At 66.5% G+C, this 111,799-nt stretch carries 104 protein-coding genes, 1 other RNA gene and 1 riboswitch (1 of these 106 only partly in view); of the genes, 46 read left to right on the forward strand and 59 right to left on the reverse strand.

The features are described from left to right. Positions 1 to 2: 2 nt before the first annotated feature. Positions 3 to 1,247, reverse strand: coding sequence for a site-specific integrase (locus ACEQZY_RS16180; RefSeq protein ID WP_300300481.1), 1,245 nt, complete (start codon positions 1,245 to 1,247; stop codon positions 3 to 5). Between the two features lie 259 nt (positions 1,248 to 1,506). Continuing rightward, positions 1,507 to 2,649, reverse strand: a complete 1,143-nt coding sequence (locus tag ACEQZY_RS16185; RefSeq protein ID WP_341703118.1) for an amidohydrolase family protein — start codon at positions 2,647 to 2,649, stop codon at positions 1,507 to 1,509. A gap of 142 nt (positions 2,650 to 2,791) precedes the next feature. Between ACEQZY_RS16185 and ACEQZY_RS16190 the strand changes: the two genes are divergently transcribed. From ACEQZY_RS16190 to ACEQZY_RS16230, 9 genes are all read left to right on the forward strand, one after another. Further along, positions 2,792 to 3,751: a LysR family transcriptional regulator gene (locus tag ACEQZY_RS16190; RefSeq protein ID WP_370155781.1), complete on the forward strand. Its 960-nt coding sequence runs from the start codon at positions 2,792 to 2,794 to the stop codon at positions 3,749 to 3,751. A gap of 152 nt (positions 3,752 to 3,903) precedes the next feature. Further along, positions 3,904 to 4,968 (forward strand): TRAP transporter substrate-binding protein, encoded by a 1,065-nt coding sequence (locus ACEQZY_RS16195; protein WP_370155783.1) that lies wholly within the window; start codon positions 3,904 to 3,906, stop codon positions 4,966 to 4,968. Between the two features lie 105 nt (positions 4,969 to 5,073). Further along, on the forward strand, positions 5,074 to 7,011 hold the full coding sequence (locus tag ACEQZY_RS16200; protein WP_370155785.1) for a TRAP transporter large permease subunit: 1,938 nt from the start codon (positions 5,074 to 5,076) through the stop codon (positions 7,009 to 7,011). A 129-nt stretch (positions 7,012 to 7,140) separates the two neighbouring features. Further along, complete coding sequence (locus tag ACEQZY_RS16205) at positions 7,141 to 8,304, forward strand: CaiB/BaiF CoA transferase family protein (protein WP_370155968.1); 1,164 nt, start codon at positions 7,141 to 7,143, stop codon at positions 8,302 to 8,304. A 218-nt stretch (positions 8,305 to 8,522) separates the two neighbouring features. Further along, positions 8,523 to 9,611, forward strand: a complete 1,089-nt coding sequence (locus ACEQZY_RS16210) for a branched-chain amino acid aminotransferase (RefSeq protein WP_370155787.1) — start codon at positions 8,523 to 8,525, stop codon at positions 9,609 to 9,611. Between the two features lie 138 nt (positions 9,612 to 9,749). Next, complete coding sequence (hrcA, locus tag ACEQZY_RS16215; RefSeq protein ID WP_341703112.1) at positions 9,750 to 10,784, forward strand: heat-inducible transcriptional repressor HrcA; 1,035 nt, start codon at positions 9,750 to 9,752, stop codon at positions 10,782 to 10,784. A gap of 105 nt (positions 10,785 to 10,889) precedes the next feature. Continuing rightward, positions 10,890 to 11,489: a nucleotide exchange factor GrpE gene (gene grpE / locus ACEQZY_RS16220; protein ID WP_370155790.1), complete on the forward strand. Its 600-nt coding sequence runs from the start codon at positions 10,890 to 10,892 to the stop codon at positions 11,487 to 11,489. Between the two features lie 72 nt (positions 11,490 to 11,561). Further along, positions 11,562 to 12,578: an LLM class flavin-dependent oxidoreductase gene (locus ACEQZY_RS16225; RefSeq protein WP_370155792.1), complete on the forward strand. Its 1,017-nt coding sequence runs from the start codon at positions 11,562 to 11,564 to the stop codon at positions 12,576 to 12,578. Positions 12,579 to 12,704: 126 nt separating this feature from the next. Beyond that, the gene (locus tag ACEQZY_RS16230) at positions 12,705 to 13,946 is read left to right on the forward strand and encodes an ATP-binding protein (protein WP_341703132.1); all 1,242 of its coding nucleotides are present in this window, start codon (positions 12,705 to 12,707) and stop codon (positions 13,944 to 13,946) included. Here ACEQZY_RS16230 and ACEQZY_RS16235 read toward each other — a convergent pair. Next, the gene (locus ACEQZY_RS16235) at positions 13,909 to 14,535 is read right to left on the reverse strand and encodes an alpha-ketoglutarate-dependent dioxygenase AlkB (protein ID WP_341703109.1); all 627 of its coding nucleotides are present in this window, start codon (positions 14,533 to 14,535) and stop codon (positions 13,909 to 13,911) included. The genes ACEQZY_RS16230 and ACEQZY_RS16235 overlap by 38 nt on opposite strands. A gap of 296 nt (positions 14,536 to 14,831) precedes the next feature. On the opposite strand from ACEQZY_RS16235, the gene dnaK reads away from it, so the two are divergent. The 3 genes from dnaK (at position 14,832) to dapB (ending at position 18,910) form a co-directional block, all read left to right on the forward strand. Next, positions 14,832 to 16,760: a molecular chaperone DnaK gene (dnaK, locus tag ACEQZY_RS16240; RefSeq protein WP_341703108.1), complete on the forward strand. Its 1,929-nt coding sequence runs from the start codon at positions 14,832 to 14,834 to the stop codon at positions 16,758 to 16,760. Positions 16,761 to 16,832: 72 nt separating this feature from the next. Then, complete coding sequence (gene dnaJ, locus ACEQZY_RS16245; RefSeq protein ID WP_341703107.1) at positions 16,833 to 17,993, forward strand: molecular chaperone DnaJ; 1,161 nt, start codon at positions 16,833 to 16,835, stop codon at positions 17,991 to 17,993. Positions 17,994 to 18,091: 98 nt separating this feature from the next. Next, positions 18,092 to 18,910, forward strand: a complete 819-nt coding sequence (gene dapB, locus ACEQZY_RS16250; protein ID WP_341703106.1) for a 4-hydroxy-tetrahydrodipicolinate reductase — start codon at positions 18,092 to 18,094, stop codon at positions 18,908 to 18,910. Between the two features lie 3 nt (positions 18,911 to 18,913). On the opposite strand, the gene ACEQZY_RS16255 is transcribed toward dapB, so the two are convergent. After that, on the reverse strand, positions 18,914 to 19,420 hold the full coding sequence (locus tag ACEQZY_RS16255; protein WP_370155795.1) for a DUF2244 domain-containing protein: 507 nt from the start codon (positions 19,418 to 19,420) through the stop codon (positions 18,914 to 18,916). A 107-nt stretch (positions 19,421 to 19,527) separates the two neighbouring features. Between ACEQZY_RS16255 and ACEQZY_RS16260 the strand changes: the two genes are divergently transcribed. The 4 genes from ACEQZY_RS16260 to ACEQZY_RS16275 all read left to right on the forward strand — a co-directional run bounded on the left by ACEQZY_RS16260 (position 19,528) and on the right by ACEQZY_RS16275 (position 23,252). Continuing rightward, the gene (locus tag ACEQZY_RS16260; protein WP_341703104.1) at positions 19,528 to 20,766 is read left to right on the forward strand and encodes a threonine ammonia-lyase; all 1,239 of its coding nucleotides are present in this window, start codon (positions 19,528 to 19,530) and stop codon (positions 20,764 to 20,766) included. Positions 20,767 to 20,846: 80 nt separating this feature from the next. Continuing rightward, the gene (locus tag ACEQZY_RS16265; protein WP_341703103.1) at positions 20,847 to 21,608 is read left to right on the forward strand and encodes an SDR family oxidoreductase; all 762 of its coding nucleotides are present in this window, start codon (positions 20,847 to 20,849) and stop codon (positions 21,606 to 21,608) included. An 18-nt stretch (positions 21,609 to 21,626) separates the two neighbouring features. Continuing rightward, positions 21,627 to 22,439 carry an alpha/beta fold hydrolase gene (locus ACEQZY_RS16270; RefSeq protein ID WP_341703102.1) on the forward strand — a complete coding sequence of 271 codons (813 nt, stop codon included), beginning with the start codon at positions 21,627 to 21,629 and terminating at the stop codon, positions 22,437 to 22,439. A gap of 33 nt (positions 22,440 to 22,472) precedes the next feature. Beyond that, positions 22,473 to 23,252 carry a GMP synthase gene (locus ACEQZY_RS16275; RefSeq protein ID WP_370155799.1) on the forward strand — a complete coding sequence of 260 codons (780 nt, stop codon included), beginning with the start codon at positions 22,473 to 22,475 and terminating at the stop codon, positions 23,250 to 23,252. On the opposite strand, the gene ACEQZY_RS16280 is transcribed toward ACEQZY_RS16275, so the two are convergent. Continuing rightward, the gene (locus tag ACEQZY_RS16280) at positions 23,172 to 24,590 is read right to left on the reverse strand and encodes an RsmB/NOP family class I SAM-dependent RNA methyltransferase (protein ID WP_370155801.1); all 1,419 of its coding nucleotides are present in this window, start codon (positions 24,588 to 24,590) and stop codon (positions 23,172 to 23,174) included. The genes ACEQZY_RS16275 and ACEQZY_RS16280 overlap by 81 nt on opposite strands. A 346-nt stretch (positions 24,591 to 24,936) precedes the next feature. Here ACEQZY_RS16280 and ACEQZY_RS16285 point away from each other — a divergent pair, with 346 nt between their 5' ends. Beyond that, entirely contained in the window at positions 24,937 to 26,310 is a 1,374-nt protein-coding gene (locus ACEQZY_RS16285) for a hypothetical protein (RefSeq protein WP_370155803.1), read from the forward strand. On the opposite strand, the gene ACEQZY_RS16290 is transcribed toward ACEQZY_RS16285, so the two are convergent. From ACEQZY_RS16290 to ACEQZY_RS16300, 3 genes are all read right to left on the reverse strand, one after another. Beyond that, entirely contained in the window at positions 26,294 to 27,091 is a 798-nt protein-coding gene (locus ACEQZY_RS16290; RefSeq protein WP_370155805.1) for a putative DNA-binding domain-containing protein, read from the reverse strand. The genes ACEQZY_RS16285 and ACEQZY_RS16290 overlap by 17 nt on opposite strands. After that, positions 27,088 to 27,975, reverse strand: coding sequence for a DUF692 domain-containing protein (locus ACEQZY_RS16295; RefSeq protein ID WP_370155807.1), 888 nt, complete (start codon positions 27,973 to 27,975; stop codon positions 27,088 to 27,090). Before ACEQZY_RS16295 ends, ACEQZY_RS16290 begins: the two co-directional genes overlap by 4 nt. A gap of 70 nt (positions 27,976 to 28,045) precedes the next feature. Further along, positions 28,046 to 28,294, reverse strand: coding sequence for a hypothetical protein (locus tag ACEQZY_RS16300; protein WP_341705326.1), 249 nt, complete (start codon positions 28,292 to 28,294; stop codon positions 28,046 to 28,048). 145 nt (positions 28,295 to 28,439) lie between these two features. Here ACEQZY_RS16300 and ACEQZY_RS16305 point away from each other — a divergent pair, with 145 nt between their 5' ends. Then, positions 28,440 to 29,225, forward strand: coding sequence for a creatininase family protein (locus ACEQZY_RS16305; RefSeq protein WP_370155810.1), 786 nt, complete (start codon positions 28,440 to 28,442; stop codon positions 29,223 to 29,225). Between the two features lie 51 nt (positions 29,226 to 29,276). On the opposite strand, the gene ACEQZY_RS16310 is transcribed toward ACEQZY_RS16305, so the two are convergent. Both ACEQZY_RS16310 and hutI read right to left on the reverse strand, forming a co-directional pair. Further along, positions 29,277 to 29,621, reverse strand: coding sequence for a hypothetical protein (locus ACEQZY_RS16310; protein ID WP_341705324.1), 345 nt, complete (start codon positions 29,619 to 29,621; stop codon positions 29,277 to 29,279). A gap of 92 nt (positions 29,622 to 29,713) precedes the next feature. Continuing rightward, the gene (hutI, locus tag ACEQZY_RS16315) at positions 29,714 to 30,985 is read right to left on the reverse strand and encodes an imidazolonepropionase (protein WP_370155812.1); all 1,272 of its coding nucleotides are present in this window, start codon (positions 30,983 to 30,985) and stop codon (positions 29,714 to 29,716) included. Positions 30,986 to 31,047: 62 nt separating this feature from the next. Here hutI and ACEQZY_RS16320 point away from each other — a divergent pair, with 62 nt between their 5' ends. Continuing rightward, complete coding sequence (locus ACEQZY_RS16320) at positions 31,048 to 32,427, forward strand: formimidoylglutamate deiminase (protein WP_370155814.1); 1,380 nt, start codon at positions 31,048 to 31,050, stop codon at positions 32,425 to 32,427. On the opposite strand, the gene argE is transcribed toward ACEQZY_RS16320, so the two are convergent. From argE to epmA, 9 genes are all read right to left on the reverse strand, one after another. Then, positions 32,404 to 33,600 (reverse strand): acetylornithine deacetylase, encoded by a 1,197-nt coding sequence (argE, locus tag ACEQZY_RS16325; RefSeq protein ID WP_341705599.1) that lies wholly within the window; start codon positions 33,598 to 33,600, stop codon positions 32,404 to 32,406. The genes ACEQZY_RS16320 and argE overlap by 24 nt on opposite strands. A 53-nt stretch (positions 33,601 to 33,653) precedes the next feature. Further along, positions 33,654 to 34,313 carry a GTP cyclohydrolase I FolE gene (gene folE / locus ACEQZY_RS16330; RefSeq protein WP_341705598.1) on the reverse strand — a complete coding sequence of 220 codons (660 nt, stop codon included), beginning with the start codon at positions 34,311 to 34,313 and terminating at the stop codon, positions 33,654 to 33,656. 127 nt (positions 34,314 to 34,440) lie between these two features. Then, entirely contained in the window at positions 34,441 to 34,833 is a 393-nt protein-coding gene (apaG, locus tag ACEQZY_RS16335; protein WP_341705597.1) for a Co2+/Mg2+ efflux protein ApaG, read from the reverse strand. A 169-nt stretch (positions 34,834 to 35,002) separates the two neighbouring features. Further along, positions 35,003 to 36,058 carry an OmpA family protein gene (locus tag ACEQZY_RS16340; protein WP_370155817.1) on the reverse strand — a complete coding sequence of 352 codons (1,056 nt, stop codon included), beginning with the start codon at positions 36,056 to 36,058 and terminating at the stop codon, positions 35,003 to 35,005. A gap of 163 nt (positions 36,059 to 36,221) precedes the next feature. After that, positions 36,222 to 37,442: an O-succinylhomoserine sulfhydrylase gene (metZ, locus tag ACEQZY_RS16345; RefSeq protein WP_370155819.1), complete on the reverse strand. Its 1,221-nt coding sequence runs from the start codon at positions 37,440 to 37,442 to the stop codon at positions 36,222 to 36,224. A gap of 66 nt (positions 37,443 to 37,508) precedes the next feature. After that, positions 37,509 to 37,588: riboswitch (SAM riboswitch) on the reverse strand. Between the two features lie 489 nt (positions 37,589 to 38,077). After that, positions 38,078 to 39,463, reverse strand: a complete 1,386-nt coding sequence (locus tag ACEQZY_RS16350) for a hypothetical protein (RefSeq protein WP_370155822.1) — start codon at positions 39,461 to 39,463, stop codon at positions 38,078 to 38,080. A gap of 101 nt (positions 39,464 to 39,564) precedes the next feature. Then, a complete protein-coding gene (locus tag ACEQZY_RS16355) occupies positions 39,565 to 41,106 on the reverse strand; it encodes an ABC transporter substrate-binding protein (protein WP_370155824.1) in 1,542 nt (513 codons plus the stop codon). A 272-nt stretch (positions 41,107 to 41,378) separates the two neighbouring features. Next, entirely contained in the window at positions 41,379 to 42,059 is a 681-nt protein-coding gene (locus ACEQZY_RS16360; protein WP_370155826.1) for an extensin family protein, read from the reverse strand. Further along, a complete protein-coding gene (epmA, locus tag ACEQZY_RS16365; RefSeq protein WP_370155828.1) occupies positions 42,038 to 43,105 on the reverse strand; it encodes an EF-P lysine aminoacylase EpmA in 1,068 nt (355 codons plus the stop codon). The genes ACEQZY_RS16360 and epmA overlap by 22 nt, the downstream gene beginning before the upstream one ends. Positions 43,106 to 43,219: 114 nt before the next feature. Here epmA and efp point away from each other — a divergent pair, with 114 nt between their 5' ends. After that, positions 43,220 to 43,792 carry an elongation factor P gene (efp, locus tag ACEQZY_RS16370; RefSeq protein ID WP_341704696.1) on the forward strand — a complete coding sequence of 191 codons (573 nt, stop codon included), beginning with the start codon at positions 43,220 to 43,222 and terminating at the stop codon, positions 43,790 to 43,792. Between the two features lie 59 nt (positions 43,793 to 43,851). Here efp and ACEQZY_RS16375 read toward each other — a convergent pair whose 3' ends face one another. Together ACEQZY_RS16375 and ACEQZY_RS16380 are read right to left on the reverse strand one after the other, a co-directional pair. After that, positions 43,852 to 44,217, reverse strand: coding sequence for a hypothetical protein (locus ACEQZY_RS16375; protein WP_370155831.1), 366 nt, complete (start codon positions 44,215 to 44,217; stop codon positions 43,852 to 43,854). 88 nt (positions 44,218 to 44,305) lie between these two features. Next, positions 44,306 to 44,767, reverse strand: coding sequence for a helix-turn-helix domain-containing protein (locus tag ACEQZY_RS16380; protein ID WP_341704694.1), 462 nt, complete (start codon positions 44,765 to 44,767; stop codon positions 44,306 to 44,308). Between the two features lie 341 nt (positions 44,768 to 45,108). Here ACEQZY_RS16380 and ACEQZY_RS16385 point away from each other — a divergent pair, with 341 nt between their 5' ends. The 4 genes from ACEQZY_RS16385 to ACEQZY_RS16400 all read left to right on the forward strand — a co-directional run bounded on the left by ACEQZY_RS16385 (position 45,109) and on the right by ACEQZY_RS16400 (position 51,214). Beyond that, on the forward strand, positions 45,109 to 45,567 hold the full coding sequence (locus tag ACEQZY_RS16385; RefSeq protein ID WP_341704693.1) for a (2Fe-2S)-binding protein: 459 nt from the start codon (positions 45,109 to 45,111) through the stop codon (positions 45,565 to 45,567). Positions 45,568 to 45,586: 19 nt separating this feature from the next. Continuing rightward, a complete protein-coding gene (locus tag ACEQZY_RS16390) occupies positions 45,587 to 47,788 on the forward strand; it encodes a molybdopterin cofactor-binding domain-containing protein (RefSeq protein ID WP_370155833.1) in 2,202 nt (733 codons plus the stop codon). Between the two features lie 134 nt (positions 47,789 to 47,922). Continuing rightward, entirely contained in the window at positions 47,923 to 50,037 is a 2,115-nt protein-coding gene (locus ACEQZY_RS16395) for a TonB-dependent receptor family protein (protein WP_370155836.1), read from the forward strand. Between the two features lie 22 nt (positions 50,038 to 50,059). Beyond that, positions 50,060 to 51,214, forward strand: a complete 1,155-nt coding sequence (locus ACEQZY_RS16400; protein WP_370155838.1) for a PepSY-associated TM helix domain-containing protein — start codon at positions 50,060 to 50,062, stop codon at positions 51,212 to 51,214. Here the strand turns inward: ACEQZY_RS16400 and ACEQZY_RS16405 are convergent. Then, positions 51,118 to 52,290, reverse strand: a complete 1,173-nt coding sequence (locus tag ACEQZY_RS16405; protein ID WP_370155840.1) for an MFS transporter — start codon at positions 52,288 to 52,290, stop codon at positions 51,118 to 51,120. The genes ACEQZY_RS16400 and ACEQZY_RS16405 overlap by 97 nt on opposite strands. Positions 52,291 to 52,571: 281 nt before the next feature. Between ACEQZY_RS16405 and ACEQZY_RS16410 the strand changes: the two genes are divergently transcribed. From ACEQZY_RS16410 to xdhC, 5 genes are read left to right on the forward strand one after another with little or no spacing between them, the layout of a single operon-like run. Continuing rightward, positions 52,572 to 53,366, forward strand: a complete 795-nt coding sequence (locus tag ACEQZY_RS16410; RefSeq protein WP_341703169.1) for an ABC transporter ATP-binding protein — start codon at positions 52,572 to 52,574, stop codon at positions 53,364 to 53,366. Continuing rightward, the gene (locus ACEQZY_RS16415) at positions 53,366 to 54,136 is read left to right on the forward strand and encodes an ABC transporter permease (RefSeq protein WP_341703170.1); all 771 of its coding nucleotides are present in this window, start codon (positions 53,366 to 53,368) and stop codon (positions 54,134 to 54,136) included. The genes ACEQZY_RS16410 and ACEQZY_RS16415 overlap by 1 nt, the downstream gene beginning before the upstream one ends. Before the next feature lie 51 nt (positions 54,137 to 54,187). Beyond that, positions 54,188 to 55,654 carry a xanthine dehydrogenase small subunit gene (xdhA, locus tag ACEQZY_RS16420; RefSeq protein WP_370155843.1) on the forward strand — a complete coding sequence of 489 codons (1,467 nt, stop codon included), beginning with the start codon at positions 54,188 to 54,190 and terminating at the stop codon, positions 55,652 to 55,654. After that, positions 55,651 to 57,966, forward strand: coding sequence for a xanthine dehydrogenase molybdopterin binding subunit (xdhB, locus tag ACEQZY_RS16425; RefSeq protein ID WP_370155845.1), 2,316 nt, complete (start codon positions 55,651 to 55,653; stop codon positions 57,964 to 57,966). The genes xdhA and xdhB overlap by 4 nt, the downstream gene beginning before the upstream one ends. Beyond that, positions 57,963 to 58,766 (forward strand): xanthine dehydrogenase accessory protein XdhC, encoded by an 804-nt coding sequence (gene xdhC / locus ACEQZY_RS16430; protein WP_341703173.1) that lies wholly within the window; start codon positions 57,963 to 57,965, stop codon positions 58,764 to 58,766. Before xdhB ends, xdhC begins: the two co-directional genes overlap by 4 nt. Before the next feature lie 48 nt (positions 58,767 to 58,814). Here xdhC and ACEQZY_RS16435 read toward each other — a convergent pair whose 3' ends face one another. Both ACEQZY_RS16435 and ACEQZY_RS16440 read right to left on the reverse strand, forming a co-directional pair. Next, positions 58,815 to 60,182: a DUF2336 domain-containing protein gene (locus ACEQZY_RS16435; RefSeq protein WP_370155847.1), complete on the reverse strand. Its 1,368-nt coding sequence runs from the start codon at positions 60,180 to 60,182 to the stop codon at positions 58,815 to 58,817. Beyond that, positions 60,179 to 61,450: a diguanylate cyclase domain-containing protein gene (locus tag ACEQZY_RS16440; RefSeq protein ID WP_370155849.1), complete on the reverse strand. Its 1,272-nt coding sequence runs from the start codon at positions 61,448 to 61,450 to the stop codon at positions 60,179 to 60,181. The genes ACEQZY_RS16435 and ACEQZY_RS16440 overlap by 4 nt, the downstream gene beginning before the upstream one ends. Before the next feature lie 86 nt (positions 61,451 to 61,536). On the opposite strand from ACEQZY_RS16440, the gene ACEQZY_RS16445 reads away from it, so the two are divergent. The 9 genes from ACEQZY_RS16445 to ACEQZY_RS16485 all read left to right on the forward strand — a co-directional run bounded on the left by ACEQZY_RS16445 (position 61,537) and on the right by ACEQZY_RS16485 (position 69,432). Further along, entirely contained in the window at positions 61,537 to 62,259 is a 723-nt protein-coding gene (locus ACEQZY_RS16445; protein ID WP_370155852.1) for a pyrimidine 5'-nucleotidase, read from the forward strand. Positions 62,260 to 62,372: 113 nt separating this feature from the next. Continuing rightward, positions 62,373 to 63,227 (forward strand): 2,3,4,5-tetrahydropyridine-2,6-dicarboxylate N-succinyltransferase, encoded by an 855-nt coding sequence (gene dapD, locus ACEQZY_RS16450; RefSeq protein WP_370155855.1) that lies wholly within the window; start codon positions 62,373 to 62,375, stop codon positions 63,225 to 63,227. Positions 63,228 to 63,300: 73 nt separating this feature from the next. Further along, complete coding sequence (locus tag ACEQZY_RS16455) at positions 63,301 to 63,882, forward strand: response regulator (protein ID WP_341703178.1); 582 nt, start codon at positions 63,301 to 63,303, stop codon at positions 63,880 to 63,882. A 314-nt stretch (positions 63,883 to 64,196) separates the two neighbouring features. Then, positions 64,197 to 64,853, forward strand: a complete 657-nt coding sequence (locus ACEQZY_RS16460; protein ID WP_341703179.1) for a MarR family winged helix-turn-helix transcriptional regulator — start codon at positions 64,197 to 64,199, stop codon at positions 64,851 to 64,853. 2 nt (positions 64,854 to 64,855) lie between these two features. Then, entirely contained in the window at positions 64,856 to 66,088 is a 1,233-nt protein-coding gene (locus ACEQZY_RS16465) for an ABC transporter substrate-binding protein (protein ID WP_341703180.1), read from the forward strand. Between the two features lie 44 nt (positions 66,089 to 66,132). Next, entirely contained in the window at positions 66,133 to 67,002 is an 870-nt protein-coding gene (locus ACEQZY_RS16470) for a branched-chain amino acid ABC transporter permease (protein ID WP_341703181.1), read from the forward strand. Continuing rightward, positions 66,999 to 68,000 (forward strand): branched-chain amino acid ABC transporter permease, encoded by a 1,002-nt coding sequence (locus ACEQZY_RS16475; RefSeq protein ID WP_370155861.1) that lies wholly within the window; start codon positions 66,999 to 67,001, stop codon positions 67,998 to 68,000. Before ACEQZY_RS16470 ends, ACEQZY_RS16475 begins: the two co-directional genes overlap by 4 nt. Beyond that, positions 67,997 to 68,728 carry an ABC transporter ATP-binding protein gene (locus tag ACEQZY_RS16480; RefSeq protein ID WP_370155863.1) on the forward strand — a complete coding sequence of 244 codons (732 nt, stop codon included), beginning with the start codon at positions 67,997 to 67,999 and terminating at the stop codon, positions 68,726 to 68,728. Before ACEQZY_RS16475 ends, ACEQZY_RS16480 begins: the two co-directional genes overlap by 4 nt. Then, positions 68,725 to 69,432: an ABC transporter ATP-binding protein gene (locus ACEQZY_RS16485; RefSeq protein WP_341703184.1), complete on the forward strand. Its 708-nt coding sequence runs from the start codon at positions 68,725 to 68,727 to the stop codon at positions 69,430 to 69,432. The genes ACEQZY_RS16480 and ACEQZY_RS16485 overlap by 4 nt, the downstream gene beginning before the upstream one ends. Before the next feature lie 59 nt (positions 69,433 to 69,491). On the opposite strand, the gene ACEQZY_RS16490 is transcribed toward ACEQZY_RS16485, so the two are convergent. The 3 genes from ACEQZY_RS16490 to ssrA form a co-directional block, all read right to left on the reverse strand. Next, positions 69,492 to 71,102 carry a fumarate hydratase gene (locus ACEQZY_RS16490; RefSeq protein ID WP_370155866.1) on the reverse strand — a complete coding sequence of 537 codons (1,611 nt, stop codon included), beginning with the start codon at positions 71,100 to 71,102 and terminating at the stop codon, positions 69,492 to 69,494. Between the two features lie 60 nt (positions 71,103 to 71,162). Continuing rightward, the gene (locus tag ACEQZY_RS16495; protein WP_370155869.1) at positions 71,163 to 71,678 is read right to left on the reverse strand and encodes an SspB family protein; all 516 of its coding nucleotides are present in this window, start codon (positions 71,676 to 71,678) and stop codon (positions 71,163 to 71,165) included. Between the two features lie 118 nt (positions 71,679 to 71,796). Then, positions 71,797 to 72,147, reverse strand: a transfer-messenger RNA (tmRNA) gene (gene ssrA / locus ACEQZY_RS16500). A 132-nt stretch (positions 72,148 to 72,279) separates the two neighbouring features. On the opposite strand from ssrA, the gene thyX reads away from it, so the two are divergent. Further along, positions 72,280 to 73,218, forward strand: coding sequence for an FAD-dependent thymidylate synthase (gene thyX / locus ACEQZY_RS16505; protein ID WP_341703187.1), 939 nt, complete (start codon positions 72,280 to 72,282; stop codon positions 73,216 to 73,218). A gap of 4 nt (positions 73,219 to 73,222) precedes the next feature. Here the strand turns inward: thyX and ACEQZY_RS16510 are convergent, their stop codons facing one another. After that, positions 73,223 to 74,434, reverse strand: coding sequence for a multidrug effflux MFS transporter (locus ACEQZY_RS16510; RefSeq protein WP_341703188.1), 1,212 nt, complete (start codon positions 74,432 to 74,434; stop codon positions 73,223 to 73,225). A 202-nt stretch (positions 74,435 to 74,636) separates the two neighbouring features. On the opposite strand from ACEQZY_RS16510, the gene ACEQZY_RS16515 reads away from it, so the two are divergent. The 5 genes from ACEQZY_RS16515 to ftsY are packed head-to-tail and all read left to right on the forward strand — an operon-like array spanning position 74,637 to position 78,815. Further along, positions 74,637 to 75,134: a response regulator gene (locus ACEQZY_RS16515; RefSeq protein ID WP_341703189.1), complete on the forward strand. Its 498-nt coding sequence runs from the start codon at positions 74,637 to 74,639 to the stop codon at positions 75,132 to 75,134. Between the two features lie 32 nt (positions 75,135 to 75,166). Then, complete coding sequence (locus tag ACEQZY_RS16520; RefSeq protein WP_341703190.1) at positions 75,167 to 75,676, forward strand: Hpt domain-containing protein; 510 nt, start codon at positions 75,167 to 75,169, stop codon at positions 75,674 to 75,676. Between the two features lie 49 nt (positions 75,677 to 75,725). After that, entirely contained in the window at positions 75,726 to 76,577 is an 852-nt protein-coding gene (gene dapF / locus ACEQZY_RS16525) for a diaminopimelate epimerase (protein WP_370155874.1), read from the forward strand. Positions 76,578 to 76,581: 4 nt separating this feature from the next. Beyond that, positions 76,582 to 77,865 carry a tRNA (N(6)-L-threonylcarbamoyladenosine(37)-C(2))-methylthiotransferase MtaB gene (gene mtaB / locus ACEQZY_RS16530; protein ID WP_370155876.1) on the forward strand — a complete coding sequence of 428 codons (1,284 nt, stop codon included), beginning with the start codon at positions 76,582 to 76,584 and terminating at the stop codon, positions 77,863 to 77,865. After that, entirely contained in the window at positions 77,862 to 78,815 is a 954-nt protein-coding gene (ftsY, locus tag ACEQZY_RS16535) for a signal recognition particle-docking protein FtsY (protein WP_370155878.1), read from the forward strand. The genes mtaB and ftsY overlap by 4 nt, the downstream gene beginning before the upstream one ends. Here ftsY and ACEQZY_RS16540 read toward each other — a convergent pair. Further along, the gene (locus ACEQZY_RS16540) at positions 78,812 to 79,348 is read right to left on the reverse strand and encodes an NUDIX hydrolase (RefSeq protein ID WP_341703194.1); all 537 of its coding nucleotides are present in this window, start codon (positions 79,346 to 79,348) and stop codon (positions 78,812 to 78,814) included. The genes ftsY and ACEQZY_RS16540 overlap by 4 nt on opposite strands. A gap of 183 nt (positions 79,349 to 79,531) precedes the next feature. Between ACEQZY_RS16540 and ACEQZY_RS16545 the strand changes: the two genes are divergently transcribed. Beyond that, a complete protein-coding gene (locus ACEQZY_RS16545) occupies positions 79,532 to 80,014 on the forward strand; it encodes a MarR family transcriptional regulator (RefSeq protein WP_341703195.1) in 483 nt (160 codons plus the stop codon). 5 nt (positions 80,015 to 80,019) lie between these two features. Here the strand turns inward: ACEQZY_RS16545 and ACEQZY_RS16550 are convergent, their stop codons facing one another. From ACEQZY_RS16550 to ACEQZY_RS16650, 21 genes are all read right to left on the reverse strand, one after another. Beyond that, positions 80,020 to 81,327 carry an FAD-dependent oxidoreductase gene (locus tag ACEQZY_RS16550; protein WP_370155882.1) on the reverse strand — a complete coding sequence of 436 codons (1,308 nt, stop codon included), beginning with the start codon at positions 81,325 to 81,327 and terminating at the stop codon, positions 80,020 to 80,022. Between the two features lie 7 nt (positions 81,328 to 81,334). Continuing rightward, on the reverse strand, positions 81,335 to 82,138 hold the full coding sequence (locus tag ACEQZY_RS16555; RefSeq protein WP_341703197.1) for an ABC transporter permease: 804 nt from the start codon (positions 82,136 to 82,138) through the stop codon (positions 81,335 to 81,337). Further along, positions 82,131 to 82,904, reverse strand: coding sequence for an ABC transporter ATP-binding protein (locus ACEQZY_RS16560; RefSeq protein WP_341703198.1), 774 nt, complete (start codon positions 82,902 to 82,904; stop codon positions 82,131 to 82,133). Before ACEQZY_RS16560 ends, ACEQZY_RS16555 begins: the two co-directional genes overlap by 8 nt. A gap of 26 nt (positions 82,905 to 82,930) precedes the next feature. After that, a complete protein-coding gene (locus ACEQZY_RS16565) occupies positions 82,931 to 83,944 on the reverse strand; it encodes an ABC transporter substrate-binding protein (RefSeq protein ID WP_372530182.1) in 1,014 nt (337 codons plus the stop codon). 116 nt (positions 83,945 to 84,060) lie between these two features. Beyond that, positions 84,061 to 84,321, reverse strand: a complete 261-nt coding sequence (locus tag ACEQZY_RS16570) for a hypothetical protein (RefSeq protein ID WP_341703200.1) — start codon at positions 84,319 to 84,321, stop codon at positions 84,061 to 84,063. 57 nt (positions 84,322 to 84,378) lie between these two features. Next, positions 84,379 to 85,797, reverse strand: a complete 1,419-nt coding sequence (ccmI, locus tag ACEQZY_RS16575) for a c-type cytochrome biogenesis protein CcmI (RefSeq protein ID WP_370155887.1) — start codon at positions 85,795 to 85,797, stop codon at positions 84,379 to 84,381. Then, a complete protein-coding gene (locus ACEQZY_RS16580) occupies positions 85,794 to 86,291 on the reverse strand; it encodes a cytochrome c-type biogenesis protein CcmH (protein WP_370155890.1) in 498 nt (165 codons plus the stop codon). Before ACEQZY_RS16580 ends, ccmI begins: the two co-directional genes overlap by 4 nt. Continuing rightward, positions 86,285 to 86,842, reverse strand: a complete 558-nt coding sequence (locus ACEQZY_RS16585; protein ID WP_341703203.1) for a DsbE family thiol:disulfide interchange protein — start codon at positions 86,840 to 86,842, stop codon at positions 86,285 to 86,287. The genes ACEQZY_RS16580 and ACEQZY_RS16585 overlap by 7 nt, the downstream gene beginning before the upstream one ends. Positions 86,843 to 86,856: 14 nt before the next feature. Next, on the reverse strand, positions 86,857 to 88,836 hold the full coding sequence (locus ACEQZY_RS16590) for a heme lyase CcmF/NrfE family subunit (protein ID WP_370155893.1): 1,980 nt from the start codon (positions 88,834 to 88,836) through the stop codon (positions 86,857 to 86,859). A gap of 12 nt (positions 88,837 to 88,848) precedes the next feature. Continuing rightward, positions 88,849 to 89,346, reverse strand: coding sequence for a cytochrome c maturation protein CcmE (gene ccmE, locus ACEQZY_RS16595; RefSeq protein WP_370155895.1), 498 nt, complete (start codon positions 89,344 to 89,346; stop codon positions 88,849 to 88,851). Continuing rightward, positions 89,339 to 89,518, reverse strand: a complete 180-nt coding sequence (gene ccmD, locus ACEQZY_RS16600) for a heme exporter protein CcmD (RefSeq protein ID WP_370155897.1) — start codon at positions 89,516 to 89,518, stop codon at positions 89,339 to 89,341. The genes ccmE and ccmD overlap by 8 nt, the downstream gene beginning before the upstream one ends. Positions 89,519 to 89,594: 76 nt before the next feature. Continuing rightward, entirely contained in the window at positions 89,595 to 90,326 is a 732-nt protein-coding gene (locus ACEQZY_RS16605; protein ID WP_341703137.1) for a heme ABC transporter permease, read from the reverse strand. Between the two features lie 25 nt (positions 90,327 to 90,351). Continuing rightward, entirely contained in the window at positions 90,352 to 91,017 is a 666-nt protein-coding gene (gene ccmB / locus ACEQZY_RS16610; RefSeq protein ID WP_370155899.1) for a heme exporter protein CcmB, read from the reverse strand. After that, entirely contained in the window at positions 91,014 to 91,646 is a 633-nt protein-coding gene (ccmA, locus tag ACEQZY_RS16615) for a heme ABC exporter ATP-binding protein CcmA (protein WP_341703139.1), read from the reverse strand. Before ccmA ends, ccmB begins: the two co-directional genes overlap by 4 nt. 68 nt (positions 91,647 to 91,714) lie before the next feature. Next, positions 91,715 to 92,995, reverse strand: coding sequence for a phenylacetate--CoA ligase family protein (locus tag ACEQZY_RS16620; protein ID WP_370155902.1), 1,281 nt, complete (start codon positions 92,993 to 92,995; stop codon positions 91,715 to 91,717). A 30-nt stretch (positions 92,996 to 93,025) separates the two neighbouring features. Beyond that, positions 93,026 to 93,859: an ABC transporter ATP-binding protein gene (locus ACEQZY_RS16625; protein WP_370155905.1), complete on the reverse strand. Its 834-nt coding sequence runs from the start codon at positions 93,857 to 93,859 to the stop codon at positions 93,026 to 93,028. Positions 93,860 to 93,928: 69 nt separating this feature from the next. Continuing rightward, a complete protein-coding gene (locus tag ACEQZY_RS16630) occupies positions 93,929 to 95,239 on the reverse strand; it encodes an ABC transporter substrate-binding protein (protein WP_341703142.1) in 1,311 nt (436 codons plus the stop codon). Between the two features lie 119 nt (positions 95,240 to 95,358). Beyond that, the gene (locus ACEQZY_RS16635; RefSeq protein WP_341703143.1) at positions 95,359 to 96,423 is read right to left on the reverse strand and encodes a branched-chain amino acid ABC transporter permease; all 1,065 of its coding nucleotides are present in this window, start codon (positions 96,421 to 96,423) and stop codon (positions 95,359 to 95,361) included. 16 nt (positions 96,424 to 96,439) lie between these two features. Continuing rightward, positions 96,440 to 97,324, reverse strand: coding sequence for a branched-chain amino acid ABC transporter permease (locus ACEQZY_RS16640; RefSeq protein WP_341703144.1), 885 nt, complete (start codon positions 97,322 to 97,324; stop codon positions 96,440 to 96,442). An 11-nt stretch (positions 97,325 to 97,335) separates the two neighbouring features. Beyond that, positions 97,336 to 98,127 (reverse strand): ABC transporter ATP-binding protein, encoded by a 792-nt coding sequence (locus ACEQZY_RS16645; RefSeq protein WP_341703145.1) that lies wholly within the window; start codon positions 98,125 to 98,127, stop codon positions 97,336 to 97,338. Positions 98,128 to 98,133: 6 nt separating this feature from the next. Then, entirely contained in the window at positions 98,134 to 100,113 is a 1,980-nt protein-coding gene (locus ACEQZY_RS16650) for an AMP-binding protein (protein ID WP_341703146.1), read from the reverse strand. Positions 100,114 to 100,633: 520 nt separating this feature from the next. Here ACEQZY_RS16650 and acnA point away from each other — a divergent pair. After that, complete coding sequence (gene acnA / locus ACEQZY_RS16655; protein ID WP_341703168.1) at positions 100,634 to 103,321, forward strand: aconitate hydratase AcnA; 2,688 nt, start codon at positions 100,634 to 100,636, stop codon at positions 103,319 to 103,321. A 78-nt stretch (positions 103,322 to 103,399) separates the two neighbouring features. Here the strand turns inward: acnA and ACEQZY_RS16660 are convergent, their stop codons facing one another. From ACEQZY_RS16660 to ACEQZY_RS16700, 9 genes are all read right to left on the reverse strand, one after another. After that, positions 103,400 to 103,843, reverse strand: coding sequence for an FKBP-type peptidyl-prolyl cis-trans isomerase (locus tag ACEQZY_RS16660; protein ID WP_341703147.1), 444 nt, complete (start codon positions 103,841 to 103,843; stop codon positions 103,400 to 103,402). 78 nt (positions 103,844 to 103,921) lie between these two features. Next, positions 103,922 to 104,335, reverse strand: a complete 414-nt coding sequence (locus tag ACEQZY_RS16665) for an FKBP-type peptidyl-prolyl cis-trans isomerase (RefSeq protein ID WP_370155912.1) — start codon at positions 104,333 to 104,335, stop codon at positions 103,922 to 103,924. 151 nt (positions 104,336 to 104,486) lie between these two features. Continuing rightward, positions 104,487 to 105,353 carry a UDP-2,3-diacylglucosamine diphosphatase gene (locus ACEQZY_RS16670; RefSeq protein WP_341703149.1) on the reverse strand — a complete coding sequence of 289 codons (867 nt, stop codon included), beginning with the start codon at positions 105,351 to 105,353 and terminating at the stop codon, positions 104,487 to 104,489. Positions 105,354 to 105,565: 212 nt separating this feature from the next. Further along, positions 105,566 to 105,868 carry an HU family DNA-binding protein gene (locus tag ACEQZY_RS16675; protein WP_341703150.1) on the reverse strand — a complete coding sequence of 101 codons (303 nt, stop codon included), beginning with the start codon at positions 105,866 to 105,868 and terminating at the stop codon, positions 105,566 to 105,568. Positions 105,869 to 106,073: 205 nt separating this feature from the next. Then, positions 106,074 to 107,273 (reverse strand): multidrug effflux MFS transporter, encoded by a 1,200-nt coding sequence (locus ACEQZY_RS16680; protein WP_341703151.1) that lies wholly within the window; start codon positions 107,271 to 107,273, stop codon positions 106,074 to 106,076. A 98-nt stretch (positions 107,274 to 107,371) separates the two neighbouring features. Continuing rightward, a complete protein-coding gene (locus ACEQZY_RS16685; protein WP_370155917.1) occupies positions 107,372 to 108,910 on the reverse strand; it encodes an alkaline phosphatase family protein in 1,539 nt (512 codons plus the stop codon). A gap of 19 nt (positions 108,911 to 108,929) precedes the next feature. Further along, complete coding sequence (locus ACEQZY_RS16690; RefSeq protein WP_341703153.1) at positions 108,930 to 109,835, reverse strand: ABC transporter permease; 906 nt, start codon at positions 109,833 to 109,835, stop codon at positions 108,930 to 108,932. Between the two features lie 14 nt (positions 109,836 to 109,849). Beyond that, positions 109,850 to 110,779, reverse strand: a complete 930-nt coding sequence (locus tag ACEQZY_RS16695) for an ABC transporter permease (protein ID WP_341703154.1) — start codon at positions 110,777 to 110,779, stop codon at positions 109,850 to 109,852. A 29-nt stretch (positions 110,780 to 110,808) separates the two neighbouring features. Then, a protein-coding gene (locus tag ACEQZY_RS16700) for an oligopeptide/dipeptide ABC transporter ATP-binding protein (RefSeq protein ID WP_341703155.1) crosses the window boundary here: on the reverse strand, positions 110,809 to 111,799 show its 3' portion. The gene runs 8 nt beyond the window's last position; only the last 991 of its 999 coding nucleotides appear in the window; the start codon falls outside the window, past its right edge; its stop codon occupies positions 110,809 to 110,811.

The raw sequence follows: 111,799 nt of genomic DNA on the forward strand, positions 1-111,799 counted from the left end.
AGCTACTGCGATAGCTCTAGGATCTCGGTGATTTCTGACGAGACCCTATCGGCCGCCTCAATCAAAGCCTGTTCAATATGAACATAGCCCTGCGTCACGGTGCATTTTGCATGGCCGAGCAGGCCTGCGATGATCAGTTCGGAATAACCGAGTTCTGCCGCAATGCTGGCGAAGGTATGCCGCATGACGTGTGGCGTGACATCTGCCAATTCCGCTCTCGCACAAATGCGATCCAGCACTCGGGTGACGCCAATGAAATGGCCGTCACCACGATCTGCCGGAAAGACATAGAGCGTCCGAGTTTCATCTGAGTTTACCGCTTTTCGCTGAGCCTTTAGCAAATCGAGGGCCGCCTTACCAACCACCCGAAATTGCGGTCCCGTTTTGGAATCCGGGAACTGGACGCAGTGTTCGTCAGCCCTGAGCCAGCCCCATTGTAGGCCGAGCACCTCCATGCGTCGAAAGCCGGTCAGAAGCATGAGGCGAATGACCGCCAGGGCCGTCGGATGCTCCCCCTCGGCCTCCATCTGCCGCATGGTCTTTCCAAGTTGCCGCAGTTCCTCGCTACTCAAGCGGCGATCCAGCTTGCGACTGGCGATCTGCCGCACCCCATCAGCCGGATTCGCCTCGATCAGGCGCCAGCGAGCCGCATGCCCCAGCAGGCTGCGCAGGGTGCTGACAGTCCGTCCGGCTACCCCGGACCCGCCGGTGGTCCTCCCGCCCCGCCCTTTTCGGGCCTTGGCCGTCTTGCCAGCGACAATATCGGCCTGCATCCGCTCGATGTCGGCCAGGGTCAGAGCACGGACCGACCGGGTGCCCAGGAGCGGTTTGATGTGGGTGTTGATCCGGCTCTCGTCCATGTCCAGGGTCGAGGCCTTAATCGGGCGCCGGTTTCGCCCCAGGATGCGTCCAGCCCGTGCCTCCTCCAGGTACCACTGGCAGATCTCGGCGACGGTCTTTCCTGCCCGGATAGCTTGTTTGTCGGCAGAAGGATCCTCGCCCCTGGCCACGGCGGCGAGCTTCTGGCGAGCCAAGCCGCGAGCCTCCTCCGGCGTGAAAACCGTGTGCCTGCCCAGGACCAGCCGCCGGGTCCGTCCCTCTGCGTTGCGATACTGGATGAAATAGCTCTTCACACCGGAGCTTTTCACGCGCAAACCGAAGCCGCGCAGCTCGCCATCCCAGGCAAAGGCCTCTCCGCTGGGCCCCGCCTGCAGTCTATCCACGATGCTTTTGATGAGCTTGCCCATCGCCGCTTACCTCTCTGCTTCCCTAACTATAGGACTGCATCTTGAGGAAGCAATCAGGAAGCTGGCGAGATACAACAAGAGAGTACGTGAGGATACTCGGTTCTATATAAACACCTTTAATATCAGATTATTATATGATTCTAGGACACTTGAGCGTATATCGGCGAATTTCCTTCGGCACCACCTAACCGCCTTGCCAAGGTTGGGGTCGAGGGTTCGAATCCCTTCGCCCGCTCCAGTTTCCGGACACATCCGGTTATCAGACACGACCTCCCGATCTCCCATCCGGCGCAGTTCTGCCGGGCTGCCGCCGCGCCCCCGCTGCTGCCGCAGGTGAACAGGCATAGACGCGGCGCGCGGTTCCGGCCAGCAGCGCCTGTCCGGCAGCGGCATCATGCTCGGCAGCGATGATCTTGTAGGCATTCCAGAGATTGCCGTAGCTGATCGCAACGCTGTCGACCGGAAAGTTGCTTTCGAACATGCAGCGTTCCGGACCGAAACACCGGATCGCATGCCGGAAATAGGCGCCGCGCTCATCCACAAACTCCCGGGAGGATGGCGGCAGCGGACGGGTATGGGCGTCATACTGCGTGACGATCGATGCCAGGCCACCGAGTTTCACGACAAGATTGGGATGCTCTGCCAGCATCCCGATCAGGGCGCACCACCCGGTGAAGACCGGATCGCGCTCGGCCGGGCCGCCGCCATATCCGACCGGCGCGCCGAGATGATTGATCACGATCATGGCGGACGGCACCGCGCGGGCCAGCGCGGCGAGTTCGGGAAGCTGAAAATGAAACAGGAAGGCATCGAAGACGAGCCCGCGTTCCGCCACGCGGGCAAGGCCCCGGCGAAAGGCCGGATCGGCATAGAGACCGGGCGGCGCGGCACCCGCCAGCAGGCGGGCTGACGGATCCTCCAGGCGGGCAGCGCTCTGGCGGATGCCACGCAGGCGGCCACCGCCAGCCTTCTCGTGCTCGTCAAGCACCGTGTCCAGTGCGGGATGCCGCAGGTCGGCATGCGCCACGATCGCTGCGATCGTTTCCGTTCCATCGCGGCCAGCGGACTGCACGGCCATGCGGGCAGCCCATTCCGTCTCCCCCACCGACCGAAGATGCTCCGGCCCGTCCGGACGGTATCCGGACCCGCATTCGACATAGACGGCCTGCGCGAGATTGTGGCCGGCCGTCACATCGGAAAGAAACTCGTCAAGAAGATAACGGCTGGTCCGCAGCATCGCGCCGGGTTCGGCCGGGTCGGGAAAGTCGCGTTCGTCCCAGAGATGGAAATGGGCATCGACGATTTCGATCTCCGGATCGATGGCCGCCTCGCGCCGCAGCGCCCACCAGTCGCGGCGCGCACCCATCTGCCGCACCCAAAGCCTGCGTTCCTGCGGGGTCATTCCCTGTCCTCCTCCCGGTGCGGGCAGCTTCGAAACGGCACCCGGCACCTGCGGAGCCAACCGTAGAGTTGAACTGACTATTACCGATAGTTAAAATTACTAACATCCATGTTCTAATAAGCTGAAAGCTGGAGGAAGCGCCATGGAGCTGAGGCAGATCCGATTCTTCGTCGCGGCCTGCGAAGAGGGCTCCCTGAGTGCCGCCGCCAGCCGCCTGAACTGCACGGCATCCGGCGTCAGCCAGCAGATGAGTGCGCTGGAGGGGCGGCTGGGGATCAGCCTGCTCGAACGGACACGGCGGGGCGTGGTGCCAACACCGGCCGGGCAGCGCTTCTACGAACGGTCGCTCGCAATCCTGAAGGCCGTTTCCGAGGCCGAACTCGAAGTCGAAGATTTCTCCGCCGGACTGAGCGGTGCGGTATCGGCCGGTTTCGCGCCCGGCCTGGCGAAAGCCATCCTGCCGCCGGCGCTGGCACGGTTCACGCGCGAGTTTCCCCGGGTCGACATCGACATCGCGAGCGGCACCGCCGATTCGCTCCTCGCCGAAGTGGCCGGCGGCGCCCTCGACTTCTATGTGGGCCAGTTCGAAAAGCCCCAGATCGGACTGACGGCGCAGTCCATCGGCAGGTTCCCGGTCACGCTCATATCCGGCTCCCGCCGCGGACTGATGCCGATGAAACCGCTGAAACTCTCTGCCCTGCCGGCGCTGAAGCTGTTCCTGCCCAATGCCGAAAACAGCCTGCGGCCGAAAATCGACGCGGCAATCCGCAATGGCGAAATCCCTGTCGAACGGATCATCTCCAATGCCAGCCTTTCGGCAGGACTGGAATTTCTCGCGCTGACCGACTGGTCTGCCATCCTTCCCTACTGGATCGGCCAGAAGGAACTCGGCAACGAGCGACTGACCGTCAACCCGATCGCGGATTCATCCCTGGCCGTCGAGGTGGCGCTGATCATTCCGGCCCGCCATCCGCTGTCGCGCCCTGCCCAGACGCTTTACGACTATTTCAGCCAGGAGCTCCGCCGGTCCGAAGAGGAGTGGCGGCGGGTGCTGGATGCTTCTGCCTTAAGCCAGCCTGATGATTCACTTAAGAAGAAATAAGTATTCCTGATCGAACGCCCCTCCTACATTCCACGCCGGAGGAACGCCATCTGCCCGGGCATACCTGTTCAGGCGGCAGACAGCGGATAAGCGCGCCCCGTCGCGCGTAACTATAAGGCCCCGGCCTCTACCGGGCCCCGGAGGAGACAGACATGACATCCGATCAGCCGATCGTGCAATCCGTGACCCGTTCGCCCATCAACCGCCGCACCTTCGGCGGCCTGTCCCTGCTCGCCCTCGCCGGCACCTCGGTGGCCACCGGCGCCCGGGCGGCAGCGCCGGAAATCGAGCTGAAAATGCAGTTCGCATCCGCCGACGGCACGCCCTGGAACGACATGGACCGGCGCTTCGCCGGCCAGCTCAAGGCGATTACGGGCGGCCGCGCCAAACTGACATTCTTTCCGCCCAACTCGGTGACGCCGTTCAAGGACTGGCTGCGGGCAACCGGCTCCGGGCTTCTCGATATCGGCTTCGTCTGGCATCCGGCGCTGCCGGGCAAGTTCCCGCAGCTCGAACTGTTCAGCCTGCCCGGACTTACGAAAAACCAGACCGTCGCCAGCGTGGTCTACTGGCGCCTGCGCGAGATTTTCCCCGAGATGGGAAATATCTTCAGCGACAGCGACAATGTCGTCGACCTCGCCACATTCGTCGCGATGGGCTCGCATCTGCATACCCGCACGCCGATCCGCACGCTGGCTGACCTGAAGGGCAAGGTGCTGGCAGCCCAGGATTCGGCCGGCGTGCGGGTGATGGAAGCGCTGGGCGCCAGCGCCAGCGTCATGGTCGGGCCGGATGCCTATCTGGCCCTGCAGCGCGGTGCCGTCGACGGGGTATTGTGCGCCTGGGGATGGGTGAACAATTTCAAGCTCAACGAGGTGACGACCTACCACACGCTGGTCAACCTCAACCCCGGCACCTACTCGACGGTCATGAACCGGGACACCCACAAGAAGCTGACCGAGCAGGAAAGGAAGCATCTCGCCGACCTTCTGCCCGTCTACTTCTTCAACAACACCACCGATGGCGCCGCGGCGGCGATGGCGGCGATCCCGCCGGACAATATCATCACGCTGTCGGCCGAGGACCATGCGGCCCTTGCCACCAGGATGCGCCCGCTCTGGGACCAGTGGGTGCAGACCGCGAATGCGAAGGGCCTGCCGGGGCAGAAGATCCTCGACGAGGCCGTGCGCCTGCTGAAGCTCTACGATCAGAACTAGCCGGTGGATACCGCCGGCGAGGGTGCGCTGCACATGCCTCGCCGGCGGAAAGACCGATGAAACGCACCGCGTGCGGCAGTACCGGGACATGGTGGTGAAGGCGTCATGAGCACAGGCTTGAACAGGATTGATGCCGCGGTGCCGGCCGAGGGCGACAGGCCGGCAGGGGCGCCGTGGCGCGGCATCGCCTGGACCAACCGTGCCGCGCAGGTCCTGGGCGGCGGCGCCCTCGTGCTGATGATGGGCGTGACGGTGGCGGATGTCGTGCTGCGCAATCTCTTTTCGGTGGTCGTTCCCGGCAGCATGGAGATCAACGGCCTGCTGATGATCCTCGTCGCCCTGTCGACGCTGGGGGCGGTCGAACTGGCGCGCGGACATATCAGGGTCGACATGCTGCTGCAGCTGATGCCGGCGCAGGCACGCCTGCCGACCATGGCGGGCGGCCTGCTGCTGACCCTGGGAACGATCGTGGTCACGGCATCGGAAATCCTGAAGGAAGCCTCTCTCCTGATGGAGGATTCGGTGGTCACCGGCGTGCTGAAAGTGCCGGAATGGCCCTTCGCCGTGGTCGCCGCGGTGTTCATGCTGCTCTTCGCGGTTGCGCTGCTGCTCAACCTGTCCGCCACGCTCAAGACCGTCGTTGCGCTTCGCGATCCGCGGGCGCTGGCGATCTGCCTGGCCTGGCTGCTGGCCGCTGCCGTCATTTTCTGCCTTGTCCTGTTTCCGCAGGCCCTGCCGTTCGAAATGTCGCGCGCCTCGCGCGGCCTTGTCAGCATCGCCCTGTGTTTCGTGCTGATCTTCCTCGGGGTCCATGTCGCGGCGGCAATGGCGCTGACGGCGCTGATCGGCATCAGTCTGCTGATCGGCGCCAAGGCCAGCCTGACCAGCATCGGCACCACGGCGCTGGACGTCGTCAGCGACCAGACATGGAGCGTTATCCCGCTGTTCACCTGGATGGGCCTGATCGTCGTCGCCTCGGGGTTTGCCGAGGACCTCTATCGCGCCGCCCATCGCTGGATCGGCCACCTGCCCGGCGGGCTTGCTTCGGCAAGCACGGTCTCCTGTGCCGGCCTGTCGTCGATTGTCGGCGATACGCTGTCCGGCGTCTACGCCATGGGATCCATCGCCCTGCCGCAGATGAAGAGCTACGGCTATGACATGAAGCTGGCGACCGCCTCGATTGCCTGCGCGGCCACCATCGGCGTGATGATCCCGCCCAGCCTGGCATTCATCGTCTATGGCATGATCACCGAAGTCTCGATCGGCAAGCTGTTTATGGCCGGCGTGCTGCCGGGCATCCTGTTTGCCGTCATTCTGGTTCTGCTGATCACGGTGAGAACCTGGATAAATCCGTCACTGGCACCACGCGGCGAGACCAGCAGCTGGCGCGAGCGGATGCAGGCCAGTTCCGGCGTCTGGCCGGTGCTGGTGCTGATGCTGCTGGTCCTCGGCGGCATCTACACGGGTATCGTCACCCCCAATGAAGCCGGCGGCATTGGCGTCGCCGGGGCCCTGCTGATCTCCACGCTGACCCGGCGGCTCACCTGGCACGCCTTCTGGCGATCGATCGAACAGACTCTGCGGCTGACGGCAGGCATTCTTCTGATCTTCCTGTTCGCCACCGCCTTCAGCCGCTTCATCGCCATCAGCGGGCTGACCCAGCAGATTGCCGGCCTGGTGGCGGACCTGGAGCTCGGCCCGTACCAGCTGATCGGCGCCCTCCTGGTTTTCTACGTCGTCATCGGCATGTTCATGAATGCGCTGCCCGCCCTCGTGCTGACAGTCCCCCTCTTCTATCCGCTGGCGATGAATGCCGGTTTCGATCCGGTATGGTTCGGCGTCTTCGTCGTCATCATGGTCGAGCTCGGGGTCGTCACGCCGCCGATCGGGGTCAATGTCTTCGCGATCGCCTCGATGACAAAGGATGTGTCGATGTATGAGATCTTCCGCGGGGTCTTTCCCTTCTGGATTGCCTATTTCGCGCTGGTTCTGCTGATTATCGCCGTGCCGCAGATTGCGCTGTTCCTGCCATCGCTGATGTGACGTCAAGATGACCCCCGACCTGCAGTCCGGCCCCATTCCGGCAATCTTCATCCCGCCGCGGATTCCGTCTCCGGCAATCATGCGGACCGGCCCCTGTCCGGTTTGTGCCGCCACCTGGGGGAATTCGTGATGCTGCCGCTTGAAGGTTTCCGGGTCCTCGACCTCACGCATGTGCTGGCAGGTCCCTGCGCAACCCATCATTTGCGCTGCCTGGGCGCCGAGGTGATCAAGATCGAGCGACCGGGCGCCGGCGACCCGATGCGTGCGCTTACGATGCAGCCGGAGCATGGCGGCCTGCCGCCGGGCTTCCGCGCGCTGAATGCCGGCAAGAAGTCGGTCGTCGTCGACCTTTCCGCGCCGGATGGCCGCGCCGCAATCCTGCGGCTTGCCGAGAACGCCGACGTCTTCGTCGAGAATTTTCGCCCCGGCGTAGCGCAACGCCTGGGGCTCGGCCCCGAGGATCTCCGCAGGGTTCGGCCGGACATCGTCTACTGCTCGATTTCGGGCTGGGGGCAGAGCGGCCCGAACAGCCGGTACGGAGCCTACGATCACGTCATCCAGGCCGCGACCGGAATGATGGCGCTGCAGGGCAGCCGCGAGGACGACGCTCCCGTGAAGGTCGGCTTCCCGGTCATCGACATCGCCACCGGCATCAGTGCCGCGGAGGCGATCCTGGCCGCCCTCATCCGGCGCCTGCGCGGCGATACCGGCCCGATCACGATCGATGTCGCGATGATCGATTCCGCGCTGGCCCTGATGTCCGGCCCTGCCGCCATGACGCTGGCCACCGGGCGCGCGCCGGAGCGCGTGGGCAACCGCGGGTTCGTCGGCAGCCCCGGCGCTGAGACTTTCGCAACGATGGATGGCCATATTTCGGTGGCCGCCAACACCATGGGACAGTTCGCGACGCTGTGCCGGCTGCTCGGCCGGCCGGAACTGGCAGCAGCGCCATTCGTGCCGGCCGGACTCGCGGCGGGCGACTTCCTCGCCAATGTTGCCAGCGAGCCGCTGCGCATCAAGCTGGCGCAGGCTTTCGCTGCCGCGAATGCGAGCGAACTGGAAACCGCGCTGAACGCTGCCGGTGTGCCGGCTGCCAGGGTGCGCGATCTCGCGGAGTATCTGCGCGACCTCTATCCTGCCACACCCGGGATCGGCACGGATGGCGAGCCCGTTGCGCTCGGCCCCGCATTCCGCTGGCGAGAGGGACAGAAGCCGGACCTGCCGCCGGCGCCACGGCTCGGTGCGGACACCCCGTCGGTCATTGCAGACGGGCAGACAGCGCCGGCGCCATGACGCGCCCCGGGCCGGTTCCCTCGTCTGCACCGGCCTGCCCTGACAATTTACTCCGCAGAATGCCAATTTCCGCCAAGACGCCGCGACCTGGCACGGACATACTTCTCACGGCTGCACTTCTTCCGCACCGGACGGGTTGATCTCGTGCGCCCGCCGGCGCATAGGACAGGACAGCCACCGACGCATGGCGCCATCGCGAACGACAGAGTGGAAGAAAGATGAGCAAGCCCACCCTTGATGTGACACCGCATCCACAGCCGGCCGGCGCGGCCGAGCGCGCGGCGCTCATGCAGAATCCGGCTTTCGGCCACGTCTTCACCGACCACATGATCACGCTACGGCATTCGGCGGAGCGCGGCTGGCATGACTGGCGTCTGGAGCCGCGGCACGCCTTCGATCTCGATCCGGGCACCCTGTCGCTGCATTATGCACAGGAAATCTTCGAGGGCCTGAAAGCCTACCGGCTGCCCGACGGGGGCGCCACGCTGTTCCGCCCCGATGCCAATGCACGCCGCTTCCGCGCCTCGGCCGAGCGGCTGGCAATGCCGCTGCTGCCGGAAGAGATCTTCACCGGCTCCGTCCGCGCCCTGGTGGATGCCGACCGCGACTGGATCCCGAGTGCCGAGGGCGCCTCGCTCTACCTGCGGCCCTTTATGATCGGGACCGAGGTGGCGCTGCCGCCGGAGCCATCGGCCGCCCATCTTTTCTGCGTCATCGCCTCGCCGGTGGCCGCCTATTTCAAGGGCGGCGCGGCCGGTGTGACCCTGTGGGTCTCCGAGACCTATACGCGGGCGGCACCCGGCGGGACCGGTGCGGCGAAATGCGGCGGCAACTATGCCGCCAGTCTGGTCGCCCAGGCCGAGGGCCGGCGCGAGGGCTGCGACCAGGTGGTGTTCCTCGATGCGGTCGAACGGCGCTGGGTCGAGGAACTCGGGGGCATGAATGTCTTTTTCGTCTTCGACGACGGCTCGCTGCAGACACCGCCGCTGACCGGCACCATCCTGCCCGGCATTACCCGCGATTCCCTGATCACCCTGGCGCGCGGCATGGGCCTTGCCGTACGCGAGGAACCCTATGCCATCGACCAGTGGCAGGCCGATGCGCAGAGCGGCCGCCTGCGCGAGGCCTTTGCCTGTGGTACGGCGGCCGTGGTCACGCCGATCGGCCGCGTGAAGGGTGCCCGGCACGGTTTTGTCATCGGCAATGGCGAAGCCGGCCCGGCGGCCGCACGGCTGAAGGCGGCGCTGACCGATATCCAGTTCGGCCGCGCAGCCGACCCGCATGGCTGGCTCGACCGCCTGCCCTGACCCGGCCGCGAAGGAGGGGGATTGCGGCTCTGGCCGGGCCGGAACCCGGTATATCACCCCCTTGCCAGGAAAACTCCGTGCACCGCCGGCTGCCCGTCGGCATTGACGCCGCCCCGATGGATTCTTAATTCTGTGTCCATGATCCAGGAAATGAGCCAGCGCAGCCGCGAAATCCTGCGGCTGGTGGTCGAAACCTACATGGCCACCGGCGAACCGGTCGGCTCGCGCCTGCTGTCGAAAAAGCTGGAACACAAGCTGTCGCCGGCCAGTATCCGCAACACCATGGCGGACCTTGAGGAATCGGGCCTGCTGTATGCGCCGCATACCTCGGCCGGCCGGCTGCCCACCGAAAGCGGCCTGCGGCTGTTCGTCGACGGCCTGCTGCAGGTCGGTGACCTGACCCAGGATGAGCGCAGCTCGATCGAGGGTCGCTGCGCCGCATCGGGTCGCGGTTTTCAGGACATCCTCACCGAGGCCACCACGGTCCTGTCCGGCCTGTCGGGCCATGCCGGCCTCGTGGTCGCGCCCAAGGTCGACGCGCCGCTGCGCCATGTGGAATTCGTGCCGGTCGGACCGGGCCGCGCCCTCGTTGTGCTGGTCTCCGAATCCGGCCAGGTCGAGAACCGCATGGTCGATCTGCCGATGGCGATGACCGGCTCGACGCTGGCCGAAGCCGGCGAGTTTCTCTCGAAGCGCCTGAAGGGCCGCACCATGGCCGAAGCGCGCGACCAGATCCTGCTGGAACTGACGGCGCAGCGGGCCGAACTGGACCAGCTGGCCGCCCGGGTGGTCGAGGCCGGTCTCGCGATCTGGGGCGGCGAGCCCGGGCGCGGCACCCTGATCGTGCGCGGCAGCGCCAGCCTGCTCGACGATGTCTCCGCGCTGGCCGATCTCGAACGCATCCGCAGCCTGATGGGCGAGCTGGAAAATGCCGAGGAGATGCTGCGGCTGATTGAACTGACCCAGGGCAGCGAGGGCGTGCGCATCTTCATCGGCTCGGAGAACACCCTGTTTCGCCGCGCCGGCTGTTCGCTGATCGTGGCGCCGCTGCAGAACCAGCAGCAGCGAATTCTCGGCGCCATCGGCGTGATCGGCCCGACCCGGATGAATTATGCCCGGGTGGTGCCGATGGTGGATTTCACCGCCCAGGTGGTCGGCCGCCTGCTCGGCTGACCGGCCGAAAAATCCGGCACTTCCGGCAGGAATGGGCGGAAATCCGCCGCCCCCCCTTTCATTTTGCGGCCCCGATCCGTATATGCAGGGCGCAACGAGGACGTGATGACCCAGAACGAGACCCAGAATACCGCGACCGAAACCGAAGCCGCGCCCCCGGCCCAGACCGATGCCGCCGAACCGGCCGCCCTGCTGGCCGCCGCGCAGGAGGAGGTCACCGCGCTGAAGGACCGGCTGCTGCGCGAGGCGGCCGACAAGGAAAATCTGCGCAAGCGCCTCGAGCGCGAGAAGGAAGATGCCGCGAAATTCGCCGCCGGCCGGTTTGCCCGCGACATCCTGACCGTCGCCGACAATCTGCGCCGCGCTGTCGAATCCGCACCCAAGCCCGCCGAAGGCGCCGCCGAAAGCGATCCCGTCCATGGCCTGATCGCCGGCGTCGAGGCGACCGAGCGCGAACTGCTTGGCGTGTTCGAGCGGCACGGGATCGCCCGCATCGAACCGAAGAACGAGAAATTCGACCCCAACCTGCATCAGGCGATGTTCGAGGTGGAAGATGCCACCGTGCCGGCCGGTACCGTCGTGCAGGTGATTGCCGCCGGCTATGTCCAGCATGGCCGCCTGCTGCGTGCCGCCATGGTTGGCGTCTCCAAGGGCGGCCCGCAGGACGAGCTGCAGCCAGGCGCGGCGGTCAACACGCAGGCTTGATCCGTCACAGCCCCGCGTTAGCTTGCGGACAGGACGCCGCCTGCCGGCGCAGCATCAGCCGGAGTGACGCCCATGCCGCTGTTTTCCGTTCTCGACCTCGCGCCGGTGCCCCAGGGTTTCGTGCCGGGCGATGCCCTGCGCAACACCCTCGATCTTGCCCGTCATGCCGACGCCTGGGGGTATAATCGTTACTGGCTGGCCGAACACCACAACATGATCGGCATCGCCAGCGCCGCCACTGCGGTGGTGATCGGGCAGGTTGCCGCCGTCACCGGCCGCATCCGCGTCGGTTCCGGTGGCATCATGCTGCCAAATCATTCGCCGCTGGTGATCGCCGAACAGTTCGGCACGCTGGAGGCGCTGTATCCCGGCCGCATCGACCTCGGGCTGGGCCGGGCGCCCGGCACCGACCAGATGACCCTGCGTGCCCTGCGCCGCGACCCGGCCGCGGCCGACCGCTTTCCGCAGGATGTGCAGGAACTGCAGGCCCTGCTGGCCCCGATCGAACCCGGGCAGAAACTGCGCGCCGTGCCCGGCGGCGGTTCCAGAGTGCCGCTGTGGATTCTCGGATCCAGCCTGTTCGGCGCCCAGCTGGCCGCCATTCTCGGCCTGCCCTATGCCTTCGCCTCGCATTTCGCGCCCGAAGCCCTGATGCCGGCCCTGGAAACCTACCGGTCGCGGTTCGAGCCGTCGGAGCAGCAGGCGAAGCCCCATGCCATGGTCGGCGTGAACGTGATCGCCGCCGAGACCGATGCCGAGGCCCGGCGGCTGTTCACCTCGGCACAGCAGGCCTTCACCAACATGTTCCGTGGCACCCGCGGCCTGCTGCCGCCGCCGATCGACGATATCGAGACCTACTGGACCCCGGCGGAAAAGGCCCAGGCCTCGGGCATGCTGGCCTGTTCCTTCGTGGGCGCGGCCGAGACGGTGCGCGCCGGCCTCGCCCGCTTCATCGCGCAGACCGGCGCCGACGAGATCATGGTTGCTGCCGCGATCCACGACCACGCCGCCAGGTTGCGGTCCTACGAGATTCTGGCCGGGGTGGCGACGGCTTTGGGCACTCCGCTGCGGGCAGCCCAAACCGCCTGACGCGAAAGGCGAATTTCGCCACATTTGTTCGCCCGACATTTCGCGGCAGACATCCGTTTCTGTCAAAAAACTGCAACCCCGACCGCGGATAGTCAGCCGTCGGAAAATGAGGGGTCCGCGGTGGACATGATCGGCTCGGAAATGCTGGAAACCATCGGCACGGTGGCGGTGCCGCTGCCGGCGGTGTCACCGGACATGCGCTGCGAAGAGGTCGACCGCCGCTTCCAGGCCGACCCCGATCTCGGCGCCATCGCCGTGGTCGAGGAAGGCCGGCCGATCGGCCTGATCAACCGCTACGACCTGATCACCCACCTGTCCCGCGACTACGGCCGCGCCCTCTTCGCCCGCAAGCCGGTATCGCAGCTGATGGACCGCAATCCGCTGATTGTCGAATCCTCCATCAGCGTCGACAAGCTGGAAAGCCTGATCGCCGACGAGCACCAGAGTGCCCTTCTGCGCGGCTTCATCGTCACCCGTGCCGGCATATATTACGGGGTCGGCACGGCCCTGCTGCTGCTGCAGCTGGGCATGGCCCGCAGCGAGCGGCGCAACCGCGCCCTCGAGCGCGCCCGCCAGCAGGCCGAGGAAGCATCCCTGAGCAAGACGCGCTTCCTCGCCAACATGAGCCATGAGCTGCGCACGCCGCTGAATGCCATCATCGGCTTTGCGGAAGTGATCCAGAAACAGATGCTGGGGCCGATCGGCAACAGCCGTTACGTCGAATATGTCGACGACATCCTGTCCAGCGGCCAGCATCTGCTGAGCCTGATCAACAACATCCTCGACATGTCGAAAATCGAAAGCGGCAGCTGGCGCATCCAGCCCGAGGTGACCGATCCGGTCGAGATTCTGGAAACCAGCCTGCGGGTTTTCCGCGAACGTGCCGTCGGCCGCGGCGTCAGGCTCGACCTTGTCGCCGCGCCGGATCTTTACGAGGGTTTCGTCGACCGCCAGGCCCTGCGCCAGATCCTGCTCAACCTCGTGTCCAATGCGATCAAGTTCACCCCGCCCGGCGGCCATGTCGAAATCGGCGCCGCCGGCGAGGCCGATGGCGGCTTCCGCATCTGGGTCGGCGATACCGGCATCGGCATCGCGCCCGAGAATATCCCCGTGGTGCTGGCGCCCTTCGGCCAGGTGGAAAACGACCTGACCCGGAAATACGAAGGCACCGGGCTCGGCCTGCCGCTGGTGAAATCGCTGGTCGAACTGCATGGCGGCCGTTTCGAGCTGGATACCGCCCCCGGCCGCGGCACCACGGTGCGGGCCTGGTTCCCGCCGCCGCCGGGCAACCTGCCGGCGGGCAAACCGGCGCCGGTGAATTCCGCCAGGCCTAGTGCGGCTGCGTCACCCGCCGCAATGTCAGATTGATCCGGCCGCCGCCGGCAATCAGCCGGCTGCTGCCCGGCAGGATACGGTCGATCCCGTGATAGGCCAGCCGGGCGGCACCGCCCAGCACCAGCACATCGCCGGACGCCAGTTTCAGGCTGCGGGTTGCCCCGCCGCGGCTGGTGCCGCCCAGCCGGAACAGCGCATCGTCACCCAGCGATATCGACACCACCGGGGCATCCAGCGCCGCCTCGTCACGATCCTGGTGCAGGCCCATTTTCGCGGCATCCCGGTACAGGTTGACCAGGCAGCATTCCGGGTCATGCGGATATCCCGCCACCTGTCGCCAGACGGCCAGCGCTGCCGCCGGGATTGCCGGCCAGGGCCGGCCGGTCTGGGGATGCCGCTCGACATACCGATAGCCCCCTGCACGGTCGGAATACCAGCCGAGACGGCCGGCATTGGTCATCGCCACGCTCATCGGCCGGCCGCTTTTCGGCATGGTCGCGTGATAGACCGGCGCCCGGGCGAGCAGGTCCTGCACGGCATTGGCCAACCCCTGCTGGGCCGGGCGGTCCAGCAGGCCGGAATAGAGGCGGAATCCCTCGGGCAGGGCGGCGGCAACGGTCATCGGGCACAGGCAGGCAGCGGGCGGCAAATTCCGCTATAAGATAACCCCCTGCCCGGGAGCAGGGAATGGGCCTGGAAACAGGCCCTGGAATGGCACCGCCACCGGCGCCGGCCGGCAGCCTGCCCCGCAGGGCCCCGAATCGCCGTTTCCGGCCCGTTTCGGGGACATTTTTTCGCCACACCTGTTGCGGGACGGCACCCGCCCTCTTACATAGCCCGCGAGCGTAATGATCTGGGGTCCCGTGCGGCGCTTGACCGACAAGGCCGCCCCGGACCGCCGCAAAAAGGAGCGACAACATGGCCAAAGTCATCGGTATCGACCTCGGCACCACCAATTCCTGCATCGCCATCATGGATGGCAAGACCCCCAAGGTCATCGAGAACGCCGAAGGCGCGCGCACCACGCCGTCGATGGTGGCTTTCACTAAGGATGGCGAGCGTCTGGTCGGCCAGCCGGCCAAGCGCCAGGCGGTGACCAATCCGGAAAATACCCTGTTCGCCGTGAAGCGCCTGATCGGCCGCGCCTTCAGCGACGATGCAACCCGCCGTTTCACCGAGATGGTCCCCTACAAGGTGGCCAAGGGCGATAACGGCGATGCCTGGGTGGAAGTCCAGGACAAGAAGTACAGCCCCAGCCAGGTCTCGGCCTTCATCCTGCAGAAGATGAAGGAAACCGCCGAGAGCTTCCTCGGCGAGACGGTCACCCAGGCCGTGATCACCGTGCCGGCCTATTTCAACGATGCCCAGCGCCAGGCGACGAAAGACGCCGGCCGCATCGCCGGCCTCGAAGTGCTGCGCATCATCAACGAGCCGACCGCGGCGGCGCTGGCCTATGGTCTCGACAAGACCAGCGACGGCAAGAAGATCGCCGTCTATGACCTTGGCGGCGGCACCTTCGACATCTCGATCCTCGAGATCGGCGACGGTGTCTTCGAGGTGCGTTCGACCAACGGCGACACCTTCCTCGGCGGCGAGGATTTCGACCTGCGCCTGGTCGACTATTTCGCCACCGAGTTCAAGAAAGAGCAGGGCATCGACCTGCGCAGCGACCGGCTGGCGCTGCAGCGCCTGAAGGAAGCTGCCGAGAAGGCGAAGATCGAACTGTCCTCGTCGACGCAGACCGAGATCAACCTGCCCTTCATCACCGCCGATGCCTCGGGTCCGAAGCATCTGGTGATGAAGCTGACCCGCGCCAAGCTGGAGGCCCTGGTCGACGACCTGGTCCAGCGCACCGTCGAGCCCTGCAAGAAGGCGCTGAAGGATGCCGGCCTGTCGGCTGGCGACATCGACGAGGTGGTACTGGTCGGCGGCATGACCCGCATGCCGAAGGTGATCGAGACGGTGAAGACCCTGTTCGGCCGCGAACCGCACAAGGGCGTCAATCCGGACGAGGTGGTCGCCATCGGCGCCGCCATCCAGGCCGGCGTGCTGCAGGGCGACGTCAAGGACGTGCTGCTGCTGGACGTTACCCCGCTGAGCCTCGGCATCGAGACGCTGGGCGGCGTGTTCACCAAACTGATCGAGCGCAACACCACGATCCCGACCAAGAAGAGCCAGGTCTTCTCCACCGCCGAGGACAACCAGAATGCGGTGACGATCCGGGTCTTCCAGGGCGAGCGCGAGATGGCGTCGGACAACAAGCTGCTCGGCCAGTTCGACCTGGTCGGCATCCCGCCGGCGCCGCGCGGCGTGCCGCAGGTGGAAGTGACCTTCGACATCGACGCCAACGGCATCGTGCATGTCTCGGCCAAGGACAAGGGTACCGGCAAGGAGCAGCAGATCCGCATCCAGGCTTCCGGTGGCCTGTCGGAAGACGACATCAAGAAGATGGTGCAGGAAGCCGAAGCCCATGCCGCCGAGGACAAGAAGCGGCGTGAGGCCGTCGAGGCCAGGAACCAGGCCGAGGCGCTGATCCATGCCACCGAGAAGACCATCGCCGATCTTGGCGACAAGGCCCCGGCGGCCGACAAGGCCGAGGTCGAGGCCGGCATTGCCGACCTGCGCAAGGCGATCGAGGCCAATGACGTCGAGGCGATCAAGGCCAAGAGCCAGGCACTCAGCCAGACCGCGATGAAACTGGGCGAGGCCCTGTACAAGGCCCAGGCCGAGCAGGGCGAGGCCGGCGGCGAACAGCCGGCCGGCGGTGCCCAGGGCGGCGCCAAGCCCGATGACGGCATCGTCGATGCCGATTTCGAGGAAGTGAAGGACGACAAGAAGAAGTCGTAAAGCCGACAACCCGGCAACCGGGCGCCGCCCTCCAGCGGCGCCCGGTTCTGCTTCGGACAGGAAGTCCCGCTGATGTCGACCAAACGCGACTATTACGAAACTCTCGGGGTGCAGCGCGGCGCCAGCGCGGAAGAGCTGAAAAAAGCCTACCGCAAGCTGGCCATGCAGCATCACCCGGACCGCAACCCCGGCGATGCCGCAGCCGAGGCCAAATTCAAGGAACTGAACGAAGCCTACGACGTCCTCAAGGACGACCAGAAGCGCGCTGCCTACGACCAGTACGGCCATGCCGCCTTCGAGGGCGGCCGCGGCGGACCCGGCGGCCCGGGCGGAGCCGGCTTCGACTTCACGTCTTTTTCCGACATTTTCGACGACCTGTTCGGCGAGTTCATGGGCGGCGGGCGCGGCGGCCCCGGCGGACGCGGCAGTGCCAATCGCGGTTCCGACCTGCGCTACAATCTCGAAATCTCGCTGGAGGACTGCTTCCGCGGCCGGAATGTCAAAATCCGCGTGCCGACCTCGATCGCCTGCGAAGCCTGCGACGGCTCGGGCGCCGAGGCCGGTGCCAAGCCCATCACCTGCCCGACCTGCAAAGGCCATGGCAAGGTGCGGGCACAGCAGGGCTTTTTCACCATCGAACGTGGCTGCCCGACCTGCGGCGGCGCCGGCCAGGTGATCGAGAAGCCGTGCAAGGTCTGTGGCGGTGCCGGCCGCGTGCACAAGGAAAAGACGCTGGAAGTGGATATCCCGCCCGGTGTCGACGAAGGCAACCGCATCCGCCTGGCTGGCGAGGGCGAAGCCGGCATCCGCGGCGGTCATCCCGGCGATCTCTATGTCTTCCTCAGCGTGCAGCCGCACCGGCTGTTCCGTCGCGAGGGCCAGCACCTGCATTGCCGCGTGCCGGTCTCGATGACCACGGCGGCGCTGGGCGGACAGATCGACGTGCCGACGCTGGACGGCAGCAAGTCGCGGGTGACCATCCCCGCCGGCACCCAGACCGGCAAGCAGTTCCGCCTGCGCGGCAAGGGCATGCCGTCGCTGCAGCAATCGGGCTTCGGCTCCGGTCCCGGCGATCTCTACATCCAGGTGATGGTCGAGACTCCGGTGAAGCTGAACAAACGCCAGCGCGAACTGCTGGAGGAATTCGCCACCCTGGAAGACGAGGAGTCGAGCCCGGAAAGCTCCGGCTTCTTCGCCAGGGTGAAGGAGATGCTCGGCGGCAAGACCGAGTAATCCCGGCCGGCCGGAACAAGTGACGACGGGGGCGGCCTCCTGCTAGAGTGCCGCCCTCTTTCTGTTTCGGCCCGCCTTAATTCCCGGAGTTCCCGATCATGTCCGCAACCCGCATCGGCATCGTTGGCATCGGCGGCCGCATGGGCCTCGCCATGGCACGCGAGATTGCGGCCACCAGGGGCGCCGCGGTGCTTGGCGGCGGCAGCGAGCGGCCCGGCTCGGCCCTTCTGGGCCAGGATCCCGGCCTGCTGGCCGGCACCGGTGCCACCGGCCTGAAGATCACCGACGACGCAGCCACCCTGTTCGCCAGCGTCGATGCCGTGCTCGACTTCTCGGTGCCGGCCGCGCTGGCCGGGCATGCCGCGCTGGCGGCGAAAACCGGCACGGCTTATGTGGTCGGCATCACCGGGCTGGAGCCGGAGCATTTCGAGACCCTGCATGCCGCCGCGAAAAGCTGCGCCATCGTGCAGAGCTTCAACATGAGCCTCGGCGTCAACATCCTGGCCGGCCTGACCCGCCAGGTGGCGGCGGCTCTGGGCGAGGACTGGGATATCGAGATCGTCGAGATGCATCACCGGATGAAGGTGGATGCGCCGTCCGGCACCGCGATTCTTCTCGGCGAACAGGCCGCACAGGGCCGTGGCGTGAAACTGGACGGCGTGGCCGATCGTGGCCGCGACGGCATCACCGGCGCCCGCAAGGCCGGCCATATCGGTTTCGCCGCCCTGCGCGGCGGCAATGTGGCCGGCGAGCACACGGTGATGTTCGCGGCCGACAACGAGCGGATCGAACTGACCCACAAGGCCACCGACCGCAGCATCTTCGCCCGCGGCGCCGTGCGCGCGGCGATCTGGGCCCATGGCAAGCCGGCCGGGCTCTATGACATGAATGACGTGCTGGGACTGGCGAAAGGCTGACGCCTAGGCGCGGTCGAGCGGCCGCAGCCCGGCGCCCTCCGGCTGGCGCCAGCGCCACAATGCCTCGCACAGGGCCGCGGCCAGGGTGCGGCGCTCCTGCGGGCTGAGGAAATCGCCCACTGCCAGCATCCGGCCATGGCTCCACAGCCGCAGGCGGGCGCTGTCGTCTTCCTCGCTGCATTCCACCCGCAGCCAGTATGGCTGCATCCGCCAGCTTTTCTCGCGGCCCTGCATGTCGATCCGACGCAGGGTCAGGGCATCGGCATCCAGCCGCAGATACTCGCGGGCCCGCGCCTGCCGGTAGCTGTAGCGGAAGGCCAGCCACAGCAGCAGCACATCAAGGCCGCAGAAGCCGAAAACCGGCCAGGCGCCCAGCGCCCAGAAAGCCGCCCCGGCAGAAAAATTCACCGCGGCGAAGAATCCCATCAGGATGACGAAACCGCGCGGCCCCAGCGAGCGATGGGGCCTCAGCTCGGCAGCAAAAACGGGTCGGGGCGGCAGCGGGTCCATGGCCCGAGACTAGCCCCCGGCACGGCCCCGGCCAAGCCCGGCGGTTGACTTGCCCGGCTGCCCGCCGTACCGCTTGGCAGACCATTGTTTTTCAGGGAGTTGCCGTCATGTCCAGCCCGGCCGAGGCCGCCGCACCGGCGATCACGCTGGCCGATATCGAGGCCGCCGCCGGCCGCATCCGCGGCGCCGTGGCCGAGACTCCCTGCCTGCAATCCTACACCCTGTCGAAACTGACCGGCGCCCGGCTCTGGCTGAAATTCGAGAATCACCAGTTCACGGCCAGCTTCAAGGAACGCGGCGCGCTGAATAAGCTGCTGCAGCTGTCCGACGACGAACGCAGGCGCGGCGTGATCGCCATGTCGGCCGGCAACCACGCCCAGGGCGTTGCCTATCATGCCGGGCGGCTCGGCATTCCGGCCACCATTGTGATGCCGAAGATCACGCCCTTCGTGAAGGTGCGCCATGTCCGTGCGCTGGGCGCCAAAGTCGTGATCGAGGGCGACACCCTGGTCGAGGCTGCCAGCAAGGCCCATGCCCTGGCCGCCGAGCATGGCTACGTCTTCGTGCATCCCTATGACGATCCGGCGATCATGGCCGGCCAGGGCACGCTGGCGCTGGAAATGCTGGCGCAGGTGCCGCAGCTCGATGATCTGGTGATCCCGGTCGGCGGCGGCGGGCTGATCGCCGGCATGGCAGTGGCGGCCAAGGCGCTGAAGCCCGACCTGCGCATCTACGGCGTCGAGAGCGAATTGTATACGGCGATGTACCAGCAGATGCACGGCCTGCCGGTCAGCGTCGGCGGCATCTCGATTGCCGAGGGTATCAGCGTGCGCGATATCGGCGGCGCCAATCTCGATCTCGCACGCCGGCTGGTCGAGGATGTTCTGATCGCCCGCGAGGCGGATATCGAACGCGCCATCGTTGCCCTGGTCGAAATCGAGAAGACGGTCTGCGAGGGTGCCGGTGCCGCCGGCCTTGCCGCGCTGATGGCCGATCCGGAGCGTTTCAGGGATCGCCATGTCGGCATCGTGCTGTCGGGCGGCAATATCGATACCCGCCTGCTGGCCAGCGTGCTGATGCGCGGCCTGGTGCGCGACGGCCGGCTGGCCCGCATCATCGTGATGACCGACGATGCCCCGGGCCGTCTGGCCAAGGCTTCCGGCATCATCGGCGCGACGGGCGTGAATATCGTCGAGGTGGTGCACCAGCGGCTGTTCACCCTGGCCTCCGCCAAGGCCACCGAGATCGAATTCGTGATCGAAGCCCGCGACCGCGAACATATCACGGAACTGCTGCAGGCACTGGCCGAGGGCGGCCTCGCCGCCCGGGTGGAGGAGCCGGACTAGGCAACCCTTGACCCCGCGGCAGGTTTGCCCCCGCTGCGGCCACCGGCTATCCTGCCGCCAAAAGCAGGAGGAACGCACAGATGGACCGTGTTGCCGGCAAAGTCGCCCTGATCACCGGCGGGGCCTCGGGCCTCGGCAAGGCCACCGCCATCCTGATGGCGAAGGAAGGCGCCCGGGTCGCCATCGCCGACCGCAATCTCGACGGTGCCCGCGCAGTCGCCGAGGAAATCGGCAAAGCCGCCATCGCCGTCAGCCTTGACGTCACCAGCGAACAGCAGTGGATCGCCGCACTCGACGTGACCGAGGCCGCCTTCGGCAAGCTGAACGTGATGGTCCATTCGGCCGGTGTCGGCGTGCTGAAGAGTGTCGAGGATATCAGCGTCGAGGAATGGCATTTCGTGCATAACGTGAACCTGCACGGCCCCTTCCTCGGCATCAAGCATGGCCTGCCGCGCATGCGTGCCCATGCGCCGGGCTCGATCGTCATCATCTCGTCGGTTTCCGGGATTATCGCCGGCCACAACATGTCGGCCTACAACACCTCGAAGGCCGGGGCCCGCATGCTGGCCAAGACCACGGCCCTGCACTGCGCCAAGCGCAAATACAACATCCGCTGCAACTCGGTGCATCCGACCTTCATCGACACACCGATGGTGCAGGAGATGATCTATGCCGGCGGCGATCCGGCGGAACGCCGCGCCAAGCTGGCCGCCCAAGTGCCACTCGGCGTGCTGGGCGAGCCCAACGACGTGGCAACCTGCATCCTCTATCTCGCATCCGACGAGTCGAAATTCGTCACCGGCGCCGAATTCGTCATCGACGGCGGCATCACCGCGCAATAGCGGAAGGCAGGACGACCCATGGCAGAGATCGCGGTCAACGGCACCCGCCTCTTCTACGAGGATACCGGCCCCGGCAGCACCGGGCAGACCATCCTGTTCAGTCATGGCCTGCTGTGGGATACCGAGCTGTTCGCGCCCCAGCTGGCGCATCTGCGCGGCCGCTACCGCGTCATCGCCTATGACCATCGCGGTCAGGGCCGCAGCGCTGACGATGCCGCGGCCAGTATCTCGATGGAAACCGTGTATGCGGATGCCGTTGCCCTGATCGAGGCACTCGGGGCCGGCCCGGTGCATTTCGCCGGCCTGTCCATGGGCGGCTTCGTCGCCATGCGGCTTGGCGCCCGCCGACCCGATCTGGTGCGGTCGCTGATCCTGATGGAAACCTCGGCCGACCCGGAACCGGCCGAGAACGTGCCGAAATACCGCAAGCTCAACTTCGTCGCCCGCTGGCTCGGGCTCGGTCTGGTGGCGGCCAAGGTGATGCCGATCATGTTCAGCCGGGATTTCCTGACCGACCCGTCGCGGGCGGCGCAGCGCGCGCACTGGCAGCGCAAACTCACCGGTAACCGGCGCAGCATCTGGCGCGCCGTCAATGGTGTGATCGACCGCGCCGGGGTTTACGACGAGCTCGGGCGCGTTACATGTCCCGTGCTGGTGCTGGTCGGCGACCAGGATGTCGCCACGGTGCCCGCGAAATCCGAGCGCATCCACGCGGCGATCCCGCAATCCCGTCTGGTCAGGATCGCCAAAGCCGGGCATAGTTCCAGCATCGAACAGCCGGCAGCGGTGAATGCCGCGCTGGACGACTTTCTCGGGAGCCTGCCCGCGTAAGACAGGCTCCGCAGCCAGGAGTCTTCGCTGCCGATGTACCAGGGACCGCTGCAGGATGACGGGATTCCCCAGCCCGCGATCCTCATCATCGTCCATCAGGAAAGTTCCGATCCCGGCCGTATCGGCGAGCAGCTGCGGGCCCGCGGTTTCCATCTCGACATCCGCCGGCCCTGTCTTGGCCAGGACCTGCCGGACACGCTGGAGCATCATGCCGGCTGCGTGATCTTCGGCGGCCCGATGAGCGCCAACGACGATCATCTCGACTTCATCCGGCAGGAGATCGACTTCATCCCGCAGGTGCTGGACAGCGGCACGCCGTTCCTCGGCGTCTGCCTCGGCGCCCAGCTGCTGGCCCGCGCCGGCGGTGCGAAGGTTGCCCCCCACGAAGCCGGCTGGCACGAGATCGGCTATTATCCGGTGAAGCCGACCAGGCAGGGCCGCGACCTGATCCCCGATCCGCTGCATATCTTCCAGTGGCATGGCGAGGGTTTCGAGCTGCCGCGCGGCGCCGTGCGACTGGCCTCGACCGGCTGGTATCCGAACCAGGCCATGCGCGTCGGCGCCAACGCCTATGGCCTGCAGTTCCATCCGGAAGTGACCGGCGCGATGATGCAGCGCTGGAGCACCATGGCTGGTCACCGCCTTGCCCTGCCCGGCGCCCAGGCCCGCGACCGCATGCGCGAAGCCTATGCCCGGCATGATGCCGGCATTGGCGCCTGGCTCGACGGTTTCCTAGGCCGCTGGCTGGGCGCTGCGGACCAGGATGGCGGCAAAGAAGCCGTCGGTGCCATGGCGGCCGGGCGACAGGCTTAAATAGGGTCCCGGCACCGGACAGGCGCCGCCGACCGTCTGCGGCCAGACTTCCGTGACCGACAGCACCGAGAAATCCGGATGCCGCTGCAGGAAGGCTTCCGCCTGCTGCTCGTTTTCCTCGCGCAGCACCGAGCAGGTCACGTAGACCAGCCGACCGCCCGGCTTCACCAGCTTGGCAGCCCTGTCGAGAATCTCCGCCTGCCGTGGCACCAGTTCTTCCAGATCCCGCGGCGTCAGCCGCCATTTCGCATCCGGCTTGCGCCGCCAGGTGCCGGTACCGGTGCAGGGCGCATCGACCAGAACGCGGTCGACCTGCGCCGCATGGCGCTTCAGCCATTTCGGTTCCAGTTCGCGGCATTCGGCATTGTGCACGCCGGCCCGGCGCAGCCGTAGCTTTGCCTGCGCCAGGCGGCCGGCACTGACATCCATCGCCACCAGCCGGCCGGCATTCTTCATCGCCGCCGCCAGCACCAGCGTCTTGCCGCCGGCACCGGCGCAGAAGTCGGCGACGAACCTGCAGCCGGCGGCATCCACCAGCTGGGCGGCAAGCTGCGAGCCCTCGTCCTGCGGCTCGACCAGCCCGGCGCCATGGGCCCGGGTGTTGTTCACATAGGCCAGCGGCGACAGCCGCAGGCCGAGCGGCGAGAACGGCGTCGGCTGACTACGCAGTTCCTCCTCGGCCAGGGCTGCTGCGGCGGCGTCGCGCGTCGTTTTCAGCGGATTGATCCGCACATCCAGCGGTGCCGGCCGCAGCATGGCGGCCAGTTCCATTGCCAGGTCGCCGCCGAAGCGGGCCTCCAGATAGGGCAGAATCCAGTCCGGCACGCTGTAGCGCGCCGCCGGCGGCATATGCGGATGTTCCAGCGTATGCCCCTCCAGCCGCTGCAGCAGTGCTGCCGCCGCCGTCTCGTCTTCCCCGAACAGGGGCAGCAGGCCCTTCGCCTTGGCGCCGCCGGACAGAATGCGCAGGGCGGCAACGCGCAGGCGGCTGTCGGGTTCCAGCCCGCTCGGATGGTCGGCGCTGCCGGCAAGCCACCAGTCCAGCCGGCCCTGCAGGCGCAGCACATCCTCGCTGATCTGCATGATCGCGGTGCGCTCGGCCGGTTCGAAGCGGCGATGGTGCTGGCGCATCCAGCTGTGGCGGATGCGGTCGGCCGGCTCGCCGGAACCGGCAATGGCATCGAGCAGCGCCACCGTCGCCTCGGCCACCTTGCGGCTGCTGCCCGGCCGCAGCGGCGGCCGGCGTTCGGGACGCGCCTCGCGCCGGCTTTCATGCCGGTCGTCGCGCGGGCTGCGGTCCCGGGCCGGCTTGCCGCCGGCGGCTTTGCCGGCCGGCATGCGGGGACCGGGCTTGCTGTGGTCGGGCTTGCTGTGGCCTGACTTGCTGTAGCCTGGCTTGCTGGGACCCGGCTTGCGGGAATCGCCGGATTTCCGGTGATCCGGGCGGCGGGGCGGTTTGTCGGTGGGCGGGCGGCGGGACACGGCGGCACTCGGCTTCGGAGGGGGCCCGGTCAGGGGGCGGGAAAGCTGGCCCACTCATAGGCCCCGCAACCCCGGCAGGCAAGGCCGGGCAGACCCGCCGGGGGCAGGCCGCCATTCAGCTCCCCGTTCAGGGCCCTCGTTCAGGCCCCCGTTCACGTGCCTGTGACGCAGGGGCCGCCTGGGGCCGGCCTAGACTGCCGCCATGCGCAAACCCGGCCCGGTCCTGCTTGCCGCCCTGCTCTGCAGCCCCCTGCCTGGCGCGCCTCTGTCCGCCAGCCCGGTCCGGACCTGCCATTACGACATCCACCTGCATGATCCGGCCGCCCTGATCCTCGACGTGGCCGCGCGCTGCGACGGCGATGGCCCGGTCGCCTTCGACCGGCCCGGCGGCCGCGGCCTCGCCGCCGCGCTGGAACGGTTCGAGCCGGGCGGGGACGGCCGCAGCGTGACCTACCGCTTCCGGCTCGGCGACCTTGCCGATCTGGCCCAGCGCGCCGATACCGGCCAGCGCATCGGCGCGGCGGTGATCTCGCCCGTCGCCGTCTGGCTCGGCGCGCCGGATCTCGCCGATGCCGCCATCACTCTGTCGGTCACCGCCGCGGACGGTCTCGGCTTTGCCACCGGCCTGCCGCTGCGGGATGGCCGCCTGCACATGCGGGTGGCCGATATCCGCTTCGGCGGCTTCGCCGTATTCGGCCGGTTCGGGCGCCGGACCCTGCCAGTGCCGGGGCCAGTACCGGGGCCAGTATCGGTGCCGGGCGATGCACGCATCGAGGTGATCGGCTTTCCCGGCCAGCTCGACCTCGATGATGCCGTCATCGACCGCTGGATCACCGACAGCGCGCAGGCGGTGTCCGACTATTTCGGCCGCTTCCCGCTGCGCCATACCCTGGTGCTGGCCAGCCCGGTGCCGGGCCGCAGCGGCGTGGTGTTCGGCCAGGTGCGCGGCGGTGGCGGCGGCACCATGCTGCTGCGCATCGGCCAGCATGCGACCCGGCAACAGCTTTACGACGACTGGATCCTGGTGCACGAGATGATCCATCTGGGCGCACCCTTCATCACCGGGCGGTCGTCGTGGCTGATGGAGGGCATGGCCACCTATGCCGAGCCGGTGATCCGCAGCCGGGCCGGCTGGCAGGACGCGACGCGGCTGTGGCATGAATTCGCCAGCCAGATGCCGCGCGGCGTCGAGGCGCTGACAGTCGAGAGCCTCGATGCCGTTTCCCGGCGCGGGGTCTACTGGGGCGGCGCCATCTTCATGCTGCTGGCCGATCTCGACATCCGCGAGCGCAGCGGCGGCCGGGCCTCGCTCGAAACCTGCTTCCGCGCCGTGCTCGATGCCGGTGGCGACACCACCGTCCGCTGGCCGCGTGCCGACTTCCTGCAGGTCTGCGACGCGGGCACCGGCACCGGCACGATGGCGCGGCTGGCCGCCCGCTACGTGACCCGGGCGGCGCCGCTCGATCTGGAAGCGCTATGGCGCGATCTCGGGGTGAAGGCCACCGCCGACGGCGTCGATTTCGACGATGCGGCGCCGCTGGCCCCGCTGCGCCGGGCGATCACCGCAGGCCACTGATCCAGCCGGCATCGACCCACACCCGCAGCAGCCCTGCCGCCCGCGGTGCCGCGCCTTCCGCCCCTGCATGCGCGGCCAGCAGGTCGCAGAGGGCGCCGAAGCTGCCGCCATCCTGCACGGCCTGCAGGGCGGCCGCCTCGTCGGGGTCGAGCAGGCGGAACCGCACGCCATGCTCGCCACGCCAGATCGCCCAGTTCCGTTCCGCGGCCAGCAGCGGGCCGGGCGGCGGCGGCAGGACCGCCGCGTCGTCCAGGTCGCGCACGGCCAGCCACCAGTCGGCCACGGCATGCAACAGCGCCAGCTGGCGCAGGGCCGGCTGCAGGATGAAACCGAGACCGGCCCAGTCGGCAGCCGGCACCTGTGCCAGCGCATCCACCGCCAGCGCCGGCGCATCGGCCGCATCGAAGGCCAGGCCGATCGCCCATTCGAACCGCGCCATGGCTGCCAGCGCGGGTGCAGCCTGCCAGGGCTGCCGCCCGGCGGCGATGTCCGGCAGGACGCCGCCATACCAGCGGATATTCGGCGAAGCCGAGCGATGCGCGTCGATGCAGGCATAGGCCAGGCCCGCGAAAGCCGCATCGCCCATCAGCCGCCGCAGCACCGGATAGTCGTTGCACAGGGTCTCGTGCAGGCGTTCGCGATAGGCATGGCGGTAGACATCCATGCGCGCCGCCGCATCGATGCCGGGCGCCACCCTCACCAGTGGCTGCGCCGCGCTGCCATCGGCATCGCGCAGCAGATAGCGGGCGAAATCCGCCTGCAGGTCAGCCAGCGCCGTCATGCGGCCTCCGCCGGCAGGGCCGCGGCCGCCACCTGCCGCACACGGCCAAGTTCGTCGAGCAGTTCGGCGAAAGGCGGAAAATTGTCGTCACGCTCGATCATGGTCGAAACCGGCCCGAAGCGCCGCAATGCGCGGCCATATAGGTCGAAGACCGCATCGGCCACCGGCGCGTCATGGGTATCGACGATCAGGTCTCCCTGGTCGCTGTGGCCGGCCAGATGGATCTGCGCCACACGGTCTGCCGGGATCGCGGCAAGGAAGGCATCGGCGTCGAAGCCGTGGTTGCGCGCACTGACATAGACGTTGTTCACATCCAGCAGCAGCAGGCAGTCGGCCTCCTCGCAGAGCGCGGCCAGGAAATCCCATTCGGTCATGGCGGAACTCTGCCATTCCACATAGGAAGAGACATTCTCGAGCAGGATGCGCCGACCCAGCATGTCCTGCACCTGGCGGACCCGGCCGGCGACATGGCGCAGGGTCGCCTCGCTGAAGGGAACCGGCAGCAGGTCGTGCAGCTGCACGCCGCCATGGCGGCTCCAGCAGAGATGGTCGGAAATCCATTGCGGCCGCACCCGGGCAGCCAGCGCCTTCACCCGGGCGAGATAGTCGCGGTCGAGCGGATCGCTGCCGCCGATCGACAGCGAAACGCCGTGCAGCACCACCGGCCAGCGCTCGGCGATGCGGTCAAGCTGGCGCAGGGGCGGCCCGCCATCGACCAGGTAATTCTCGGTGACGGCCTCGAACCAGTCGACCGGCACGTCGCCATCGAGGATGTCGGGGTAGTATTGCGGCCGCAGGCCGAGGCCGAATCCCAGCCGCGGCAGGCCGTTGGGCAGCCGCTTCGGGGCCGGATGATGCAGGGCCCGATGATGCAGGGTCGTCATGGTGCTGACAGGAAGGCCGGATGGCCGGCGCGGCAGATCCCGCCGCGCCGGTCCGATCCGCTGCCGGCGATCAGCCGACCTTGCCGCCCGCCTTGGTGCAGGCCGCGGCATCGGCCGCCGTGGTCCAGCCATGGCCCTTGCAGGAATTCAGCCCCTTGCACGAGCTGCTGGCGGTCTTGCAGGCGCTCTGGCCCTTGCAGGCATTGGCGCCCATGCACTTCACTTCGGCCTGGGCCGGCGCGGCAACCAGCGCGATGGTGCCGGTGGCGAACAGCGCGGCGGCGGCGGCGGCAACGGCCATGTTTGTCTTGCGTGTCATCGTTGTATCTCCCTGTGGGATGGTCTCCGCCGGCGGCGGTGCGTTTCACGTTGCACCGCAGGACGTGCCCTGCGGCCGGAAACGATGCTAGGCTGGTTGCCGCCGCAACACCGACTCACAGCCGCGTGACCAGGAACACAAGACCGTGACCGCCACCCCGCGCCGCCGCACCGGCTGCCGCCTCGCCGATCTGACCTGGCCGGAAGCCGCAGACCTGATCGGCGACGGCCTGCCGATCCTGCTGCCGGTGGGTGCCGCGGCAAAGGCGCATGGCCCGCACCTGCCGCTGGGAACCGACCGCCTGGTGGCCGAGGCCGTCGCCGAACGGCTGCTGGCGCAGCTGCCGCTGCTGATCGCCCCCACCATTGGCGCCGGCTATTACCCGGCCTTCGTCGACTATCCCGGCAGCCAGCATGTCGGCGCCGCCACCTTCCAGGCGTTGGTCACCGAACTCGCCGAAAGCTATCTGCGCCACGGCGCCGAGCGGATCGTGATCCTGAATAACGGCGTCTCGACCGCGGCACCCCTGCAGCTTGCCGCGCACGACATCCTGCACCGCCACGGGATCAGGATCGTGATCGCCGACCTGCCCGCGCTGGGCCACAGCTGTGACGGGCTGTGGGAGGCGGAGCCGGGCGGCCATGCCGACGAGAAGGAAACCTCCCTGCTGCTGGCCATCGCACCGGCGCTGGTCCGGCTCGGCCGGCTGGCCGATACCGTGCCACCGGCAGCAGAGGAGGAAGACGCAGCGCCGCTGCATCTCCGCCGGCCGGTGCGGCTGACCCCGGAAGAGCGGCCCGGCGGCAGCCTCAGCCGCAGCGGCGCCACCGGCGATGCCACGCGGGCCACGGCGCAGAAAGGCGAGAAGCTGCTGGCGGCGATCATCGCCGATATCGTCGCAGACCTTCGGCGGCTGTGGCCGGACCTGTGAACGGGCCGGCGGCCCGGCTTGCGGATGGGCCTGCGAACTGGCCCGCGACCGTCAGACGATCCGCAGGTTGCGCGGGTTGGTGCGCAGCTTGAGGTCGTTGACCGCCACCTCAAGCACGTTGATGGCGCGCTTGGTTTCCTCCAGTTCCTGCCGCAGGGCATCGACCTGGCTCTTGATCTCGCCAAGCTCGGTATATGTCAGCTGCGCGGCGCGCTCGTTCTCGGCGAAGAATTTGTTATAGGCGGCGAACTGCTTTTCGATGCCGCCCATGCGGACTTCGAGGTTCATGCGCATCTGGCTGATGCGCTGCTCGAAATTGCCCAGATGCAGCAGAAGCCAGGCGCCCAGCCACAGCATCAGGATGGCGGCCCCGAGGATATACAGCCAGTCGTTCATGCGGCACCTGTCCGTCGCGCGAATCCAATAACCGGCCCCCCGCGGGTAGAATACAGTGCCGCAATATCCGCGCGCAATCGCAAGCTTGGAGGCTAGCGCCGGGGTAGCGGCCGGCCGCCGAACACCACCTGGCGGAGCGGATTGAGGCCGATCTGGTAGGCCAGCGCCGCCGGCCGGTCGATATCCCACACCACGAAATCCGCGGTTTTTCCCGGCTCCAGGCTGCCGCATTCCGCCTGCAGGCCCAGCGCCCGGGCGGCCTGCCGGGTCACCCCGGCCAGGGCCTCCGCCGGGGTCAGGCGGAACAGCGTGCAGCCCATGTTCAGCATCAGCAGCAGCGAACTGACCGGCGAGGTGCCGGGATTGCAGTCGGTGGAAACCGCGATCGGCACGCCATGGCGGCGCAGCAGATCGACCGGCGGCAGCTGCGTCTCGCGCAGCATGTAGAAGGCGCCGGGCAGCAGCACCGCGACGGTGCCGGCCCCGGCCATCGCAACGATGCCGGCTTCGTCGAGATATTCCAGATGGTCGGCCGACAGGGCACCGAACCCCGCGGCCAGCGCGGCGCCACCGAGATTGCTCAGCTGTTCGGCATGCAGCTTGACCGGCAGGCCATGCTGCCGTGCCGCCGCGAAGACCCGGCGCGTCTGTTCCGGCGTGAAGCCGATCCCCTCGCAGAAGGCATCCACCGCATCGGCGAGTCCGGCTTCGGCGGCGGCCGGGATGATCGCATCGCAGACCAGATCGATATAGCCGTCCGGATCGCCGGCGAATTCCGGCGGCAGCGCATGGGCCGCCAGCAGGGTCGTGCGGATGCGCACCGGAAAGGCGTTTCCGAGATGCCGCGCCACCCGCAGGCATTTCAGCTCGTTCTCCAGGTCGAGGCCGTAGCCCGACTTGATCTCCAGCGTGGTCACCCCCTCGGCCAGCAGGGCGCGCAGCCGCGGTTCGCTCTGGTGCTGCAGCCCGGCCGCATCGGCCTGCCGGGTCGCGGCGACCGTTGCGCGGATGCCGCCGCCGGCCCGGGCGATGTCCTCATAACTGGCGCCGGTCAGCCGCAGTTCGAATTCATGGGCACGGTTGCCGCCATAGACCAGATGGGTGTGGCAGTCGATCAGCCCCGGGGTGATCCAGCCGCCGCCGAGATCATGCACGGCCGTCTGCGGACCGATGCCTGCGGCCGGCAGGGAAGCCGCCGGACCGATCCAGGCGATGCGGCCGTCGCGGATGGCGATGGCGCCATCGCGGATGGTCCCGAAACCGTCACTGCCCGGCTCCGTGTCCGCCTGGGCCCCTGTGGCCTGAATCTGGGCCATGGTGGCGATATCGGCGCCCCGCCAGACGCTGTCCCAGCTGCCGGTCATCTGTGCCTTTCGCTCCGCTGCGGCTTCTGCCAACTTATATATACAACTCGGGAGACCCCGTCATGCACCGCTTCCTGCTGCACCGCGCCCTGCTGCCCGATGGCTGGCATGACGACGTGCTGGTCGCGGTGGATGCGCAGGGCCGGATCACCGCCGTCACCCCGGCAGCGCCGGAGGCCGGCGCCGAACGGATTGCCGGCATCGTGCTGCCCGGCCTGCCCAACCTGCACAGCCATGCCTTCCAGCGTGCCATGGCCGGCCTGGCGGAAGCCGCCGGGCCGGGGGCCGACAGTTTCTGGACCTGGCGCGAGACCATGTACCGCTTCGCCGGCCGCCTGACCCCGGCCGATATCGAAGCGATTGCCGCCCAGCTCTATGCCGAGATGCTGCAGGCCGGCTACACGGCGGTGGCCGAGTTCCATTACGTGCATCACCAGCCGGATGGTCGTCCGTATGACGATCCCGCCGAACTGAGCTGGCGCGTGCTGGCCGCCGCCGAGGCGGCCGGCATCGGGCTGACGCATCTGCCGGTGCTGTATCGTCATGGCGGCTTCGGCGGCCGCGAGCCGCAGCCGCGCCAGCGGCGGTTCCTGCACGACAGCGATGCCTATGCGCGGCTGCTGGACAAGCTGGTGCCGGCCTTCGCCGGCCGGGCCGACCGCCGCCTCGGCATCGCGCCGCACAGCCTGCGCGCCGTCTCGCCGGACCTGCTGCGCGCGGCGCTGGCCGCCATCGACGGGATCGACGCGGCTGCACCGGTGCATATCCATATTGCCGAACAGATCGCCGAGGTGGAGGAATGCCTCGGCGCCACCGGCCGGCGGCCGGTCGACTGGCTGCTGGATCAAGGGGTGGTGAACGACCGCTGGTGCCTGGTGCATGCCACGCATCTGACCGCCGGCGAAACCGCACGTCTCGCCGCCTCCGGTGCCGTTGCCGGCCTGTGCCCGACCACCGAGGCCAATCTCGGCGACGGCCTGTTTCCGGCCGTGGAATTCCTGGCCGCCGGCGGGCGGATCGGCATCGGCTCCGACAGCCATGTCAGCGTCGATGCGGCGGAGGAACTGCGCCTGCTGGAATACGGCCAGCGGCTGACCCGGCGCGGGCGCAGCCTGCTGGCGGACGGGCCCGGCCGCTCCACCGGCCGGCGGCTGTTCGATGCCGCCTGCCGCGGCGGGGCGCAGGCACTGGGCCTGCAATGCGGCGCCATTGCCGCAGGCTGCCGGGCGGATTTCGTCCGCCTGGACGACGAGGCCGCGACGCTCGCCGGCGCCGGCGGCGATGCGGTCCTCGATGCCTGGATCTTTGCCGGACAGCCGGTCTCGCCGATCCGCGATGTCTGGGCCGGCGGCCGGCACGTGGTCGAGAATGGCCGGCATGTCCGCGCCGGCGAATTCGCCGCGCGCTACCGCCAGACGCTACGCCGCCTCGCCGAGCAGTGACAGGCTGCCGCCGTCGCGGCAGAAGGCGATCAGGCGGCGCAGGAAAGCCTCGCCCTCGGCCACCTGGCTGATCTCGATATATTCATCCGGCTTGTGCGCTTCGCGGATATTGCCCGGACCGCAGACCACGGCCGGAATGCCGCCGCCATGGAAGATGCCTGCCTCGGTGCCGTAGGCGACCGCATGGGTGCGGTTCTGGCCGGCGATCTTCAGCGCCAGAGTCTCCGCCGGGTTGGCACCGGCCGGAAAGAAGCCCGGCACATGCGCCACCACGCCGGTCTCGATGCCGGCGCCGGGATGGATGCGCCGCATCTGCGGCTCCAGCTGTTCGGCGGCGAAGCGCCGCACGGCTTCGACGATGGCCGCGTCATGGGCCGGATTGACGCTGCGCACATCCCATTCCAGCCGGCATTCGCGAGCCAGGATGTTGCGGGCGGTGCCGCCATGGATCTCGCCCACCGTGATGGTGGTATGCGGCGGCTCGAACCGCGCATCGCAGTGTTCCGGCTTCTGGTATTCGCGCTGCAGGCGGTTGATCTCGGCGATCACCTCGCCGGCATACTGGATGGCATTGACGCCCTGATGCGTCGCGCTGGAATGGGCTTCGAGGCCGCGCACCAGCGTGCTGCAGGCGCAGACGCTCTTGTGCGCATTCACCACCTGCATCTCGGTCGGCTCGCCGATGATGGCAAGCTTCGGCCTGGCGCTGCTGCGGCTGGCGAAATCGACCAGGCCATGGGCACCGAAGCAGCCGACCTCCTCGTCATAGGAGAAAGCGAAATGCAGCGGCACGCTGAGCGGCTTTTCCAGCATCTCCGGCAGCAGCGCCAGGCAGATGGCGATGAAGCTTTTCATGTCGGACGTGCCGCGGCCGAACAGCCGGCCGTCGCGTTCGGTGATGCGGAAAGGATCGCTCGACCACGGCTGGCCATCGACCGGCACCACGTCGGTATGGCCCGACAGCACGATGCCGCCGACATCGCGCGGCCCGATGGTGGCGTAGAGATTGGCCTTCTTTCCGGTCGCATCGAAGATTTTCTCCGATGCGATGCCGTGGCCGGCCAGATAGCCGGCGATGTCTTCGATCAGGGCAAGGTTGCTCAGCCGGCTCGTGGTGTCGAAACCGACCAGGCGGGCTATCCAGTCGAGGGAAGCCTGGGAGGGAGCGCTCATCCAGCCGGTTTAGGGCCGCGCCGCCCCTGCGTCAATCGTCCGCTGCCGACCGGTCAGTCGCCGCCGGCCCGGCTGGCCGGATTGCCGACCATGGCGAGGAATTCCTGGCGGGTGCGCGGGTCCTCGCGGAAGGCGCCCAGCATGCGGCTGGTGACCATGGTCACGCCCGGCTTGCGCACGCCGCGGGTGGTCATGCACTGGTGGGCGGCCTCGATCACCACCGCCACGCCGCGCGGCTGCAGCACGGTCTGGATGGTATTGGCGACCTGGGCGGTCAGCTTCTCCTGGATCTGCAGCCTTTTGGCATAGACCTCGACCACCCGGGCCAGCTTGGAGATGCCGACCACGCGCTTGCCCGGCAGATAGGCGACATGGGCCTTGCCGATGATCGGCACCATGTGATGCTCGCAATGGCTTTCGAGGCGGATGTCGCGCAGCACCACCATCTCGTCATAGCCGTCGGTTTCCTCGAAGGTCCGTTCCAGCATGGCGACCGGGTCCTCGCCATAGCCGGCGAAGAATTCCTCGTAGGAGCGCACGACGCGGTCGGGCGTGCCGACCAGGCCTTCGCGGTCGGGATCGTCGCCGGCCCAGCGGATCAGCGTGCGTACGGCGGCCTCGGCCTCTTCGCGGCCCGGCCGCGCTTCGGCGGCGGCACGGGCGGCTTCGTCATTGGCCTTGACGAGGGACTGGACGGTTCCGGATTTTGCCATAACGGGTCTGGTCCTGTGCTGTCGGCCATCCGGCCGGAATTTCCCCCAAAACTGGTGCGGTTTGCCGCCGCTGGCAAGCCTGCGGGACCGCATCCTCTCTCATTTACGCCGGCCGGATGCCGGCGGATCAGTTCAGCCGGCGCATCTCGTGTGGGCAATCGAGGGAAAAGGCCGGAATCGCCACATCGAATTCCTCGCCCCCCTCGGTGACCATCTGGTAGCTGCCGACCATGAAACCGGACGGCGTCGGCAGCGGGGTGCCGCTGGTATACTCGAAACTGTCGCCCGGCCCCAGCACCGGCTGCTCGCCGACCACGCCGGGCCCGCGCACCTCGTCGATGCGGCCGCGGGCATCGGTGATCCGCCAGTAGCGGCTGCGCAGCTGCACGGTCTCGCCGCCGGCATTCTCGATCTTCACGTTATACGCCCAGACATAGTAGTTCTCGTCCGGCGAGGACTGCTCTTCGAGGTAAACCGGTTCGACGGTAATCGAGATGTTGCGTGTCGTCTGCTGGTACATGGCCCTGATCCGCTGACGCCGTTGCGGCTCCGCCAGACAATATAAGCGTGAAAAAATAATAGGGTCGGCGGGCGGAATGTCCAGCCGCCGACCGGCCCGGCGGATTCCGGAAAAGCAACGGCCGCCCCCGCTTTGCAGGGGCGGCCGTCCGGCGATCCGCGATCGCGGATTACTTGCGCAGGAAGATCTGCGCGTTGCGGTTTTCGTCGTTGCGCACGCCATCGGCGGTCGGCACCAGCGGCCGGCTTTCGCCGTTGGCGACCGTCTGGATGGCACCGCCACCGATGCCCTTGCCACGCAGATAGGTGGCCACCGCATCGGCGCGACGCTGCGACAGCCGCAGGTTATAGGCATCCGAACCCGAACGGTCGGCATTGCCTTCGATCTTCACGTTGGTCATGCCGGTCGCCTTGAAATCGGCGATGGCGCGATCCAGCACCTGGGCGGCCACCGGCGAGATGTCCGACTTGTCGAAGGCGAAGAACACGATGTAGGTCTCCGGCGCCTTCGGGGCCGGCGGCGGCGCGGCGACCGGGGCCGGCGCGGGCGGCGGCGGAGGCGGCGGCGCGGCAACGGCCGGCTGCGGCATCGGCGCCGGGGCGCTGCCGAAGCGGTAGGTCAGGCCGAGCAGCACCGAATGGACCTGGTTGCCGCCCTCGATGCCGACACCGGAGGTGCTGGTCGAGAACTTGGTGTCGCCGAGATACATGTAGCGGTAATCGGCGCTGAGCAGCCAGTTGCTGTCGAGCGCATACCACACACCGGCAACCGCCTGGCCGGCCCAGGTGGTGTCGGCATCGTCGCTGGTGGTGTTGTTGACCCGCACATCGGTGGTCATGCGGGCGACGCCGAGGCCGGCGCCCACATAGGGGCTCCAGCTGCCGGCCGGCATGAAGTCGTACATCAGGTTGGCAAAGCCGGTATACAGCTTGGCTTCGCCGTCGGAGGTGGCACCGCCATTGGCGCGGTCGACGCCGAAGCTGCGCATGCCGAGTTCGAGTTCGGGGCGCAGGCCGTTGCCGAGCGCATAGCCGCCCTTCACGATGCCGGCCCAGCCGGTGTCGAATTCCAGCGAATTGATGTTGCCCGCACCGGTGATGTCCGCATCCTCGAGCCACGAGGCGCCGCCACCGATACCGACATAGGGGCCCGACTGGGCAAAGGCCGGGGCCGAAGCCAGCGCCAGCAGGGCTGCACCGGTCAGCAGAGCAACACGAACCGTCATAGGACTTCTCCTCAGAATTTCACTGCGGCCGGGAACCTGGTTCCGCCAGCCGATCACATGGGTGCCTCAACCCGAAATCACTATACCAGAGGGTGCCGTGGCGGGTAACGCCTTCCGCCCACGCGGGCACGAAAAAGCCGGAATGTTGCCGCGCGGCAACAGGTTATCCCGCCTTATCAAGGGCCTGGGACAGATCGGCGATCAGGTCGCGGACATCCTCGAGGCCGACCGACAGCCGCAGCAGGTCGTCACCGATCCCCAGATGGGCCCGCTCCTCGGCCGTCAGCCGCTGGTGGGTGGTGGTCGCCGGATGGGTGACCAGGCTTTTGGAATCCCCGAGATTGTTGGAAATATCCACCAGTTTCAGGGCGTTAAGCACCCGGAAGGCCCCCGCCTTGCCGCCTTTGGCGCGGAACGCGACCATGTTGCCGCCGGCGGTCATCTGCCGCATGGCCAGGTCGTGCTGGGGATGGTCGGGGCGGCCCGGATACAGCAGGCCGGGTACCCGGCCCGCCGGCGCAGCGATTCCGGGATGGCCGGCCAGCGCATCGGCCAGCCGGGCGGCGTTCTCGACATGGCGGGCCACCCGCAGTTCCAGCGTCTCCAGGCCCTTCAGCATCACCCAGGCGTTGAACGGGCTGAGGGCCGGGCCGGTATGGCGCAGATAGGGGGTCAGTTCGTCGGCAATGAAGGCCTGGCTGCCCAGCACCACGCCGCCGAGGCAGCGCCCCTGCCCGTCGATATGCTTGGTCGCCGAATAGACGACGATGTCGGCGCCCAGTTCCAGCGGCTTCTGCAGGACCGGCGTGGCGAAGACATTGTCGACGACGACCCGGGCGCCGGCCTTGCGGGCCAGCGCGGCCACCGCCGCGATGTCGAGCACTTCCAGCGTCGGGTTGGACGGCGTTTCGAGGAACACCACCCGGGTGCGCGGCCCGATCGCCGCCTGCCACTGGGCCAGATCGGTGCCGTCGACCATGGTGGTCTTCACGCCGAAGCGCGGCAGCAGGTCGCCGATGATATAGGCGATGGAGCCGAAGACGGCGCGCGACGAGACCACCTCGTCGCCGGCCTTCAGCTGGCACATCAGCGCGGCATTCACCGCCGCCATGCCGCTGGCGGTGGCGCGCGCCGCCTCGGCACCTTCCAGCAGCGTCATGCGCTGTTCGAACATCTCCACGGTAGGATTGCCGAACCGGCTGTAGACGAAGCCCGGCTGCTCGTTCCTGAAGCGGGCCTCGGCGGCTTCGGCGCTGTCATAGCGGAAGCCCGAGGTCATGAAGATCGCCTCGGAGGTTTCGCCATGCTCGCTGCGCCGGGTGCCGCCGCGCACCAGCCGGGTCGCCAGCTGCCAGTTGCGGGGATCGGTGCTGTCCTTGCTCATCGTCCAGTCCTCGTCTGCGGACCGCGGCGGGGCAGACGCAAAAACCCCGGACCGCAGGCCCGGGGTTTCATCAACCACCCGACCTTTTAGCGGAATGTTTAACGTGGTCCGCAAGCCGGTCGGCCCAAATCACCACGAAGTGCCGAGGGTGATACGGCGCGGCGCGGCCAGCGTCAAGACGCAACCGGCATCCGGGCCGGGCCGTTGCGGGCCAGGCCGGGCCAGGTCGCGCCCGCGCCGGCCAGTCCCGGCCGACGTGATCCCGGAAAAGCCGGCAAAATCCCGTTGAAGCCCACTGATTTTCATTCAAGCTATTGAAATTACTAATAAATTACCCCAGACAGCCGTGCTCCGGGCGGATTTCGATTCCCGGGACATGATCAGAACAATATATGAATTTAATCTTGACATCAATCCCAAAATAGATATATTTTCACTTTATGTTCTTAAACGAGGACCGCCATGCCAGCATCTCTTCCGCGAGACCCCGGCTCCGCCAGACCCCGGAGCCGGAGGACGGCAGCCGCGATCCTTTCGGCCGCGACCTGCGCTTTCCCGATCCCGGCCGGGAACGGGCCCTGCTGCCCAAGGAAGGCGATCTCGATGCGGCGGCCGGCGGCGGAAATCCGGCTTCGTCATTCCTTGAATTCCGCGCGGTCGGGAATCCGGTTGAAGGCGATCTTCGCACCCATGAAATCGGCGCGGTGGCCGGGCAGTGCGCCGATATGCACGGTATCCTTGCCGAACTTGCCGTTCAGGGCATCCATCGCCGCCGACAGCTTCGTCCGCGCCGCCGCCCGGGCGGGGCTCTGCGCGAGGCCCGAGCCGCCGCCGAACAGGTCGAGCGTGGCCTGGCTTTCCGGCGCCAGCCCGTGCAGCCCGATGCCGACCTTGAGAAACCGCGCCGGCCGCGCCCCCTTCCCGGTCTGGCCGGTTTCGCGCAGCATCGCGTCCCACAGCCGCGTCACCGCATCCAGCAGCACGAAATTGTCCTGGGTTTCAGTCAGGCGGAAATCGGCAGACCAGCGCCCGCCCGTCTCGAACCGCGCCTTCAGGCTGAACCCCGTCGCCAGCAGGCCCATGCGGCGCAGCCGGCTGCCGGCCTTGGTGGCCAGCCGCCGCGCCACCAGCAGCGCGGCCCCGGCATCGCGGAACTGCGGCGGCAGCACATGCTCATGAGTGATGCTGCGCCGCGCCGACGACTGCGTGTAGTCGCCGATGCCGCGGATGCGCTGGCAGAAGGCCGGACCTTCGCGGCTGCCCCAGATCTCGCGGGCCCGGCGCGGATCGAGCGCCCAGAGATCGGCCATGCTGTGGATGCCGGCGGCATTCAGGCGCCGCTCCATGTTCGGCCCGATCCCCGGCAGGTCGCGCAGCGGCAGCGGCAGCAGGCGGCCGGGCAGCTCGTGGCTTTCGATCATGGTCAGCCCGTCGGGCTTCTGCATGTCGGCGGCCAGCTTGGCGAGGAACTGGTTCGGCGCCAGCCCGATCGAACAGCGGATGCATTCGCCCAGCCGCTCGCGGAAACCGGCCTTGATGCGATGCGCCAGCGCCACCGCATTCTCCTTCAGCCGTTCCGGCCCCATCAGCTCGCAGGACACCTCGTCGATCGACCAGGTATGGGCCACGGGAATATGCCGGTCGACCTCGTCGAGGATCTTCTCGTGCATCTCGACATAGCGGTCATGGCGGGCATCGACGACCCGGATGCCGGGGCATTTCTGCCGCGCCTCCCAGACCGGCGTGCCGGTCTTGATGCCGAAGGCCTTGGCCTCGTAGGAGGCGGCGATGGCGGAGGTGGTCTCGGCGCGCACCGGCACCACGATCACCGGGCGGCCGCGCAGGGCCGGATTGTCCTGCTGTTCGACCGAGGCGAAATAGCTGTTCAGGTCGAGATACAGCCAGCGCAGCGACGATGCCTCCCATGCCGAGCGCAGCACGGCAGAGTCAGACTGCGTGCGCCCCGCGGCGGGATCGGCGGCGGGCTCGGCAGACGGGATGGCAGGCAGGGCGGGCGGCATGGCTTGATTCTGGCCCCGACTATAGCGCGGACCGGGCCGGTTGAAAACAAAGATGGAACATTCGCCGGCCGGTTCCGCTCCGGCCCGTTCCGGCCGCGCCCCTATTGCGGCCGCAGCCCGGTGGCCAGGGTCAGCTGGTCGAGGCGCGGCTCCATGGCGAGGCCCGGCCGCAGGCCCCAGAGGGTCTGGCCGTAGAACAGCGGGATCACCGCCAGCTGCTCGCTGGCCCGCCGGTTGGCCGCCGCCATCAGGCGGTCCTGGTCGGCCGGCTCCGATGCCGCCATGGCCTGGTCATACAGCCGGTCGACCTCCGGATCGCGGAAATCGCCGTGGTTGGAAGTGCCGCGGCCATGGGCCGGATCGGGCGCCAGCGCCAGCGCCCGCACCGCCGTCGATGCGGTGGAGATCGCATTGCCGGCCAGGAAGAAGGCCGCCCGCTCGCGGGCCCGGATGGTGAAGAATTCGGCCGGCGGCTGGGCCTCGACGGTGACGCGGATGCCCAGCGGCAGCAGCATGGCGCCGACCGCCTCGGCGATGCGGCGGTCATTGGCATAGCGGCCGTCGGGCGCCAGCAGGCGCACCGCGAAACCGCCGCCGTACCCGGCCTCGGCCAGCAGGCGCCGCGCCTCGGCCGGATCGTAGCCGGCGGTCATGCCCGGCGCATATCCCTCCATGTCGTCGCGCACCAGCTGCCAGACCGGAATGGCAAAGCCGCCCATCACCCGCTCGACCAGGGCCGGCCGGTCGATGCCCAGCGAGATCGCCCGGCGCACCCGCAGGTCACGGAAGGGATTGCGGCCGCCGGTATCCTGCAGGTCGGGCAGGGCGTCGCGCTGCTGCTCCATCTGCAGGTGCATCAGCCGGTTGGCCGGCGCGCTGAGCACCGTGAAACCGCCGGACCGCAGGGCGGCGACGCTGCCCGGTGGCACCTGCTCCACCAGGTCGGCATTGCCGTTGCCGAGCGCGCGGATGCGCCGCTGGTCGTCCTCGATCACCGTCAGCAGAATATTGGGCCAGGCCGGCGGCGATCCCCAGTAGGCCTCGTTGCGGCGCAGCGGCAGGCTGGTCAGGCCGGCCCCATCGGGCGCCGCCGCCAGCCGGTAGGGCCCGCTGCCGACCGGCAGGCCGGATTCCGCCGGCCAGGCCAGCGGCCGCCCGGCCGCATCGGTGCAGCCGCCCGGCCGCCACAGGGCGCCGGCGGGAAATTCCGCCGGTGCGGCGACGATGACGATGCCGGCCAGCGCATAGGGCAGCTCGGAAAACCGCCGGCGGAAATCGAAGACCAGCCGGTCGGGTGCCGGCGCGGCGATGCCGGCGATGTCGCGCAGCAGCGGCGCGAAGGACAGCCGGTCGCCCTGCATGGCCTGCGCCCGGCAGTAGCTGTAGACGGCATCGCGGGCGGTCAGCGGCCGGCCATCCTGGAACCGCAGGCCGGGCCGCAGCTGCAGGCTCCAGCGCCTGGGCGCGGTCTCCTGCCAGTCCTGCGCCAGCAGCGGCTGGCGCTGGCCGCCGCCATCCCGCCAGACCAGAGGCTCGTAGAGATGGAAGGCGACCGACTGGTTCGGCGCGAAATTATGCTGGTGCGGGTCCAGGCTGGTCGGTGCCGCCGCCAGCACGATGCGCAGGCGCGGCTCGATTCCCACCTGCTGGACGCCCTCCTTCTGGGCAGGCGGCGTCTGGGCAGACTGTGTCTGGGCAGGCAGGGGCCGCGGCACCGCAGCCGCGGCGGCCAGCAGCAGGCCCAGCCAAAGAACAGGGTGCCGCGCCCTGCTGCGGCACCGCCGGCGATCCGGTCGGCTCATGATCTCCCCGCGGCCCGGCCGGAACGGCGGGCATAAGACCGTATGAAATCAGGCCGATGGTAAAGGATTGATGACAATCCGCAGGGCCCGGCCGCAGGGCCCGGCCGCCGGCCTCAGCCGCTGCATTGTTTCCAGCGGCCGGTATCCCAGTGGAAGTGGTCCTGGTGGTCGCGGTTGGCATTGGGGCCGAGCACCACGGCGAAATAGCCGCAGGCGGCGCGGCTGACGCTGCGCAGGAAGCCGCCCTCGGGCCCGCCGGCGCGGAACTGCTCCTTCACCGACAGCCGGGTGCCGTCGGCCAGCACAAAGCCCCAGATGTCGATGGCGCGGCCATGGGCATGCTCGCTGAGCCGGCCGCCGCCGCCGACCATGCGCCGGCAGGTAAAGCCGCCGGCATGGTTCAGCTGCGCCAGCGGCCGGCCGAACAGCCGCAGGGCGGTCGGCTGCAGCTCGGCGCGCTCGAATTCCGCCAGCCGCAGCGCCGTCGGGCAGGACAGCTCGACCGGCCGGTCGAGCGCGGTGGCCGCCAGCCGGGTCAGCTTGACGCCGTTTTCCAGGGTGCAGCCATCCTTGCCCGGCTCGGCCTGGGCGATCAGCTCGAACTGCGCGCCGGCAGCGGCGAGATCGTTCAGGCAGGCCGACTGGATGATGTCGCGGCCGGGCCAGACATGCATGCCGGGCTGCACCGCCGGCGGCGCCGGAACCGGCGCCCGCACCGCCTGGCGCGGGGCGCAGGCGGCGGCGCCCAGCAGCAGCAGCAGGATGGCAGCGGTCAGTCGGCCACGGGCAGCCATAACACCTCCTCGATGCGCGCCGCGCCGGTCAGCAGCATCACCAGGCGGTCGACGCCCAGCGCGATGCCGGCACAGTCGGGCAGTCCATGCTGCAGGGCAGAGATGAAATCTTCGTCAACCGGATAATCGTAGCCGTAGATCTCGCGCTTCAGCGCCATGTCGGCGGCGAAGCGGCGGCGCTGCTCGGCGGCATCGGTCAGCTCCGAGAAGGCATTGGCCAGCTCGACGCCGCAGGCATACAGCTCGAACCGCTCGGCCAGATGCGGCGGCTGCCCTGCCTGTTCGGGTGCCCGCGGCCGGCTCAGCGCCGCCATGTGGATCGGGTAATCGTAGAGGATGCAGGGCGCATCGAGGCCCAGCCGGGGCTCGACGCGTTCCAGCACGGTGCGGAAATACAGGTCGTCCCAGCTGTCGCCGGCATCGACCCGGATGCCGATGGCGGCACAGGCCGCGCGCATGGCGGCAAGGTCGGGCCGCAGCGGATCGGCGCCGATGCAGGCGGCAAGATCGAGGCCAGCATACTCGGCCAGCGCGGCATGGACGGTCAGGTAGCGCCAGGGAGCGTCGATCGCCGCCACCCGCCCCTGCCAGCGCAGGACGGTGCGGCCGGTGGCGGCGGCAATGCCGCGCAGCAGAGACTCGCAGTCGGCCATGATGTCGCGGTAGCCGGCGCCGGCACGGTACCATTCCAGCATCAGGAAGGCCGGGTGATGCAGCGCCGCCCGCTCGCCGTTGCGGAAGACCGGCGCCAGCTGGAACAGCCTCTGCTCGCCGGCCGCCAGCAGCTTCTTCATGGCGAATTCCGGCGAGGTATGCAGGTAAAGCGGCTGGCGGCGGCCGTCAGGATGCGCGAGTTCGGTGGCAAAGGCCTGCAGATGCGGCTCCAGCCCCGGCGAGACCTGCAGGGCGGGGGTTTCCGCCTCGACGAAGTCGCGGGCCGCGAACCAGTCCCGCAGGGCGCGCAGAACCGCCTGCCGGACCAGCAGGTTGGGCCGTCTTTCGGCGTAGCGGTCCGGCCGCCACCAGGGAGTTCCGCGCTGCTGCATATTTGGCCGCGACTCGGGTTGAGAAGGGGGTCCCGACCTGATAGGTTCCCGCCGGCTTTTTCGCAAGCGGGTCCGCACCGGGCCCGCTGTTTGTTTCCGGAGACCCAGAAGACCATGGCCAAGGTTAACGCCAACCAGCTCCGCAAGGGCAATGTGGTCGAGATCAACGGCAAGCTGCTTGCCGTGATCGCCGCCCAGAACATCCAGCCCGGCAAGGGCACCCCGGTCACCCAGCTCGAACTGCGCGACCTGGCCTCCGGCCTGAAGACCACCGAACGCTACCGCACCACCGAGAGCGTCGAGCGCGTCTTCATCGAGGACCGCGAATTCACCTATCTGTATACCGAGGGCGACATCGTCACCTTCATGGATGTGGAGAATTACGAGCAGCTGGGCGTGCCCGCCGATGTGGTCGGCGACCAGGCGGTGTGGCTGCAGGACGGCATGAAGGTCGACATCGCCCTCTACGAGGGCAAGGCGGTTTCCGTCACCCTGCCGCAGACCGTGACGCTGGAAATCACCGAGACCGAGCCGACGGTGAAGGGGCAGACCGCTTCCTCCTCCTACAAACCGGCCATCGTCTCGAACGGCCAGCGCGTGATGGTGCCGCCGCATGTTTCCGCCGGCGTGCGCATCGTCATCAACATCGCCGAGGGCGGCGTCTATCTGGAGCGCGCCAAGGACTGATCCGGGTTACCCCCGGCAAGACCGACCCGCCGCAGCAATGCGGCGGGTTTTTTCATGGATCAGCGCGGCGCCAGCGGTCCGAAAAAACCCGTCACGCGCCGCAACCGGCCGCCGTCGCCCAGGGCGCAGAAATCAACGCCCTCCCGCATCAGGCCGCCATCGGCGGCAAGGCGGACGAAACTGAAGCGCAGGCCGACCTGGTGGCTGTCGACCACGCTGGTGCGCCGGATGATGCTGCCGGGGAATTTCTCCAGCAGCACGCCGATATGCGCGACCAGCGCGGAACGGTCGAGATCGTGGACGACGGGATCGCTGTAGCGGCAATCTGACGTCCACGCCACGCGCAGCAGGCGGCCGCGTTCGCCGGCATCGGTTGCATTCCAGGCCGCGCAATAGGTGTCGACCACATCGTCCAGCCCCATCATGGTTCCGGTCTCCCCCGCCAGCCTATCAGATCGCCGCCACTCCGGGCAGAGCGCCCCGGCGCGTCCGGCGCACAGAAGGACCGGCGCACTACCGCCGGCCGGCCAGGCGGATGCGGGCCTGCGGCCGGTTCTGGGCATCGAAAGCGTCCCGCGACGCGGCCACGGCGGCGCCATGGCGGATCGCCCATTCCCAGACGCCGCACAGTGCCTCGGTCAGCTCCACGCCCAGCGGCGTCAGCGCGTAATCGACGCGCGGCGGCACCTCGGCATAGACCTGCCGCGCCACCACCCCGTCGCGTTCCAGCTGGCGCAGGGTCTGGGTCAGCATCTTCTGACTGATGCCGTCGAGCCGGTCGCGCAGGCGCGAAAAGCGCATGGCGCCATGCTCGTACAGCTCGTCCATCGCCCGCAGACTCCATTTGTCGCCGAAGCGCACCATAAGCTCACGAACAAGCTCCTCGTCCGCCGGCGTGATGGTGCAGCCTCCGGCGGCGCAGGCGGCCGGTGCATCCGCACGCAGGGCCGGCGGTGCCGTCACGATCGCGGACATTGTTTCCGGCATGGTTTCCGGCAGGTGCCTATCGGTGTTCGAAAGTGCCTTATTGCTCATGATCCGCGGGGCCCGGTATTAGGAGTGTCGATGCCCGCAGGATACGCGCTCCACACCGCCGAGGCGACCGGCGATTTCCTGCCCGCCATCACAGAATCAGGCAAAATACGAGGCCTTGCTTTCGTATCCGCGCAGTATACTTCGAAACACCGACAGGGGGGCCGCATGTCCGCCCCGCGCATCCAGCACCGACAATCCGCGACCGGATTTCCCATGCCGGTCTGCCCGCTATCGTTTCCGCATTCCCCGTCGTTTCCACATTGCCCCAGTGGAGGATCACCATGGCTGTTACATTCACCCTCAACGGCAAATCCGTCACCCTCGATGCCGATCCCGACATGCCCCTGCTGTGGGCGGTGCGCGACGAGATCGGCCTGACCGGCAGCAAATTCGGCTGCGGCATGGCGCAGTGCGGCGCCTGCACGATGCATGTGGAGGGCGAGCCGGTGCGCTCCTGCTCGACGCCGCTGGCGGCGGTCGAGGGCCAGAAGGTCACCACCATCGAGGGCCTCGCCGGCAAGGTCGCCAAGGCGGTCGAGACCGCCTGGATCAAGCACGAGGTGGCGCAATGCGGCTACTGCCAGTCCGGCCAGATCATGTCGGCGGTGGCGCTGCTGAGCAGCAACAGGAAACCGTCCGACGGCGATATCGACGAGGCGATGCAGGGCAATATCTGCCGCTGCGCCACCTATGTGCGCATCCGCGCCGCCATCCACGATGCCGCCAGGACGCTGGCCTGAGCGCGAGGGAGACAGGATCATGACCGAACAGACCCCCATCAGCCGCCCCGGCAGCCTCGCTGACGCGAAGATGCCGAAAGCTTCGCGCCGCCGCTTCCTGCAGGGCGCCGGCGCGGCCTCGCTCGGCCTCGTTGTCGGCTTCCACTGGGCGCCGCGCAATGCCGCCGCCATGACCGGCCGGCCCGAGATGCTGACCGCCTTCATCCGCATCGCGCCGGACAACACCGTGACGGTGCTGTCCAAGCATCTGGAGATGGGCCAGGGCAGCTATACCGGCCTCGCCACCATCGTGGCCGAGGAACTGGACGCCGACTGGGCGCAGATCCGCGCCGAGGGCGCCCCGGCCGATGCAAAGCTTTACGCCAACCTCGCCTTCGGTACCGTGCAGGGCACCGGCGGCAGCACCGCGATCGCCAATTCCTGGGACCAGCTGCGCAAGGCCGGCGCCACCGCCCGCGCCATGCTGGTGGCCGCCGCCGCGCAGCAGTGGAAAGTGCCGGCCGGCGAAATCACCGTTGCCAGGGGCGTGCTGAGCCACAAGAGCGGCAAGAAGGCCAGCTTCGGCCAGCTCGCCGCGGCTGCCGCGCAGCAGACGCCGCCGGCGGATGTGACGCTGAAGGACCCGGCGAAGTTCCAGTATATCGGCAAGAAGGTCGCCCGCCTCGATGCCGTCGCCAAGAGCACCGGCAAGGCCCAGTATGCGCTGGACGTGCGCCTGCCCGGCATGGCAACTGCGCTGGTGCAGCGCGCCCCCCTGTTCGGCGGGAAAGTGAAGAGCTTCGACGCCGCAGCGGCGAAGGCTGTGCCCGGCGTGCTGGATGTCGTGCAGATTTCCAACGGCGTCGCGGTGGTGGCGAAGAATTTCTGGGCCGCCAAGCTGGGCCGCGAGGCCCTGCAGGTCGAATGGGACGACAGCGCGGCCGAGAAGCGCGGCTCCGAGCAGATCATGGCCGAATACAAGGAACTGGCCAGGCAGCCCGGCCTGCCGGCGCGCAAGGACGGCGATGTCGATGCCGCCTTCGCCGGAGCGGCGAAGATCATCGAGGCGACCTACGACTTCCCGTATCTCGCCCATGCGCCGATGGAACCGCTGGACTGCGTGGTGAAGCTGGACGGGGACGGCTGCGAAATCTGGGCCGGCGACCAGTTCCAGACCATCGACCAGATGAATGCCGCCCGCGTTCTGGGCCTGAAGCCCGAGCAGGTGAAGATCAACACGCTGTATGCCGGCGGCAGTTTCGGCCGCCGCGCCAATATCGTGTCGGACTACATCGTCGAGGGTGCCGAAATCGCCAAGGCCTATGGCAAGGCGCCGGTGCGCCTGGTCTGGACCCGCGAAGACGACATCCAGGGCGGCCGCTACCGGCCGATGTATCACCACACCCTGAAGGCCGCCATCGATGCCCAGGGCAACATCACCGCCTGGCAGCACCGCATCGTCGGCCAGTCGATCCTGGCCGGCACGCCCTTCGAGGCGGTGATGGTGAAGAACGGCATCGACCATACCTCGGTGGAAGGCGCCGCCAACCTGCCCTATGCCATCCCCAACATGAGCGTCGAACTGCACACCACCAAGGTGGGCGTGCCGGTGCTGTGGTGGCGCTCGGTCGGCAGCACCCATACGGCCTTTGCCACAGAGGTGTTCCTCGACGAGATCGCGGCAGCGACCAGGCAGGACCCGGTGGCCCTGCGCCGCAAGCTGCTGGCCAAGCATCCGCGCCATCTCGGCGTGCTGAACCTGGCAGCCGAGAAGGCGGGCTGGGGCAAGCCGCTGGCCAAGGGCCGCATGCGCGGCGTGGCGGTGCACGAATCGTTCAGCTCCTTCGTGGCGGAAGTGGCGGAGGTCGTGCTGCAGCCCGATGGCAGCTGGAAAGTCGACAGGGTGGTGGCGGCGGTCGATTGCGGCATTCCCATCAACCCCGACATCATCCGCGCCCAGGTCGAAAGCGGCATCGGGTTCGGCCTGTCGGCCACCATCAAGCCGGGCCTCAGCCTGACCGACGGCCGGGTCGACCAGTCGAATTTCCATGATTACGAGGTGTTGCGCATCCACGAGATGCCGAAAATCGAGGTGCATATCGTGCCCTCGAAGGAAAAGCCGACCGGCATCGGCGAACCCGGCACCCCGCCGGTGGCGCCGGCGGTGGCGAATGCGCTGATGTCCGGCACCAGGCAGGTCTTCCGGGCACTGCCGCTGCCTGAGGCCGTGAAATCGGCCTGAGCTGAAAGCCGCCTGACCGCTCAACTCCTGAGCAATCTAAAGCCCGCACCGGTTGCGGGCTTTATTTTTGGCCTGACGTGCCGTTGACAGGGCGCGCATTTCGGGGGAAATAACGCCTTTCGCTGATAATAAGAATGAGTCTCACTATGAAGAAGATCGCACATCCCGGTGGTACCACCGTGCTCGCCCTGCTGCTCGGCCTGCCGGCTTTTCCGGCCCTGGCCCAGGACAGCCAGCCGGTTCTGCTGCAGCCTCTGAGCGTTGCCGGCGACTGGCTCGGCGAAGCCGACCCGGAGGTGGTTCGCACCCATCCGGGCGGCCGCAACGTGGTCCGCCAGGAACAGTTCGAACAGAGCGGCGCCTCGACCGTGACCGAGGCGCTCCGCGCCATCCCCGGCGTGCAGACCCCGCCCCCCAACGGCACCGGCAGCGGCGACTTCGCCCTGAATATCGGCATCCGCGGCATGACCTCGCGCCTGAGTGCCGGCGCCAATATCCTGCTGGACGGCGTGCCGCTGGCCAATGCGACCTACGGCCAGCCGGAAACCTCGCTGGCCGCCGTCTCGCTCGGCATGCTGCAGGCCATCGACGTGGTGAAGGGCGGCGGCTCCGTGCGGTATGGGCCCAATACTTCGGGCGGCGTGGTCAACTTCGTCACCAAGGACATCCCCAATTCGCCTTATGGCGGTGAAATCAGCCTGCGCGGCGACAGCACGGCCGCCAGCGATGCCGATGGCCGGCAGGCGGGCAAGGCCGACTTCATGTTCGGTGGTTCGCTGCAGAATGGCAGCGGGCTGGCGGTGCTGTATTCCGGCAACCATGGCGACGGCTTCCGCGACCGCAATACCCAGGACATCGACGACCTGATGCTGAAGGGTAAATTCGCCCTGACCGACAGCAGCCGCCTGGAGGCCCGCCTGCATCATTACGAGGCCGATGCCTCGCTGCCCGGCCCGCTGAGCCAGGCGGCCTTCAGCGCCGACCGCTATCAGTCGACGCATTCCTACGAGCGCTTTGCCGGCGAGCGCGATGAGTATGTGCTGAAATACGTCAACGAGTTCGACGGCGACTACCGGCTGGAAACCACGGGTTTCTACACCGAAAGCTTCCGCCAGTTCACGCTGGCCAACAACAGCGATACGGCGCTGACCCAGCTCGACCGCCTGCCCCGCAATTACAGCGTCTGGGGTTTCGAGCCGCGTTTCACGGCTCTGGCCGAGACGGGCAGCCTCAAGCATGCGATGTCGTTCGGCTACCGCTACATGACGGAAGCAACCGATGAGAAGCGGCTGCGCCGGCAGGGCTTCGGCACCGGAGGCAACCCCTTTGGTGTTTCGGAAACACTCAACCGCTACTCGACCGGCTCGACCGAGGCCCATGCGGTCTATGTCGACGATGCCATCGAGATCGGCCAGGTGACGGTCACGCCCGGCCTGCGGTTCGAAAAGGTCGAGGTCGACCGCACCAACATGCTGACCGGCTTCCGCGACACCGAGAAATACAACGAGCCGCTGCCCTCGCTGAGCCTGGGCTGGCAGGCCTCGCCGGCAGTGTTCAACTACGCCAATTTCTCGACCTCCTTCAACCCGGTCACGCATCTGGCGCTCGGCGACAATGCGGGCAACCAGACCTCCCTGGAGCCGGAACGCGCCCGCACCTACGAGATCGGCAGCCGTTACAGGCAGGATGGCCTGTCACTGGAAGGTGGGCTGTTCTGGATCGATTTCGACAACCAGATCGAAAGCGTCAACAGCGTCAACATCAACACCGGCGCCACCCGCCATCGCGGCCTGGAAACCGCGGCCGAATACGATCTTGGCCGCCTTGGCGAGGCCATGCAGGGCCTGAGCGTCTATGCGACCTACACCTTCACCAGGGCAACCCGGCAGGAAGGCGCCAACAAGGGCAACGACCTGCAGCTCTATTCCAACCATGTCGGCACCATCGGCACGCGCTACCGCCTGCAGGAATGGACCTTCAACCTGAATGCCTACGGCCAGTCGCAGCAATATGCCGATGATGCCAATACCGAGGCCGCCAGCGCCAATGGCAAGCTGGGCACCATTCCGGGCTACCTGATCTGGAACACCCAGGTGTCCTACGAGTTTGCCGAAGGCCCGACCATCGTCTTCGGTGTCAACAACATCTTCGACCAGGCGTATTACACCCGCGCCAGCGTGGAGGCCAATGGCGGCCTGTTCGCCGGCGCCCCGCGGACGGCCTACATTCAGACCAGGTTCCTGTTCTGACGGCCACGATGCGGCGACGCCAATGAGACTCCGTCCGCTCTGGCGTCGCCTGCATCTCTGGCTTGGTCTTGCGGGCGGCATCGTCTTCGTCCTGCTGGGCCTGAGCGGCAGCGCCCTGGTCTACCGGGAAGAGATGCTCGGGCTCCTCTATCCCGGCGCCATGCATGTGCCGGCGACCGGCGCCGTGGCACCGCCTTCCACCCTGCTCGCCGCAGCCGCCGCACAGAGCGGCCGGCCGGTTGCCTATCTCCGTTACCCCGGAGAGCCGGACCGGCCGGTGCAGGCGGTTCTGGCCGGCGGCGGCGGGACTCTGCTGCTGGACCCCTATACCGCCCGGCCGCTCGGGCCGCTGCCGGGCGGCTTCTTCACCATCCTGTTCGACCTGCACAGCCAGCTGCTGCTGGGTGATCCGGGCCGCAGCGCGGTCGGCTGGTTCGGGCTGCTGCTGGTCGCGACTGCCGTATCGGGGCTGGTGCTGTGGTGGCCGCGCGGCCGGCACTGGCGCAGCGCCTTCAGCATCCAGTGGCGCGCCGGATCATGGCGGCTGCATTTCAGCCTGCACAGAAGCGCCGGCGCGCTGGCGGCGCTGCCGCTCCTGCTGCTGGGGCTGAGCGGCAGCGCCATCGTGTTCCGCAGCACCCTGGTGCCAGCCATGCATGCGCTGGGCGGCGCGCGGCCGGTGGCGCCGGCAATACCGGCGCCGGCCAGCGCCGCCGGCATCGACGCCATGGCGGCCGCGGCGCTGGAGATGCTGCCGGGCAGCCGGCTGGCTTTCGTCAGCCCGCCCGGACAACCGGGCGGCACCATCCGCATCCGCCTGCGCCGGGCGGGCGAAATCCACCAGAACGGCCGCTCGTATGTCCTGTTCGATGCCGCGGGCCGGATCCGCGAATGGCAGGATGCACCAGCGCTTCCGGCGGCCAACATCCTCTTCGACCAGCTGCCCTATCCGCTGCATACCGGCTTCCTGTTCGGGGCGACCGGACGGTTTGCCGTGTTTCTCTCCGGCCTGCTGCCGGCCCTGCTGTTCGGCACCGGCCTGTATCTGTGGCTGCGCCGCCGGCCGCCGGGCCGGGCCGGTCAGCCGCCGGCGTGGAAGCGGATGGCGCCGCGGCCACGCCACAGCAGCAGCGCGAACAGCCCCCCCGCCGCCGACAGCGGCAGCATCGCCCAGTAGGTAAGGCCGCCGGCCGCGGCAAACAGCGGCCCGATCGCCAGCGTCGCCAATGCGAGGAAGGCGGAATTGGCGGCGGTATACAGCGTCTGCGCGGTGGCCGAACTGTCGGGGTCGACGCCTTCCGCCAGGATGCGCATGGCACCGAGATGGGCGCAGCCGAAAGTGGCGGCATGCAGCAGGTTGAGCAGCACCAGCAGGCCGAAGTCGCCGGTCACGCCGAGCAGGCACCAGCGCACGAGGCCGCCGCCGGCGGCCAGCAGCAGCAGGCCGACGCCGCCCACATGCTGCAGCACCCGCTGGCCCACCGCGAAGAGCAGCACTTCCGCCAGCACGCCCTCGGCCCACAGCCAGCCGATCTGCGCGTCGCTGAGGCCGGCATTGCGCCAGTGCAGCGTGCCGAAGGTATACAGCATCGCATGGGTCGACTGCAGGCAGGCATTGGCGGCCATGAAGACGAGGAAGGGCCGGTTCCGCAGCAGCCGCAGCAGCGGCGCGCCGGTCAGCCGCGGCCGGTCGAGCGGCAGCCGCAGGTCCGGCAGCAGGTGGCTGGCCAGCGCCAGCAGCAGCATGGCGGCCAGCAGCATGCCGTAAATCCAGTCGTCGTCGCGGCCCTTCAGCCACAGGCCGGCGCCATAGGCCACCAGCAGGAAGCTGATCGAGCCCCAGAGCCGCATGCGGCCGTATTGCAGATTGTGGCGGCTGGCGGCCAGCAGGGCGATATTCTCGGAAAACGGCGTGACCGGCGCCCACATCACGGCATACAGCGTCGCCAGAAGGAACAGCGGCCAGAAACTGTGCGCCCACCACAGCGGCAGGAAGGTCAGCAGGCTGGCCCAGGACAGCAGCACCAGGGCGCGGCGGCGGGCGCCGCTGCGGTCGACCAGATGGGCGGCGGCCGGGCCGGCCAGCAGGCGGATCCAGATGCCGGACGAGACCACGATGGCGATCTCGGTGGCGCCGAGGCCGCGCGATTCCAGCCAGGCCGACCAGAAGGGCAGCCAGATGCCCGGCCCCACGAACAGCGCGGCATAGAACAGGCTGATCCGCCAGCCGATGGCGCGGCTGTCAGCCGGCACGGACCTGCATCCGGACCGCCGCCCTGCATGAAAATCGGGCAGCCGATAATTGTTTACAGTTTGGGCGCATCAGTGTTTACAATCTTACTTAGTGTGCAGTGCACAACCGCGAGTCGCCGGACCGGGTCCGGCTGGGTCGGCTGGCATGCTTTGGCAGGGGGACGGATTTTCACCATGGTCAGGACGGGAAACCGGCCGGCGCGGCACGACCAGTGCGGCCCGGCACAGCAAGGCATGACGCCGAACCGGCCGTTCCGTCAAGCCGGACAGGGGCAGAGCTGATGCAGGGGCCGGCTTTCGTCAAGATCGACGGCGTCGACCTCGTCTACCGCCAGGCCGAGGAAGAGACCCTCGCCGTCCAGGACCTGACCCTCGACATCCAGGAAGGCGAATTCGTCGCCGTGGTCGGCCCGTCGGGCTGCGGCAAGTCCACGCTGATGAAGCTGGTCACCGGCCTGCTCGATCCCAGCAACGGCCTGATCACCGTGGACGGCAAGCCGGTGAAGGGTCCCGTGCAGGGCGTCGGCATGGCCTTCCAGAATTCCACCCTGCTGCCCTGGCGCAGCACGCTGGACAACGTGATGCTGCCGCTGGAGATCGTCGAGCCGCACAAGCGCCGGCTGCGCAAGGAAAAGAAGGCCTATGTCGAGCAGGCCATGGCCTTGCTGAAAACCGTCGGGCTGCAGGATTTCGCCGAGAAATTCCCCTGGCAGCTGTCCGGCGGCATGCAGCAGCGCGCCAATGTCTGCCGCTCGATCATCCACGAGCCGCGCCTGCTGATGCTGGACGAACCGTTCGGCGCGCTTGACGCCTTCACCCGCGAGGAGCTGTGGGGCGTGATGCAGGCGCTGTGGCTGGAGAAGCGGTTCACCGCAATCCTGATCACCCATGACCTGCGCGAGGCCGTCTATCTGGCCGACCGCGTTTTCGTGATGAGCCAGCGGCCCGGCCGCATCATCCACAACCGCGCCATCGACATTCCCCGCCCGCGCACGCTGGACACCACCTTCGAGCCGCATTTCGGCGAAATCGTCCACGAGCTGCGCGCCCTGATCCATGACGTGAGGGAATCGTGATGAACGAGAAAACCCTGATCCGGGCGATGCCCTGGCTGGTCACGATCGGCTTCTTCCTGCTGTGGGAAGTGGTGTGCCTGCTGACCCGCGTCGAGGCCTTCATACTGCCGCGCCCCAGCCTAGTCTTCATCACCATGGCAGAATTCGCGCCGCAGATCGCCCATCATTCGCTGTGGACCCTGTACACGACCACGGTCGGCTTCGCCATCGGCGTGGTCGGCGGCGCCCTGCTCGGCATCTTCATCGGTGCCTCGCGGCTGGTCTATGTCGGCCTCTATCCGGTGCTGGTCGGCTTCAACTCGATCCCCAAGGTCGCGGTGGTGCCGGTGCTGGTGATCTGGTTCGGCATCGGCACCATTCCGGCGATCATCACCGCCTTCATCATCTCGTTCTTCCCGATCGTGGTGAATGTGGCGACCGGGCTGGCCACCATCGAGCCGGAGCTGCGCGACGTGCTGCGTTCGCTGGGCGCCAGCAAGACCGAAATCCTCACCAAGGTCGGGCTGCCGCGCGCCATGCCCTATCTGTTCGCCTCGCTGAAGATCGCCATCACCCTGGCCTTCGTCGGTTCGGTGATCTCGGAAACCGTCGCCTCCAACGAGGGCATCGGCTACCTGATGCTGTCGGCCTCGTCCAGCTACAACGTGCCGCTGGTCTTCGCCGGCCTGATTGTGGTCGCCGTGATGGGCGTGGTGATGTATGCGATCGCCGTCTGGTTCGAGAAGCGCATGACCGGCTGGGCCTTCCGCGGCAGCGACCTGATGGGCTGACGCCGGGCCGCAATCGCGGTAGACTGGCGTGTATTCGTAGCGGAGGCCGTGATGTCGGAGCCCGTTCGCTTTGTGTCGCGCGGACAGGTGGTGACGGTGGGACCCGATGTCCCCCACACCATGACGGCCCTCGAGTATCTGCGCCTGCGCCTGCGCCGCACCGGCAGCAAGGAAGGCTGCGCCGAGGGCGATTGCGGCGCCTGCACCGTGGTGGTCGGCGAACTGGCCGGCGACGGCAACCTGCGCTATCGCGCCGTCAATGCCTGCATCCTGCTGGTGCATCAGCTGGACGGCCATGCCCTGTTCACCGTCGACGACCTTGCTGAAGAAGATGGCCGCCTGCATCCGGTGCAGAAGGCCATGGTCGACGCCCATGGCTCGCAATGCGGTTTCTGCACGCCGGGTTTCGTGATGTCGCTGTTCGCCTATTTCCGCGGCCACGACCGCGCCGATGCGGAAGAGCTGAAGGACTGCCTGGCCGGCAATCTCTGCCGCTGCACCGGCTATCGCCCGATCCTCGAGGCGGGCGAGCGCATGTTCGCGCTGGCCGGCGGCAGCACCGACCGCTTCGCCGCCGGCGAGGCGGCGCTGGCCGCGCAGCTGCAGGGCCTGGCGCGCAGCCGCATGCTGCGGCATTCGACACCGGACGGCGATTTCCTCGCCCCCGAGACACCCGAAGACCTGGCCGAGACGCTGGCGACGCTGCCGGAGGGCGAAAACTGGATCCTCGCCGGCGGCACCGATGTCGGCCTGTGGATCACCAAGCAGCGGCGCAACCCGCGCAGCATCGTCTCGATCGGCCGCATCGCCGCGCTGCGGCGCATCACCGACCATGGCGACGCCATCGAGATCGGCGCCGGCGCCACCTACAGCGACGCATTCGCCGCCATCGAGAGCCTGCATCCAGACTTCGCCCGCATGGTGCGGCGGCTGGGTTCGGTGCAGATCCGCAACTCCGGCACCATCGGCGGCAACATCGCCAATGGCAGCCCGATCGGCGACAGCATGCCGGCACTGATCGCACTGGGGGCCCGGCTGGCCCTGCGCAGCCGGGCCGGCCGCCGCGAGATGCCGCTGGAGGATTTCTTCCTCGCCTACCGCAGGACCGCCCTGCAGCCGGGCGAATTCGTCGAAAGCGTCACCGTCCGCAAGCCGGCGGCCGACAGCCGTTTTGCTGCCTACAAGCTGTCGAAACGCTTCGACCAGGACATCTCCGCCGTGCTGGCCGCCTTCCATCTCCGGCTCGATGGCGGCATCGTGCGCGAAGCCCGGATCGCCTTCGGCGGCATGGCCGGCATTCCGGCGCGTGCGCCGAAGACCGAAGCCGCCCTCGCCGACCTGTCCTTCACGCCGGCCGCCATCGAGCCTGCCGTGGCGGCGCTGGCGGCGGATTACACGCCGATGACCGACATGCGGGCCTCGGCCGCCTACCGCCTGCTGGCGGCGCAGAACCTGCTGCGCAAATTCTGCCATGAAGTGAATGCTGGCGGGAAAATCGGCGTGGAGGCGGCCGAATGACCGCCCTGCCCCATACCGCCACCGTGCACAAGCCGGTGCCGCATGACAGCGCGCCCGGACATGTCGCCGGCGCCGCCCGCTATATCGACGACCTGCCGGAGCCCGAGGGCCTGCTGCATGCCGCCCTGCATCTCGCCGAGCGGGCCCATGCGAAAATCCTGAAGATCGATGTCAGCCGCGCCCTCGCCCTGCCCGGGGTGCACGATGCGATCACCGTGGCCGACATTCCCGGCAACCCGGATATCGCCCCGGTGGCCGGCCCCGAGCCGGTGCTGGCCAGCGGCACGGTCGAATTCCATGGCCAGCCGGTGGTTGCCGTGCTGGCCGACAGCTTGCAGATCGCCCGCCGGGCGGCAGCACTGGTGACGGTCGAATACGAGGACCTACCGGCCATCCTCGACCTCGCCGAGGCGGTCGAAAAGAAATCGCTGTTGCTGCCGCCGCTGGGGCTGAAGCGCGGCGATGCCGCCGCTGCCATCGCGAAAGCGCCGCATCGCCTGCAGGGTGAGCTGCGGCTCGGCGGCCAGGATCATTTCTATCTTGAGGGCCAGATCAGCCTGGCCGAGCCGCGCGAGGGGGGCGATGTCATCCTGCGCTGCTCGACCCAGCACCCCTCCGAGGTGCAGAAGCTGGTCGCCCGCGTGCTCGGCCGGCCGCTGCATGCCGTGACCGTCGAATGCCGGCGCATGGGCGGCGGCTTCGGCGGCAAGGAGACCCAGGCGGCGCAGTTCGCCTGCCTCGCCGCCGTGCTGGCCATCCGCAGCGGCCGCCCGGTCAAGCTGCGGCTCGACCGCGACGAGGACATGATCGCCACCGGCAAGCGCCACGACTTCCTGTCGCGCTACACGGTCGGCTTCGACGGGACCGGCCGCATTCTCGGCTACGAGCTGCTGCTGGCCGGCCGCGGCGGCTGGACCGCCGACCTGACCGGCGCCGTGGTCGACCGGGCCGTCTTTCACGCGGATTCCAGCTACTGGCTGCCGGATGTGACCATCACCGGCCTGTGCTGCAGGACCAACACGGTTTCCAACACCGCCTTCCGCGGCTTTGGCGGCCCGCAGGGCATGGCAACCACCGAATATGTGATCGACGAGATCGCGCGGCATCTGCAGCGCGATCCGCTGGAGGTGCGGCTGGCCAATCTCTATGGCCAGAGCGAACGCAACGTGACGCCGTATTTCCAGACCATTGAAGACAATATCCTGCCCGGATTGTTTGACGAGCTGCTGGCCTCCAGCGACTATCGCCGCCGCCGGCAGGACATCGACGCCTTCAATGCCCGCAGCCCGCATCTGAAGAAGGGCCTGGCGCTGACCCCGGTGAAATTCGGCATTTCCTTCACGACGACCTTCCTCAACCAGGCCGGTGCACTGGTGCTGGTTTACGAGGACGGCTCGGTGCAGCTCAATCACGGCGGCACCGAGATGGGCCAGGGCCTGTATGTGAAGGTGGCCCAGGTGGTGGCCGAGACGCTGGGCATCGGGCTGGATGCCATCCGCATCACCGCGACGCGCACCGACAAGGTGCCGAACACCTCGGCCACCGCCGCTTCGGCAGGCGCCGACCTGAACGGCAAGGCTGCCGAGAATGCCGCCCTCGCCATCCGCGGCCGGCTGGCCGAATTCGCCGGCGGGCTGTTCGGGGTGCCGGCGGCACAGGTACAGTTCCGCGCGGGCAATGTCACCGGCGGCGGCCAGGCGCTGTCCTTCGCCGATCTGGTGCACAAGGCCTATCTGGCCCGCATCCCGTTATGGTCGTCGGGCTTCTACGCCACGCCGGACATCCATTTCGACCGCGCGGCCGGACGCGGCAAGCCCTTCTACTATTTCGCCTATGGCGTTGCCGCCACCGAAGCCCTGGTCGACACCTTCACCGGCGAATACCGCTTCACCCGTGCCGACCTGCTGCATGACTGCGGCGCGTCGCTCAATCCGGCCATCGATCTCGGCCAGGTCGAAGGCGCCTATCTGCAGGGGCTGGGCTGGCTGACCATGGAAGAATTGTGGTGGGACGATGCAGGCCGCCTGCGCACCCACGCGCCCAGCACCTACAAGATTCCGACTGCCCGCGACCTGCCGGCCGATTTCCGCGTCCAGCTGGTGGCCGGCCGCGCCAACCCGGCCCAGACGGTATTCCGCTCCAAGGCGGTGGGCGAACCGCCCTTCATGCTGGCGATCTCCGCCTGGCTGGCATTGAAAGATGCCGTCGCCGCCGCGACCGGCGGCGGGGCAGTGCATCTTGATGCGCCGGCCACACCGGAACGCGTGCTGATGGCCATTGCGGCCGCGCAGCCGCGGCAGGCCGGATCATGAGTGCCGGCTGGCTCGGCGCGCTCGCCGATTTCGAGGCGCGCGGCATCCCCGCCGTGCTGGTCACCGTGGCCGCCACCGATGGTTCGGCGCCGCGCGAGGCCGGCACCAAGATGGTGGTGACCGCCACCGAGGCCATCGCCACCATCGGCGGCGGCACGCTCGAATTCCGCGCCATCGAGATCGCCCGCCAGATGCTGGCCGGCCGGCAGGGGCCCGCCCTGCGCAAATTCCCGCTCGGACCCGCACTCGGGCAATGCTGCGGCGGGCATGTGACGCTGCTGTTCGAACCGCAGCGACCCGACCTCTTCACCGTGGCCCTGTTCGGTGCCGGCCATGTCGGCAGGGCCGTCGTGCAGGTGCTGTCGGCCCTGCCCTGCCGCATCCGCTGGTTCGACCCGCGGCCCGATGCCTTCCCCGACCATGTGCCGCCCGGCGTGGAGGTGGAAGTCACCGCCGCGCCGGAGCGCGAGATTTCCGGCCTGCCCGACGATGCCTGGCTGCTGGTGATGACCCACAGCCATGCCGTCGACCTCGGCATCACAGCAAAGGCCCTGCAGGAAGACCGTTTCGCCTATGTGGGCCTGATCGGCTCGGCGACCAAGCGCGCCCGCTTCGAGAAGCGCTGTCGCGAACTGGGCCTGAGCGATGCGCAGTTGACAAAGCTGGTCTGCCCGATCGGCGTTGACGGAATCTCGGGCAAACATCCGGGTGAGATCGCCATTGCCACGGCGGCGCAGATCCTGCGCCTGCGCGAAGCACGACGCCAGCATCTGCGGCTGGTGGACGAAAGCGCCGCCTGAAGCCGGCAGGTCCGGGATTTACGGGTCCGGGATTTACAGGCCCAGTATTTACAGGCCCAGGATTTTCAGCTGCTCTTCCAGTTCGGCCTTGCCGAGCGGATAATCGGTGCCGTTGCGGGCATTCAGCATCATGCGCGGCGGCACTTTCGCGATGTCGCGCTGGACCATCACCGCGGTGCGCATGGAGAATTTGGCGCGCCAGACCAGTGCCGTGATAAGCCGGCCGTTGCGGGCCTCGATCGCCTTCTGGATCACCGAGAGCGGAATGATGCCGTTCTGGACCAGGGCCTGCAGGACGAAATTGCGGTCGTTGCGCTCGATCGCCTCCTGCACGGCATCGTTGTCGAGCTTTTTGGCCTTGATCAGCTTCTTCACCTTTTCTTCGGCTTCGGCCATGGAATTCTGCGGCTCGGCTTCCTTTTCCTTCGCCGCCTTCGGCTTGCCCTCTTCCTTTTCCTTTCCTTCGGCCGCCGCAGCCTCGATGCCTGGCTTTTCAGCGGCCGGCTTCTCGGTGCCTGGTTTCTCGGTACCTGGCTTCTCGGCCGGCGGCTTTTCCTGCTCCAGCTTCACATCCAGCCGCTGTTCCATCACCTGCCGCACCTCGGCCAGCGTGTCCGCGGGCAGGTCCTGGCGACTGGCCAGCCGGTTCAGCAGCGACGCGGCGACAAAGCCGGCAATACGCTTGGCCGCCTTGCCCGGCAGGTTCGGCCGCTGCACCAGCGGCTCGTGCCACTGTTCGTGGCTCGGCGCCGTATCGAGAATCAGGTCGAGCGTCTCCTCGCGGATCTGCGCCGAATCGTTGGCCAGCAGGGCCGCCACCGCCGAAACGTCGCGGGTGGCCACGATGGCATCGGACACGCCGGCCGACAGGCCGATGCGGCGCGCAATGGCCGACAGGGCGCCGGACTGCGCCGAGGCGGCGACGATCTCGCGCAGGTCGTCGTCGGTCAGCAGCGGCGAGAATTGCAGCACCGGCGCGGAAACGATGACCTCGACATCCTGTGCCAGCTGCTTGATCACGTGATGCGGGACGTTGTCGGCCGACTTCAGTGCCTCGGACAACAGGGCGCGGATGCGGGTCAGTTCGTCGCGGGCCAGCAGCTCCAAGGTCTGGATGGCAAAATCGCGGGCCTTGCCGGCTTCCTCGCCCGACAGGCCGGGCAGCAGGCGCGTCACCTTTTCGGCCAGGCGCGTGCGCACCGCCGAGGAGGCATCGTTGGCCAGCAGGATATGGGCCTGGGCCGGCGTCGCATCGTTGTCGGCGATGGCATGGCGTACTTCCTCGGCCTCGTCGACGGCAAGGAAGTAGAGGATTTCCGGCCGCACATCCTGCCGCTTCGCCAGTTCGAGGCGCACGGCTGGGTCCGGCGAGGCCGCCAGTTCCTTGGCGCGGTCATAATCGATGCTGTCGGTCACGCCGTCGCCCCGTCATCGGGCAGAGGCGCGATGAAACTGCGCCCCTTCCCGCCTTTCTTTGCCGTGTACATCGCCTCGTCGGCCCGGGCTATCAGTCCCTCGGCCCCCTCCTCGCCATCCAGGCGCGAGAAGACGATACCGATGGAAAAACCGAGCGGGAAACCCTCGGCACCGAAATCGCGATCCAGGTCGCGGGCGGCCTCGTGCAGCCGGTGGGCAATCGATTCCGCGCTTTCGCGTCCGGTCTCTTCCAGCCAGACAAGAAACTCGTCGCCGCCGATGCGCGAGGCAAGATCGACCACCCGCAGGGTGCGGCGCACCACTTCGGCCACGCCCTTCAGCACGTCGTCGCCCGCCTGGTGGCCGCGCAGATCGTTGACCTTCTTGAAATTGTCGAGGTCGAAATAGATCAGGGTGCCGCGCAGGCGGTTGCGCCGGTGGCGCTGCAGGCGCTTGTCCAGTTCGTCGAGAAAGGCGCGGCGGTTCAGCAGCCCGGTCAGACCATCGGTATTGGCCAGCGTGTTCAGCTGCTTGTGCGCCCGCCGCAGGGCATCGATCCGGGCGCGCGCATCGGTCACATCGCGGGCAACCCCGCGCACGCCCTGCCACTGGCCGGCGGCATCGCGGACCGGCAGGCAGGACACTTCGAAACAGCCGGTGCTGCCGTCCTTGCGGCGCAGGAAAACCTCGCAATCGTCCAGCGGTTCGGCCGCATCGAAGGGCAGCACGCTCGGCCGCGGCGTTTCCGGGCTGTCCCCGGCCAGCAGCTCGGCCGCCGGCCGTCCTTCCAGTTCGCGGGCGGTGAATCCCAGTGCGCCGCGCGGCGAAACGAAGCCGAGCCGGCCATCGGCCTTGGTCTCCCAGGCGAAATCGGTCGAACAGGTGACCAGGTCCTTGAACAGCTGGCGCGACTGCATCAGGGCCTGGATCAGGTTGCGCTCCAGCGTCGCATCGCGGCCGAGCAGCAGCAGCCCGTCCTGCAGCGGCAGCAGGGTAACCTGCAGCGCGGTGCCGCCGCGCGGTCCGGGCAGGTCGACACGATCCTGCCGCGGATGCCCGGCCTGCAGCGCGGCATCGATGGCGGCCGCCAGCCCCGGCAGCCGGTTCGCGGCCAGGGCCTGCAGCAACACATCGGCACCGGCATTGGAGGACCGCACATGGCCATCCGTCCCGAACAGCACGGCCGGTCCTGGAAAGCCGGCAATCACCGCCTCCGGCTGCAACTGTGCCGCTGCCGCGTCCTGCACCTCGGTTTCTGTCTGGGCCACGCCCGCTGCTTCCTCCGGAACCGGCCCGCATGACAGGCCCTGATACTCGCCATTCTAGCCAGAAGCCCTTATCCTGCGAAACCATCATGACGACTGTCGCCCCCGCCCGACCCGCCGCTGCCGCCGGCCCGCTTTCCGGCGCGCGCCTGACCGCGGCGGAGACCTGGATCTTCGATCTCGACAACACGCTCTATCCGGCCGACTGCAACCTGTTCGCGCAGATCGACCGCCGCATGGGGGAGTTCATCGCGCGGCATTTCGGCATCGGCCTCGACGAGGCCCGGCAGCGCCAGAAGGGCTTCTTCCAGACCCACGGCACCACCCTGCGCGGCCTGATGGTCGAGCATGCGCTGAACCCGGCGGATTTTCTCGACTACGTCCATGACATCGACCTGGCCCCGGTGGCACCGGCACCGCATCTGGGGGCCGCCCTCGACCGGCTGCCCGGCCGCAAGGTGATCTTCACCAACGGCACCGTTGCCCATGCCGGGCGGGTGCTCGGCCGGCTCGGCATCGCCGACCGGTTCGAGGCCGTTTTCGACATCATCGCCGCCGACTATCTGCCGAAACCGCGGGAAGAGCCCTACCGGCGGCTGCTCGACAGTCACGGCATCGCGCCGGCCGGCGCGGTGATGGTCGAGGACATGGCCCGCAACCTGGTGCCGGCCGCCGCCCTGGGCATGACCACGGTCTGGGTGCCGACCACCGCGGCCTGGTCGCAGCCCGACCGGCCCGGGGAAGCCGCCCATATCCACCATACCGCGCCCGATCTGCCGGCTTTCCTCGCCGCCCTGCCCGACCCGGCCTGAGCCGCCCCGTCCGTCCGGGCTGCGGCCGCGGGCTGGTTGACTCAGGGGGGATGCCGGGTATTGTCTCGCGGCTTTCCGCCCAGACCACCAGACAGATTGCCGAGGACCCGACCATGACCGACGCCGCGCTCAGCAGCCAGCTCCAGCCCGTCATCGACGCCGCCTGGGAGGCGCGCGACAAGGTCAGTTTCCAGACCACCGGCGAAATCCGCGAGGCGGTCGAGGCGGCCCTGGAAGCCCTCGACAGCGGCAAGCTGCGCGTCGCCGAGAAGATCGGCGGCCAGTGGACCGTGCACCAGTGGGCCAAGAAGGCCGTGCTGCTGAGCTTCCGGCTGACCGACAACATGCTGATCTCGGATGCGCCGGGCGGCGCCCACTGGTTCGACAAGGTACCGTCCAAGTTCGACGGCTGGAGCGAGCAGCGCTTCCGCGGCGCCGGCTTCCGTGCCGTGCCGGGCGCCGTGGTGCGCCGGGCCGCCTTCATCGCGCCGGGCGTGGTGCTGATGCCCAGCTTCGTCAACCTCGGCGCCTATGTCGACAGCGGTACCATGGTCGATACCTGGGCCACCGTCGGCTCCTGCGCGCAGATCGGCAGGAATGTCCATCTCTCGGGCGGCGCCGGCATCGGCGGCGTGCTCGAACCGCTGCAGGCCAATCCGGTGATCATCGAGGATAACTGCTTCATCGGCGCCCGCTCGGAAGTGGCCGAAGGCGTGATCGTGGAAGAAGGCGCGGTGCTGTCGATGGGTGTGTATCTCGGCGCCTCGACCAAGATCGTCGACCGCACCACCGGCGAGGTCTTCCAGGGCCGCGTGCCGGCCTATTCGGTGGTGGTGCCTGGCAGCATGCCCGGCAAGCCGCTGCCGAACGGCCAGCCGGGCCCGGCGCTGTACTGTGCGGTCATCGTCAAGCGCGTCGATGCCCAGACCCGCTCCAAGACCTCCATCAACGAACTCCTGCGCGACTGAGCCGCCGCCCCGGGCGGCAACGCTTCGTTAACGGCGGCGGGGCAGACTGGCGGCGGAATTCCGTGAGCCGCCGATGTCCGCACCCCGCCGAGTCGACCAGACCCTGTTCCGCCGCGCCTCGATTCTCGTGGCCGTGGGCGACCGCGGCCTGCGCCGCACCCTGCGTGACGTGCTGCTCGGTATGGGCTTCCCCACCATCTACGTTTCCGGCACCGCCGCCGACACCATGCGCCAGATCGGCGAGCGCGAGCCCAGCGTGATCCTGCTCGACAACAGCCTGCCGGGCAGCGACGGGCTGGCCCTGACCCGCCGCCTGCGCCGCCACGGCGGCTCCTACAGCGCCAGCCCGATCGTGCTGATGACCGCCGCGCCCGACCTTGCCCTGGTGGCCGCCGCCCGCGATGCCGGCGTCAACGAGATCGTGGTCAAGCCGCTGTCGATGGAAGCCCTGATTCTGCGGCTGATGCATGTGCTGAAAATGCCACGGCCCTTCATCCGCACCAGCGGCTTCGTCGGGCCCGACCGCCGCCGCATCGGCGAACGGCGGCGCCATGAGCGGCGCAGCGAACAGCCGGCCCGCCTGCAGCAGGAGCGCCGCGACAAAAGCAGCCGACGCAGCGGCCAGGACCGCCGTGCCGGCAAGGGATCGGCCTGAAAAAAGCCTGCGGCTGAAAAGAAAAAGGCCGGACGAGGGCGGGGAACCGTTCCGGCCGGGCCCCCAATGTCGGTATGATCCCGGGCGCCAAGTGCAGGGACCCTAGCGGCCGGCCATGACTCCGGTATGACACCCCCCGGAATGCAGGCCGGGAATGCAGGGTCCGGAATGACGGATTCGGGCAGGACCGGATGTCGGCGGGCAGATCCGCGAATCTGTAGCCTTGCATTACTGTTATAGACCGCTACAATCGACCCGATAACAACGAGCCAGATCGCCATGCAGCGATCCGGCCGGGAGGGACAGGGTCACCGATGGCGCCATCCGCGCAATCTCCGTCTGCCGCTGCCCGGTCTGCCGCCGGCAGGTCTGCTGCCGCACCGGCGCGAAACGGCCGCCGCCATGCCGGCGCCGCGCCGCTGCCGCAGGTCGATTACGGCAGCCTGCCCGGCTATGTCGGCTACCTGCTGCGGCTGGCGCAGCTGCGGGTCTGGGAGGATTTCTACGGCCGTCTCGGTCCGACTGGCATCAGCCCCTCGCTGTTCTCGGCACTGGTGCTGATCGAGCGCAATCCCGGCCTGCAGCAGAGTCGGCTGGGCGAGGCCCTCGGCGTCGCCCGCTCCGGTGCCATGACCATGGTCGACCGGTTGGAACGGCTCGGGCTGGTCGAGCGGCAGGCCGTACCCCATGACCGCCGCGCCTATGGCCTGTTCCTGACCGCGACCGGCCGTACCCGCATGGCCGAGATCACCGCCCAGGTCCGCGGCCACGACGCCCATGTCACCGCCGCGCTCAGCCCGGCCGAGCACAGCAGCCTGATGGCCCTGCTGCAGAAATTCATTTCCGCGCCGGCGCAGCGCGGCGGAAGCCTTCCGGTCATGGAGGACGATCCGGTAGCATCGCGCCACAAGCGGCCTGCGGCGGCGAAAACCCGCGGCAGCAGCCGTCAATCACCATCGAGGGAGGAATAACCATGACGCGTAAGCTCACCCGCCGCCAGTTTGCGGCCGGCACCGCGGCCAGTGCCGCCCTGCTTGCCGGCAGTGCTCCGTTCAACATCGTGCGCGCCCAGGGCGCCAAGCTGAAGATCGGCTCGATCCATCCGCGCTCGGGCTTCCAGGCCCAGCTCGGCATCGCCTGCCAGCGCGGCATCGATATCGCTCCGCGCGTGCTGAAAATGATGGGCATGGGCGCCGATATCGAGATCATGAGCGCCGACACCGAGTCGAATGTCGATGTCGCCCGTTCCCGCGCCGAGAAACTGATCAACGACGGTGCCAATGTTCTGATCGGTGCCTTCGATTCCGGCCAGTCGGCCGCCATCGCCCAGGTCGCCGAGCAGAAGGGCGTGCCCTACATCATCAACGTGGCCGCCGCACCGCAGATCACCGAACAGGGTTACAAGTTCGTGTTCCGCAACTTCCCGACCGCGCCGATGCTGGTCGGCGACGGCCTCAACCTGATGAAGGGCGTGTTCGAGAAGAGCGGCATCACGCCGAAGACCGCCGTCTTCATGCATGTCAACGACACTTTCGGCCAGGCGATGGCCGGGGCCATCAAGGCGATGGCGCCGCGCTTCAACCTGCCGTTCCAGATCGTCGAGACCATCGCCTACGACCCGCAGGCCAAGGACCTCTCGGTCGAGATTGCCAAGGCCAAGGCGACCGGTGCCGAAATGCTGATGCCGGTGACCCGCCTGAACGACGCCATCCTGATGGTGCGCGAAATGGTCAAGCAGCGCTGGGAGCCGAAGATCGTGATGAGCCCCGGCGCGCCGGGTTTCTACGAGAACCAGTTCTACAAGACGCTGGGCAAGTTCTCGAATTACCTGCTGACCAATGTGCCGTGGTATAATCCGCGCTCGCCGATCACCCAGAAGCTGCTGGACGAGTTCACCAAGAGCTACAAGGGCGAGCTGTTCGAGCTGAATGTCGGCTTCTCGTTCGAGGCGGTGATGATCGCCGTCGACTCCTTCACCCGGGCCAAGAGCACCGGCGGCAAGGAGCTGGCCGATGCCATCCGCCAGACCAGGATCGAGAACCACGTGATGGCCGGCGGCGTGCTGCAGTTCAACGAGAAGGGGCAGAATGTCAACGTCAAGTCGGTGACGCTGCAGAATCTCGACCAGCGCCCGAAAGTGGTGCTGCCGCTCGATATCTCCGAAGACAACCTGACCCTGCCGATGCCGGGCTGGTCGAAACGGTAACCCGGCCTTTCAACCGTAACCACGCGCACAGCCGAAGAGCACCGATGCCTCCCGAACTGGTAGCCACTGTCGCCCTGCAGGGCATCCTGACCGGACTGGTCTACGGCCTGATGGCCCTCGGCCTGTCGGTGATCTTCGGCGTCGTGCGCGTGGTCAATTTCGCCCATGGCGAGATGATGACGATCGCCTCCTATGCGGCGATCGTCGCCTTCGGCGCCTGGAACATCGATCCGCTGCTCAGCATGGTGCCGATCGCCATGCTGCTGTTCGCACTGGGCTATGTGATGCAGAGCGTCCTGATCAACCCCTTCATCAACCGGCCCGAACACAGCCAGTTCATCCTGCTGGCCGCCGTGGCCATCGTCATGGTCAATGGCCTGCTGATGATCTTCGGCCCCGATGCCCGCAACGTGCTGGTCGACTATTCGCTCGATTCGATCGAGATCGGCCCGCTGCTGGTCGATAAGGTTCGGGTGATCACGGCCGGCATGGCCATCCTGATCACGGCCGCCCTGTTTGCCTTCTTTCGCCTCAGCCATACCGGCAAGGCAATCCGCGCCTGCGCCGACAACCACCTCGGCGCCCTGGTGATCGGACTCAATGTGAAACACCTTTATGCCCTGACCTTCGGCATCGGCTCGGCCATCGTCGGTGCCGCCGGCGCGATGATGACCCTGCTGATCGACACCACACCCAATATCGGCCCGGTCTTCACCCTGCAGGCCTTCGTCATCGTCATTGTCGGCGGCCTCGGCTCGATGCCGGGCGCGCTGCTGGGCGGCGTGCTGATCGGCCTGTCGGAGGCGATGTCCGGACTGTTCTTCGCCCCATCGGCGAAAACCATGTTCGGCGTCGCCATCCTGATCCTGGTGCTGCTGTTCCGGCCGCAGGGCCTGCTGGGGCGCCGGCCATGATCGCGCGGCTGACCGATGGCGTGCCGCGGCGCGCCCTGATCCTGCTCGGCCTGCTGCTGGCCGCCCTGCTGGTCGCCCCGCTGGTGGTCGATGCCTATGTGCTGTCGATCCTGATCCTGATCCTGTATTTCGCCTATACCGGCCAGGCCTGGAACGTGATGATGGGCTTCGCCGGACAGCTCAGCCTCGGCCATTCCCTCTATGTCGGCGTTGCTGCCTACACTGCCGCGGCACTGTATGTGCATTTCGGCCTCGGGCCATGGGCCGGCGTCTGGCTGGCCATCCTGATCTCGATGGCCTTCGGCCTGGTGATCGGCTTCCTGGCCTTCCGTTTCGGCATCGGCGGCGTCTATTTCGCCCTGCTGACCATCGCCTTTGCCGAATTCACCCGGGTCGGCTTCGACCATTTCACCTGGGTGAACGGCTCGGGCGGCTTCTTCCTGCCGGTCACCCAGTCCGAGGATAACGATCCGTTCAACCTGCGCGGCGACCCGGTGATGTTCTACTACCTGCTGCTGGCAATCACCGCGCTGGCATTCCTGCTCTGCCGCTGGCTGCTGACCGGCCGCATCGGCTATTACTGGCTGGCGATCCGCGAGGAGCCGGAAGCCGCGCAGACGCTGGGCATCAACGTGTTCCGCTGCAAGATGATCGCGGTGGCGATCTCGGCCGGGATGACGGCCCTGTCGGGTGTGTTCTTCGCCTTCTACTACAACAACCTGTTCCCCGAACAGATCTTCAGCATGTCGCGCTCGATCGAGCTGATCCTCGGGCCGATCATCGGCGGCGTCGGCTCGCTGTTCGGCCCGATCCTCGGTGCTTTCGTGCTGACCGTGCTGGCTGAAACCGTCACCGAACTGATGCATGCGCTGGGTTACGACATCCCGGGCATCAAGCAGGTCTTCTACGGCATCTGTCTCGGTGCCGTGGTGCTCTACCTGCCGAACGGCATCTGGCCGCCCCTGCGCAAACGGCTCGGCCTCGGAGACCGCTCATGAGCGCCGCTCCCCTGCTCGCCGTCGAGGGCATCTCGAAAAGCTTCCGTGGCCTGCGTGCGGTCTCGGCCACCAGCCTCAGCGTGCCCGAAGGCGGCATCGTCAGCCTGATCGGGCCGAACGGCGCCGGCAAGACCACCTGTTTCAACATGATTGCCGGCGTGTTCCGCCCCGACGAAGGCAGTATCACGTTTGCCGGCCGGCGCATCGACGGGCTGCGGCCGGACCTGATCTGCCGGGCCGGCATCGGCCGGACCTTCCAGATCGTCAAGCCGTTCAAGGAACTGAGCGCGCTCGACAACGTGATCGTTGGCGCCCTGCGCGCCGAAGCCGATGTGCGCAGGGCACGGAAGAAAGCCGAGGCCGTGCTCGACCGGCTCGGCATGCTCGACAAGCGCGACCAGCCGGCCGCCCAGCTGACCCTGCCCGAGCGCAAACGCCTCGAAGTCGCCCGTGCACTGGCCACCGAGCCGAAGCTGCTGCTGCTGGACGAGGTGATGGCCGGCCTGCGGCCGACCGAGACCGACCAGATGGTGGCGGTGTTCCGCGACCTCAACCGGCAGGGCGTCACCATCCTGCTGATCGAGCATGTGATGCGGGCGGTGATGGCATTGTCGCAGCAGGTGGTGGTGCTGCATTACGGCGAGGTGATCGCTGCCGGCGCGCCGGAACAGGTGGTGCGCGACCCCGCCGTCCTGGAATGCTATCTCGGAGAGGAGGCCGACATATGAGCCTCAGCATCGAGACCCTCGATGTCTTTTACGGCGACGCCCAGGCGCTGGACAGCGTTTCGCTTCAGGTGCCGAATGGCGCCATCGTCGCCATCGTCGGCGCCAACGGTGCCGGCAAGTCGACCCTGATCCGCAGCATCGCCGGCATCGAGACGCCACGGCGCGGCAGCATCCGCTGGCGCGATCAGGCCATCACCGGCCTGCCGAGCTACAAGGTCTGCAATCTGGGGATTGGCCAGGTGGCCGAGGGCCGGCAGATATTCCCAAGCCTGAGCGTGCTGGAAAACCTGCAGATGGGCGCCATGCTGCCGCGCGCCCGGGCGAAGGAAAAGGCGACACTGGACGAGGTCTTCTCGCTCTTTCCGAGGCTGGCCGAACGCCGCGACCAGTCAGCCGGCACCATGTCCGGCGGTGAACAGCAGATGCTGGCGATCGGCCGCTGCCTGATGGGCCAGCCCGAGCTGATCATGTTCGACGAACCGTCGCTGGGCCTGGCGCCCGCCGTGGTGCAGGAGGTGTTCCGCATCATCCGCCTGCTGCACGAACGCGGCCTGACCGTGGTGCTGGTCGAACAGAATGTCGCCGTCTCGCTGAAACTGGCCGACCACGCCTACGTTCTGGAAAACGGCCGCATCGTGATGCAGGGCAGCGGCGCCGATCTTCTGCACGACGATCGCATCCGGCAGGCCTATCTGGGACTGTGAACGGGAAAGGCCGCCCCTTAGGGCGGCCTTTCTGATTGCGGGTAACAACAGCCGGCCGCTCAGGCCAGCTTGGCGAAGAAGTCGTTGCCCTTGTCGTCGACGATGATGAAGGCCGGGAAATCCTCGACCTCGATCTTCCACACAGCTTCCATGCCGAGTTCCGGATATTCGTGCTGCTCGACCTTCTTGATGCAGTTCTTTGCGAGGATCGCAGCCGGACCGCCGATCGAGCCGAGATAGAAGCCGCCGTGCTTCTGGCAGGCCTCGGTTACCTGCCTGGACCGGTTGCCCTTGGCGAGGCTGATGAAACCGCCGCCATTCTCCATCAGCAGGCCGACATAAGAATCCATGCGGCCGGCCGTGGTCGGACCGAAGGAACCCGATGCATAGCCATCGGGGGTCTTGGCCGGACCGGCATAGTAGATCATGTGGTTCTTCACATAATCCGGCAGCCCCTGACCCTTCTCGATCCGCTCGGCGAATTTGGCATGGGCAAGATCGCGGGCGACGATCAGGGTGCCGGACAGCGACAGCCGGGTCTTGACCGGATACTGCGACAGCGTCTTGCGGATTTCGTTCATCGGCTGGTTGAGGTCGATCTTCACCACCTCGGTCGAGAGCTTGTCCTCGTGTTCGGGCAGATACTGCGCCGGATTGGTTTCGAGCTGTTCGAGGAAAATGCCGTCGCGGGTGATCTTGCCCAGCGCCTGGCGGTCGGCCGAGCAGGAGACGGCAATGCCGATCGGCACGCTGGCGCCGTGGCGCGGCAGCCGGATTACGCGTACGTCGTGGCAGAAATACTTGCCGCCGAACTGGGCGCCGATGCCGTTGACCCGGGTCAGCTCGAGGATTTTCTGCTCGAATTCGACATCGCGGAAGGCATGGCCGCTCTCGCTGCCCTTCGTGGGCAGATTGTCGAGATAGCGGGCCGAGGCGAGCTTGGCGGTCTTCAGGTTCAGCTCTGCCGACAGGCCGCCGATTACGATGGCCAGGTGATAGGGCGGACAGGCCGCGGTCCCCAGGGTCTTGATCTGGGTGTCGAGAAACTTGAGCAGGTTGTCGCCACGCATCACCGCCGGCGTCTGCTGGTACAGGAAGGTCTTGTTGGCCGAGCCGCCGCCCTTGGCCATGAACAGGAACTTGTAGGCATCGCCGTCGGTGGCATAGAGCTCGATCTGCGCCGGCAGATTGGTGCCGGTATTCTTTTCCTCGAACATGGACAGCGGCGCCAGCTGCGAATAGCGCAGGTTGGTTTCGGTATAGGTGCGGTAGACGCCGCGGCTGAGCGCCTCCTCGTCGCGGCCCGAGGTCCAGACATACTGGCCCTTCTTGCCGATCACGATGGCGGTGCCGGTATCCTGGCAGCTGGGCAGCACCATGCCGGCCGAGATGTTGGCATTCTTCAGCAGCTCCAGCGCCACGAAATGGTCGTTCGGCGAAGCGTCCCTGTCGTCAAGGATCGCGCGCAGCTGGGCCAGATGGCCGGGACGGAACAGATGCGCGATGTCGCGCATCGCGGCGAAGGTCAGATCGCCAAGCGCCTGGTCGCTGACCTGCAGCACCTCGCGGCTGCCCGCCTTGATCACCTCGACGCCATCGGAAGACAGCTTGCGGTACGGCGTGGTGTCGGGACCGGCAGGAAACAGGTCCTCGTAGCGGAAGTCAGGCATGCTGGAAATCTCCGGGGCTGGCAGGACTGGGCCGGCGCGGCAGGGCGCCGGATAACGGGATCAGGTCTTTTTCTTGCGGAAGGCGTCGAGCGCGACGACATCGCCGGTCTTGCGCTCGCCCGCGGCCGCATCAGCCTCGTCCGCAGCCGGATTCCCGGCTTCCGGCAGGGTCTCGGCCGCCGCCTCCGTGCCGGCCGGCTGCGGCCGGAAATCCGGATTCGGCGGCACCCGGAACTGCAGGCCGAACTGCACGCTGGGATCGGCGAAAGCGGTAATCGCCGCATAGGGGATCACCAGCCTCTCCGGCACCTTGTTGAAGCTGAGCGTCACCTGGAAGGCATCCTCGCCCGGCTCCAGCCCCCAGTACTGGTGCTGGAGCACGATGGTCATCTCCTCCGGATAGCGGGTGTGGAGATATTCGGGGATGTCCACGCCTTCCTGGTCAGTGCGGAAGGTGATGTAGAAATGGTGGTTGCCGGGCAGCCCGAATTCGGAGGCACGCTTGATCGCCTCCCGTACGGCACCGCGCAGGGCTGTTTCCACCAACAGATTGTAATCGAGCAGCTTGCCGGCCATGACCGATAATCTTTCAGGGGCTTAACGGGCGCATTTTACCCGCCCTGCCCGGCCGGTTCAATTGCAAGCGCCCCGGCAACATGCCGCGGCAGGGCCGGAGCGATCAGGCGGAGGATCGAGTGGGGGGCTTCTGTTGCCCGGCGCCCCCCGGGCCGCGCTTACCTAATTAGGCAGCGAGTGCAACGGTGTTATCGTTGGCACATTTGGATTGACCCGATAACGGCGGTATCATGCCGGGCGAAAACTGGGCCTTTACCACGCACGTCAAGCCTGATTCGCCCCCATCATCAGCCCGGCGGGGCCGGGATCGCCGGGCAGGCCCCTCAACTGAGGATAGCCGGCCGGGCTCATGGTGGAGGCGCCGGGTACTGCCCCCGGGTCCGTTACGCTTATTCCGCGCAGCGTTTATCGCCATAGTCGGTTGCCCGACCCCTTCAATCTAGGCGCTCGCCCCGGCTTTTTGAAGGGCCCATGGCGCCGAATTCCATGCTCTCCGGCCGGCGGCGGGGTTTTCCCGACTCCGCCGGCCGGTCTATAACGGCCTGCCCTTCCGGCCCGGGCGCGATTCGGTGGCCGGGCCCCGTTTGCCGGAGATTCCAGGATGACCGTCACGCCGGAGCAGGCCGCCGAAATCGCCGCCCTGCGCAGCCAGAGCCAGCCGACCCGCCGCGCCACCGTTCCGGCCCTGGAAGAGATTCTCTACGAACCGCTGCCGGTGCTGGACCACGGTTTCGTCCGGGTCGTGGATTACATGGGCGACGATGCCGCCGTGGTGCAGGCGGCCCGCGTGTCCTACGGGCGCGGCACCAAAAAGGTCAGCGAGGATCGCGGCCTGATCAACTACCTGATGCGCCACCGGCATACCACGCCCTTCGAGATGTGCGAGATCAAGTATCATGTGAAGCTGCCGATCTTCGTCGCGCGCCAGTGGATACGCCACCGCACGGCGAATGTGAACGAATATTCGGCGCGCTATTCGATCCTCGACAACGAGTTCTACCTGCCGGCGCCTGACCAGCTGGCGGCCCAGTCCAGCAGCAACCGCCAGGGCCGCGGCGACCTTTTGACCGGTGACGAGGCCGCGCATGTCATGGCACTGCTGAAGCGCGACGCGATGCAGTCCTATGCCTCCTACGAGGACATGCTGAACGAGCGGCCGGACGGCAGCCGGCGCGACGAGGGCCGCGAAGGTTTGGCGCGCGAACTCGCCCGCATGAATCTGACGCTGAATTTCTACACCCAGTGGTACTGGAAGACCGACCTGCTGAACCTGCTGCATTTCCTCAGCCTGCGGGCCGACAGTCATGCCCAGTACGAGATCCGCGTCTATGCCGAGGCGATGCTGGATACGGTGAAGCGCTGGGTACCGGCCTGCCACGACGCCTTCATGGAATACCGCATCGGTGGCGCCAGCCTGTCGGCCACCGGCATCAGGGTGGTGCGGCGCATGCTGGCCGGCGAAACCGTCGACCAGGCGTCGTCGGGCCTCAGCGCCCGGGAATGGCGTGAACTGATGGCGGTCCTCAGGCCCGAGGGCTGACGCTTCAGGTCCGCTCGACCATCGCCCCGGCCGCAGCCCGGCGGTTGCCGAGCCAGATCAGCATCCCGGCCAGGGCCGTGCCACCGAAAGCCACGCCCAGCGACAATGCGTCGCCGGCGGGAAACAGCACATTGACCGCCGACCCAAGCCCGCCTCCGGTGGTCTGCAGGAAGCCTGAGAGCGCCGCCCCGGCACCGAGGGCTGCGGGATTAACCCCCACGGCCGCCACCACCGTGTTGGGCTGCGCCAGGCCCATACCGACCGCCCAGACAATCCGCAGAAGGATGATCGCCGCCACGCTGGGCCCGGCCAGCTCCACCGTGACCGCGAGGCCAAGCGCCCCCACGGCCATGAACAGCACCCCGAGATCAATCATCCGGATCAGGCCGATCTGCCGGCCCAGCCAGGATGACAGCAGGGCCCCGAGGAAAAAGCCGCCGCTGCCGGCTGCCATCAGCAGGCCGTAAATCACCGGGTCGACCTCCAGGCTGCCGATCAGCACCGCCGGGGCGGCCGCATTGAACCCGTGCAGGCCGGCGAAAACCGTCAGGTTCAGCAGGCCGAAGGTCATGAAGGCCCGGCTGGTCAGCAGGAAGCGGTAAGAATGGAATATGCCGCGCAGCAGCGGTCCCGGCAGGCCATTGCGGGCCGGCAGGGTTTCCGGCAGCCGCCGGACCAGCACCAGCGCAACCATGGCGGTGATGCCGCCGCTGATCCAGAAGGAAGCGCGCCAGTCCAGATACTGCTCGACGAGGCCGCCCAGCAGCGGCGACAGGATCGGCGCCACCGCCAGCGAGGCACTGATGATCGATGTGGCCCGGATGGCCTGCTTACGTTCGTATGCGTCATTGACAACGGCCCGGCCGATCGCCATGGCGCTGGCAGCCCCCAAGCCCTGCAGGGCCCGCGACCACAGGAAGACGTCCAGGCTTGCGGACAGCGCGCAGGCGACCGAACCCAGCACCATGACGGCCAGCCCGCCCAGCAGCAGCGGCCGGCGGCCATAGCGGTCGGAAAGCGGACCGTAGATCAGCTGGCCGCCCGCATAGGTGGCAAAGAAAGCCGTCAGGGTTAACGGCAGCACCTCGCCGCTCACCTCCAGGTCGACCCCGATGGTCGGCAGAGACGGCAGATACATTGTGCCGGCCAGGATGCCGTTGGCGAACAGGATGGTCAGCAGCGGGACCAGGCCGGCAGGTGGCTGTGACTTGGACATCGGGGCTGGGCAATCCGGAAAGGGGACGAAGCGGAAAACGGGCGAACGCCGCGGAGTAGAATTGTAATCTTGCGGAACCCCATACAGGTGTAACTCACCCGTTGGATTCAGTTGTTCGAGAGTATATATATGATCGCAAAAGTAATTCTATGTTTTCAGCGCAGACCCGGGGAAGCGGTCTGCCGAGGGGGCGCCGGCCGGCATGTCGGAAAAAATCGATTTCAGTCACGTCCGCTTTCTTGTTGTGGATACCAACAAGCTGATGTGTCAGCTGATCAAGGACATCCTGCAGATGCTGGGCGTCCTGCAGGTAGCCACGGCCCGCGACAGCGAAAAGGCCATTGCGGTTCTGCGTAGCGGCGGCGTCGACGTGCTGATCACCGAATGGAACCTGAAACCGAAATCTGGCATGGAACTGCTCGACTGGCTGCGCAATGACGGCACCTCGCCCGACCGCATGATGCCGGTGATCTTCCTCACCGCGAATTCGGAGATGGAGTATGTCGTTGAATCACGGGACAGGGGTGTAACCGAATTTCTCGCAAAGCCATTCACGGCCGACAGCATGTACAGGCGTCTGGTCTCTGTGATCGCCCGCCCCCGTGACTTCGTCAGCGTGCCAAACTATTTCGGACCGGATCGCCGCCGCCAGCAGCTGCCCTTCGAGGGTCCTGACCGGCGGCAGCACAAGCCGGAATGAATGGCCGGAGCCGGTACCGGTAAGGGACCCGTATGCGTCGCAACACCATTCCGAACCGCGGAGAGCTGAAACGCAAGGCGGTGAATTTCAAGACCGGGCTCGGTCTGAAGCTCGATGACGAACTGCGCCAGAAAATGGAGGCGGTGGTCCAGGCCTCGACCGCCCAGTTCCTTGAAGAGACGGTGGAACGGCTGAAAGGCCTGCGTGAAGCGCTGGGCCGCGCCGCATCCGATCCTGCCTCGCGCCGTGAGGTGCTTGAGCATATCCGCGAAGAGGCCTTCCAGATCAAGGGAATGGGCGGCGTGTTCGGCTATCCGCTGCTGACCGAGTTCGCCAAGTCCCTGCATGACTTCCTGAAAGAGCTCGACGACCTCGACGAACTGCAGCAGGAAATCGTCAGCATCCATGTCGACACCCTCTATGTCGTGGTGTCGCACAAGATCACCGGCACCGGGGGGCCGCTCGAGGCCCAGCTGCGCGCCTCGCTGAAGGCTGCCGTCGACAAGGCCAAACCCGCCGGAGCGAAGCCGGCCGGAGCCTGAGCCGGCCGGCCCGGTGGACTCCGGACCGCCGGCGCCCTATAACCCCCGCATGACCCCGGCCAGCGCTCTTCCCTTCATCAAGATGCACGGACTCGGCAACGATTTCGTCGTGCTGGATGCGCGCGGCCGGACCACGCCCCTGGATACTGCCGCCGTGCGGCTGCTGGGCGACCGTCGCCGGGGCATCGGCTTCGACCAGCTGATCACCATGGAGAAATCCGACCGCGCGGATGCCTTCATGCGCATCCACAATGCCGATGGTGGCGAGGTCGAATCCTGCGGCAACGCCGCCCGCTGCATTGCCTCTCTGCTGATGCAGGAAACCGGCCGCGACGCCGTTACAATCGACACGCTGGGCGGCTGGCTGCAGGCCCGGCATGGCGCCCGCGGCATGGTCACTGTGGATATGGGCGAACCCCGTTTCGGCTGGCGCGACATCCCATTGGCGCGCGAGCTTGATACCGTGACTATGGATTATGCCTTTGCCGGCTATGCGCAGCCCGGTGCCGTCAATGTCGGCAATCCGCATGTGGTGTTCTTTGTCGCCGATGCGGAAGCCGTGCCGCTGGCAGAGATCGGCCCGCAGATCGAGCATGACCCGCTGTTCCCGCAGCGCATCAATGCCGAGTTTGCTCAGGTGATCGACCGTACCCGCATCCGCATGCGGGTCTGGGAACGCGGCGCCGGCATCACCCGGGCCTGCGGCACCGGCGCCTGTGCCACCCTGGTTGCGGCGGCCCGCCGCGGCCTCGCCGACCGCAGGGCCGAGATCGTTCTCGATGGCGGCACGCTCACCATCGAATGGGCGGCGGACAACCATATCTATATGACCGGGCCGGCCACCGAGGCCTTCCGCGGCGAGATTCCGCCGAGCTTCTGGACCCAGTCCACCGCGGCCTGAAACGATGGGTATCCGCCCCGTAACGGCCGAGACCGAATCTGCCGGGTCGAATGTGCTGAATTTCGGCTGTCGCCTGAATGCCTATGAAGGTGAGGCGATCCGCGCCGCTCTCGATGCGGCAAACCGCAACGATATCATCGTCGTCAACACCTGTGCCGTCACGGCCGAAGCCGAAAAGCAGGCTCGCCAGACAATCCGCCGGTTGCGCCGGGAACGCCCCGGACTGCGCATCGTGGTTACCGGCTGCGCCGCCCAGGTCAATGCCGCTGCCTTTGCGGCGATGCCGGAAGTCGACCATGTGGTCGGCAATCGGGAGAAGCTCGATCCCCGCCTTTGGCAAAATGTCGGCAGTACATGGCCGCGGATTGCGGTGGGCGATATCCAGACGGCGCCGCCGGCCGCCCTGCCGGCCGTCAGCCATTTTCCAGGCCGGCCGCGCGCTTTTCTTGAAATCCAGCAGGGTTGCGACCATCGCTGCACCTTCTGCATCATCCCCTATGGCCGCGGCCCGAGCCGGTCGCTGCCGCTGGGTGCGGTTGCCGAGCAGGCCCGCAGCATGGCCGCGCGCGGCTATCGGGAATTCGTGCTGACCGGCGTCGACATCACATCCTATGGCCATGACCTGCCCGGCCGGCCGACGCTCGGTCAGGCCACCCGCCGGCTGCTGGCTCTGGTGCCGGAGATCGAGCGGCTGCGGTTTTCCTCGCTCGATCCCGCTGAAATCGACGACGATCTGTTCCGGCTCTATGCAGAAGAGCCACGCGTGATGCCGCATGCCCATCTCAGCCTGCAGGCCGGCGACGACCTCATCCTCAAACGCATGAAACGCCGGCACAGCCGCCGGCAGGCGCTGGAGGTGGCCAGCCGGCTGCGCGTCCTGCGCCCCGGCATCGCGCTCGGTGCCGACCTGATTGCCGGCTTCCCCACCGAAAGCGAAGATGCTTTCATCCGCAGCCGCGACCTGATCGGAGAAGCCGGGCTCGCTTTCGTGCACGTCTTCCCCTATTCGCCACGGCCGGGCACGCCGGCGGCCCGCATGCCGCAGCTGGCGGTGGAAGTCCGCCGCGCACGCGCGGCGGCGCTGCGCCAGCAGGCCGCATGTGCACTGGACAGCTTCCTTGCCGGCCGGATTGGCCAGCCGGCCAGCATTCTCGTCGAGCAGCCGGGACTCGGGCGTGACGAGACTTACGCACCGGTCATGATGCCGGCAGACCTGGAAAAGGGCGCGATCATCGCCGCGACAATCCGCGCGGCGCGCGACGGCAAACTCTGGCTGGAGGCGGCATGAGCGGGGCAGAAAACGGCGAGACGCGCAAAGGCTGGCTCGGCCGTCTGAAAGCCGGCCTGTCGCGCTCGGCAGGACAGCTCGGCGGATCGATCAGCGCGCTGTTCACCAAGCGCCGGCTCGACCAGGACGCCCTCGACGAGCTGGAAGAAGCCCTGATCCAGGCCGATCTGGGCGTCAGCACGGCCGCAAGGGTTGTGGCCGATATCGCCCGCGACCGTTTCGACAAGGATATCACGGCCGAAGAAATCAGGTTGGCACTTGCAGAATCGCTGACCGGGCTGCTGCAGACCGCCGAGCAGCCACTCGTCCTTGATGAAGTGCCGGGCATGCCGCAGGTGATCCTTGTCGTCGGCGTCAACGGTGCCGGAAAAACCACCACCATCGGCAAGATCGCAACCCGCCTGCGCGAACAGGGCAAATCTGTCATGCTGGCCGCCGGTGATACCTTCCGTGCCGCTGCCATCGAGCAGCTCAAGGTCTGGGGTGAGCGTGTCGGCGTGCCGGTGCTGGCACGCGAGACCGGCACCGATGCCGCCGGTCTCGCCTATGACGCACTGGCCGAGGCCCGCGAAAAGAAGGTTGATGTGCTGCTGGTCGATACTGCCGGCCGGCTGCAGAACAAGACCGACCTGATGGCCGAACTGGCCAAGATCGTGCGGGTGATGAAGAAACTGGATGCAGCGGCGCCACATCAGGTTCTGCTGGTTCTGGATGCCACCACCGGCCAGAACGCATTGAGCCAGGTTGCCACATTCAAGGAAATCTGTGCTGTCACCGGGCTGGTGGTGACCAAGCTGGACGGCACTGCCCGCGGCGGCGTGCTGGTCGCCATTGCCGACAAATTCGGCCTTCCGGTGCATTTCATCGGCGTCGGCGAGCAGGCCGCCGACCTGCAGCCATTCACGGCCAGGGCGTATGCCCGCACGCTGGCCGGTCTTGAGCCGGACTAATAATTCCCGGTCTCGCCAGCCGGATTGCCGAAAGCGGGAAACCCGGTCCGGCCTTCGATACTGCGATACTGGCCAAGCGCCCAGTGCACGGACGGGAAAGCCAGTTCCTGCCAGGGAATCTCGTCCCAGCCGAACAGACGCACTTCGAGGGATTCCGGGCCGGCCGCGATCTCCGGCACCGCCAGACGCGCGCACCAGATCAGCTGGACCTGGCTGATGCGGGGAATGCTGTAGACTGCCAGCAAACTATCGAGTGCGATCTCCGCACAGGCCTCCTCCCGCGCCTCCCGCTTCGCCCCCGCTTCTGCTGTTTCCCGCTCCTCCAGATAGCCGGCGGGGATGGTCCAGAAACCGCGCCGGGGCTCGATGGCCCGCCGGCAGAGCAGAATTTTCCCCTCATGAGCAACCACCGCGCCAACCACCACCTTGGGATTGACGTAATGGATCCAGCCGCAATCGCCGCAGACCAGACGATGCTGCGTGTCTCCATCCGGAGTCTTGAGGGAAAATCCAAAATCCCTGGGGTTCTGCATAAACGCTCCAAATCAGGCCGGCAGCCGCAAGCAGGGTATCATTGCGCGAAAATCTCGCTGCACAATTCATCCCGGGTCTGGACGAGGCCCACGCAATGGCGTTCAATCTGTGCACTGAGAAGCGGAAATAATCCGCCTTGGAATAATAACAGGGTAGTTGTTAACACAAACAAGGGAGGTTCCATGTCGGGGGAAAAAACCACCCAGGCCGTGTCGGATTCCGACGATCTGGCCACGTTCAATCTCTATGACGCACCCGGACATCTGCTGCGGCGCTGCCAGCAGCTGGCCGTCGATCTCTATACGCTTGAAGTTGGCATCAACGGCCTGACGCCACGGCAATTCGCACTGCTGCTGGCAATCTACCAGAACAGCGGGATCAGTCAGGTCGATCTGGTGCGGCTGACCGGCATCGACCGCTCGACCGTCGCCGAAATGGTGGCCCGCCTGATCAAGCGCGGCCTGCTGGTCCGCCAGCGCACCGAAACCGACCGCCGCACCAATGCGCTGGCGATCACACCGGAAGGCGAGGCCCAGCTGCGGGCGGCAAAGCCCGGCGTGGAGCGGACACAGGATCGCATCCTGCATCCGATTCCGCCGGCCCAGCGGGAAGCCTTCATTGCTGCCCTGCGCAGCCTGGTCGAGGGCCTCGAGCAGAAGCCCTGACCGGTCTACTCGCGATCGCGGCGCTGCAGGTTGTCGTTCAGGCGGCCCTGCAGCGCCGCGATATCGATCTGCCGCACCGAGCCGGAACCGGCAAGGTCGAGGGCCTGTGCCGCTGCCGCCCCCATCGCCATGCAGGGCCCCATCACCCGCACCGAACTGAGTGCGGCCGGATCGCCATCGGCACAGCGGCCGGCAGCAACCAGGTTATCGGCCTCGCGCGGCACCATGGCGCCGAAGGGCATGTAATGCAGGTGGTCGTCGCCAAATTCTTCCCAGTGCACATCTTCGGCCCGGTCATGCAGTTCGACCGGCCAGGAACAGCGCAGGATGGCATCGGCATGCCGGTGGCCGCCGCGCACCTCGTCAATGGAAAGACTGTGGCGGCCGACGATCCAGCGGGTCTGGCGGATGCCGAGGAATCCGTATTGCCGCACCCGGGCAGATCCGAAAATCTCCGGATACTCGCCCCGCAGGAAATCCACCACGCGGTCGGCCTGGGCCCGCCCCTCAGCCTGGGCTGCCGCATAACCCAGTGGATCAAGGGGCGTTTCCACATGGGTCATGTTGACCGTGGCCTGCCCCTTGCCAGGAAAGGCGAAGACGAAACCGTCGCGCCGCACCAGGCCATAACGCGCCCCGGTTTCGGCCAGCCGTTTCTGCATCGTCCAGCGATCGACCGCCTGGGCGCCGGCCTGATCGAAGCCTTCTATGGTAAACATCAGCGTGCCCTGGATCGGGCTGACCGGCTCGCGGCAATCGAAACCGGCGGCATAGGTCAGTGCTGCATCGCCTGACGCATCCACGAATCCGGTACCGCGCAGTTCAACCGGCCCGAACCGTGTCGCCAGCAGCAGGCTGGCGATGCGGCCGCCATCGCGGCGCACCTCGAGCAGGACGGCCCCCAGCAGCACATCAATACCGGCAGCGGTCACTGCCTGCTCGATCCAGCGGACCAGAACCTGCTCCTGGTAGAGCGGAATATAGGTGTTGCGGCCCCTGCGGATGCTGAGGGCGTCTTCGCGCTTCAGATGCGCGAACATGTCGTCGGCCATGCCATAGACGACACGATAAGGGTCCGGCCCGTTGGAATAGAAGCCACACAGGGTGCCGAGCATGGAGCCGGTCGACTGGCCGCCCAGTTGCTGGCCGGCATCGACAAGCGCCACACGGCGGCCGAGCTTTGCCGCTTCCAGGGCAGCGGAAATGCCGCTGATGCCGGCGCCAAGCACGACGATATCGGCAGTGACGATATGCGGCACCGCCGTTTCCGGCCGGCGCAGGATGCGGGTCTGCGGGATCGGATACTCGCTCATGGTCGCCTCAGCGCCAGCGCAGCAGCGTCTTCTCGACGCGGCTCAGCAGCCAGCTGACCAGCAGGCCGATCAGCGACAGCAGCACCACGCCGGCGACCAGCTGGTCGGTCTGCATCAGGTTGCCGGCCGCGAGCACGAAAGAGCCGATGCCGGTATCGGCACCGATCATCTCGGCGGCAACCACCAGGATCAGGGCAATCGACGAGGAAATCCGGAAGCCGGCCAGGATGCCCGGCATGGCCCCGGGCAGGATCACCTTGAAGACGATCATCCGCGTCGACAGCCCGAAGCTCTGTGCCATGCGGATCAGGTTGCGCGGCACGTTGTCGACCGCCGAATAGGCACTGACCACGGTTGGAAAGAAAACCCCAAGTGCGATGGTGGCGATCTTCGAGGGTTCGCCGATGCCGAACCACAGGATGAACAGCGGCAGCAGGGCGATCTTCGGGATCGGAAACAGGGCCGCGACAACCGGCAAACCGACCGAACGGGCCAGCACGAAGATGCCCATGGCAAAGCCGACCACCAGGCCGGCCAGGCTGCCGATCACCCAGCCACCAAGAATCCGCTGCAGTGACGCACCGATATGCACGAACAGCTGGCCGCTTTCCAGCAGGGCATACAAGGCCAGGGCCACTTCATGCGGTGCCGGCATGAACAGCGCCGGCAGCAATCCGGTATCGGAGGCGGCCTCCCAGGCCGCAATGATGAGGACAAACGCCAGCCAGGGCGCCCAGCGGCGATTGCCGGGAACGAAACCGCCGCCGCGAAAGGCGACGCCGGTACCTGCCGGAAGCTTCGTTTCAGGCATCCTGCATCTCCCGGTCGGCCACCTGCGCCTCGGCCCTGATCAGGGCCCAGAGTTCGTCATGCAGCTGCTGCAGCGCGGCGGCATGTTCGGGTTTGTGCCGCTCGGCCACCGGCACCGGGATTGCCACGATGCGCTTGACGCGACCGGGCCGGCGCGACAGAACCACGACATGGTCGGCCAGCCGCACCGCCTCGCCCAGGTTATGCGTTACATAGAGGGTGGTGGTGCGCTCGCGCGACCAGATCGCCACCAGATCCTCCATCAGCAATTCGCGGGTCTGGGCATCCAAGGCCGAGAGCGGTTCGTCCATCAGCATCACAGCCGGACGGACGGCGATGGCCCGCGCAATGCCAACACGCTGGCGCATACCGCCGGACAGCTGTCGGGGCAGGGCCTGGGCGAAATCCGACAGGCCACACAGCCGCAGAACCTCGCCGATGCGGCCATCGCGTTCGCTGCGCGACAACCGATGATGCTCCAGTGCCAGCGCCACATTGCCGGCAACCGTCCGCCACGGCAGCAGGGCGAAATCCTGGAACACGAAGGTCAATGGGTTGAGGCAGCCGGCAGGCGGCGATCCATGGGTGCGGATGCTGCCGCTCTGCTGCGGCAGCAGTCCGCCAACCAGATTGAGCAGGGTCGACTTGCCGCAGCCGGAGGGGCCGATCAGCGCCGCGGTTTCGCCTTCTGCGACGGTGAAACTGATCCCGTCGAGTACCGGCAGATCGCCGTAAGCGTAACCGACCGCCTCCAGTACGACTTGCATGCTCCTGCTCTTCGCCGGACGGACCGCTACTGCTTCGGGACGTCGAAATGGCCCTTCACGAAGCTCAGGTCGAGGAAGTCACCGGCCTTGACCGGCTTGTCGACCAGACCTTCGGACTGGTACCAGGCCAGCTGGTCATAGATGTTCTTCACCAGCAGCCGCCCCTTCGGATCCATGTAGTTGGCCGCAACCTTGGCCACTTCGAAGGTCGGGGTCGGCTTGACCCACTTTTCCAGTGCCGGCATCACCGCCTGCGCCTTCTCGGCGAACATGCGGTTACCCTCCTTGTCACGGGCAAGAAATGCTTCGGCATAATCGGCCAGGCCCTTCTGGTAGGCTTTCACGAAACGCTCGACCATCGGGCGCTTCTCCTTGACGTTCTTGCTCGAAGTGAAGAGTGCGCCGAGCTGCCAGGGCGTATGGTCACTGACCCAGCCGATGATATGGCCGGCCTTGTCGGCTTCCAGTTTCAGGGCGTTGTTGGCCGGCAGGATGGTGGCATCGACCTGACCGCCGGTCAGCGCTGCCATCATGTTCGGCACCGACTGGACCGGCTTCATCGTCACATCGCTCAGCTTGAATCCGTATTTGTCGGCCAGCATGCCCAGATTGTAGTGAAAGCTGGAACCCACGGTGGTGATTGCCACCGTCTTGCCGGCGAAATCCTTCGGCGAGCGGAACCCGGCCTCATAGGCCTTGTTCGACGCGATATAGGCCACGAACTTGTAGCCGGGTTCCTCGCGGCTCTGCGCCGCGATCACCTTCAGGGCGCCCTTGCCGGCAAGGTTGAAGAAACCGCCGGTGAAGGCCGTGATACCGAAATCGGCGTCGCCCGAGGCCACCGCAACGGCTACGGCCTGTGCCGCGTTGAAGGTCTTGATCTCGAGATCAATCCCCTCGGCATCGAAATAGCCGCGTTCCTTGGCAATGAAAACCGGAGCCGTGGAGAAGAAAGGCAGCGCCGCAATAACGGCCTTGTCCTTCGCCTGTGCGCCGGCCGGAGGCAGCGCGAGGGCCGCTGCGACAGCCGCAACGGACATGAGAAGCGAACGGCGAATCCACATGGCGTTTCCCCTGATAGTTTGTATAAGGATTATTTAGCGGTAGAGCCTAATTTACCGCGCATAATCACGTCAACACGAACAGGGGGGAGAAATCAAACGATGATGTTTACATGCTGGCCGAGATAGCCGCCGCGCACCGGAACCGGCGGCTGGCGGGCCGGCGCCGACGCCTGGCCGGCTGTGGCAGCCGAGGCCGCCCGCTCAACACTGCTGCGCTGTGCCGGGGCGGTCAACTGTGCCGCAAAACTGCCGCGGACGGGGCCGTTACCGCCGGCACCGGCCGCAGCCGGCCGGGTACCGGTCTGCAGCTGCGAAAGCGCCGACAGAAGATTGCTGCTTGGTGCGATAGCCATGAACCCAGCCCCTGGAAACCGAGGCCCGATTACGCGCAGGCGGCCGTTAAAGCGGGGTTAACGGGTCAGGCTGGCAATCCTGGCGGCCAGCTCCTTCGCCTCCGCCGAATCCGGGGGCAGCAAGGCCAGCAGACGCTGCCAGTGTGCGGCCGCGGCCGTCTTGTCGCCGGACTCGTAGGCGGCTCGGCCGACAAACCACAATGCCTGGGCATGATCGGGCTGCAGGCCAAGCACAGCCTGGAACTGCGCAACCGCATCGCCGGGCAGCGGATCACGATTTTTCACTGTGGCACCCGCCAGATCGAAGGCCAGCGCCATGCGGGCATCCACGCGGTCGGGCCCGTGCTGAACGGCCTGGCGCAGCGCCTCGCGGGCCGCCTCGGCTTCGCCCAGCACCTGACGGGCACGGGCCAGACGCAGCCAGCCTTCAGGGTCGGCAGGCTGTTCCTGCAGGCGGGCCGCCAGCCGGTCGACCATGCCGCGGATCATTTCCGTGCGCTCCGCTTCCGACATCTGCTGCGCGGCTTCGACCTGTGCGCGGTCGGGCCCCGGCATCGCTGGCGGAGCGGCAGGCGATGCGGCAGAAGGCGGCCGCGGTTCCGGCACCGCCGTGGCCAGCGGGATACCCAGCCGCGGCGCCAGCTCGCGCAGACGCCCCTGCACCAGACCAAGCCAGGGGGCATCGGCAGGGGCCGCCGCCGCCAGGGCGTGCCAGTCGTCATAGGCGCCGCGGGTATCGCCCTCCTGCAGACGGGCGAGGCCAAGATAGTAGCGCGCCCCGGGATGCTCCGGATCACGCGACAGCACAGCCTGAAAATCCTGTTCTGCGGCCGGCGTCACCGCACCGTCCGCGGCCAGCGTGCGTGCTTCGCCGCGCAGGGCCAGTGCTTCCGGATTGTCCGGCTGTAGAGCCACCGCCTGATCCAACGCCGCGGCCGCCTCGTCAGGCCGGTCGGTGCTCAGCAGCGAGCGTCCCAGCAGCAGCCAGCCATCGACGAGATCCGGTTCGGCCTGCAGGCGGGTCCGCAGGCGGGCGATCAGGGTTTCGGTCTCGGCCTGCAGGCGGGCCTGCTGTTCGGCCCTGGCCCGCGCCGTGACGCGATCGAAATCCGCGGCCTCGGGCCGGCCGAGCGCCAGATACAGACCACCCCCCAGCAGCGGCACCAGCAGCAACGCCGACAGGGTGGCAAACCTGATGGCCGGGCCGGCACGCAATGGTGCGGCCGTGCCCCCACCGGCCTCCGCCGTGTCGGCTCGCAGCAGGCGCCGCTGGATTTCCAGCCGGGCGGCCGCTGCCTCGGTTCCGCTGATGGTGTTGCGGGCCAGATCCTGTTCGACCTCGGCCAGCTGCGCCCGGTAGACCGCAAGATCGTGATCCCGGCGGCCAGCCGCCACCTGCCGGCTGCGCAACAGCGGCCAGAGCAGGAAGCCCGCAGCCACCAGGACCAGGAGGATGAAACCAAGCCACAGCATCATGGCTGTCTGCCTCCTGGCGGCCCGTTCGCGCGGCCATCCTCCGCCAGCAGGGCCGCCAGCCGGGCCTGCTCGGCTTCGCTCAATGGTGCCACAACGGGTCGACGGCCCCGCTGCCGCCGGTACAGCAGCAGAATGATGAGAGCCCCGCCGGCAAGAAGCAGCGCCGGCCCCAGCCACAGCAGCAGGTTCTGCAGGTTGAAGCGGGGCATCAGCAGCACCCAGTCGCCATAGCGCGCCACCAGATAGTCGCGTACCGCCCGGTCGCTGTCGCCGGCGGCCAGGCGTTCGCGTACGATGCGGCGCAGGTCGGCCGCCAGCGGCGCATTGGAATCCTCAATCGACTGGTTCTGGCAGACCAGGCACCGCAGTTCGCGGGAAATATCACGGGCCCGCTGTTCCAGTGCGGAATCGGCCAGCGGCGTTTCCATATGCTGTGCCGCTGCCGGCACCGATGCCAGAAGCAAAGTCAGGAGAACCGCCAGCCTCGTCAGCATTTCACGCTGCTCGCGCGGCCGGCTTTCAGATCGTCCAGAAGCGGCCGGATCTTGTTGTCGACATCCCACTGCATCAGCGGCCCGACATGCTTGCAGACGATCCGGCCCGCACCATCGACCACAAAGGTTTCAGGCACGCCGTAGACGCCCCAGTCGATGCCCACCCGGCCGTCGCGGTCGGCGCCGGTGCGGGCGAATGGATTGCCGAGCTGATCAAGCCATTTCGCCACATCGGCTGGCTTGTCCTTGTAGTTCAGGCCATGGACCGGCGCGATACCCTCACGTGCCAGCGCCATGATCAGCGGATGCTCGACCCGACAGGGCACGCACCATGAGGCGAAAACGTTGACCAGACTGGGTCCATCGCCGGCCCTGAGATCGGCGCTCGACAGCCCCTGTCCGCCCTCGACCACCGGCGGCAGCGAAAAATCCGGCACGGGTTTGCCGATGAGTGCGGAAGGAATCTCACGCGGATTGAGGGTCAGTCCGACGGCAAGGCCCAGTCCGATCAGGACAAAAACAATCAGCGGTGCAAGATAGGTCAGACGCATATGATCCTACCCGATTATTCCGCAGCAACCGGGGCGGCCGCGCGACGGCCGGCCGGTGCCCCGACCCGGTGACGGCGGTCACTCAGCGACAGGAAGCCACCGAATGCCATCCCCAGCGCACCGAGCCAGATCCACGATACCAGCGGCTTCCAGTACAGCCGTACGGCCCAGCCGCGCTGCTCGTCGCCCTCGCCCAGAACGGCATAGAGATCGGCCACCGGCGAGGGCCGGATCGCCGCCTCGGTGGTTTCCATCGGCGGCTGCAGATAGCGGCGCTGCGCTGGCGTCAGCAGTTGCGTCACCCGGCCACCCTCGATCACCTCGAACCGCCCCTGCAGGGCCGTATAGTTCGGCCCCTTGATCGGACTGACCCCGGCAAAGCGATACTGCACAGGGCCCACAGCCGCGATCTCGCCCGGCTTCATGATGCGCTGGACCTCCACCTGCCAGGTACCGGACACGGTAATGCCCAGAACCAGCAAACCGACACCGAAATGCGCAACCGTCATGCCCCAGGCAGCCCGCGGCAGCCCGCGGGCACGTCGCAGACTATCGCCCAAAGGCGCGCCGAACAGCTTGATCCGCAACCCCAGCTCACACAGCGCACCGACCGTCAGCCACAAGCCGAGTGCAATACCCAGCAGCGCCAGCAGGCTGCGGCCGTCGATCAGCCACAGGGCAGCCAGCAGGCCGATCACGACGGTTGCCGCCGCCGGCAGTAACCGTGCAAAGGCGGCAGCAAGGTCGCCGCGTTTCCAGGCCAGCAGCGGTCCTACCGCCACAGCCGCCAGCAACGGCGCCATCAACGGCACAAAGACAGCATTGAAATACTGCGGGCCGACAGAAACCTTGGCACCGCTGACGGCATCCAGCGCCAGCGGATACAGCGTGCCGAGCAGAACGGCTGCGGCGCCAACAGCCAGCAGCAGGTTGTTCAGCACCAGGGCCCCCTCGCGGCTGACCGGGGCGAAGACGCCGACCGCCTGCAGAGCCGGCGCCCGCAGCGCATAAAGCAGCAGGCTGCCGCCAACCACCACGGCAAGGAAAATCAGGATGAAAACGCCACGGGTCGGATCGGTGGCAAAGGCATGCACCGAATTGATCACGCCGGAGCGAACCAGGAAAGTGCCGAGCAGACTGAGCGAGAAGGTCAGGATCGCCAGCAGCACGGTCCAGCTTTTCAGGGTGTCCCGTTTCTCGACCACGATGGCGGAATGCAGCAGCGCGGTGCCCGCCAGCCATGGCATGAAGGACGCGTTCTCCACCGGATCCCAGAACCACCAGCCACCCCAGCCGAGCTCGTAATAGGCCCACCACGAACCAAGCGCAATACCGATGGTCAAGAAGCACCAGGCCGCCAGCGTCCAGGGCCGCACCCACCGCGCCCAGGCGGGGTCGACGCGGCCCTCGAGCAACGCCGCGACGGCAAACGAGAAAGCCACCGAGAATCCGACATAGCCGAGATAGAGAAATGGCGGATGGAAAGCGAGGCCGGGATCCTGCAGAAGCGGATTGAGACCGCGGCCTTCCAGCGGCGGCGGCAGCAACCGGGAGAACGGATTCGAGGTGAACAGGATGAAGGACAGGAAGCCAACGGCGATCAGTCCCTGCACGCCCAGCACGCGGGCCTTCAGTGCCGCCGGCAGGTTGCCACCGAACAATGCAACGGCGGCACCGAAAATGCTGAGGATCAGGATCCACAGCAGCAGCGAGCCTTCGTGATTGCCCCAGACACCGGAAATCTTGTACAGCAGCGGCTTCAGGGTATGAGAATTCTCGGCGACATTCAGCACCGAGAAATCCGAGGTGACATAGGCATAAGTCAGGCAGCCGAAGGCGAAGGCAACCAGTGCCGCCTGACCAAAGGCGGCCCCCGGTGCCAGCGCGATCCAGCCTGGGATGCCGCGTGCCGCGCCGATGACCGGCAGCACGCCCTGCACCAGTGCGAGGGCCAGCGCCAGGATCAGCGCGATATGTCCGAGTTCACCCGCCATGACAGAATCGCGTCACGAGCCCGGCTTCGCCAGCTTGTTGTGATCGCCGGTCTTCTCGTGCCATTGCCCCGACTTCTTCAGCGCGTCCGCCACCTCGGGCGGCATGTATTTCTCGTCATGTTTGGCCAGCACCTCGCTGGCGTTGAAGCGGCCCGAAACATCGAGACTGCCAGTCGCCACCACACCCTGTCCCTCGCGGAACAGATCGGGCAGCATGCCGGTATAGCGGACATGGATCGTGTGGCGCAGATCGGTGACGGTGAATTCGGTAGTCAGGCCATCCTTCTTCACGCTGCCCTGCTCGACCAGGCCACCGAGACGGAACCGGCGATCGGCAGGAAGCTGCTTTTCCGCCACGTCGCTCGGGCTGTGAAAGAAAACCAGGTTGTCGCTGAAGGCGCTGAGCACCAGGGCGACGGCAACGCCAAGGCCACCGACCAGGGCCAGCACGGCAGCCATGCGCTTCTGCTTGCGGGTCCAGCCGCGGCGACGGACAGGCGTGTCAGACATGGCGGCCCACTTCCCGCCGGGCTTCGGCATGGTCGCGCTCGGCCGTCTTCAGCCGGGCCCGGCTTTGCAGGCCGAGGCCGAGCAGAACCAGCAGACTCACGGCAAAAGACGGCCAGACAAAGCCGGCATAGCCGCCCATGGCCAGGAAATCGCCGAGCGAAGTCCAATACACTGATGCTAACCCCTTGTTCCCTATGACCCCTGCGGTCCCATCCGGGGTTGAAAATAGTCCGTTGCAGCCCCGGCTGCTAGCCGGCGCGGCGATCGGTCGCGGCGCTGAACCGCAGAATCCGGGCCTGCCGGCTCAGAATCTCCGCCCGCACCCGCAGGCAGAGCATCCACAGATAGTAGCCATGTGCCCCCACGGCCGTCACCACCAGAGGCCAGAGAATGCTGGGATCGATCTTCGGGCCTTCCATGGTCATCACGCTGGCCGGCTGGTGCAGGGTGTTCCACCAGTCGACGGAGAACTTGATCACCGGCAGGTTCACGGCCCCAACCAGCGCCAAGATCGCAGCCGCACGGCCGGCGCGGGACGGGTCGTCAAAAGCCTCCCACAGCGCGATATAGCCGAGATACAGGAAGAACAGGATCAGCATCGAGGTCAGCCGGGCATCCCATACCCACCAGGTGCCCCACATCGGCTTGCCCCACAGGGCGCCGGTCACCAGACAGATCAGGGTGAAGGCAGCACCGACCGGCGCCGAAGCCTTGGCCACCAGTTCCGCCACCGGATGGCGCCAGATCAGTGCCGCCGCCGAGGCCACAGCCATGGCGAAGTAGATCGACATGCCCATCCAAGCCGCCGGCACATGGATATACATGATCCGCACCGTTTCGCCCTGCTGGTAATCGGGGGGCGAAAACAGCAGGCCCCAGGCCAGGCCGCCGCACAACCCGGCCACCGCGACCAGCGCGGCCCATGGCCGGATTGCAGTCATCAGGCGCATGAAGCGGGCGGGATTGGCAAGGGCATGCATGGCGGTACCGTTTATAGGGCCGGGCCTATTCCAAGGCCAGCTTGATTGCCCCGGCGATGGCGAAGGGGCTGAGCGCCAGGCTGCCGGCGAAAAATGCTGCCAGCAGCAGGAGATGCGGCTGCGCCGTCAGGCCATAGGCAGCGGCCTCGACGGCACCGACCCCGAAAATCAGTACCGGCACCACCAGAGGCAGCGTGATCAGGGGTACAAGGATGGCACCGCGCCTTGCCCCGAGCGTCAGGGCCGCGCCGATGGCGCCGATCAGGCTCAGGGACGGCGTCCCCAGCAGCAGGGCCAGCAGCAGCACCGGGATTGCGGCGGATTCCATCTGCATCAGCACCGCCAGCAGGGGGGCGATCACTGCCAGGGGCAGCCCGGTACTGAGCCAGTGCGCCAGCGTCTTGGCCAGTGCCGTCATGGCCAGTGCCAGCGGCGCCTGGGCCAGAAGGTCCAGCGTGCCGTCCTCATGGTCGGCCTGGAACAGGCGGTCCAGCGACAGCATGGCCGCCAGCAGGGCGGCGACCCAGATCACGCCGGCGGCGATCCGCGCCAGGACCTGGGGCTCCGGCCCCACGCCGAGCGGAAACAGGCTGACCGCCAGAACAAAGAACAGCAGCGTGTTCAGTGCCGCACCCTGGGCACCGAGCCCGAGCCACAGGTCGCGCCGCACGATGGCCCAGAAGGCCGTCATGCCAGCACCCCTTCCGGCAGATCGAGGACCCGGGCATCAGGCAGTGGCACCGGCACATGGCTGGCCAGCAGTACGATGCCGCCGCGGCGGCGATGGCCGGCCAGGAGGCTGCCGAGCCAGGCAACGGCCTCCGAATCGAGTGCATTGGTCGGCTCGTCCAGCAACCACAGGGCCGCCGGCGTGACCAGCAGCCGGGCCAGCGCCAGCCGGCGCTTCTGCCCCGCGGACAGATAGCGGCCGGGCAGGCGGCGCTGGCGGTGCAGGCCGGCGGCCTCAAGGGCCGCTGCCGTCTGCCGTGCAGCCTCTGCCGCCGGCTGGCCGATCAGCCGGGCCCAGAACAGCAGGTTATCCTCGGCGGTCAGTTGTGGCTTGATGGCATCCTGGTGGCCCAGATAGTACAGTCGCGCCCGATGGGCCTCGGCATCCTCTGCCACAGCCATGCCGTCCCACAGCACCCGGCCGGCGGCCGGCGGCAGGAAGCCAGCCAGCAGGCGCAGCAGGCTCGATTTGCCGCTGCCATTCGGGCCGCGCAGCAGCAGCGCCTCACCGCTGGCGAGCCGGAAATCCAGATCGTGAAAAAGCTGACGCTCGCCGCGGATGCAGACGAGCCCTTCGACCGCCAATGCCATAGCGGGGCAGAGTGTAGCGGCATCAGGGGCTTAAAGGCCAGAGGCGGACGATGCCGCCAGCCGGGCGCCTACTGGTAGCTGCGCAGGTCGGCAATCACCTTGCCATCATTGGGCAGACTGCCTGCCGCCGCCACCGCGATCGCGCCACGCAGTTTGCAGACCGCCTGCAGGCTGGCAGCAACCGCACCGGTATCGACAGCCCCCTGCACCTCGATCCTCAGCGTCATGGCATCGAGATTGTTCTCGGAGGTCACTTCGAGGCGGGCGCGGGTTATTTCCGGGTGACGGGCCATCACCTGCGCGATCTGGCCCGGGGTGATGAACATCCCTTTGACCTTGGTGGTCTGGTCGGCCCGGCCCATCCAGCCGCGGATGCGCGGCGCCGTCCGCCCGCAGGGGCTGACCCCCGGCAGAATCGCCGACAGGTCGCCGGTGGCAAAGCGGATCATCGGATAGGCCGGATTGGCCAGCACCGTCACCACCACCTCGCCCACCTCGCCCGGCGCCACCGGATCGCCGGTGCCCGGCCGCACGATCTCGACGATCACGTCCTCGTCGAGGATCATGCCCTCCAGTGCAGGGGATTCGTAGGCGATCAGGCCGAGTTCCGCAGTGCCGTAGGATTGCAGCACGGCCACGCCCTTCGCCTTCAGTTCGGCGCGCAGGGATGGCGGCAGCGCTTCGCCACCGACCAGGCCTGCCTTCAGCGATGCCGTCGGCCTGCCAAGCTCGGCGCCCTTCTCAAGCAGGATCTTCAGGAAGGATGGCGTGCCGCAATAAACCTTCGGCCGCAGCTGGGCGATGGCATCGAGCTGCAATTCGGTATTGCCGATGCCGGCGGGAAACACCGGGCAGCCGATGGCATGGGCCGACCCTTCCGTCATCCGGCCAGCCGGGGTCAGGTGGTACGAGAAGGTGTTGTGGACCAGATCACCCGGCCGGCAGCCGGCAGCCCACATCGCCCGCGCAAACCGCCAAGGGTCTTTCGCCTTGGCATTCGGCCGGCCATAGGCTTCGTATAGCGGCCCCGGCGACTGAAAGTAATTGGCGATCTCGGAAGGCCTGGCGCCCTCAAGGCCGCCCAGCGGCGGCTTCGCTTTCTGGCGTGGCGCCAGATCGGATTTCCTGGTTACCGGCAGTTTCGCCAGCGCTGCCAGCGACGTGATGGCCGCCGGCCGCACACCCTTGAGGATGTCCCGGTAATAGGGGCTTGCCTTCTTCGCATGCTCGATCAGCGCCTGCAGGGCGGCCAGCTGAGCCTTCTGGCGGGCTGCAGCCGAACGGGTCTCGCGCCTGTCGTAATACTCGTCGGCCCTGATCTTCACCACCCGCTTTGCTGCCTGCGCCACAACCCATCCTCCGGAAATCAGATATCGAGATCAGGCCAGCCAGCGCTTGCGGCGGCGGTAATGTTTCACGTCGCGGAAGCTCATGCGGCCACCGGCGCCAAGCCCGAGATAGAACTCCTTCACGTCGGAATTCTCGCGCAACTTGGCCGCCTCGCCGTCCATGACGATCCGGCCATTCTCGAGGATGTAGCCGTAATCGGCATAACGCAGTGCCATGTTGGTATTCTGCTCGGCAACCAGGAAGCTGACGCCGGTTTCCTTGTTCAGCTTGTGGACGATCTCGAAAATTTCCTCCACCAGCTGCGGCGCCAGTCCCATGGACGGCTCATCGAGCAGGATCATGTCCGGCTTGCTCATCAATGCGCGGCCGATCGCCGTCATCTGCTGCTCGCCACCCGAGGTATAGCCCGCAATGGATTTGCGGCGCACCTTCAGGCGCGGGAAATACGTATAGACCATCTCGAGATCCTGCGCGATCGCACGGCTGCCATCCTTGCGCGTATAGGCGCCGGTCAGCAGGTTTTCCTCGACCGTCAGGTGGGCGAAGCAATGCCGCCCCTCCATCACCTGGATCAGGCCTTTCTTGACCACAGTGGATGGGTTGAGCTGGTCGATCCGCTCGCCGCGATAGTCGATATGGCCCTTGGTGATGTCGCCGCGCTCGGCGCGCAGCAGGTTGGAAATCGCCTTCAGGGTGGTGGTCTTGCCGGCGCCGTTGGCGCCCAGCAGGGCTACGATCCCGCCCTTGGGCACCTGCAGCGACACGCCCTTGAGAACCAGGATCACGTGGTTGTAGATCACCTCGATATTGCTGATCGACAGCAGGGGTGGCTCGGCAGCGGCAGCGCTCGTCTGGGCGGTCATGGTCTGAATCCGGTTGGACACGGGAAGGGGCTGCCCCCGCCGGCCTGGCCGGCGGGGGCAGCTGAGTGGTTACGACCGGGCGCAGTTGCGCGAGGCAATATTCTTCTCGCGCGCATAGGCATCCGCATCACGCAGATAAAGCGGCCACAGCTTTTGATTTTCCGGCAGAATCCAGTCGCTGGCATTCTTCCACTGGTCGCCGGTCCACTGCACGACAACGATCTTGCCATCACCCAGATGATTGTCGCATGCCATCTTGATCGGCTGCAGGAAACCCTTCAGACCGAGCTTGGCGATGCTGTCATCGGTCAGGTTGATCGCCTCGAAGCCGTCACGCGACTGCTCGCCGGTCATAACCTTGCCCTTGCCGTACTTCTCCTGGGCAGCACGCAGGGCCTCGACCGTGAACATGGCATTCATGGCGCCACGCAGATAGCCGATCTCGCCATAATGCTTGCCGCCATTCGACGCCTTGCCCTTGTCGACAAGGTGGGTCTTCAGGTCCTTCAGCAGGCCAAGGTCTTTCGACGCGCCATGGAAGCTGAGACCCTTGTAGCCCTTCGCCGCAGGGCCGGCCGCCTGCACGTCACTGTCCTGGCTGGACCACCAGACACCCAGCATCTTCTCACGCGGGAACCCGACCGCAGCCGCCTCCTTCAGCGACACCGCGTTCATGGCACCCCAGCCCTGCAGGTAGACGAAGTCCGGCCGCATCTGGCGAATCTGCAGCCAGATTGACTTCTGCTCCAGACCCGGCGCCGGCACGGGCACCAGTTCCAGCTTGAACCCGATTTCCTCGGCATAGTTCTGGAAGACCGGGATCGGCTCCTTGCCGTAGGCGATGTCGATATAGACATACGCGATCTTCTTGCCCTTCAGTTTGTCCTTGCCGCCAACTTCCTTGGCGAAGTACTGCACGCCGGCAGAAGCGCCGCCCCAGTAGGTGGCAGGTGCGGTGAAGACCCACGGGAAGATATTGCCGACCGTGGCTGAAGCGCGGCCATAGCCCATCGAGAAGATCACCGACTTGTCGGCAGCGGCGCGGTCGATCAGTGCATAGGTGATGCCGGTCGAATAGGGGCTGAAGATGGTGCCGCCCTGCGCCTTCAGGCGTTCGTAGCATTCGACGCCGCGCTCGGTATTGTACTGCGTTTCACATTCCTCGACGCGCAGCTTGACGCCATTCAGGCCGCCGTCGCGGGCATTGATCAGGTTGATGTAGTCGGAAAACCCGTCGGCGACCGGAATGCCGCTCGGCGCATAAGGGCCGGTACGGTAAACCATCGACGGAATGACCTGCTCCTGCGCCGAAACGGCAAAAGCCGCACCAGCCAGGGATGCGCCCATGACGAGGGACGCGACCCACTTGGTTGCTTTCATCTTTCTTTTCCTCCCGGTTATGGGCCCGCCCTTGTGGGCGGGCGTTACTGAAACCCTAACATGTCAGAACCGAACCACAAACCCGGATTGGGTATCCCGGGCCTTCTGCCGGCCTACACTCAGTACGGGAACGGCCAGATTCGCAACTTCTCCTTGGCAATCTGCCACAGTCGCGCCAGCCCATGAGGCTCGACGATCAGGAACACAACGATCAGCGCGCCGAACACCATGAATTCCAGATGCGACACCAGCGCGGTCGACAGATCGAAACCGAGTGTCGGCGGCACCCGGGTCAGGAAGATCGGCAGCAGCAGGATGAAAAAGGCGCCAAGGAAATTTCCCAGGATCGAGCCAAGGCCGCCAATGATCACCATGAAAAGGACCTGGAAAGACAGGTTGATTCCGAAACCGTCCGGCTCGGTCGAACCAAGATAAACGAAAAGATAAAGCGCGCCGGCAATACCGGTATAGAAGGATGACACGGCAAAGGCCGACAGCTTTGCCACGACCGGCCGGATGCCGATGATCTCGGCGGCGATGTCCATGTCCCGTATCGCCATCCATTGCCGGCCCGGATTGCTGCGCACAAGATTCTTCGCCGCCAGCGTCAGAATCACCACCACGCCAAGAGCAAACAGGTATTTTTCCATCGGCTCGTTGATTGTCCAGCCGAACAGTACCAGCTCCGGCACCGAAATGACGCCAGAGCTGTTGTAATTGGTCAGCCAGCCCCATTTGACAAACAGCCAGGGCAGGAAGAACTGCGCCGCCAGGGTTGCCACGGCAAGATAGAAGCCCTTGATGCGCATGGACGGCAGGCCGAATATCATGCCGATCACCGCGGTGATCAGTCCGGCCAGCACAAAGACCACGAGCAGGTTTAGATCGGGAATGCGGTAGGCGATGTTCCATGCCGCCACTGCGCCAACACCCATGAAGGCACCGGTGCCGAGCGACAGCTGGCCGCAATAACCAGTCAGGATATTCAGCCCCAGTGCCGCCAGCGACAGGCAGAGAAAAGGGATCAGCAGCGCGGTGTAGAGATAATCGGTGGCAACCAGCGGCACGCCAACGAAGGTCAGCAGCATCAGCAGGCCGAAAAAGAACCGGTCCTGCGGAATGGTGAAGATCGCCTGATCGGCGGGATAGGAGGTCTTGAACTGGCCGGATTCGCGATAGAACATCGTGACTGCTCCCGTCTCACACGCGCTCGATGATTTTTTCGCCGAACAGCCCCTGCGGACGGACCAGCAGGAAGCCCAGCGCCACCACATACGCAAACCAGTTCTCGATCCCGCCGCCGACGAACGGCCCGATGTAGATTTCCGCCAGCTTCTCGCCGGCCCCGATGATCAGGCCGCCGATGATGGCGCCGGGAATGGAGGTGAAACCGCCAAGGATCAGCACCGGCAGCGCCTTCAGCGCCAGCGTGACGATGGCCGGCTGCACCCCCAGCTTGGACCCCCACATCACACCGGCAACCAGCGCCACCAGGCCGGCAATTGACCAGACGATCACCCAGATCACGTTGAGCGGGATGCCAACCGACTGGGCAGCCTGGTGGTCGTCGGCAACCGCCCGCAGGGCGCGGCCGACGCGCGTTTTCTGGAACACCACCAGTACAGCCAGCAGGAAGGCGGCGACCATCGTCGCCCACAGGTCGAAGGACTGGATCAGGATATCGCCATCGAACAGCAGGATCGGGTCGGTCGGGATTCCCACATCCAGCTGGCGCACATTGCTGCCCCAGATCAGCTGCCCGAAACCATCCAGGAAAAACGACACGCCGATGGTGGCCATGAACAGGATGATGCCCTCCTGGTTGACCAGGTGGCGCAGCACCAGCCGCTCGATCACGCCGGCCAGCAGAATCATCACCGCGATGGTGAGGATCAGCGATATCCACAACGGCAGGCCAAGCTCGATGAACCCCACGAAGAACAGCCCGGCGAACAGGACCATGGCACCCTGTGCGAAATTGAAGACCCCGGAAGCCTTGAAAATCAGCACAAATCCCAACGCCACCAGAGAATACATCACGCCGGCCATCAGGCCGCCGATCAGAACCTCGAAGAAAAACGCCATCTGCGGCCCCCTTAATGCTGCACGCCGAGATAGGCGTCGATCACCGCCTGGTTGCCCTTGATCTCTTCCGGCACGCCGTCGCCAATCTTGCGGCCGTAATCCAGCACGACGACGCGGTCGGAAATGTCCATGACGACACCCATGTCATGCTCGATCAGACAGATCGTGGTGCCGAATTCATCGTTCACATCGAGGATGAAGCGGCACATGTCCTGCTTTTCCTCCAGATTCATGCCGGCCATTGGCTCGTCCAGCAGCAGCAGGCTCGGCTCCGCCGCCAGTGCACGGCCAAGCTCGACCCGCTTCTGCAGCCCGTAGGGCAGCCGGCCGACCGGCACCTTGCGGATTGCCTCGATTTCGAGGAAATCGATGATGCGCTCGCAAAATTCGCGATGAACGATCTGTTCTTTCTCGGCCGGTCCCTTGTAGATCGCCGAACTGAGCAGGCCGGCTTTCATCTTGAGCAGCCGGCCGGTCATGATGTTGTCCAAGGTCGACATGCCCTTGAACAGGGCGATGTTCTGGAATGTCCGGGCGATGCCCTGGCTGGCAGCCTCATGCGGCCGCATCTGCCGGCGGGCCGCACCACGATAGGTGATGGTGCCTTCCTGCGGGTGGTAGAAGCCGTTGATGCAGTTCAGCATCGAGGATTTGCCGGCGCCGTTCGGTCCGATGATGGCGAGAACCTCATGCTCGCGAATCTCGAAGCTGATATCGGTCAGGGCTTTGACGCCGCCGAAGGACAGGCTGATATTGTCGACCTTCAGCAGAACGTCACCGATCTTCTTCTGTGCCATGCTCATATGCGGTCAGCCTGCCTTGCGCATCGGGGTATAGGTTTCAGCGGCAGCAATCTTCAAGTTGGCCCTGAAGGTGCCGGTGCGGCCATCCTCGAACGTGATCTTGGCCTCAACCGCGATGGCATCCTGGCCCGAGTAAAGCGCTTCGATCAGCGTGCCATAACGTTCCGCGATGGTGCGGCGCCTGACCTTGCGGGTACGGGTCAGCTCGCCGTCATCGGCGTCGAGCTCCTTGTGCAGGATCAGGAATCGTTTGACCTGGCAGGCGGCCATGCTGCTGTCAGAGGCAAGGTCACGGTTAACCTGCTCGATACAGGTCCGGATCTGATCATAGACCTCCGGCCGGCCGGCAAGGTCGGAATAGGACGTATAGGCGATGCCGTTACGTTCGGCCCAGGAGCCGACAGCGCCGAGATCAATGTTGATGAAAGCGGTGGCATGGTCGCGCTCATGGCCGAACACAACTGCTTCTTTGATTGAAGGGAAAAACTTCAGCTTGTTTTCCACATATTTCGGTGCGAACAGGGCGCCGCCCGTCAGCCGGCCGACATCCTTGGCGCGGTCGATGATGCGCAGGTGGCCGGCATCGGTGAACACGCCGGCATCGCCGGTATGCACCCAGCCGTCCGGCGTCTTGGTTTCGGCGGTGGCCGCCTCGTCCTTGAAATAGCCGACAAACACGCCAGGGCTGCGGTAGAGCACCTCGCCGCTGTCGCCATCAATCCTGAGTTCGATGCCGGGGCCCGGCGGGCCAACCGTATCGGAGCGGACATCTGCATCAGTCTGCAGGCACAGATAAACCGTGGACTCGGTCTGGCCGTAAAGCTGCTTGAGGTTGATGCCGAGCGCCCGGAAGAAATCGAAGATATCCGGCCCGATTGCCTCGCCGGCCGTATACGCCAGCCGCAGGCGCGTCATACCGAGCACGTTTTTCAGTGGCCCATAGACCAGAAGATCGCCCAGCGCGTAGAGCAGCCGGTCAGTCAGCGCGACCGGCTTGCCCTCGAGGATATTGCGCCCCGCCCGCTTAGCCACACCAATGAAAAAATGAAACATCCGGCGCTTGAAACCGCTGGCATCCTCCATGCGGATCATCACCGTGGTCAGCAGATTCTCGAAGATGCGGGGCGGCGCAAAGAAATAGGTCGGACCGATCTCGCGCAGGTCCTGCAGCACGGTATCGGCCGATTCCGGGCAGTTCACGCAGAAACCGGCAATCGTCGCCTCGGCATAGGAAATGAAATTGTCGCCCACCCAGGCCAATGGCAAATAAGCCAGAATTTCGTCCCGAGCGGTGATGTTGTCGAAAGCAATTGCAAGGTTGGCCGAGCGCACGACATTGTCGTGACTCAGCATCACTCCCTTCGGCCGGCCGGTCGTGCCCGAAGTATAGCAGATGATCGAGATATCGCTGCCGCTGCCGGCAGCCAGTTCGGCATCGAAGAAATCCGGATGGGCGGCATTATGCGCCGCCCCCTGCTCCATCACCGTATCGAGCGCCTTCAGGAAGGGCTGGTCGTAATGCCGCATGCCGCGCGGATCGCTGTACAGGATGATCTCCAGCCGGGGCAGCCGATCCCGGATCGAGAGCAGCTTGTCGACCTGCTCCTGGTTCTCGGCCAGGGCAAACCGCACTTCGGCATGATCGATGACGAACTGCATTTCCTCGGCGACACTGTCCTGATAGATCGGCACCGGTATGCCGCCCAGCGCCTGCGCGGCGCCCACGGCCCAGTACAGTTCCGGCCGGTTATCACCCACGATGGCCAGCTTGTCGCCGCGCCGGAAACCGAGCGCGGCAAGGCCGCCGGCCATGTCCCGCACCCGCCCGGCCACCTCGCCCCAGGTCCAGCTCTGCCAGATGCCGAGATCCTTTTCGCGCATGGCCGGCAGATCGCGGCGGTGCACGGCGTTATAAGCTAGGAATTTCGGAATCGTGTCACGACCCAACGGGTCGCGCCCGTCGGGCAGCGCCGACTTCTCGGACATATTGTCGCCTCCTCTGCGCGGAGCCGCCAATGGCCACTCCGTCGTTGTAGATGTTGATAAGCGTACGGACAGAGACCCGTCAAGGCCCCTGTCCTCCGGGGTCGGACATTGCCTAAATTTCGACCCAGGTTGAGCTTTCCTCTACGCGAAAGCCCTTGGCAAACCACCAGTTTTGCGTCACCTATGGGCGGCGCCCGACGCGGGTGCGTCCCCGCGCGGCCCCCCTTTCCCATCCGTAGTGCCCTCACGAAAGGATTGCCCCGTGAAAGCCGCCAAGAAAACCCAGCGCAAGACCGCCAAAACGGCCCGCAAGAGCCCGGTGAAAGCGAAAAGCGCCAAGGCCGCCAAGAAGGTGGCCAGCAAGCGGGCCGCCAAGACGGCGGTCAAGGCTGCCAGCCGCAAGGCGGTCAAGAAGGCCGTGAAGAAGCCCGCGAAGAAGGTCGTGGTGAAGGCGAAAAAGGCCGCCCCGAAGAAGGCTGCCGCACCGAAGACTGCCGGCGCCGCCCGCGCCGTGCCGATCATGGTCGGCCAGGATACCCTGAAGACCCGCCGCAATCTCAAGGTCGGCAACAGGACCTATGCCTATTACAGCCTGAAGGCCGCCGAAAAGGCCGGCCTCGGCGATCTCAGCCGTCTGCCCTATTCGTTGAAGGTGCTGCTGGAAAACCTGCTGCGCTACGAGGATGGCCGCAGCGTTTCGGTGGACGACATTAAGGCCGTCGCCAAGTGGCTGAAAGACCGCCGTTCGGATCGCGAGATCGCCTACAGGCCGGCCCGCGTGCTGATGCAGGATTTTACCGGTGTGCCGGCGGTAGTCGACCTCGCCGCCATGCGCGATGCCATGACCGCACTGGGCAAGGATACCAGCAAGATCAACCCGCTATCGCCAGTCGACCTCGTGATCGACCATTCTGTCATGGTCGATTATTCGGCCAGCAAGGACTCGTTCAAGAAGAACGTCGACATGGAGTATGAGCGGAATGGCGAGCGCTACGAATTCCTGCGCTGGGGCCAGACCGCATTCGACAATTTCCGCGTCGTGCCCCCGGGCACCGGCATCTGCCACCAGGTGAATACCGAATACCTCGCGCAGACCGTGTGGACCGGCATGGACGGCAAGACCGAGGTGGCCTATCCGGATACCCTGGTCGGCACCGACAGCCACACCACCATGGTGAATGGCCTGGCCGTACTGGGCTGGGGCGTTGGTGGCATCGAGGCCGAGGCTGCGATGCTGGGCCAGCCGATCTCGATGCTGCTGCCCGAGGTGGTCGGCTTCCGCCTGTCGGGCAAGCCGAAGGAAGGTACCACCGCCACCGACCTCGTGCTGACCGTCACCCAGATGCTGCGCAAGAAGGGCGTGGTCGGCAAGTTCGTGGAATTCTACGGTCCCGGCCTCGATGAGCTGTCGCTGGCTGACCGCGCCACCGTCGCCAACATGGCGCCGGAATACGGTGCCACCTGCGGCTTCTTCCCAGTCGATTCCGAGACCATCGCCTATCTGAAGGCCTCGGGCCGCGACCCGCAGCGCGTCAAGCTCGTCGAGGCCTATGCCAAGGCCCAGGGCCTGTGGCGTGCGCCGAAATCGCCGGAGCCCGTCTTCACCGACACCCTTGAGCTGGACCTGTCGACCGTCGAGCCTTCGCTGGCCGGCCCGACCCGCCCGGAAGGTCGCGTTGCACTCAGCAACGCCGCCACCGAGTTCAAGGACGCGATGACCAACTTCTACGGCAAGAAGACCGCACTGGACTTCCGCGCCAAGGTGGATGGTACCCGGTTCGACATCGGCCATGGCGACGTTGTGATTGCGGCCATCACCTCCTGCACCAACACCTCGAACCCGAGCGTGCTGCTGGGTGCCGGCCTGCTGGCCCGCAACGCCCTGAAAAAGGGCCTGAAGACCAAGCCGTGGGTGAAGACCTCGCTGGCGCCGGGTAGCCAGGTGGTTACGGATTATCTGGCGAAATCGGGCGTGCAGAAGGATCTCGACAAACTGGGCTTCCAGATCGTCGGCTATGGCTGCACCACCTGCATCGGCAATTCCGGCCCGCTGCCAGACAACATCTCGAAGGCGATCACCGACAACGATTTCGTCGTCGGCGCGGTGCTGTCAGGTAACCGCAACTTCGAGGGCCGCGTGCACCCGTTGACCAAGGCGAACTACCTTGCCTCACCGATGCTGGTGGTGGCCTATGCGCTGGCCGGCAACCTGAAGGTCGACGTCACCCGCGAGCCGCTCGGCCATGATGCCAAGGGCAAGCCGGTCTACCTGAAGGACATCTGGCCCTCCAACAAGGAGATCGCCGCGATGGTCCGCAAATATGTCACCCCGGCGATGTTCAAGAAGCGCTATGCCGACGTCTTCAAGGGCGACCCGAACTGGCGCAAGATCAGCGTTGCCGCCGGCAAAACCTACAAGTGGGACGACAAGTCGACCTATGTGCAGCACCCCCCGTATTTCGAGGGCATGAGCATGACCCCGTCGGCGATCACCGACATAAAAGGCGCCCGTATGCTGGCGCTGCTGGGCGACAAGATCACCACCGATCACATCTCGCCTGCCGGCTCGATCAAGAAGGACGGCCCGGCCGGCGGCTACCTGACCGGCAACAAGGTCACCTACGCCGACTTCAACTCCTACGGTGCCCGCCGCGGCAACCACGAGGTGATGATGCGCGGTACTTTCGCCAATATCCGTCTCAAAAACGAGATGGTGCCGGGCACCGAGGGCGGCATCACCAAATACGTGCCGACCGGCGAGACCATGTCGATTTACGACGCGGCGATGAAGTACAAGGCCAGCGGTACCCCGCTGGTGATCGTCGCCGGCAAGGAATACGGCAACGGCTCGTCACGCGACTGGGCGGCCAAGGGCACCATCCTGCTGGGCGTCAAGGCGGTGATTGCCGAAAGCTACGAGCGCATCCACCGCTCGAACCTGGTTGGCATGGGCGTCGTGCCGCTGCAGTTCCTGCCGGGCACCACCCGGCAGTCACTGGGCCTCGACGGCACCGAGAAGTTCGACATCTCGGGCCTCGCCTCGGGTCTGAAGCCGCGCATGAAACTGCCGGTGACCATCACCCGGGCCAACGGCCAGACCCAGACGATTGAGGTGCTGTGCCGCATCGATACGCTGGACGAGATCGACTACTATAAGAATGGCGGCATCCTGCACTACGTGCTGCGCAACCTGGCCAAGGCTGCGTAGTACAGCCCGTGACGCTGCGTAAACAGAAACGGCCGGGGCAACCCGGCCGTTTTTGTTTTGGCAGCCTGAAAGCCGTGCCTATTTCACCTCGATCAGTTCGACGTCGAAGATCAGGGTGGCATTCGGCGGAATCACGCCGCCGGCGCCGCGGGCGCCGTAACCGAGCTCCGGTGGAATGATCAGGGTGCGCTGCCCGCCGACCTTCATGCCGGCAACCCCCTCGTCCCAGCCCCGGATCACCCGGCCTGCACCAAGCGGAAAAGCAAAGGGCTGGCCGCGGTCGCGCGAGGAATCGAATTTCGTCCCCTTCCTGCCTCCTTCGTAAAGCCAGCCGGTGTAATGCACCACGGCGCTCTGGCCGGCCCGGGCCACGGGGCCGCTGCCGGTTTTCGCATCGGTGTAGCGCAGGCCGGAAGCCGTGGTGACCTCCTTCTCGGCCCGGGCCGGCCCGGCCAGGAACTGGCCGGCAGCCAGAGTGGTGGCAACAGCCATCAGGACCACGCCACGACGGGACAGCAACATCGGAACTCTCCATGGATGGAAACGACGGGACAGCCGGACGATGCCGGCCGATTGGGGCGGCATCATGGCCAGTCCGCCTCAGCGGACGCCGACCAGCTCGATCTCGAAAAACAGCGTGGCGTTGGGAGGAATGATCCGGCCGTTGCCCTTGGCCCCGTAGGCCAGGTATGGCGGGATCAGCAGTGCGCGCTTGCCGCCGACCTTCATATAGGCGACGCCTTCGTCCCAGCCCTTGATCACCTTGCCCTGACCGAGCTGGAACTCGAATGGCTGGCCGCGCTTGTAGGAACTGTCAAAATTCCGCGTCGGCTTGTTGTTCTCCCAAATCCACCCGGCATAGTGCACGGTGACCATCTTGCCGGGTTCGGCCTTCTCGCCGGTGCCGAGAACAATATCGCCCGACCGCATGCCGGACGGAGTCTGGCGCAGATTGATCGCTTCTTGTTTGCCGCCTATGCCGACGGCGCCGAGCAGTGAAGAAAGCACTCCCATGTCCCTAGAATAGCGCGCAAATCCGCTGCTGCCCAGCCCCTTCAACCAGAGGCAGTCACACGCGCCACACGGGTAGCGGCACCGCAAATATCAGGAAAATGCTGGAGAATGCTGCGGGGGCCGAAGCCGGCGCCAGATCGAGGCCCGCCCCTCAGGCCACCGGCTCGGGCCGGGGAGACGGTTGCGGGGCAGCCGCGGACTGCCCCGATTCGCCCCCCGCGGCCTCGGCTTCCTGGTCGTCATGCAGCAGGCCGTCCAGCCCCTCCCGCAGTTCCGCCCAGCGCAGGATCTCCAGCCGGCCATCGGCATGTTCGACCAGCGCGGTGCAGCTTTCCACCCAGTCGCCGTCATTGCAGTAGAGGATGCCGTCGATATCGCGAATTTCGGCGTGATGGATATGGCCACAGACGACACCGTCGACATGGCGGCGGCGCGCTTCCTCGGCGATGGCCTGCTCGTAGTCGGAGATGAACTCCACCGCGTTCTTCACCTTATGCTTCAGATAGGCGGACAGCGACCAGTAAGGCAGCCCCATCCTGCGGCGGACATGGTTGAACCAGGTATTCAGGCTGAGGGCAAAACCGTAGGCGGCATCGCCCAGCAGGGCCAGCCATTTGGCGCAGGTGACGATGCCATCGAAATGGTCGCCATGGGTGACCAGGAAACGGCGGCCATCGGCGGTTTCGTGGATGGCCTCCATCTCGACGCGGACGCCACCGAACTGCAATTCGGTGAAATCACGCAGAGCCTCGTCATGATTCCCGGGCACATAGATCACAGTGGTGCCTTTCCGCGCCTTGCGCAGCAGCTTCTGCACCACGTCGTTATGGCTCTGATGCCAGTACCAGGACCGCTTCAGCCGCCACCCGTCAATGATATCGCCGACCAGGTACAGCGTATCCGATTCGGTATGGCGCAGGAATTCCAGCAGCAGGTCGGCCTTGCACCCGCGGGTGCCGAGATGGATGTCTGAGATCCAGATGGTTCGGTAACGGGCCGGGCGGACTGCCATGTTCATCGGTCACCTGCTCGACGAATCGCCCGGGCGGAAAGCCGGGCCAAATTCTTGGCCGGGAAGATGAATCCCGCCCCGGGCAAAGTCCCGTGAATTTTCGGTGACGCGGATGACGGATCGGTGACAGTCTGACCTCCAGGGCCGGGCTCCGTGCACGAAAAAGGGGCCCGCCGGCTGGCAGGCCCCTGATCCGGATCAGCCCTTGCGGGCAGACTTCAGATCGATTCCTTCAGCACCTTGCTGGCGCGGAAGGCAACCTTCTTGGAAGCCTTGATCTTGATCGGCTCGCCGGTCTGCGGGTTGCGGCCCATGCGGGCAGCGCGCTTGCGGACCTGCAGGATGCCGAGGTCGCCCATACGGACGCGCTCGCCCTTCTTCAGCGACTTGGTCACGGCGGCGAAAAACTCGTCAAACAGGGCGACGGTCGACTTCTTCTGCAGCTCGTGCTTCTCGGCCAGCGTCGAGGCGATCTGCTTCGCGGTCACGGTGACCGTCTTGGTTGCGGCCGCTTTAGCCATTGGTCTCTCTCCTCAGAAAAGATGCGTCAGATGCTTGTTATTGAGCGAATCGGGATGTTGTCCCGAATCCTGCATAGCACCGCCCGGGGCGCTTGCCCATCGGCCAATGCGGAAAAAACCGCTAGACATGCGGCTTTTCGCAACCGGGGGCGAATCGGGCCGCCAACCATGCGGGTTTGCGGCCTTCTTCCGGTCGGCGGCGCCGTCAGACCCGCATCTGGCGGGCTTTCATGGCCAGCGCGAAACTGGCCACTGCCAGCAGACCGCTGCCCAGCATGGTCCAGATCATGGGATACTGGCTGGGGTCGATATCCTGGCCATAACCGACCAGAACGGCCGCCGCCGCACCAATCAGCATCTGCAGGGCCCCGGACAGCCCGGCCGCAGCGCCGGCGGCCCGCGGGTTGACCGATATCGCCCCGGCAGTGCCATTCGGCAGGGTCAGGCCATTCGACAGGGCGACCACCATCATCGGCAGGAACAGCGCCGGCAGGCTCAGCAGGCCGAACCAGCCGGTGGTCGCCAAGATCACGACCCCGGCCAGGCCGACCACCGCGCCGGCGGCAATCATACGGTCGATCCCGAAACGCACCGAGAAGCGTCCGGTCAGGAAATTGCCGCCGATATAGCCAAGCGAGACCAGCATGAACCACAGGCCGTAGCTGGAAGGAGGCTCGCCCAGCACTGTCACCACCACAAAGGGGGCGCCGGCGATAAAGGCAAAGAACACTCCCGATGTGAATGCCGTCTGCAGCGCATAACCGCAGAAGGCTGCCGAGCGCAGAAGTCCGGCATAGCCCCGCAACAGGCTTCCCACCCCCTCGCCGCCGCCACGGACGGAATTGGTTTCCGGTAGCAGGATCGCCACCGGCCCCAGCACCAGCAGTCCGGCCAGCGCACAGAAGGCAAAACTGGCCCGCCAGCCGAACAGGTCGTCCAGCAGGCCGCCAAGAGCCGGGGCGAACATCGGCGCCAGAGCCATGGCCGTGGTGACATAGCCGATCATTGCCGCAGAATGGTCGCGGTCATAGAGATCGCGGATGATCGCCCGTCCCAGTACGAGCCCGGAACAGCCGCCGATCGCCTGCAGCATGCGGCCAAGCATCAGAATTTCGATGGTTTCCGCCAGCGTGCAGATCACGCTGCCGCCAAGGAACAGGATCAATCCACACAGCAATGGCGGCCGGCGGCCGTAACGGTCGCTGAGCGGCCCGTAGACCAGCTGCGCAACGCTGAGGCCGACCAGGAAAAAGGTCAGGGTCAGCTGCACGGTGCCGTAATCGACGCCAAACTGGCGGGCCAGCCCCGGCATCGATGGCATGAAGATGTTCAGGGCCATCGGCCCGAGGGCCGACATGGCAACCAGAACCGGAAGAAAGGAGCGCCGGATGGCGGGACTGGACATTGGCTTTTCTTGTCAGGGCGGTGTGCCGCCCCGCGGACGGGAAGAGCTGATATAGCGCCCTTCCCCCGTTTTACCAAGCCCGCCGGCCCGGCTGCCGGTCAGCGCCGGCTTTCGAGCCCGTGCGGGCTGGCGCGGTAGCCGGTCAGGGTCTTGTCCGCATAACGCAGCCGCCAGTCCAGCATCTTTTGGGCATACTCCATGATCCTAGCCGCATAAGCCGGATCACCGGCCATGTTGTACAGCTGGCCCGGATCTTTCTTCAGATCGAAGAACAACGGCGGCAGGGCAGCAAAATGCACATACTTGTAGCTTTCATCCTGCACCACGGCGAGAGAGCTGTGATCCATTGCCGTGCCCAGCACGCCTTCCGGCTTCGAATAGAAGATATCCCGGAAATCGAACTCGTAATGCACTTCGGTGCGCCAGCCGGCCGGTACGCTGCCATAGGTGAAATCGAGCAGCGAGCGGCCATCGCACTGACGTGGAATATCAGCACCGATCCATTCCAGGATGGTCGGCATGGTGTCGATTGTCTCGGTGAATCGGTCAACGATCTCGCCACGGGTGACGTCGGCCGGGCGATCCGGGTTGCGAATGATCATCGGAATGCGGAAGCTGGCATCGAAATACGCCAGCTTGCCGAGCAGATAATGATCGCCGAGCTGCTCGCCGTGGTCACAGGTGAAGATGATCAGGGTATCATCCCATTGGCCGCTCTGCTTCAGATAGTCGAAGACACGGCCCAGATGATCGTCGATCTCGGTCATCAGTCCGAAATAGGTGGCGCGCATGATGCGCACTTCCTCTTCGCTCATGGCCGATCCCAACCCGTCAGCCCCCTGGAAGAAGCCACGCTGGTTGACATTGTCGATGTAGAATTTGTGCAGGGGGTGGCTGGCCGCCGCCTCGCTGGCAGTGGCTGCCCGCACCGGCGGCGCCATATCGGCCGGGTCATACATGCTGTTATAGGGCTCCGGCGCGATATAGGGCGGGTGCGGACGGTAATAGCCCAGATGCAGGAACCAGTTGCGGTTATTCGCGCCCTGCAGGTAGGTGAGTGCGCGCTCGGTGAACCAGGCGGTATCTGACAGCTCCTTCGGCAGCCGCCCGGCTGCGCGTGTCGCGCCCGGTTCACCGTCGGCCGGCCGCCAGACATCTTCCGGGTTCTCAGGCAGCCTGTAGCCCTTCGAGGCAATCCAGGCGAAGTAGGCTTCCTTGTAAGGCTCGAAAGCGCCCACCGGGCGGAAGCCGTCCATGATATCACCCAGCACGAAGAAGCGGGGATCGTTCGGGCCGGTGGTCCGCGGATCTGGTGTTGTCGTCGTATAACCGATCAGCGCCGGATCGTAGCCGTTCCGGCGCAGCTCGAGGCCCAGATTGGTGAAACGCGCATCGAGCGGAATGGTGTTCTGCACCGCGCGATGGGTCATCTGGTACAATCCGGTCAGCAGCGAGGCGCGCGCCGGGCCGCAGGGCACTGCCTGGGTGAAGTGATTGCGGAAGGTCACGCCCTCACGACACAGCATGTCAAGATTGGGCGTCTTCAGCCCCGGCGTGCCGAGATGGGACAGGATGTCGCCGCGCCACTGGTCGACGACGATCAGCAGGATATTCTTGCGTCTGTTCTGGTCTGTCATGGTTCTTAGGGGGTTGTGGTTAGCGAAGGGTGGGGTCCAACCGGTCGCGCAGCCAGTCGCCGACAATGCTGATCGATAGGGTCGTCAGCACGATCACCACACTGGGCGCAAGCAAGATCCAGGGCGCACGGGTGATATATTCACGCCCATAGCCCACCATATTGCCGAGCGAAGTCAGCGGCGGCTGCACGCCAAGCCCAAGGAAGGACAGGCCGCTTTCCAGCAGGATGATTTCCGGGAAGGTCAGGGTCATCGACACGATCAGGGTGGACGCGATGTTGGGCAGAACGTGCCGCCCGTAGATACGCCAGCTGCCCGCACCAAGCTGGCGCACAGCGGCCGCATAGCCCTGTTCGTTGGCCGAGAGGGTCAGGCCGCGGGCGATACGCGCATATCGCTCCCAGGAGTGGAACCCCATCAGGATCACGAACAGGGTGAGGCTGTTGCCGAAGAAGGCAAGCACCGCCAGCGCGATGATCATGAAGGGCATGCTGGCCTGGAAGTCGATCAGCATCAGGATTACCGCTTCGGTGCGGCCACGGAAATGCGCCGCCAGGATACCGAGACTGGTACCCAGCGTCGCCGCAATCAGCGTGCCGAAAAAGGCGATCAGCAGGCTGAGCCGGATCGAGACGATCAGCCGGGACAGTACGTCACGCCCCAGTTCATCCGTTCCCAGTGCGTGGTTCAGCGGTCCGCCGAACCCCAGAGGCGGCTGCAGGCGGGCCTTCAGATCGAAAGCCGTGAACGAATAGGGCGCCAGCAGATCAGCGCCCAGTGCGATGACCAGCATGGCACCGATCCAGGCCAGCGCCGCGATGGTCATCGGCGGCCATGCTTCGAAGAAGCGGGCTGCACGGCTGCGCAGTTGCGGCTCCGCGCTTCCGTGATCCTGCACCGGTGCGGAAGTCGTGATGTCCGTCATGGCCTCCCCTTCCCTCAGGCATGGCCGCGGCTGCGACGCAGCCGCGGATCCAGCCAGCCATAGGCGATATCAACGACCAGATTGGCAGCCACCATGGACAGCGCGATGGCCAGCAGGATCGCCTGCACCACCGCGAGGTCACGGTTCGACACCGCTGCCACCAGCAGACGGCCGACACCGGGCCAGGCGAAGACACTCTCCACCACCACGGCGCCGGCGATCAGGCTGCCGATCATGAAACCGATGATGGTGACGGTCGGGATCGCGGCATTGGGCAGGGCGTGGTCTGCGATCACCCGCCGCCACGGCACGCCCTTGGCCGAAGCAGTCCGTATATAGGGCTGACCGAGCACTTCCAGCATCGCCGACCGGGTGAATCTGGCCAGCACGGCGGCACCGGCAGCGCCCAGCGTGACAATCGGCAGGATTGCATGCTGCCAGCTTTCACTGCCGCCGGAGGGCAGCCAGCCGAGCTGAACGGCGAAAATCAGCACCAGCACCAATGCGAGAACAAAACTCGGCACCGTGAAGCCCGCCACCGAAACCATCATGGTCAGGCGGTCGATCATCGAGTTCCGGTGCAAAGCCGCAAACACGCCGGCCGGAATACCGACAAACAGCTTGATCAGCAATGCCGGCAGCGTAATTGCCAGCGTCATCGGCACCCGTTCCAGCACCAGTTCGATCGCTGGCCGGCCATCGCGCATCGAATTGCCGAAATCGCCGCTCAGCGCCTTGATCGCGTAGGCGGCATATTGCTCCCAGATGGGCCGGTCGAGCCCCCAGGACCTGCGGAAGGCTTCGATCGCCTCCGGCGGGGCATCCACCGAGAGAATCAACATTGCCGGATCGCCCGATAGCCGCAGCACCACGAAGGCAAAGGTGACGACAAAGGCGATGGTCAGTGCGGCACGAGCCAGGCGGGTGGTGATGAAGAAGAGCATGGCGGGTTCGCTGGTTTCTTCTATCCGGGTCAGGCGGCGGCGACAGCGGTGTTGCTGTCGGCGAAATGGCAGGCCACATGCCGGCCATCGGACAGCGGTTTGAGGGCCGGCACGCTTTGGGCACAGAGGCTCTGCGCGCGGCTGCAGCGGCTGCGGAAGGTGCAGCCGGATGGCGGGTCGACCGGGTCAGGCGGATCCCCCTCCAGCAGACTGATATCTGCCTGGCGCCGCGCCACGGTCGGAATCGCTGCCAGCAGTGCTCGGGTATAGGGATGCTGCGGCGCATGGAACAGAGCTTCGGCTTCTCCATATTCGACAATACGGCCGAGATACATGACCGCCACCTCGTGGCTGATCTGTCGCACCACCCTGAGATCATGGCTGATGAACACGTAGGCGAGTCCCAGCCGTTCCTGCAGGTCGAGCAGAAGATTGACCACCTGGGCCTGAATCGAGACATCCAGGGCGGAGATCGGTTCGTCGCAGACCAGCAGCCGCGGTTCGAGGATCAGGGCTCGGGCCAGCACCACACGCTGGCGCTGGCCGCCAGACAGCTCATGCGGATAGCGCGGCCCGTGATGGGCCTGCAGGCCCACAGCCTCCATCACCTCGGCAACACGCCGTGCGTGTTCCGCTGACGGCATGGCCGGATGGTGGATTTCCAGCGCCTCGCCGATCTGCTTGGCCACCGGAAGCCGGCGATCGAGTGCACCGAGCGGGTCCTGATAAACCATCTGCATCAGCTGGCGCTGGGCCCGCCACTCCGTAGTACCGGCACGGGCCAGTGGCTGGCCATCGAACCGCACCGTACCAGCGGTCGGCTCCATCAGCCCGAGCAGCAGCCGGCCAGTCGTCGATTTTCCACAACCGGACTCGCCGACCAGTCCGAGGGTGCGCCCTGGCATCACGGTCAGCGAAATCCCGTCCACTGCCCGCAGCAGGGCCTTGCGGCTGCGCGGCCAGTTACCATGGCGGATCGCGAAATGGCGCGCCAGATTTCTGGCTTCGAGCAAAGGACGA

Source organism: Ferrovibrio sp., from assembly GCF_964218355.1.
Lineage (GTDB): Bacteria > Pseudomonadota > Alphaproteobacteria > Ferrovibrionales > Ferrovibrionaceae > Ferrovibrio.

What these genes read in the sequence shown, in the direction of transcription:
- ACEQZY_RS16180 (WP_300300481.1), bottom strand. Translation starts at nt 1,247, where the DNA reads ATGGGCAAGCTCATCAAAAGCATCGTGGATAGACTGCAGGCGGGGCCC.
- ACEQZY_RS16185 (WP_341703118.1), bottom strand. Translation starts at nt 2,649, where the DNA reads ATGACCCCGCAGGAACGCAGGCTTTGGGTGCGGCAGATGGGTGCGCGC.
- ACEQZY_RS16190 (WP_370155781.1), top strand. Translation starts at nt 2,792, where the DNA reads ATGGAGCTGAGGCAGATCCGATTCTTCGTCGCGGCCTGCGAAGAGGGC.
- ACEQZY_RS16195 (WP_370155783.1), top strand. Translation starts at nt 3,904, where the DNA reads ATGACATCCGATCAGCCGATCGTGCAATCCGTGACCCGTTCGCCCATC.
- ACEQZY_RS16200 (WP_370155785.1), top strand. Translation starts at nt 5,074, where the DNA reads ATGAGCACAGGCTTGAACAGGATTGATGCCGCGGTGCCGGCCGAGGGC.
- ACEQZY_RS16205 (WP_370155968.1), top strand. Translation starts at nt 7,141, where the DNA reads ATGCTGCCGCTTGAAGGTTTCCGGGTCCTCGACCTCACGCATGTGCTG.
- ACEQZY_RS16210 (WP_370155787.1), top strand. Translation starts at nt 8,523, where the DNA reads ATGAGCAAGCCCACCCTTGATGTGACACCGCATCCACAGCCGGCCGGC.
- hrcA (WP_341703112.1), top strand. Translation starts at nt 9,750, where the DNA reads ATGATCCAGGAAATGAGCCAGCGCAGCCGCGAAATCCTGCGGCTGGTG.
- grpE (WP_370155790.1), top strand. Translation starts at nt 10,890, where the DNA reads ATGACCCAGAACGAGACCCAGAATACCGCGACCGAAACCGAAGCCGCG.
- ACEQZY_RS16225 (WP_370155792.1), top strand. Translation starts at nt 11,562, where the DNA reads ATGCCGCTGTTTTCCGTTCTCGACCTCGCGCCGGTGCCCCAGGGTTTC.
- ACEQZY_RS16230 (WP_341703132.1), top strand. Translation starts at nt 12,705, where the DNA reads ATGATCGGCTCGGAAATGCTGGAAACCATCGGCACGGTGGCGGTGCCG.
- ACEQZY_RS16235 (WP_341703109.1), bottom strand. Translation starts at nt 14,535, where the DNA reads ATGACCGTTGCCGCCGCCCTGCCCGAGGGATTCCGCCTCTATTCCGGC.
- dnaK (WP_341703108.1), top strand. Translation starts at nt 14,832, where the DNA reads ATGGCCAAAGTCATCGGTATCGACCTCGGCACCACCAATTCCTGCATC.
- dnaJ (WP_341703107.1), top strand. Translation starts at nt 16,833, where the DNA reads ATGTCGACCAAACGCGACTATTACGAAACTCTCGGGGTGCAGCGCGGC.
- dapB (WP_341703106.1), top strand. Translation starts at nt 18,092, where the DNA reads ATGTCCGCAACCCGCATCGGCATCGTTGGCATCGGCGGCCGCATGGGC.
- ACEQZY_RS16255 (WP_370155795.1), bottom strand. Translation starts at nt 19,420, where the DNA reads ATGGACCCGCTGCCGCCCCGACCCGTTTTTGCTGCCGAGCTGAGGCCC.
- ACEQZY_RS16260 (WP_341703104.1), top strand. Translation starts at nt 19,528, where the DNA reads ATGTCCAGCCCGGCCGAGGCCGCCGCACCGGCGATCACGCTGGCCGAT.
- ACEQZY_RS16265 (WP_341703103.1), top strand. Translation starts at nt 20,847, where the DNA reads ATGGACCGTGTTGCCGGCAAAGTCGCCCTGATCACCGGCGGGGCCTCG.
- ACEQZY_RS16270 (WP_341703102.1), top strand. Translation starts at nt 21,627, where the DNA reads ATGGCAGAGATCGCGGTCAACGGCACCCGCCTCTTCTACGAGGATACC.
- ACEQZY_RS16275 (WP_370155799.1), top strand. Translation starts at nt 22,473, where the DNA reads ATGTACCAGGGACCGCTGCAGGATGACGGGATTCCCCAGCCCGCGATC.
- ACEQZY_RS16280 (WP_370155801.1), bottom strand. Translation starts at nt 24,590, where the DNA reads ATGCCGGCCGGCAAAGCCGCCGGCGGCAAGCCGGCCCGGGACCGCAGC.
- ACEQZY_RS16285 (WP_370155803.1), top strand. Translation starts at nt 24,937, where the DNA reads ATGCGCAAACCCGGCCCGGTCCTGCTTGCCGCCCTGCTCTGCAGCCCC.
- ACEQZY_RS16290 (WP_370155805.1), bottom strand. Translation starts at nt 27,091, where the DNA reads ATGACGGCGCTGGCTGACCTGCAGGCGGATTTCGCCCGCTATCTGCTG.
- ACEQZY_RS16295 (WP_370155807.1), bottom strand. Translation starts at nt 27,975, where the DNA reads ATGACGACCCTGCATCATCGGGCCCTGCATCATCCGGCCCCGAAGCGG.
- ACEQZY_RS16300 (WP_341705326.1), bottom strand. Translation starts at nt 28,294, where the DNA reads ATGACACGCAAGACAAACATGGCCGTTGCCGCCGCCGCCGCCGCGCTG.
- ACEQZY_RS16310 (WP_341705324.1), bottom strand. Translation starts at nt 29,621, where the DNA reads ATGAACGACTGGCTGTATATCCTCGGGGCCGCCATCCTGATGCTGTGG.
- hutI (WP_370155812.1), bottom strand. Translation starts at nt 30,985, where the DNA reads ATGACCGGCAGCTGGGACAGCGTCTGGCGGGGCGCCGATATCGCCACC.
- ACEQZY_RS16320 (WP_370155814.1), top strand. Translation starts at nt 31,048, where the DNA reads ATGCACCGCTTCCTGCTGCACCGCGCCCTGCTGCCCGATGGCTGGCAT.
- argE (WP_341705599.1), bottom strand. Translation starts at nt 33,600, where the DNA reads ATGAGCGCTCCCTCCCAGGCTTCCCTCGACTGGATAGCCCGCCTGGTC.
- folE (WP_341705598.1), bottom strand. Translation starts at nt 34,313, where the DNA reads ATGGCAAAATCCGGAACCGTCCAGTCCCTCGTCAAGGCCAATGACGAA.
- apaG (WP_341705597.1), bottom strand. Translation starts at nt 34,833, where the DNA reads ATGTACCAGCAGACGACACGCAACATCTCGATTACCGTCGAACCGGTT.
- ACEQZY_RS16340 (WP_370155817.1), bottom strand. Translation starts at nt 36,058, where the DNA reads ATGACGGTTCGTGTTGCTCTGCTGACCGGTGCAGCCCTGCTGGCGCTG.
- metZ (WP_370155819.1), bottom strand. Translation starts at nt 37,442, where the DNA reads ATGAGCAAGGACAGCACCGATCCCCGCAACTGGCAGCTGGCGACCCGG.
- ACEQZY_RS16350 (WP_370155822.1), bottom strand. Translation starts at nt 39,463, where the DNA reads ATGCCGCCCGCCCTGCCTGCCATCCCGTCTGCCGAGCCCGCCGCCGAT.
- ACEQZY_RS16360 (WP_370155826.1), bottom strand. Translation starts at nt 42,059, where the DNA reads ATGGCTGCCCGTGGCCGACTGACCGCTGCCATCCTGCTGCTGCTGCTG.
- epmA (WP_370155828.1), bottom strand. Translation starts at nt 43,105, where the DNA reads ATGCAGCAGCGCGGAACTCCCTGGTGGCGGCCGGACCGCTACGCCGAA.
- efp (WP_341704696.1), top strand. Translation starts at nt 43,220, where the DNA reads ATGGCCAAGGTTAACGCCAACCAGCTCCGCAAGGGCAATGTGGTCGAG.
- ACEQZY_RS16375 (WP_370155831.1), bottom strand. Translation starts at nt 44,217, where the DNA reads ATGATGGGGCTGGACGATGTGGTCGACACCTATTGCGCGGCCTGGAAT.
- ACEQZY_RS16380 (WP_341704694.1), bottom strand. Translation starts at nt 44,767, where the DNA reads ATGTCCGCGATCGTGACGGCACCGCCGGCCCTGCGTGCGGATGCACCG.
- ACEQZY_RS16385 (WP_341704693.1), top strand. Translation starts at nt 45,109, where the DNA reads ATGGCTGTTACATTCACCCTCAACGGCAAATCCGTCACCCTCGATGCC.
- ACEQZY_RS16390 (WP_370155833.1), top strand. Translation starts at nt 45,587, where the DNA reads ATGACCGAACAGACCCCCATCAGCCGCCCCGGCAGCCTCGCTGACGCG.
- ACEQZY_RS16395 (WP_370155836.1), top strand. Translation starts at nt 47,923, where the DNA reads ATGAGTCTCACTATGAAGAAGATCGCACATCCCGGTGGTACCACCGTG.
- ACEQZY_RS16400 (WP_370155838.1), top strand. Translation starts at nt 50,060, where the DNA reads ATGAGACTCCGTCCGCTCTGGCGTCGCCTGCATCTCTGGCTTGGTCTT.
- ACEQZY_RS16410 (WP_341703169.1), top strand. Translation starts at nt 52,572, where the DNA reads ATGCAGGGGCCGGCTTTCGTCAAGATCGACGGCGTCGACCTCGTCTAC.
- ACEQZY_RS16415 (WP_341703170.1), top strand. Translation starts at nt 53,366, where the DNA reads ATGAACGAGAAAACCCTGATCCGGGCGATGCCCTGGCTGGTCACGATC.
- xdhA (WP_370155843.1), top strand. Translation starts at nt 54,188, where the DNA reads ATGTCGGAGCCCGTTCGCTTTGTGTCGCGCGGACAGGTGGTGACGGTG.
- xdhB (WP_370155845.1), top strand. Translation starts at nt 55,651, where the DNA reads ATGACCGCCCTGCCCCATACCGCCACCGTGCACAAGCCGGTGCCGCAT.
- xdhC (WP_341703173.1), top strand. Translation starts at nt 57,963, where the DNA reads ATGAGTGCCGGCTGGCTCGGCGCGCTCGCCGATTTCGAGGCGCGCGGC.
- ACEQZY_RS16445 (WP_370155852.1), top strand. Translation starts at nt 61,537, where the DNA reads ATGACGACTGTCGCCCCCGCCCGACCCGCCGCTGCCGCCGGCCCGCTT.
- dapD (WP_370155855.1), top strand. Translation starts at nt 62,373, where the DNA reads ATGACCGACGCCGCGCTCAGCAGCCAGCTCCAGCCCGTCATCGACGCC.
- ACEQZY_RS16455 (WP_341703178.1), top strand. Translation starts at nt 63,301, where the DNA reads ATGTCCGCACCCCGCCGAGTCGACCAGACCCTGTTCCGCCGCGCCTCG.
- ACEQZY_RS16460 (WP_341703179.1), top strand. Translation starts at nt 64,197, where the DNA reads ATGGCGCCATCCGCGCAATCTCCGTCTGCCGCTGCCCGGTCTGCCGCC.
- ACEQZY_RS16465 (WP_341703180.1), top strand. Translation starts at nt 64,856, where the DNA reads ATGACGCGTAAGCTCACCCGCCGCCAGTTTGCGGCCGGCACCGCGGCC.
- ACEQZY_RS16470 (WP_341703181.1), top strand. Translation starts at nt 66,133, where the DNA reads ATGCCTCCCGAACTGGTAGCCACTGTCGCCCTGCAGGGCATCCTGACC.
- ACEQZY_RS16475 (WP_370155861.1), top strand. Translation starts at nt 66,999, where the DNA reads ATGATCGCGCGGCTGACCGATGGCGTGCCGCGGCGCGCCCTGATCCTG.
- ACEQZY_RS16480 (WP_370155863.1), top strand. Translation starts at nt 67,997, where the DNA reads ATGAGCGCCGCTCCCCTGCTCGCCGTCGAGGGCATCTCGAAAAGCTTC.
- ACEQZY_RS16485 (WP_341703184.1), top strand. Translation starts at nt 68,725, where the DNA reads ATGAGCCTCAGCATCGAGACCCTCGATGTCTTTTACGGCGACGCCCAG.
- ACEQZY_RS16490 (WP_370155866.1), bottom strand. Translation starts at nt 71,102, where the DNA reads ATGCCTGACTTCCGCTACGAGGACCTGTTTCCTGCCGGTCCCGACACC.
- ACEQZY_RS16495 (WP_370155869.1), bottom strand. Translation starts at nt 71,678, where the DNA reads ATGGCCGGCAAGCTGCTCGATTACAATCTGTTGGTGGAAACAGCCCTG.
- thyX (WP_341703187.1), top strand. Translation starts at nt 72,280, where the DNA reads ATGACCGTCACGCCGGAGCAGGCCGCCGAAATCGCCGCCCTGCGCAGC.
- ACEQZY_RS16510 (WP_341703188.1), bottom strand. Translation starts at nt 74,434, where the DNA reads ATGTCCAAGTCACAGCCACCTGCCGGCCTGGTCCCGCTGCTGACCATC.
- ACEQZY_RS16515 (WP_341703189.1), top strand. Translation starts at nt 74,637, where the DNA reads ATGTCGGAAAAAATCGATTTCAGTCACGTCCGCTTTCTTGTTGTGGAT.
- ACEQZY_RS16520 (WP_341703190.1), top strand. Translation starts at nt 75,167, where the DNA reads ATGCGTCGCAACACCATTCCGAACCGCGGAGAGCTGAAACGCAAGGCG.
- dapF (WP_370155874.1), top strand. Translation starts at nt 75,726, where the DNA reads ATGACCCCGGCCAGCGCTCTTCCCTTCATCAAGATGCACGGACTCGGC.
- mtaB (WP_370155876.1), top strand. Translation starts at nt 76,582, where the DNA reads ATGGGTATCCGCCCCGTAACGGCCGAGACCGAATCTGCCGGGTCGAAT.
- ftsY (WP_370155878.1), top strand. Translation starts at nt 77,862, where the DNA reads ATGAGCGGGGCAGAAAACGGCGAGACGCGCAAAGGCTGGCTCGGCCGT.
- ACEQZY_RS16540 (WP_341703194.1), bottom strand. Translation starts at nt 79,348, where the DNA reads ATGCAGAACCCCAGGGATTTTGGATTTTCCCTCAAGACTCCGGATGGA.
- ACEQZY_RS16545 (WP_341703195.1), top strand. Translation starts at nt 79,532, where the DNA reads ATGTCGGGGGAAAAAACCACCCAGGCCGTGTCGGATTCCGACGATCTG.
- ACEQZY_RS16550 (WP_370155882.1), bottom strand. Translation starts at nt 81,327, where the DNA reads ATGAGCGAGTATCCGATCCCGCAGACCCGCATCCTGCGCCGGCCGGAA.
- ACEQZY_RS16555 (WP_341703197.1), bottom strand. Translation starts at nt 82,138, where the DNA reads ATGCCTGAAACGAAGCTTCCGGCAGGTACCGGCGTCGCCTTTCGCGGC.
- ACEQZY_RS16560 (WP_341703198.1), bottom strand. Translation starts at nt 82,904, where the DNA reads ATGCAAGTCGTACTGGAGGCGGTCGGTTACGCTTACGGCGATCTGCCG.
- ACEQZY_RS16565 (WP_372530182.1), bottom strand. Translation starts at nt 83,944, where the DNA reads ATGTCCGTTGCGGCTGTCGCAGCGGCCCTCGCGCTGCCTCCGGCCGGC.
- ACEQZY_RS16570 (WP_341703200.1), bottom strand. Translation starts at nt 84,321, where the DNA reads ATGGCTATCGCACCAAGCAGCAATCTTCTGTCGGCGCTTTCGCAGCTG.
- ccmI (WP_370155887.1), bottom strand. Translation starts at nt 85,797, where the DNA reads ATGATGCTGTGGCTTGGTTTCATCCTCCTGGTCCTGGTGGCTGCGGGC.
- ACEQZY_RS16580 (WP_370155890.1), bottom strand. Translation starts at nt 86,291, where the DNA reads ATGCTGACGAGGCTGGCGGTTCTCCTGACTTTGCTTCTGGCATCGGTG.
- ACEQZY_RS16585 (WP_341703203.1), bottom strand. Translation starts at nt 86,842, where the DNA reads ATGCGTCTGACCTATCTTGCACCGCTGATTGTTTTTGTCCTGATCGGA.
- ACEQZY_RS16590 (WP_370155893.1), bottom strand. Translation starts at nt 88,836, where the DNA reads ATGGCGGGTGAACTCGGACATATCGCGCTGATCCTGGCGCTGGCCCTC.
- ccmE (WP_370155895.1), bottom strand. Translation starts at nt 89,346, where the DNA reads ATGTCTGACACGCCTGTCCGTCGCCGCGGCTGGACCCGCAAGCAGAAG.
- ACEQZY_RS16605 (WP_341703137.1), bottom strand. Translation starts at nt 90,326, where the DNA reads ATGCATGCCCTTGCCAATCCCGCCCGCTTCATGCGCCTGATGACTGCA.
- ccmB (WP_370155899.1), bottom strand. Translation starts at nt 91,017, where the DNA reads ATGACGGCCTTCTGGGCCATCGTGCGGCGCGACCTGTGGCTCGGGCTC.
- ccmA (WP_341703139.1), bottom strand. Translation starts at nt 91,646, where the DNA reads ATGGCATTGGCGGTCGAAGGGCTCGTCTGCATCCGCGGCGAGCGTCAG.
- ACEQZY_RS16625 (WP_370155905.1), bottom strand. Translation starts at nt 93,859, where the DNA reads ATGACCGCCCAGACGAGCGCTGCCGCTGCCGAGCCACCCCTGCTGTCG.
- ACEQZY_RS16630 (WP_341703142.1), bottom strand. Translation starts at nt 95,239, where the DNA reads ATGAAAGCAACCAAGTGGGTCGCGTCCCTCGTCATGGGCGCATCCCTG.
- ACEQZY_RS16635 (WP_341703143.1), bottom strand. Translation starts at nt 96,423, where the DNA reads ATGTTCTATCGCGAATCCGGCCAGTTCAAGACCTCCTATCCCGCCGAT.
- ACEQZY_RS16640 (WP_341703144.1), bottom strand. Translation starts at nt 97,324, where the DNA reads ATGGCGTTTTTCTTCGAGGTTCTGATCGGCGGCCTGATGGCCGGCGTG.
- ACEQZY_RS16645 (WP_341703145.1), bottom strand. Translation starts at nt 98,127, where the DNA reads ATGAGCATGGCACAGAAGAAGATCGGTGACGTTCTGCTGAAGGTCGAC.
- ACEQZY_RS16650 (WP_341703146.1), bottom strand. Translation starts at nt 100,113, where the DNA reads ATGTCCGAGAAGTCGGCGCTGCCCGACGGGCGCGACCCGTTGGGTCGT.
- acnA (WP_341703168.1), top strand. Translation starts at nt 100,634, where the DNA reads ATGGTCGGCCAGGATACCCTGAAGACCCGCCGCAATCTCAAGGTCGGC.
- ACEQZY_RS16660 (WP_341703147.1), bottom strand. Translation starts at nt 103,843, where the DNA reads ATGTTGCTGTCCCGTCGTGGCGTGGTCCTGATGGCTGTTGCCACCACT.
- ACEQZY_RS16665 (WP_370155912.1), bottom strand. Translation starts at nt 104,335, where the DNA reads ATGGGAGTGCTTTCTTCACTGCTCGGCGCCGTCGGCATAGGCGGCAAA.
- ACEQZY_RS16670 (WP_341703149.1), bottom strand. Translation starts at nt 105,353, where the DNA reads ATGAACATGGCAGTCCGCCCGGCCCGTTACCGAACCATCTGGATCTCA.
- ACEQZY_RS16675 (WP_341703150.1), bottom strand. Translation starts at nt 105,868, where the DNA reads ATGGCTAAAGCGGCCGCAACCAAGACGGTCACCGTGACCGCGAAGCAG.
- ACEQZY_RS16680 (WP_341703151.1), bottom strand. Translation starts at nt 107,273, where the DNA reads ATGTCCAGTCCCGCCATCCGGCGCTCCTTTCTTCCGGTTCTGGTTGCC.
- ACEQZY_RS16685 (WP_370155917.1), bottom strand. Translation starts at nt 108,910, where the DNA reads ATGACAGACCAGAACAGACGCAAGAATATCCTGCTGATCGTCGTCGAC.
- ACEQZY_RS16690 (WP_341703153.1), bottom strand. Translation starts at nt 109,835, where the DNA reads ATGACGGACATCACGACTTCCGCACCGGTGCAGGATCACGGAAGCGCG.
- ACEQZY_RS16695 (WP_341703154.1), bottom strand. Translation starts at nt 110,779, where the DNA reads ATGCTCTTCTTCATCACCACCCGCCTGGCTCGTGCCGCACTGACCATC.